This window comes from Enterococcus sp. MSG3299, from assembly GCF_050555765.1.
Taxonomy (GTDB): domain Bacteria; phylum Bacillota; class Bacilli; order Lactobacillales; family Enterococcaceae; genus Enterococcus; species Enterococcus faecalis.
The window spans coordinates 864,207-979,549 of sequence record NZ_CP187869.1 but is presented as its reverse complement, the minus strand read 5'-3'; the positions used below and the strand labels follow the sequence as shown (position 1 = coordinate 979,549).

111 protein-coding genes, 2 other RNA genes, 3 pseudogenes and 1 other annotated feature are annotated in these 115,343 nt (G+C 37.4%); of the genes and pseudogenes, 28 read left to right on the top strand and 88 right to left on the bottom strand.

The window, feature by feature from the left end; translation table 11 throughout:
• Positions 1-91: 91 nt before the first annotated feature.
• The 7 genes from IGL23_RS04910 to IGL23_RS04880 all read right to left on the bottom strand — a co-directional run bounded on the left by IGL23_RS04910 (position 92) and on the right by IGL23_RS04880 (position 7,372).
• Entirely contained in the window at positions 92-745 is a 654-nt protein-coding gene (locus tag IGL23_RS04910) for a TIGR01906 family membrane protein (RefSeq protein ID WP_080279888.1), read from the bottom strand.
• Entirely contained in the window at positions 733-1,503 is a 771-nt protein-coding gene (locus IGL23_RS04905; RefSeq protein WP_002357953.1) for a TIGR01457 family HAD-type hydrolase, read from the bottom strand. Before IGL23_RS04905 ends, IGL23_RS04910 begins: the two co-directional genes overlap by 13 nt.
• A gap of 5 nt (positions 1,504-1,508) precedes the next feature.
• A complete protein-coding gene (locus IGL23_RS04900) occupies positions 1,509-2,138 on the bottom strand; it encodes a YutD family protein (protein WP_033595011.1) in 630 nt (209 codons plus the stop codon).
• 34 nt (positions 2,139-2,172) lie between these two features.
• On the bottom strand, positions 2,173-3,555 hold the full coding sequence (locus IGL23_RS04895) for a bifunctional metallophosphatase/5'-nucleotidase (RefSeq protein ID WP_033595012.1): 1,383 nt from the start codon (positions 3,553-3,555) through the stop codon (positions 2,173-2,175).
• A gap of 124 nt (positions 3,556-3,679) precedes the next feature.
• On the bottom strand, positions 3,680-5,368 hold the full coding sequence (locus tag IGL23_RS04890) for a ribonuclease J (protein WP_002375145.1): 1,689 nt from the start codon (positions 5,366-5,368) through the stop codon (positions 3,680-3,682).
• A 30-nt stretch (positions 5,369-5,398) separates the two neighbouring features.
• A complete protein-coding gene (dapA, locus tag IGL23_RS04885; protein ID WP_002357957.1) occupies positions 5,399-6,271 on the bottom strand; it encodes a 4-hydroxy-tetrahydrodipicolinate synthase in 873 nt (290 codons plus the stop codon).
• A 33-nt stretch (positions 6,272-6,304) separates the two neighbouring features.
• Positions 6,305-7,372 (bottom strand): aspartate-semialdehyde dehydrogenase, encoded by a 1,068-nt coding sequence (locus tag IGL23_RS04880; RefSeq protein WP_002381968.1) that lies wholly within the window; start codon positions 7,370-7,372, stop codon positions 6,305-6,307.
• Positions 7,373-7,578: 206 nt separating this feature from the next.
• Here IGL23_RS04880 and IGL23_RS04875 point away from each other — a divergent pair, with 206 nt between their 5' ends.
• Both IGL23_RS04875 and nfsA read left to right on the top strand, forming a co-directional pair.
• Positions 7,579-8,037 (top strand): S-ribosylhomocysteine lyase, encoded by a 459-nt coding sequence (locus tag IGL23_RS04875; RefSeq protein WP_002357960.1) that lies wholly within the window; start codon positions 7,579-7,581, stop codon positions 8,035-8,037.
• An 83-nt stretch (positions 8,038-8,120) separates the two neighbouring features.
• On the top strand, positions 8,121-8,855 hold the full coding sequence (gene nfsA / locus IGL23_RS04870; protein ID WP_002360554.1) for an oxygen-insensitive NADPH nitroreductase: 735 nt from the start codon (positions 8,121-8,123) through the stop codon (positions 8,853-8,855).
• A gap of 57 nt (positions 8,856-8,912) precedes the next feature.
• On the opposite strand, the gene IGL23_RS04865 is transcribed toward nfsA, so the two are convergent.
• The 9 genes from IGL23_RS04865 to IGL23_RS04825 all read right to left on the bottom strand — a co-directional run bounded on the left by IGL23_RS04865 (position 8,913) and on the right by IGL23_RS04825 (position 17,017).
• A complete protein-coding gene (locus IGL23_RS04865) occupies positions 8,913-9,161 on the bottom strand; it encodes a YtxH domain-containing protein (protein ID WP_002357962.1) in 249 nt (82 codons plus the stop codon).
• 90 nt (positions 9,162-9,251) lie between these two features.
• Positions 9,252-10,130 (bottom strand): fructokinase ScrK, encoded by an 879-nt coding sequence (scrK, locus tag IGL23_RS04860; protein ID WP_002361643.1) that lies wholly within the window; start codon positions 10,128-10,130, stop codon positions 9,252-9,254.
• A 226-nt stretch (positions 10,131-10,356) separates the two neighbouring features.
• Complete coding sequence (locus IGL23_RS04855; RefSeq protein ID WP_002357965.1) at positions 10,357-10,569, bottom strand: hypothetical protein; 213 nt, start codon at positions 10,567-10,569, stop codon at positions 10,357-10,359.
• The gene (locus IGL23_RS04850) at positions 10,562-11,590 is read right to left on the bottom strand and encodes a DUF916 and DUF3324 domain-containing protein (RefSeq protein WP_430619691.1); all 1,029 of its coding nucleotides are present in this window, start codon (positions 11,588-11,590) and stop codon (positions 10,562-10,564) included. The genes IGL23_RS04855 and IGL23_RS04850 overlap by 8 nt, the downstream gene beginning before the upstream one ends.
• Before the next feature lie 273 nt (positions 11,591-11,863).
• Entirely contained in the window at positions 11,864-12,133 is a 270-nt protein-coding gene (locus IGL23_RS04845; protein ID WP_002357967.1) for a type B 50S ribosomal protein L31, read from the bottom strand.
• A 100-nt stretch (positions 12,134-12,233) separates the two neighbouring features.
• A complete protein-coding gene (rho, locus tag IGL23_RS04840) occupies positions 12,234-13,526 on the bottom strand; it encodes a transcription termination factor Rho (RefSeq protein ID WP_033595016.1) in 1,293 nt (430 codons plus the stop codon).
• On the bottom strand, positions 13,523-14,815 hold the full coding sequence (locus IGL23_RS04835) for a UDP-N-acetylglucosamine 1-carboxyvinyltransferase (RefSeq protein ID WP_002357969.1): 1,293 nt from the start codon (positions 14,813-14,815) through the stop codon (positions 13,523-13,525). Before IGL23_RS04835 ends, rho begins: the two co-directional genes overlap by 4 nt.
• 173 nt (positions 14,816-14,988) lie before the next feature.
• A complete protein-coding gene (locus tag IGL23_RS04830) occupies positions 14,989-15,858 on the bottom strand; it encodes a class II fructose-bisphosphate aldolase (RefSeq protein ID WP_002357972.1) in 870 nt (289 codons plus the stop codon).
• A gap of 202 nt (positions 15,859-16,060) precedes the next feature.
• Entirely contained in the window at positions 16,061-17,017 is a 957-nt protein-coding gene (locus IGL23_RS04825; RefSeq protein ID WP_002381974.1) for a YitT family protein, read from the bottom strand.
• 234 nt (positions 17,018-17,251) lie between these two features.
• Between IGL23_RS04825 and IGL23_RS04820 the strand changes: the two genes are divergently transcribed.
• Entirely contained in the window at positions 17,252-17,746 is a 495-nt protein-coding gene (locus tag IGL23_RS04820; protein ID WP_002357974.1) for a YajQ family cyclic di-GMP-binding protein, read from the top strand.
• 16 nt (positions 17,747-17,762) lie between these two features.
• On the opposite strand, the gene IGL23_RS04815 is transcribed toward IGL23_RS04820, so the two are convergent.
• The 16 genes and pseudogenes from IGL23_RS04815 to IGL23_RS04740 all read right to left on the bottom strand — a co-directional run bounded on the left by IGL23_RS04815 (position 17,763) and on the right by IGL23_RS04740 (position 33,381).
• Positions 17,763-18,446: an HD domain-containing protein gene (locus IGL23_RS04815; RefSeq protein WP_010819922.1), complete on the bottom strand. Its 684-nt coding sequence runs from the start codon at positions 18,444-18,446 to the stop codon at positions 17,763-17,765.
• Between the two features lie 21 nt (positions 18,447-18,467).
• The gene (locus IGL23_RS04810) at positions 18,468-19,433 is read right to left on the bottom strand and encodes an asparaginase (protein WP_002382144.1); all 966 of its coding nucleotides are present in this window, start codon (positions 19,431-19,433) and stop codon (positions 18,468-18,470) included.
• A complete protein-coding gene (locus IGL23_RS04805; RefSeq protein ID WP_033595018.1) occupies positions 19,430-21,892 on the bottom strand; it encodes a helicase C-terminal domain-containing protein in 2,463 nt (820 codons plus the stop codon). Before IGL23_RS04805 ends, IGL23_RS04810 begins: the two co-directional genes overlap by 4 nt.
• Positions 21,893-21,928: 36 nt before the next feature.
• Positions 21,929-22,436, bottom strand: a pseudogene (locus tag IGL23_RS04800) (GrdB-related putative oxidoreductase).
• Positions 22,437-22,453: 17 nt separating this feature from the next.
• The gene (gene celB, locus IGL23_RS04795; RefSeq protein WP_002384702.1) at positions 22,454-23,809 is read right to left on the bottom strand and encodes a PTS cellobiose transporter subunit IIC; all 1,356 of its coding nucleotides are present in this window, start codon (positions 23,807-23,809) and stop codon (positions 22,454-22,456) included.
• An 18-nt stretch (positions 23,810-23,827) separates the two neighbouring features.
• Positions 23,828-24,157, bottom strand: a complete 330-nt coding sequence (locus IGL23_RS04790) for a PTS sugar transporter subunit IIB (protein ID WP_033595019.1) — start codon at positions 24,155-24,157, stop codon at positions 23,828-23,830.
• A 19-nt stretch (positions 24,158-24,176) separates the two neighbouring features.
• Entirely contained in the window at positions 24,177-25,130 is a 954-nt protein-coding gene (locus tag IGL23_RS04785; RefSeq protein ID WP_002361636.1) for a N(4)-(beta-N-acetylglucosaminyl)-L-asparaginase, read from the bottom strand.
• A gap of 169 nt (positions 25,131-25,299) precedes the next feature.
• Complete coding sequence (locus tag IGL23_RS04780) at positions 25,300-26,598, bottom strand: Sapep family Mn(2+)-dependent dipeptidase (protein ID WP_033595021.1); 1,299 nt, start codon at positions 26,596-26,598, stop codon at positions 25,300-25,302.
• A complete protein-coding gene (locus IGL23_RS04775; RefSeq protein ID WP_033595023.1) occupies positions 26,595-27,359 on the bottom strand; it encodes a GntR family transcriptional regulator, LSA1692 subfamily in 765 nt (254 codons plus the stop codon). The genes IGL23_RS04780 and IGL23_RS04775 overlap by 4 nt, the downstream gene beginning before the upstream one ends.
• A 172-nt stretch (positions 27,360-27,531) precedes the next feature.
• The gene (gene nth, locus IGL23_RS04770; RefSeq protein ID WP_002357985.1) at positions 27,532-28,179 is read right to left on the bottom strand and encodes an endonuclease III; all 648 of its coding nucleotides are present in this window, start codon (positions 28,177-28,179) and stop codon (positions 27,532-27,534) included.
• Between the two features lie 14 nt (positions 28,180-28,193).
• Positions 28,194-28,910, bottom strand: a complete 717-nt coding sequence (locus IGL23_RS04765; RefSeq protein ID WP_002357986.1) for a DnaD domain protein — start codon at positions 28,908-28,910, stop codon at positions 28,194-28,196.
• Between the two features lie 32 nt (positions 28,911-28,942).
• Positions 28,943-30,439, bottom strand: coding sequence for a carboxypeptidase M32 (locus IGL23_RS04760; protein WP_033595025.1), 1,497 nt, complete (start codon positions 30,437-30,439; stop codon positions 28,943-28,945).
• Positions 30,440-30,457: 18 nt separating this feature from the next.
• Entirely contained in the window at positions 30,458-31,621 is a 1,164-nt protein-coding gene (locus IGL23_RS04755; protein ID WP_033595027.1) for a THUMP domain-containing class I SAM-dependent RNA methyltransferase, read from the bottom strand.
• 237 nt (positions 31,622-31,858) lie between these two features.
• Positions 31,859-32,227: RNase P RNA component class B (gene rnpB, locus IGL23_RS04750), an RNA gene on the bottom strand.
• A gap of 107 nt (positions 32,228-32,334) precedes the next feature.
• Complete coding sequence (gpsB, locus tag IGL23_RS04745; protein ID WP_002363721.1) at positions 32,335-32,745, bottom strand: cell division regulator GpsB; 411 nt, start codon at positions 32,743-32,745, stop codon at positions 32,335-32,337.
• 93 nt (positions 32,746-32,838) lie between these two features.
• Positions 32,839-33,381 carry a DUF1273 domain-containing protein gene (locus tag IGL23_RS04740; protein ID WP_002360568.1) on the bottom strand — a complete coding sequence of 181 codons (543 nt, stop codon included), beginning with the start codon at positions 33,379-33,381 and terminating at the stop codon, positions 32,839-32,841.
• 62 nt (positions 33,382-33,443) lie between these two features.
• Here IGL23_RS04740 and recU point away from each other — a divergent pair, with 62 nt between their 5' ends.
• The 3 genes from recU to IGL23_RS04725 all read left to right on the top strand — a co-directional run bounded on the left by recU (position 33,444) and on the right by IGL23_RS04725 (position 36,625).
• Positions 33,444-34,061: a Holliday junction resolvase RecU gene (gene recU, locus IGL23_RS04735; RefSeq protein WP_002388848.1), complete on the top strand. Its 618-nt coding sequence runs from the start codon at positions 33,444-33,446 to the stop codon at positions 34,059-34,061.
• Between the two features lie 41 nt (positions 34,062-34,102).
• Positions 34,103-36,439, top strand: a complete 2,337-nt coding sequence (locus IGL23_RS04730) for a PBP1A family penicillin-binding protein (RefSeq protein ID WP_033595029.1) — start codon at positions 34,103-34,105, stop codon at positions 36,437-36,439.
• Positions 36,440-36,502: 63 nt separating this feature from the next.
• Positions 36,503-36,625, top strand: a complete 123-nt coding sequence (locus tag IGL23_RS04725; RefSeq protein ID WP_260275002.1) for a hypothetical protein — start codon at positions 36,503-36,505, stop codon at positions 36,623-36,625.
• A 40-nt stretch (positions 36,626-36,665) separates the two neighbouring features.
• Here IGL23_RS04725 and IGL23_RS04720 read toward each other — a convergent pair whose 3' ends face one another.
• From IGL23_RS04720 to IGL23_RS04710, 3 genes are all read right to left on the bottom strand, one after another.
• Positions 36,666-38,276, bottom strand: coding sequence for a CTP synthase (locus IGL23_RS04720; protein ID WP_002357995.1), 1,611 nt, complete (start codon positions 38,274-38,276; stop codon positions 36,666-36,668).
• Between the two features lie 307 nt (positions 38,277-38,583).
• On the bottom strand, positions 38,584-39,201 hold the full coding sequence (gene rpoE / locus IGL23_RS04715) for a DNA-directed RNA polymerase subunit delta (RefSeq protein ID WP_002357996.1): 618 nt from the start codon (positions 39,199-39,201) through the stop codon (positions 38,584-38,586).
• Positions 39,202-39,277: 76 nt separating this feature from the next.
• A complete protein-coding gene (locus tag IGL23_RS04710; RefSeq protein WP_002382132.1) occupies positions 39,278-39,715 on the bottom strand; it encodes a DUF1934 domain-containing protein in 438 nt (145 codons plus the stop codon).
• A 331-nt stretch (positions 39,716-40,046) separates the two neighbouring features.
• On the opposite strand from IGL23_RS04710, the gene IGL23_RS04705 reads away from it, so the two are divergent.
• From IGL23_RS04705 to yidA, 3 genes are read left to right on the top strand one after another with little or no spacing between them, the layout of a single operon-like run.
• Positions 40,047-40,862, top strand: a complete 816-nt coding sequence (locus tag IGL23_RS04705; protein WP_033595300.1) for a lipoate--protein ligase family protein — start codon at positions 40,047-40,049, stop codon at positions 40,860-40,862.
• A complete protein-coding gene (locus IGL23_RS04700; protein ID WP_002357999.1) occupies positions 40,859-42,229 on the top strand; it encodes a dNTPase in 1,371 nt (456 codons plus the stop codon). The genes IGL23_RS04705 and IGL23_RS04700 overlap by 4 nt, the downstream gene beginning before the upstream one ends.
• Positions 42,230-42,247: 18 nt before the next feature.
• Complete coding sequence (gene yidA, locus IGL23_RS04695) at positions 42,248-43,060, top strand: sugar-phosphatase (protein ID WP_002377829.1); 813 nt, start codon at positions 42,248-42,250, stop codon at positions 43,058-43,060.
• A gap of 63 nt (positions 43,061-43,123) precedes the next feature.
• Here the strand turns inward: yidA and IGL23_RS04690 are convergent, their stop codons facing one another.
• Positions 43,124-43,570 carry an NUDIX hydrolase gene (locus IGL23_RS04690; protein ID WP_033595298.1) on the bottom strand — a complete coding sequence of 149 codons (447 nt, stop codon included), beginning with the start codon at positions 43,568-43,570 and terminating at the stop codon, positions 43,124-43,126.
• Between the two features lie 148 nt (positions 43,571-43,718).
• Between IGL23_RS04690 and gloA the strand changes: the two genes are divergently transcribed.
• Positions 43,719-44,093, top strand: coding sequence for a lactoylglutathione lyase (gene gloA / locus IGL23_RS04685; RefSeq protein ID WP_002369612.1), 375 nt, complete (start codon positions 43,719-43,721; stop codon positions 44,091-44,093).
• Between the two features lie 142 nt (positions 44,094-44,235).
• The gene (locus tag IGL23_RS04680; protein WP_002358005.1) at positions 44,236-44,958 is read left to right on the top strand and encodes a gamma-glutamyl-gamma-aminobutyrate hydrolase family protein; all 723 of its coding nucleotides are present in this window, start codon (positions 44,236-44,238) and stop codon (positions 44,956-44,958) included.
• A gap of 50 nt (positions 44,959-45,008) precedes the next feature.
• Here the strand turns inward: IGL23_RS04680 and IGL23_RS04675 are convergent, their stop codons facing one another.
• Both IGL23_RS04675 and IGL23_RS04670 read right to left on the bottom strand, forming a co-directional pair.
• Positions 45,009-45,881, bottom strand: a complete 873-nt coding sequence (locus tag IGL23_RS04675) for an aldo/keto reductase (RefSeq protein ID WP_375730976.1) — start codon at positions 45,879-45,881, stop codon at positions 45,009-45,011.
• 28 nt (positions 45,882-45,909) lie between these two features.
• Positions 45,910-46,272 carry a hypothetical protein gene (locus tag IGL23_RS04670; RefSeq protein ID WP_002358008.1) on the bottom strand — a complete coding sequence of 121 codons (363 nt, stop codon included), beginning with the start codon at positions 46,270-46,272 and terminating at the stop codon, positions 45,910-45,912.
• A gap of 169 nt (positions 46,273-46,441) precedes the next feature.
• Here IGL23_RS04670 and IGL23_RS04665 point away from each other — a divergent pair, with 169 nt between their 5' ends.
• Entirely contained in the window at positions 46,442-47,362 is a 921-nt protein-coding gene (locus IGL23_RS04665) for a mechanosensitive ion channel family protein (protein WP_010712299.1), read from the top strand.
• Positions 47,363-47,406: 44 nt separating this feature from the next.
• On the opposite strand, the gene IGL23_RS04660 is transcribed toward IGL23_RS04665, so the two are convergent.
• The 10 genes from IGL23_RS04660 to ulaG form a co-directional block, all read right to left on the bottom strand.
• On the bottom strand, positions 47,407-48,576 hold the full coding sequence (locus IGL23_RS04660; RefSeq protein ID WP_033595293.1) for an N-acetyldiaminopimelate deacetylase: 1,170 nt from the start codon (positions 48,574-48,576) through the stop codon (positions 47,407-47,409).
• Between the two features lie 36 nt (positions 48,577-48,612).
• Positions 48,613-49,314, bottom strand: coding sequence for a 2,3,4,5-tetrahydropyridine-2,6-dicarboxylate N-acetyltransferase (gene dapD / locus IGL23_RS04655; protein WP_002358012.1), 702 nt, complete (start codon positions 49,312-49,314; stop codon positions 48,613-48,615).
• Positions 49,315-49,394: 80 nt separating this feature from the next.
• A complete protein-coding gene (gene cbpB / locus IGL23_RS04650; RefSeq protein ID WP_002358013.1) occupies positions 49,395-49,883 on the bottom strand; it encodes a cyclic-di-AMP-binding protein CbpB in 489 nt (162 codons plus the stop codon).
• Between the two features lie 257 nt (positions 49,884-50,140).
• Positions 50,141-50,851 carry an L-ribulose-5-phosphate 4-epimerase gene (locus IGL23_RS04645; RefSeq protein ID WP_002377832.1) on the bottom strand — a complete coding sequence of 237 codons (711 nt, stop codon included), beginning with the start codon at positions 50,849-50,851 and terminating at the stop codon, positions 50,141-50,143.
• The gene (locus tag IGL23_RS04640; RefSeq protein ID WP_002397790.1) at positions 50,841-51,701 is read right to left on the bottom strand and encodes an L-ribulose-5-phosphate 3-epimerase; all 861 of its coding nucleotides are present in this window, start codon (positions 51,699-51,701) and stop codon (positions 50,841-50,843) included. Before IGL23_RS04640 ends, IGL23_RS04645 begins: the two co-directional genes overlap by 11 nt.
• Before the next feature lie 4 nt (positions 51,702-51,705).
• Positions 51,706-52,344 (bottom strand): 3-keto-L-gulonate-6-phosphate decarboxylase UlaD, encoded by a 639-nt coding sequence (locus IGL23_RS04635; protein ID WP_010716941.1) that lies wholly within the window; start codon positions 52,342-52,344, stop codon positions 51,706-51,708.
• Between the two features lie 13 nt (positions 52,345-52,357).
• Positions 52,358-52,657, bottom strand: a complete 300-nt coding sequence (locus IGL23_RS04630) for a PTS sugar transporter subunit IIB (protein ID WP_002358018.1) — start codon at positions 52,655-52,657, stop codon at positions 52,358-52,360.
• 14 nt (positions 52,658-52,671) lie between these two features.
• Complete coding sequence (locus IGL23_RS04625; RefSeq protein ID WP_002361608.1) at positions 52,672-54,159, bottom strand: PTS ascorbate transporter subunit IIC; 1,488 nt, start codon at positions 54,157-54,159, stop codon at positions 52,672-52,674.
• A 12-nt stretch (positions 54,160-54,171) separates the two neighbouring features.
• The gene (locus tag IGL23_RS04620; protein WP_002358021.1) at positions 54,172-54,630 is read right to left on the bottom strand and encodes a PTS sugar transporter subunit IIA; all 459 of its coding nucleotides are present in this window, start codon (positions 54,628-54,630) and stop codon (positions 54,172-54,174) included.
• 17 nt (positions 54,631-54,647) lie between these two features.
• Positions 54,648-55,715 carry an L-ascorbate 6-phosphate lactonase gene (ulaG, locus tag IGL23_RS04615; protein ID WP_002360582.1) on the bottom strand — a complete coding sequence of 356 codons (1,068 nt, stop codon included), beginning with the start codon at positions 55,713-55,715 and terminating at the stop codon, positions 54,648-54,650.
• A 193-nt stretch (positions 55,716-55,908) separates the two neighbouring features.
• Between ulaG and IGL23_RS04610 the strand changes: the two genes are divergently transcribed.
• Positions 55,909-56,673, top strand: coding sequence for a DeoR/GlpR family DNA-binding transcription regulator (locus tag IGL23_RS04610; protein WP_002382117.1), 765 nt, complete (start codon positions 55,909-55,911; stop codon positions 56,671-56,673).
• A gap of 93 nt (positions 56,674-56,766) precedes the next feature.
• Here the strand turns inward: IGL23_RS04610 and IGL23_RS04605 are convergent, their stop codons facing one another.
• The 3 genes from IGL23_RS04605 to racE are packed head-to-tail and all read right to left on the bottom strand — an operon-like array spanning position 56,767 to position 59,467.
• Entirely contained in the window at positions 56,767-57,279 is a 513-nt protein-coding gene (locus tag IGL23_RS04605) for a metallophosphoesterase (RefSeq protein WP_010819914.1), read from the bottom strand.
• 12 nt (positions 57,280-57,291) lie between these two features.
• A complete protein-coding gene (gene rph, locus IGL23_RS04600; protein WP_002369622.1) occupies positions 57,292-58,647 on the bottom strand; it encodes a ribonuclease PH in 1,356 nt (451 codons plus the stop codon).
• On the bottom strand, positions 58,640-59,467 hold the full coding sequence (racE, locus tag IGL23_RS04595) for a glutamate racemase (RefSeq protein ID WP_430619677.1): 828 nt from the start codon (positions 59,465-59,467) through the stop codon (positions 58,640-58,642). Before racE ends, rph begins: the two co-directional genes overlap by 8 nt.
• 264 nt (positions 59,468-59,731) lie before the next feature.
• Between racE and IGL23_RS04590 the strand changes: the two genes are divergently transcribed.
• From IGL23_RS04590 to IGL23_RS04575, 4 genes are read left to right on the top strand one after another with little or no spacing between them, the layout of a single operon-like run.
• Positions 59,732-60,463, top strand: a complete 732-nt coding sequence (locus IGL23_RS04590) for an amino acid ABC transporter ATP-binding protein (RefSeq protein ID WP_002361604.1) — start codon at positions 59,732-59,734, stop codon at positions 60,461-60,463.
• Positions 60,464-60,497: 34 nt separating this feature from the next.
• Positions 60,498-61,325 (top strand): transporter substrate-binding domain-containing protein, encoded by an 828-nt coding sequence (locus IGL23_RS04585; protein ID WP_002360586.1) that lies wholly within the window; start codon positions 60,498-60,500, stop codon positions 61,323-61,325.
• A gap of 45 nt (positions 61,326-61,370) precedes the next feature.
• On the top strand, positions 61,371-62,084 hold the full coding sequence (locus tag IGL23_RS04580; RefSeq protein WP_033595289.1) for an amino acid ABC transporter permease: 714 nt from the start codon (positions 61,371-61,373) through the stop codon (positions 62,082-62,084).
• Positions 62,085-62,095: 11 nt separating this feature from the next.
• Entirely contained in the window at positions 62,096-62,761 is a 666-nt protein-coding gene (locus tag IGL23_RS04575) for an amino acid ABC transporter permease (RefSeq protein ID WP_002382114.1), read from the top strand.
• Positions 62,762-62,958: 197 nt separating this feature from the next.
• Here IGL23_RS04575 and pheT read toward each other — a convergent pair whose 3' ends face one another.
• The 9 genes from pheT to IGL23_RS04530 form a co-directional block, all read right to left on the bottom strand.
• Positions 62,959-65,382 carry a phenylalanine--tRNA ligase subunit beta gene (gene pheT, locus IGL23_RS04570; protein ID WP_033594226.1) on the bottom strand — a complete coding sequence of 808 codons (2,424 nt, stop codon included), beginning with the start codon at positions 65,380-65,382 and terminating at the stop codon, positions 62,959-62,961.
• A gap of 7 nt (positions 65,383-65,389) precedes the next feature.
• The gene (gene pheS, locus IGL23_RS04565; RefSeq protein ID WP_033594225.1) at positions 65,390-66,436 is read right to left on the bottom strand and encodes a phenylalanine--tRNA ligase subunit alpha; all 1,047 of its coding nucleotides are present in this window, start codon (positions 66,434-66,436) and stop codon (positions 65,390-65,392) included.
• Positions 66,437-66,492: 56 nt separating this feature from the next.
• Positions 66,493-66,711, bottom strand: a binding site (T-box leader).
• A gap of 43 nt (positions 66,712-66,754) precedes the next feature.
• Positions 66,755-67,099 carry a winged helix-turn-helix transcriptional regulator gene (locus tag IGL23_RS04560; RefSeq protein ID WP_002358035.1) on the bottom strand — a complete coding sequence of 115 codons (345 nt, stop codon included), beginning with the start codon at positions 67,097-67,099 and terminating at the stop codon, positions 66,755-66,757.
• A gap of 69 nt (positions 67,100-67,168) precedes the next feature.
• A complete protein-coding gene (gene addA, locus IGL23_RS04555; protein WP_033594224.1) occupies positions 67,169-70,963 on the bottom strand; it encodes a helicase-exonuclease AddAB subunit AddA in 3,795 nt (1,264 codons plus the stop codon).
• Complete coding sequence (locus tag IGL23_RS04550; protein ID WP_033594223.1) at positions 70,956-74,546, bottom strand: PD-(D/E)XK nuclease family protein; 3,591 nt, start codon at positions 74,544-74,546, stop codon at positions 70,956-70,958. Before IGL23_RS04550 ends, addA begins: the two co-directional genes overlap by 8 nt.
• 110 nt (positions 74,547-74,656) lie before the next feature.
• On the bottom strand, positions 74,657-75,205 hold the full coding sequence (lepB, locus tag IGL23_RS04545; RefSeq protein ID WP_002358039.1) for a signal peptidase I: 549 nt from the start codon (positions 75,203-75,205) through the stop codon (positions 74,657-74,659).
• Positions 75,206-75,425: 220 nt separating this feature from the next.
• Positions 75,426-76,145, bottom strand: a complete 720-nt coding sequence (locus IGL23_RS04540) for a LutC/YkgG family protein (protein WP_002361597.1) — start codon at positions 76,143-76,145, stop codon at positions 75,426-75,428.
• Entirely contained in the window at positions 76,138-77,610 is a 1,473-nt protein-coding gene (locus IGL23_RS04535; RefSeq protein WP_002365496.1) for a LutB/LldF family L-lactate oxidation iron-sulfur protein, read from the bottom strand. Before IGL23_RS04535 ends, IGL23_RS04540 begins: the two co-directional genes overlap by 8 nt.
• Before the next feature lie 12 nt (positions 77,611-77,622).
• Complete coding sequence (locus tag IGL23_RS04530; RefSeq protein ID WP_010713035.1) at positions 77,623-78,384, bottom strand: (Fe-S)-binding protein; 762 nt, start codon at positions 78,382-78,384, stop codon at positions 77,623-77,625.
• A 369-nt stretch (positions 78,385-78,753) separates the two neighbouring features.
• Here IGL23_RS04530 and IGL23_RS04525 point away from each other — a divergent pair, with 369 nt between their 5' ends.
• From IGL23_RS04525 to IGL23_RS04510, 4 genes are all read left to right on the top strand, one after another.
• Positions 78,754-79,041 (top strand): hypothetical protein, encoded by a 288-nt coding sequence (locus IGL23_RS04525; protein ID WP_016614957.1) that lies wholly within the window; start codon positions 78,754-78,756, stop codon positions 79,039-79,041.
• Between the two features lie 180 nt (positions 79,042-79,221).
• Positions 79,222-79,407, top strand: coding sequence for a hypothetical protein (locus IGL23_RS04520; RefSeq protein WP_002358046.1), 186 nt, complete (start codon positions 79,222-79,224; stop codon positions 79,405-79,407).
• Between the two features lie 170 nt (positions 79,408-79,577).
• Entirely contained in the window at positions 79,578-80,930 is a 1,353-nt protein-coding gene (locus IGL23_RS04515) for an amino acid permease (protein WP_002390076.1), read from the top strand.
• A gap of 109 nt (positions 80,931-81,039) precedes the next feature.
• Positions 81,040-81,441 (top strand): YxeA family protein, encoded by a 402-nt coding sequence (locus IGL23_RS04510; protein WP_002369637.1) that lies wholly within the window; start codon positions 81,040-81,042, stop codon positions 81,439-81,441.
• Here the strand turns inward: IGL23_RS04510 and IGL23_RS04505 are convergent.
• The 3 genes from IGL23_RS04505 to ace form a co-directional block, all read right to left on the bottom strand.
• Positions 81,438-82,172 carry a class I SAM-dependent methyltransferase gene (locus tag IGL23_RS04505; RefSeq protein WP_033594222.1) on the bottom strand — a complete coding sequence of 245 codons (735 nt, stop codon included), beginning with the start codon at positions 82,170-82,172 and terminating at the stop codon, positions 81,438-81,440. The two genes, IGL23_RS04510 and IGL23_RS04505, sit on opposite strands and share 4 nt — an antisense overlap.
• Positions 82,173-82,241: 69 nt before the next feature.
• Positions 82,242-83,837 (bottom strand): ATP-binding cassette domain-containing protein, encoded by a 1,596-nt coding sequence (locus IGL23_RS04500; protein WP_033594221.1) that lies wholly within the window; start codon positions 83,835-83,837, stop codon positions 82,242-82,244.
• A gap of 124 nt (positions 83,838-83,961) precedes the next feature.
• Complete coding sequence (gene ace / locus IGL23_RS04495; protein WP_104869616.1) at positions 83,962-85,986, bottom strand: collagen-binding MSCRAMM adhesin Ace; 2,025 nt, start codon at positions 85,984-85,986, stop codon at positions 83,962-83,964.
• A gap of 334 nt (positions 85,987-86,320) precedes the next feature.
• On the opposite strand from ace, the gene IGL23_RS04490 reads away from it, so the two are divergent.
• The 4 genes from IGL23_RS04490 (at position 86,321) to IGL23_RS04475 (ending at position 89,798) form a co-directional block, all read left to right on the top strand.
• A complete protein-coding gene (locus IGL23_RS04490; RefSeq protein ID WP_002360604.1) occupies positions 86,321-86,626 on the top strand; it encodes a DUF898 family protein in 306 nt (101 codons plus the stop codon).
• A gap of 138 nt (positions 86,627-86,764) precedes the next feature.
• Positions 86,765-87,131, top strand: a transfer-messenger RNA (tmRNA) gene (gene ssrA, locus IGL23_RS04485).
• A gap of 454 nt (positions 87,132-87,585) precedes the next feature.
• A complete protein-coding gene (locus IGL23_RS04480; RefSeq protein ID WP_002378176.1) occupies positions 87,586-89,337 on the top strand; it encodes a DUF262 domain-containing protein in 1,752 nt (583 codons plus the stop codon).
• Between the two features lie 266 nt (positions 89,338-89,603).
• Positions 89,604-89,798: a hypothetical protein gene (locus IGL23_RS04475; RefSeq protein WP_002360606.1), complete on the top strand. Its 195-nt coding sequence runs from the start codon at positions 89,604-89,606 to the stop codon at positions 89,796-89,798.
• 412 nt (positions 89,799-90,210) lie between these two features.
• Here IGL23_RS04475 and IGL23_RS04470 read toward each other — a convergent pair whose 3' ends face one another.
• The 3 genes and pseudogenes from IGL23_RS04470 to IGL23_RS04460 all read right to left on the bottom strand — a co-directional run bounded on the left by IGL23_RS04470 (position 90,211) and on the right by IGL23_RS04460 (position 91,456).
• On the bottom strand, positions 90,211-90,396 hold the full coding sequence (locus IGL23_RS04470) for a hypothetical protein (protein ID WP_002384733.1): 186 nt from the start codon (positions 90,394-90,396) through the stop codon (positions 90,211-90,213).
• A pseudogene (gene entV / locus IGL23_RS04465) lies at positions 90,381-90,894 on the bottom strand (enterococcin EntV). Before entV ends, IGL23_RS04470 begins: the two are co-directional and overlap by 16 nt.
• Before the next feature lie 358 nt (positions 90,895-91,252).
• On the bottom strand, positions 91,253-91,456 hold the full coding sequence (locus IGL23_RS04460; protein WP_002381996.1) for a DUF378 domain-containing protein: 204 nt from the start codon (positions 91,454-91,456) through the stop codon (positions 91,253-91,255).
• Positions 91,457-91,650: 194 nt separating this feature from the next.
• Between IGL23_RS04460 and IGL23_RS04455 the strand changes: the two genes are divergently transcribed.
• Positions 91,651-91,944, top strand: coding sequence for a hypothetical protein (locus IGL23_RS04455; protein ID WP_033595414.1), 294 nt, complete (start codon positions 91,651-91,653; stop codon positions 91,942-91,944).
• Positions 91,945-91,957: 13 nt separating this feature from the next.
• Entirely contained in the window at positions 91,958-92,236 is a 279-nt protein-coding gene (locus tag IGL23_RS04450; RefSeq protein WP_002363681.1) for a hypothetical protein, read from the top strand.
• Between the two features lie 21 nt (positions 92,237-92,257).
• Here IGL23_RS04450 and srtC read toward each other — a convergent pair whose 3' ends face one another.
• From srtC to ebpA, 4 genes are all read right to left on the bottom strand, one after another.
• Positions 92,258-93,115, bottom strand: a complete 858-nt coding sequence (gene srtC, locus IGL23_RS04445; RefSeq protein WP_033595412.1) for an Ebp pilus assembly class C sortase — start codon at positions 93,113-93,115, stop codon at positions 92,258-92,260.
• Between the two features lie 93 nt (positions 93,116-93,208).
• Positions 93,209-95,092: an endocarditis and biofilm-associated pilus major subunit EbpC gene (gene ebpC, locus IGL23_RS04440; protein WP_033595410.1), complete on the bottom strand. Its 1,884-nt coding sequence runs from the start codon at positions 95,090-95,092 to the stop codon at positions 93,209-93,211.
• The gene (gene ebpB, locus IGL23_RS04435) at positions 95,089-96,519 is read right to left on the bottom strand and encodes an endocarditis and biofilm-associated pilus minor subunit EbpB (protein WP_033595408.1); all 1,431 of its coding nucleotides are present in this window, start codon (positions 96,517-96,519) and stop codon (positions 95,089-95,091) included. Before ebpB ends, ebpC begins: the two co-directional genes overlap by 4 nt.
• A 3-nt stretch (positions 96,520-96,522) precedes the next feature.
• Positions 96,523-99,987: an endocarditis and biofilm-associated pilus tip protein EbpA gene (gene ebpA, locus IGL23_RS04430; RefSeq protein WP_154230825.1), complete on the bottom strand. Its 3,465-nt coding sequence runs from the start codon at positions 99,985-99,987 to the stop codon at positions 96,523-96,525.
• A 174-nt stretch (positions 99,988-100,161) separates the two neighbouring features.
• On the opposite strand from ebpA, the gene IGL23_RS04425 reads away from it, so the two are divergent.
• On the top strand, positions 100,162-101,583 hold the full coding sequence (locus IGL23_RS04425) for a helix-turn-helix domain-containing protein (RefSeq protein ID WP_002382000.1): 1,422 nt from the start codon (positions 100,162-100,164) through the stop codon (positions 101,581-101,583).
• 180 nt (positions 101,584-101,763) lie between these two features.
• On the opposite strand, the gene IGL23_RS04420 is transcribed toward IGL23_RS04425, so the two are convergent.
• The 18 genes and pseudogenes from IGL23_RS04420 to IGL23_RS04335 form a co-directional block, all read right to left on the bottom strand.
• Positions 101,764-102,159 carry a DUF805 domain-containing protein gene (locus tag IGL23_RS04420; RefSeq protein ID WP_002358131.1) on the bottom strand — a complete coding sequence of 132 codons (396 nt, stop codon included), beginning with the start codon at positions 102,157-102,159 and terminating at the stop codon, positions 101,764-101,766.
• Positions 102,160-102,229: 70 nt separating this feature from the next.
• Entirely contained in the window at positions 102,230-102,943 is a 714-nt protein-coding gene (locus IGL23_RS04415) for a DsbA family oxidoreductase (protein WP_033595404.1), read from the bottom strand.
• Between the two features lie 139 nt (positions 102,944-103,082).
• On the bottom strand, positions 103,083-103,529 hold the full coding sequence (locus IGL23_RS04410) for a GNAT family N-acetyltransferase (RefSeq protein ID WP_033595402.1): 447 nt from the start codon (positions 103,527-103,529) through the stop codon (positions 103,083-103,085).
• A gap of 369 nt (positions 103,530-103,898) precedes the next feature.
• Positions 103,899-104,141, bottom strand: a pseudogene (locus IGL23_RS04405) (hypothetical protein).
• 70 nt (positions 104,142-104,211) lie between these two features.
• Positions 104,212-104,643 (bottom strand): universal stress protein, encoded by a 432-nt coding sequence (locus IGL23_RS04400; protein WP_002391595.1) that lies wholly within the window; start codon positions 104,641-104,643, stop codon positions 104,212-104,214.
• A gap of 52 nt (positions 104,644-104,695) precedes the next feature.
• The gene (locus tag IGL23_RS04395) at positions 104,696-105,001 is read right to left on the bottom strand and encodes a hypothetical protein (protein ID WP_002375233.1); all 306 of its coding nucleotides are present in this window, start codon (positions 104,999-105,001) and stop codon (positions 104,696-104,698) included.
• 17 nt (positions 105,002-105,018) lie between these two features.
• Positions 105,019-105,216 (bottom strand): hypothetical protein, encoded by a 198-nt coding sequence (locus IGL23_RS04390; protein ID WP_002360617.1) that lies wholly within the window; start codon positions 105,214-105,216, stop codon positions 105,019-105,021.
• A 71-nt stretch (positions 105,217-105,287) separates the two neighbouring features.
• Positions 105,288-105,677: a hypothetical protein gene (locus IGL23_RS04385; protein WP_002358138.1), complete on the bottom strand. Its 390-nt coding sequence runs from the start codon at positions 105,675-105,677 to the stop codon at positions 105,288-105,290.
• A gap of 4 nt (positions 105,678-105,681) precedes the next feature.
• Positions 105,682-106,998, bottom strand: coding sequence for a Y-family DNA polymerase (locus IGL23_RS04380; protein WP_002361586.1), 1,317 nt, complete (start codon positions 106,996-106,998; stop codon positions 105,682-105,684).
• Positions 106,999-107,150: 152 nt separating this feature from the next.
• Positions 107,151-108,305: a multidrug efflux MFS transporter EmeA gene (emeA, locus tag IGL23_RS04375; protein WP_002358140.1), complete on the bottom strand. Its 1,155-nt coding sequence runs from the start codon at positions 108,303-108,305 to the stop codon at positions 107,151-107,153.
• A 192-nt stretch (positions 108,306-108,497) separates the two neighbouring features.
• A complete protein-coding gene (locus tag IGL23_RS04370; protein ID WP_002369669.1) occupies positions 108,498-108,938 on the bottom strand; it encodes a GNAT family N-acetyltransferase in 441 nt (146 codons plus the stop codon).
• 48 nt (positions 108,939-108,986) lie between these two features.
• Positions 108,987-109,499 (bottom strand): GNAT family N-acetyltransferase, encoded by a 513-nt coding sequence (locus tag IGL23_RS04365; protein ID WP_161634311.1) that lies wholly within the window; start codon positions 109,497-109,499, stop codon positions 108,987-108,989.
• A 66-nt stretch (positions 109,500-109,565) separates the two neighbouring features.
• Complete coding sequence (locus IGL23_RS04360) at positions 109,566-109,865, bottom strand: hypothetical protein (protein ID WP_025186579.1); 300 nt, start codon at positions 109,863-109,865, stop codon at positions 109,566-109,568.
• Positions 109,866-109,892: 27 nt separating this feature from the next.
• Positions 109,893-110,459 (bottom strand): kinase, encoded by a 567-nt coding sequence (locus IGL23_RS04355; protein ID WP_033595398.1) that lies wholly within the window; start codon positions 110,457-110,459, stop codon positions 109,893-109,895.
• A 9-nt stretch (positions 110,460-110,468) separates the two neighbouring features.
• Positions 110,469-111,473 (bottom strand): LacI family DNA-binding transcriptional regulator, encoded by a 1,005-nt coding sequence (locus tag IGL23_RS04350; protein ID WP_002360622.1) that lies wholly within the window; start codon positions 111,471-111,473, stop codon positions 110,469-110,471.
• Positions 111,474-111,479: 6 nt separating this feature from the next.
• Positions 111,480-112,970, bottom strand: a complete 1,491-nt coding sequence (gene galT / locus IGL23_RS04345) for a UDP-glucose--hexose-1-phosphate uridylyltransferase (RefSeq protein WP_181036288.1) — start codon at positions 112,968-112,970, stop codon at positions 111,480-111,482.
• A 14-nt stretch (positions 112,971-112,984) separates the two neighbouring features.
• Entirely contained in the window at positions 112,985-113,974 is a 990-nt protein-coding gene (galE, locus tag IGL23_RS04340; protein ID WP_010830500.1) for a UDP-glucose 4-epimerase GalE, read from the bottom strand.
• A gap of 15 nt (positions 113,975-113,989) precedes the next feature.
• Positions 113,990-115,153 (bottom strand): galactokinase, encoded by a 1,164-nt coding sequence (locus tag IGL23_RS04335; protein WP_002386588.1) that lies wholly within the window; start codon positions 115,151-115,153, stop codon positions 113,990-113,992.
• Between the last annotated feature and the right edge of the window lie 190 nt (positions 115,154-115,343).

The window sequence follows — 115,343 nt, the reverse complement described above, 5'->3', positions numbered from 1 at the left end:
ATACTTTTTACAATTATTCAATCTAGTTTTTAAAACTAGATTGAATAAAAAAGAAAAGCGAGCAATTTTGGAATTGTTCACTTTTCTCTCTTTATTTTTTTAAAGAACGTTTTCCGATTAAAACACCTATCAAAAACAGGACTTCTAATAAAACAAAAAACAAGATAAAACAATGCATAAAGTAGGCTTCAGGCAAGGCATTGATAATCGGATCAGTCAGCGGATTAAATAACCAAGCATCGTTGTTAAAAAATAATCCATGAAACGCAATAAAAAATTGATCAAAGCCAATCAGCATGAAAAAGCCAAAGAGCACAGGCAAAAACATTCCCCACTGAAATGGCCGTATCAATGTCCATAAACGCTGATTTTTTACCAAATATTTTAAATAAAGGATACTAGGCAACAACGTAACTAGTAATACGCCATAGCACAATAAAAACAATTTTTTTACTTCATAAAAATGAAAAGCCGCGCTATCAGACATTGGAAAATCAGGAAATACTAATGTTTTTTCAAAAGGATTGTTTAAGTACATCATTAAATGATCGTAATTTTTAATCAAGGTCACACGATCAACCTCTACGTCTTTTAAAATATTTAAGTGTTGGATATCAAAAAGATACAATGGACGAAAATTAATCGTGATCGTGATACTTAAAGCCACAATCGTTAAAAACAAACAAATGAGTCCAAGCGTTTCCCTTAAACGCAATTTCGACCTCATCATACTCAAAAAGTCCATTCATCTAAGGAATCAACAACATAGGTTGGCGGCGTTGGCAAAGTTGGAACAGCTGACTTAGGGGTAAAACCTGATGTAACTAACAAGCTATCAATACCATTTTGAATCCCTGATTGAATATCGGTTTCATAATTATCTCCAACCATAATCACTTGCTCTTTTTCCACGCCTAAATGCGCAATCGCTCGTTCCATGATAATCGCTTTTGGTTTGCCAATATAAACTGGTTTTGTTTGAGTAGCTGTCTCCACAAACGTCACAACTGAACCTGCACCAGGTAATAAGCCTCTTTCTGTCGGAATGTTCTTATCTGGATTGGTTCCAATAAACAACGCCCCTTTTTGAATGGCTAAGGTAGCTAAAACCACTTTTTCGTAAGATAATTCTGTATCAAGTCCCACGACAACATAATCAGGATTTGTTTCATCCCATTCAAAACCTGCTTCTAAAATTAAGTCAATTAAACCAGCCTCGCCGATGACAAAGACTTTCTTGCCCCGATTGGTTTCTTTCATGTAATCAATCGTCGCTAAAGTCGCTGTATAAACAAGGGATGCTGGGACATGAATATCAAATTCATTTGCTAAACGTTGTGCCACTGTTTCAGGAGATTTAGTGGTATTATTCGTTACAAATAAAAAAGGCAAATCTTTTTCCTGTAACTGCTCGACAAAACGTTTTCCAGCTGGAATTGGTTCTTTTCCTAAATAAATCGTTCCATCTAAATCAATTAAATATCCTTGATAGTCTTTTTTCACTCTGTTTACTCCTCACGTTGACGAATCGTAAAGCCTTTGCCAGATTTTTTGGGACTTGGCTGTTTGGGTGTAGTCGTTTTTTTATTTTCTTCTTTTCGCGTACGAATCACTGGCTTGCTATTTTTATTAGCGGGCGCACTCTTTTCCTCGACAAACGCGTTAGAACGATTATTCTTTTTATGGCGACGACGACGATGCGTTGTTTTTTCTTTACGTTCCCCTGTTCGTTCAATTACAAAATAGGCACAGCCAAAATTACAATATTCATACAAATAGTCTTCTAGTGTATCAATGCGTTGATCCGGCGCTGCCCGACGATTAGAAGTATCAAAAAAGCCACGCAAGCGTAACTGTTCATAGCCCCAGTCTCCTACGATATAATCATAACGCGCTAATACTTCACTAAACCGTTCACCTAAGCGTTCAGAATCAAAGGCATCACGATGATTTTTAACAATTCGGTACTCTCTTTCACCAATTTGAATATCTGTTTCATTCACAATGGTGACAATTTCCCCTTTTTTCTTTTCTTTTACAGGTTCTTCTTTTATTTCTTCAAGAACTGCTGTTAGTTCTTCTGTAAAGGTTGCAGCAGTTTCTGTTTCTTTTTTTTCGGTTGTCTTTTTGTCTGTCATTTTTTCACCACCTAGTTTTTATTATACCTTGTTTTTATTTGATTGGATAGTGGGCATGCAGATAGTTCGCCACGACAGTTCTTAAAACGTCTGGAAATAAAAATTCGACTTCTCCAACTAACTCAATCGTTGGGAAAAACGGAACAAATTGAAAGTGATCCACTGTTGTCAGCGTATACTTCTGCTCTGGCTGAATAGGTTTCCCTTGCCAAAAAACGGTCTGGCTATTTCGCTCAAAACGAATCCCATCATAACATAATTCGCCAAAAATTTTCCCGCGGAAGCCCATCCCGCGAATCGGAAATTTCCGCAGAAATTGACGACTTTTTTCCATTTCACGAATCAAACGGCTCATGTCTGACCCTTTCAAGGTAACCTTGATTAAATGCATTGGATGAGGCAAGGCCTCATGTAATTGGTCTGCATTGATTATTCCTTCTGGTAAATCTGCTAAAAATAACCCGTTGTTTAACACAGCCGCTTCGGTCTGCCCCGCTTCTTTTAACGCTTTCAAGGCAACAGTTATAAAGGCATGCGGTTGCCGTAAGTCCGTTGACAAGGTTTCAGGGATTTGTGCAATTTGCTGCGCTTGCAATAGTCGATGACCTTCCGTTAAGTAACCCGCAATTTCCTTGGCATCAGTTGCTTGCTCTTCTAAACTTGCTGTTTCCATCGTTTTTGCATAACTTGTGACTTGCTTCGTGTCGGCATCCACAAACAGATGCACTTCACCAATATACTGTCCATATTTGCCAGCAGCTGCTAGTTGCACATGATTAATTTTTTCACCATCTTTAAATAAATGATGTGTATGGGAACCTAAAATCACTTGAATTTCAGGATAATTCGCCGCAATCATAAAATCAGTATCTATCCCCAAGTGACTAAGCAAAATGAGAACATCACATTGAGACGCAACTTCTGTAATCAGTTGAGGAAGGACTGCTTCCACTTGTTTGATTGTCCAGCCATTGGGATTATACGTTAAAGGAAATGGTGCGGTTAAGCCAATAAACCCTAACTTTGTGCCTTCTTTAGTTGTCATAATTTTATATGCTTGACAAAAATCTGGTAACGTTTGGGTTTTTGGATCTTCTAAATTAGCTAAGACCACTTCAAATGTTGCCTGATCATATAAATGCTCTAATTGTTTCTTTGAATTGCCGATTCCTTCATTATTTCCAATTGTAACCAGGTCATACGCTAATGTATTCATTATAGCTACATTTGCTCGACCATCTGTTGCTTCGGCCAAAGGATGACACCGATCTGAAAAGTCACCTAAATCAATGGTTACGACTGTTTTGCCCTCTTTTTGGTACAGCGAACGTTTGGCTTTAACCAGACGCCGTATTTTGGGCCAATTTTCAAAGTGAGAATGAAGATCATTGGTATGGAACAACACAATCTCTTCCACTAAAATCGCCTCCTTTATTCAGCGCTCTGATTAATAGTACCATATTTATAGAAGAAAGTTACAAAAAAGAACAGATGACTTTAGAAGAATTTCTCCTAAAATCACCTGCTTTTATCAGGACGAACTATGCGTTATTTTTGGGACGCTTGCGTTGCGTCGCTTCCATGATAACTGGTAAGATCACAGGACGACGTTTGGTTTGTTCAAATAAATAACGGCTTAAGTTTTCGCGGATTTCTTGTTTCAGTTTGCTCCATTCAAAATCGTCACTTTCTAAATGTTTTTCAACAATTTCTGTAACAATATTGCTACTTTCTTTCATTAGGTCTTTACTTGTTTTAACGTAAACAAAACCTCTAGAAGTAATTTTAGCTGGTGAAACAATTCGTTTTTCTCGACGATTAATTGTCACAACAGCCACAAAAATACCATCTTCGGAAAGAATACGACGATCCCGTAAAACGATATTACCAATATCGCCGACACCAATCCCGTCAATCATAATATTTTCGGCCGTTGTGCTGCCAGCTACCGACATTCTACCTTTTGTATACTCTAGAATGTCCCCACGACCTGTAATAAAGATATCTTTATAAGGCATGCCAATTTCATGTGCTAAGTCCGCATGCGCAGCTAACTGGCGGTATTCACCTTGGACAGGAATGAAATATTTTGGTTTCATTAAGTTCAGCATCAATTGCAAGTCATTCGGATTAGCGTGACCAGACACACGTAAATTGTCGGAAATTTGCTTCACCGTAGCACCGGCCCGATAGACAATATCCTCTGTTTTGGCAACCGTTGTTTCCATGGCCGTTGTCGGCGTTGTCGTAATATAAACTAAATCGCCTTCTTCAATTCGAACGACACCATGTGTATTATTAGCCATTTTTTGAAGTGACTTAATCGGTTCTCCCATCCGGCCTGTTTCTAAAATTAATAACTGTTCAGGTGCATATTTTTTCATTTCTTTTGGTTTCACTAATAGATCTTCGCTTGGCAATTGTAATTTTTCCAATTTCATCGCCGTCCGAATAATCCGTTCAAAATCTTGGCCTGTCAAAACGACTTTACGACCAGAACGATCCGCTGCATTCAATACTTGTTGGACCCGTTGCAAATTACTTGCCACACATGCCACGATGATTCGTCCTTCCCAATAGCGAATCGTATCGAACACTTCATCAGCGATTTGGGCTTCGGAAGCAACTTGGACTGGGTTTTCAGCATTTGATGAATCACTAAGTAACGCCAAGACGCCTTCTTTCCCAATTTCAGCCAAGCGGCCATAATCGGTTTGATACATCTCAATCGCACTTTGATCAAATTTAAAATCACCAGTATAAACAATGTTACCTTCTTTTGTTTTGATGCTAACACCAATCGAATCTGGAATGGTGTGCGTTGTTTTAAAGAAGCTCACCGTTGCTTGACCAAAATCAATTTCTGTATGCGGGTCAATCACATGGAAATCTTTAAATTTCTTCGTTTCCGCATGACTGTTGACACTTAGTTTTGCTAGTTCAATCGTTAATTCTGTCCCAAAAACAGGCACTTGAATTTTTGAAAGCAAATACGGTAAGGCCCCAATTGCATCTGCATGGCCATGTGTTAAAAAGACCCCTGCAATTCGTTCACTATTTTCTTCTAAATACGTAAAATCCGGAATGACAACGTCAATTCCTAAAAGTTCGTTCTCTGGATATTGTAATCCACAATCCAGTACAAAAATTTCATCTTCCACTTCAGCAACGTACATATTTTTTCCATTTTCACGAACGCCGCCTAATGGAACGATTTTTATTGTACTCACTCTTTTCACCTCTCTATGATTACACGTTCTTTAAATCTCTAACGTGCGAATAATTCTTTGCTCTTCTTCTGGTGTACAAGCAACTAGAGGTAAACGTAAATTTCCAACAGGAATACCTAAATGATTTAAGGCCGCTTTCACGGGTGCCGGTGAAGGCACTGAAAACAATGCGTTCATTTTTGGTAATAACTGTCGTTGAATTTTAGCCGCTTCCGGCAAGTTCCCCTGCTCCAGCGCTTGATACATCTCATACATTGACGAACCGAAGACATGACTGGCTACCGAAATAACCCCTTGTCCGCCAAGTGCCTTGGTGGCAAAAGCCAACCCGTCTTCTCCAGTATACACTAGAAAGTCTTTTGGCGCTCTTTCAATCAACTCAGTAATTGCATCTAACCCTGCACATTCTTTAATTGCCACAATTTTTTCCAATTGTGCTAAGCGCAAAGTAGTTTCCACTTCTAGACATGCAGCCGTTCTACCAGGAACATTGTACAAAATAATTGGCAGTTCACTTGCTTCTGCGATGGTTTTAAAATGTTGATACATACCTTCTTGATTCGGTTTATTATAATAAGGAACAACCGCCAAAACAGCATCGATACCAGCGATTGTCGCTAACTCTTTCACAAAAGCGACTGAGTCACGTGTATCATTCGTACCTACACCACAAATAATCGGAATACGTCCATCGATCAGTTCAATCATTCGCTGGAATAATTGTAATTCTTCTTCATGAGTTAACGTGGGTGATTCACCAGTTGTTCCTGCTAAAATAACGCCTTCTGTATGATTGGCCAATAAATAGTCTACCAATTGCGGTAGTTTATCAAAATCTATTTCTCCCGATTCTTGAAACGGCGTAACCATTGCCGTAATAATTGTTGCATTCGTTAAATCCATCCTATTCCCTCCCGAGTATACAATACAAACCTTCTAGTCGTTTTCAGGTACACGAAGCAAATTCATTTCGTGTAGCGTTTCAGCAATTTGGACCGAGTTCCAAGCAGCTCCTTTTAATAGGTTGTCTGACACAATCCATAAATGGAAACCGTTCTTCACGTCAACGTCTTGACGAATACGGCCGACAAATGTTTCTTTCTGGTTGACGCTATTTAGCGCTTGTGGATATAGTTGTTCACTTGGCTCATCTTGTAAAATTACACCTGGAGCTTGCGCCATTAATTCTTGGATGGCTGAGACCGATGCATCTGCTTGTTTCACTTCTATATAAACAGACTCAGAATGTCCTGAAATTACCGGAATACGGACACAGGTGGCAACGACTTTTAGCTTGTTGTCTCCCATGATTTTTTTTGTTTCATTCATCATTTTCCATTCTTCGTAGGTATACCCTGCTTCTGAAAAAACATCAATTTGAGGCAACGCATTAAAAGCAATTGGATAATGTTTTTCGTCACTGCCAGCTGGTAAAATTTCAGCTGACCATTCGCTGACAGGTTTTCCCTCTAAAAAATCTTCGGCTTGTTCTTTTAGCTCATTAATTGCACGGATACCTGCGCCACTCACAGCTTGATACGTTGAAACGATGATTCGTTCTAAGCCAAACGCTTGCCGAATTGGTTCCAAGGCCACCATCATTTGAATCGTAGAACAATTGGGATTTGCGATGATTCCCTGATGATTTTTTAAGGCTTCCGGGTTCACTTCTGGAACAACTAAAGGAACATCTTTTGCCATTCTAAAATGGCTAGTGTTGTCAACAACAACAGCTCCGCGCTTAACTGCTTCTGGTGCAAACTTTTCGGAAATACTCCCACCAGCACTAAATAATGCTAAATCGATTCCTTCAAATGATTCCGGGACTAATTCTTCCACGATAAGAGGTTGCCCTTTAAACTGAATCTCTTGTCCAGCAGAACGCTTAGACGCCAATAACCTCACACTGGCAATTGGCAAACTTGTTTCTGCTAACAATTCAATCATTCTTGTCCCGACAGCACCTGTTGCTCCTACCACGGCAACATGATATTCTTTTCCCATATTTTCATACTCCCCTCTTACCTTCTTGTAAAAGCTACTTGTCCTATTTTACCATAGTATTGAAAAAACCTACATAGTCAAAAAAATGATTTTTTTATTTTCCCATGATATTTTAAAACTATTACCCATTAAAGGACTATCCATTGACTTTTGACTTAAATTTGTTATAGTTAAAACGAATTTAATTATAAAGGGAGCGAAATTTCATGGCACGCGTAGAAAGTTTTGAATTAGATCACAACACAGTAAAAGCACCATATGTTCGCCTTGCTGGCACAGAACAAAATGGTGATGCGTTAGTCGAAAAATATGACTTACGTTTCTTACAACCAAACAAAGATGCCCTACCAACAGGCGCATTACACACGTTGGAACATTTGTTAGCAGTTAACATGCGTGATGAATTAAAAGGAATCATTGACATTTCGCCAATGGGTTGCCGCACTGGTTTTTATATGATTATGTGGGATCAACATTCACCACAAGAAATCCGTGATGCATTAGTCAACGTTTTAAACAAAGTAATCAATACAGAAGTTGTTCCAGCAGTCTCTGCAAAAGAGTGCGGAAACTACAAAGATCATTCTTTATTTGCAGCGAAAGAATACGCAAAAATCGTCTTAGACCAAGGAATTAGTTTAGATCCATTTGAACGTATTCTGTAATCTTTAGCAATTAACGACTGAGAAACCCACTATTAAGCTGTGGGTTTTTCTGTTCTCTTTCTTAATTTAAACGGAGGTTTTTTATGAATCAAACAATCGAACAATTACTAAGTCACCGTTCCGTTCGTCATTTTAAAAAGCAAGCGTTAACGGACAAGCAGAAACAACAGTTAATTACTGCAGCTCAAGCAGGATCAAGCTCCAATTTTTTACAAGCTTATACAATTATAGAAATCAAAGATCCTGAGCTACGCAGAGAATTGGGACGTTTAGCGAATTGTGAAGACTATGTCGTTAACACTGGTGTGTTCTATGTTTTTGTTGCTGATTTGTATCGTCATGCAACGATTTTGTCAAAAGAGGGGCAATCATTAGAACCCTTAAAGACACCAGAATCATTATTAGTAGCTGCCGTTGATACAACGATTGCTGCGCAAAACATGGCCATTGCGGCTGAATCTATGGATTTAGGGATTTGTTATATTGGCGGCATTCGAAATGACTTAGACACAGTAGCCAAACGCTTATCTTTGCCTGAATTAACTGTACCACTTTTCGGATTAACAATCGGTGTACCAGAAACGTTAAATGGTGTAAAACCACGGATGCCTTTTGAAAATATTTTAAGCGAAAATCACTACCAATCAGACAAATTGACAGATATGCACACATATGATGAATTATTAAAAGATTATTATGCCAGCCGCTCAAGTAACGCCCAAACAGCGGATTGGTCACAGAAGTCTTTGTCCTATTTTTCTTATAATCGTCGCCCAGAAGTAAAAATTTTCTTGCAAAAACAAGGATTTGATGTCTAAACAAAAGAGCGTGGGCTTACGTTATTTCAACGTAAGCCCACGCTCTTTTGTTAATTTTTATTTATCTTTACTAAATTTGTCTTTTAAGTCTTCAAAGCCTTCTTTAACTTTATCAGTTAATTTTTCAGCGCCTTCTTTAAGGTCGTCGCCGGCATCACGTGCTTTGTCTTTTACGTCAGCAAAGGTTGATTGAGCTTTTCCTTCAAGTTCTTTGCCTTTATCATCCGTAACTTTGCCTTGCGCTTCTTTTGCAGTACCTTCTACTTTATCTTTTGCATCGTCAAAACGTCCTTTTAAATCTGCCATGCTAATCCCTCCTAAATAATTAATTACATAATAAGAGTATCATTCTTAGCCATTTCCTTCAAATATAATGCATGAACTACGAATAAATGGTTATTTTTGAGCCATTAAAGCTTTTTTTGCCAAGGCAAAGCAACCAATTGTTCCTGGATTATCTTCTAAAAGAGGCGTCACCAAGTATTTTTCTAAAGGCGGTGTTTCCACGTATCCATTGACTAATTCAGCAAATTTTTCACGAACTTTCGGCATCAAATGACGTTGTTTCATGACACCGCCGCCTAAAATGATCACTTCTGGCGCTAATAATAAAGTAGTATTGTACGCTGCTTGCGCTAAATAATAAGCTTCTAGTTCCCAAGTTTTATGATCCTCTTCCAATAAATGACCTTTTTTACCAGAACGACCTTCAACTGCTGGTCCTGCTGCAATCCCTTCTAAACAATCTCCATGATAAGGACAATTTCCTGCATACGTATCTTCAGGATGACGACGGACTAACGCATGCCCCATTTCTGGGTGGCTAAAGCCTTCAATAAACTCACCGTTTTGAATCGCTCCAGCGCCAACACCAGTTCCAATTGTATAATATACACAACTAGATGTATGTTGCCCATTTCCAGCAACATACTCACCATATGCCGCAGCATTCACATCCGTTGTCCAAGCCATTGGCACATCAAAATGTTGTTTCATAGTTCCTAACAAGTCAAAGTTACGCCAAGCTAATTTTGGTGTAGAAGTGATATAACCATACGTAGGAGAATCAACGTGAATATCAATCGGACCAAACGAACCAATCCCAATCGCTTTTAAAGGATATTGTTGGAAAAATTCTATTACTTTTTTCATTGTTTCTTCTGGGGTTGTTGTGGGAAAACTGACACGTTCCACAATGGTCAAATCATCTGTCCCAACGCCACATACAAATTTTGTGCCACCGGCTTCGATACTTCCTAAAAGTTTTTCTGTCATTGCAATATGCTCCTTCGTTTCCATTTTATAAGTAAGCGGATACATTACTTTTGATTAAATAACTAACATACACGTTTAGTTTACCACTTTTTTGTCGTTTCGACAGAACAATTTAACAATTTCAGTCAGGTTGCCCAATGAAATCTGGCAAGTTGCTAAAGAGCATTTTTCTAAAACAAAAAAACGAGCATTCACGGTTATCTAACAATGAATGCTCGTTTTTTGTTTATTGATTCTTTAGCGAAAAATATAACAATAGTCCGATTGTAATCCACCCACCACTAAGTAAAAGCATTAACCAACTTAAAAGCGTTTCTTTTAGAATACTTCTGGGTTCTTTTGCATGCTGAATAAAACTCATACTAGTCAGCAAAGAAAAGAGGAAAAACATAAAACAAATGACCGCTAAACCGCCAGACAACCAAAACCAACTAGCCATTATTCTCACTCTCCTTTTCGCTTGTTTTTTGATAATTATTGCGCCAAATGACACTATAAATTGCCCCAATTGTGATTACTAAGAACGTGTAGAAAGTCGGTAACCACCATGTGGGTAGGACCCATTTGACCGTAGCTTCTTGATTCAATTTTTTTGCTTCACGAGTGTTAATCGTAAATTCTTGTTGAAAAGGCCAAGACTGTTGTTCATCTTGTTGTAAAATAGCACGTCCTGTAAATATATAAGTCCCAGCATCTAGCGGTTGTTTACCCAAATCAAGATGAAAATTCATGGAACTATTTAGGGCAAAGCGAACATTTTTTAGTGTCCGTTGTGCAATTTTTTTAGAGGACCCTTTTTTTATCACTTGACCTTCTAAACGAACTTCTGGAAAAATAGCAGCATACGGATTTTGAATGACCGCCTTTAGTGATTTGGCCCCTAAAGCAATTGTAGGTGTTACTTTCGCTAATTTCAGTTGGTTCACCTCTGTTAAAGGAGCATTCTCAGCACTCCTCATAGCAATCGCAACATTAAACCCGTAGCGACTGGTTAATCCCATTGTTTGGTTCTCTTCCTCTGTTTTTTCATCTTTGAGATGCGCATAAACCCCGCCTAAAACAACTCCTTTGATAGGCTGATCAAGTCCCTTCACCTTCATCTTTGCTGATACTGTTTGATGAGGCGGCACACTCACTTCCTCATTTTCTAAAGTAACCAAGTCTGTCAGCGGAACCTTTAACGATGAATCAAGTGGTTTATCAAAATCATTGTACACAATCAACCCATTATCATTTGTTGATGCATTTGCTAGAGTCAATACAATGGACAATTTTTCGTCTGTCTTATTTTTTATGTCTAAGACAATAGTGGAAGATTGCTTTGGTGCCAGAATTAAATCATAATAACTAGATGTTCCTGACACTTGATTTTCTGGTAAAACAGGCGTTACTGTAAATTTAGTCTTCATTTCTTCTGTAGCTTCTACTTTTGGAACAATAATAAAAAATGTGAAAAACAGAAATAGACAGAAAACACCGACTTTTTTTTCTACTCATTTCTTCAAGATCTCCTTTATAAAGCTGAATGTACCTACTAGTCTAACAAATCAGCGAAACAATGCTGATCAATCTTTGACTTTTGGGAAGGATAATCTTGAAAAGAAAGAGGAAAAGATTGGTAAGTTGCTTTATTTCTTTTCTCTGAATTAAAACTACATATTTAACGCAAAAAAGAGGTTTCCCACCACAGTGGAAAACCTCTATAAACCTTGTCATAACAATGTTTTGAAAGACTATGCGTCTGGATTTGCGTTTTCGTCTTTGAGACCGTATTTTTTGTTGAAACGGTCCACACGTCCGTCGGCTTGTGTGAATTTTTGACGACCAGTGTAGAATGGGTGTGAGTCTGAAGTAACCTCAACACGTAATAATGGATAAGTGTTGCCATCTTCCCATTCAACAGTTTCTGAAGATCCTTTAGTTGAACCTGAAAGGAATTTGAAACCTGTTGTTGAATCCATGAATACTACTGGTTGGTAATTTGGATGGATATCTTGTTTCATACGTTTTTTTCGCTCCTTTGCCCTGATCCATTTGCTGTATCAGAGTTATTTTGTCGGTATACAACAATGCTATCTTACCATGTTTTCAGTTGGTATGCAATTATCTTTTTGGATTTCTTTTAATTTGTTTGCCAAACGAAACATCATGGAAAACTTCAAATAATTGTTGATTATTTTGGGTCCGTTTCAACATTTTTATGAATTGATCCGTATATTCCAGCGAGTCTCCTGACATATTATTTCTCAATTTCCACGTTTCTTCTAGTTGTTCTGGTGTCATTAGCAACTCTTCTTTTCGCGTACTTGATTTTTTAATATCAATTGCTGGGAAAATACGGCGCTCTGCTAATTCACGAGATAAATGGAGCTCCATATTGCCTGTGCCTTTGAATTCTTCATAGATGACATCATCCATTCGGCTACCTGTATCCACCAATGCTGTGGCTAAAATAGTTAGACTGCCCCCTTCTTCGATATTTCTGGCAGCACCAAAAAATCGTTTAGGTTTGAAAAACGCAGCTGGATCTATTCCGCCACTTAAGGTTCGACCACTAGGCGGGACCACTAAATTATAGGCCCTTGCTAAACGAGTGATGCTGTCCATTAAAATAACTACGTCCCGTTTGTCTTCAACTAAGCGCATTGCTCGATCCAGAACCAATTCAGCAACTCGCGTATGATTTTGTGGTTGTTGATCAAAAGTTGAAGAAACCACATCGCCTTTAACGCTTCGCTCTAAATCAGTCACTTCTTCAGGACGCTCGTCAATTAACAACAGAATCAATTCCACATCAGGATGATTTTCTGTAATCCCATTAGCAATTTCCTTTAAAACACTTGTTTTTCCCGCTTTTGGCGGCGCTACAATTAAACCACGTTGCCCAAAACCAATTGGGGCAAATACATCAATCATTCGTGTTGATAATCTGCCAGCCGTTGTTTCTAACGTTAATTGTTTTTCAGGATACAACGGTGTTAGCGCTGGAAAATGTGGCCGCTCTTTCGCTTCTTCAGGATCTTTCCCATTGACACTTTCAACATGCATGAGTCCATAGTAACGTTCTGATTCCTTTGGCGGACGCGCCTTGCCAGCTACTTTGTCCCCATTTCTCAATCCGAAACGACGAATTTGAGAAGAAGAAATATAAATGTCTTCTGCACTTGGTCCATAATTAATTGGCCGCAAAAAGCCATAACCATCCTGAGAAACAATATCTAAAATTCCTTCCATGAAGAAAAACCCTTGATTCTCAGCTTGTGCACGAATCACAGCTAAAGACAATTCTTTTTTGTTCATTTGGCTATAATAAGGAATTTTAAACTCTTTCGCGTACGCATAAATATCTTTTAACGTACTGTTTTCCAATTCAGCCATTGTTAAATAGTCGCTCATTGATCCACCTCAAACGGACCTTCTTGTTCTTCGGTTTCTAGCATTTGAATATCAGCGCCTAAAGCAGTTAACTTTTCGATAATGTGGTCGTACCCACGTAAAATATATTCTACATTATAAATAGTGGTCGTACCTTCAGCCATCAAGCCGGCAGTGACTAGGCAAGCGCCTGCCCGTAAATCAGAGGCGACTACTTCTGCACCGTGCAATTGATTTGGACCATTTAAAATAATCATATTGCCTTCAACCGAAGCATCGGCCCCCATCCGCACTAACTCAGGGATATGCTTATTTCGTTGAGCATATATCGTATCAATAATTTCACCAGTTCCTTGCGCTTTTAAAAGTAATGGCGTTAACGGTTGTTGTAAGTCTGTGGCAAACCCAGGATACGGATAGGTTTTCACCGTCGTCATTTTCAGATCATGTGATGGATGAACTTCAATCATGTCTTCTTCAATTGTCATCTTAACGCCCATTTCTTGCAATTTCGCAATGAAGCTTTCTAAATGCTCATAAATAACATTTCGAACTTTGATTCCTTCACCCATAGCTGCTGCCATAGCTAAATAAGTCCCAGCTTCAATTCGATCTGGAATAATCGAGTGACGACAACCATGTAATTCTTCGACACCTTCAATCCGAATAACGTCCGTTCCAGCTCCTCGAACTTTTGCACCCATGTTATTTAATAATGTAGCAATATCAATAATTTCTGGCTCACGCGCAGCATTTTCAATAATCGTTTTGCCTTTGGCTTTAACTGCGGCTAACATGACATTGATTGTAGCGCCAATAGATACCATATCCATAAAAATTCGTGTTCCTTGTAAGCCAGCTTCGTCTGTTCTCAAGTACATCGCCCCATGTTCGTTGGTTACATGAGCGCCTAATGCTTCAAATCCTTTGATATGTAAATCAATTGGACGAGGTCCTAAGTAACAACCGCCAGGTAAGCCGACAACGCCTTCCCCAAATCGACCAAGAAGTGAGCCCATAAAATAATAGGACGCACGTAAGCTATTGATTTTTCCTTTTGGCATTGGCACAGAAACAACTTCTGTTGGATCAATAATTAATGTATTATTTTCAAAAGTAATTTTAGCACCCATAATTTCTAAAATTTCAATTAATGAGTGAACATCCTGAATGTCAGGAACGCCATCTAAAGTCACGGGCGAATCTGCTAAAATAGCAGCTGGAATTAAAGCGACTACACTATTTTTGGCGCCGCTAATGGTTACTTCGCCCTTTAATGGACGATTCCCATTGATTACGATTTTTTTCATTTATATTCTCACCTATCTGTAATATACGTTTTCTAAATAAACTACCCAATCATTCTATCATAATCAAGCTTAAGAAAAAAGAAAACTTCTCAGGTATTTTAATAGAATGAAAAAATAACAAAAAATAAAAAAGACAGCCACGTGCTGTGGCTGTCTTTAACGTAACTAGTTGATTAAGCTTTGTTAGCTGAACCGAACCAATCAATGTGTTCTTCTGCATCTTTGATGATTGCAGCTTTACCTGGTGCTAATAATTTACGAGGGTCAAATCCTTTACCTTCTAAATCTTTACCAGCTTCAATATATTCGCGCGTTGCTTTAGCGAATGATAATTGGAATTCTGTATTTACGTTAACTTTTGAGATACCCATTGAAATTGCTTTTTCAATTTGTTCTTGAGGAATACCAGAACCTCCGTGTAATACTAGAGGTACATCAGAACCGACAGCTTCAGCAATTGCTTGTAAGTGATCAAATGCTAAACCTTTCCAGTTTTCTGGATATTGACCATGGATGTTACCGATACCACATGCTAAGTAGTCAATACCTGTAGCAACCATTTGTTTACATTCTTCGATATCAGCTAATTCGCCAGTACCGATGATTCCGTCTTCTTCACCACCGATTGAACCAACTTCACATTCGACAGAAATACCTTTAGCGTGAGCTTTTTCAACTACATCTTTCGCTAATTTTAAGTTTTCTTCGAATGGTAAGTGAGAACCATCAAACATGATTGAAGTATAGCCAACTTCGATACATTCTAAAGCAGCTTCGTAGTCACCGTGGTCTAAGTGAATTGCTACTGGAACTGTGATATTCATTGAGTCTACTAAATTAGTAATCATGTCTTTAGCTACTTTGTAGCCGCCCATGTATTTAGCAGCGCCCATTGATGTTTGGATTAGAACTGGTGCTTTTTTAGCTTCTGCTGCTTCTAAAATCGCTTGTGTCCATTCTAAGTTATTTGTGTTATAGCCACCTACTGCATAGCCGCCTTTACGTGCTGCTTTTAAGAATTCTGCTCCTGATACTACTGGCATAAAAAATTCCTCCTAAGTTTTTAAAAACTTTATTTGTTAGGTGTTCCCTAACCAACGGTTCTATTTTAGCAGAATTCCTGACACTTTTCTAGTAAAATTCCCTTTTTCAGAAAATTTTTGTCTATTCTTTCACATAACCTTCATTTTTATAAAAAAACCTCCAGTTTTCCCGTTATCACTTTGGGATCTGAAGGCCGACTTGCTATTTTAATTTTTTCTTTGGCGGATAACGTTTCACCTTGTAAGATTGAAGCTCAGGAAATGTTCCTGTACTATGAAAAATCCGTTGTTCATCTTCATTGGCAAAACGCCCTAAAACCGATTGTGTTGGTAAAATATTTACAAAGGCATTCTCATCGATACTGTAAACTGCTTGTTCTAAATCATAGAGTTCGTAGCGAGTAATGACCATCATAATCATCCGACCTTCTGCACCTGAATAGCCGCCGATTGAAGGCAACAAGGTCATGCCACGAGCGATTTGTTGAGAAACTTCTAAGGCAACAGCTTCTGGTCTCGTGGTGACAATCATTGCTGTGACTTTTTGGTGACTGGTATGAATCATGTCGACCACCTGACTCAAACAGTAAATAGAAATAATAGTATACAACGCACTTTCCCAGTTAAATACAAAACCAGCCAACAGCACAATAATACCATTCAATAAGAACATAAAATTACCAACTGTTTTCCCTGTTGTTTTTGAAAGAATCAGTGAAATAATGTCCATGCCGCCAGTGTTAAAGCCCATTTTCAATGAAAGCCCTGCGCCAACGCCGACTAAGACACCACCCATAATTGCGTTCATCAAAGGATTCGTTGTGACTGTTACGATTGGCACAAACATAGTGACAACGGAAATGCCAATAACATTGATGAAACTAAGAATCGTTGATTGTTTCCCTAATTTTACAAACCCTAGAATGAAGACGGGAATGTTTAAAAATAAAATGAAAATCCCTGTATTAATATGGATTCCTAAATTTGTATATAATAATGTAGCAATGATTTGCGCAATTCCGTTCATCCCTGCCGAAAAAACTTTTGCCGGAATCAAAAAGAAATTCAAACCGACCGCAGAAGTCAAAGCGGTTATCGCCATCACTGCTATTTTTTTTATCGATTCATTCCTTTGGTAAGTACTAACCAATCGACTCATTTTTCTTCGCTCCTTCGCTATTCTTCTGACTTAGAATAACAGGTTCTATCCTAAAAGAAAAGGGGCTAAAAGCGAACATTGAAAAAAATTTTTTTGCAACGTTTCCATGAAAGAATGCGGGAAGATATCCCTAAAAACTGATCTTCTTATTTCTCTATTCAAAATGATTCTAGCCTAACCTTTTTTACTATTTCATGATATGATGAAGCAAAGAATATTTTAGGAGGTTTTTACATGGCTGCAAAAGAAGCAAGTTTTGATGTAGTTTCAGAGGTCAATATGGAGGAAGTCAAAAACGCGATTCAAATTGCCTTGAAAGAATTGAAAAATCGTTTTGACTTTAAAGGGTCAATTGCTGATATTAAATTGGAAAACGATAAATTAGTAGTCGTAGCTGAAGATGATTATAAAGTCGAGCAAGTGAAGGATATTTTATTTGGAAAATTAGTCAAACGCAATGTTCCGATTAAAAATATTCATTTTTCAGAAAGTGAAAAAGCCTTAGGCGGTACCGCTCGCCAATATGGTGATTTAATCAGTGGTATTGATAAAGAAAATGCGAAAAAAATCAACACAGCTATCAAAAACTCTGGTATTAAAGTTAAGTCACAAATCCAAGAAGACAAAATTCGGGTAACTGGAAAAAGTCGGGATGATTTACAAAAAGTCATGGCTCTTTTACGAGAATTAGATTTACCAATGGCTCTTGAGTTTAACAATTATCGCTAAAAAAATCCTTCAACTGTTAATGAACAGTTGAAGGATTTTTTTGTTTTGGTACCAGCCATTCTTGATTATTCAATAAAACGATTGGTCGACGTTGGATTTTTTCTGAAAAAGCGGTAATTGCTTTAAAAACCTTTGGCATAAAATAAAACGCATTTAATTCTTCTAAATCCAGTTCTTCTTCTGCCGTAAACGAGACACAAACCTCTTGTTCTGAAAGCATAATTTCAATTTTCTTTAAAAATTGAAGTTGCCGCATTCCTGGCACGAAATAACCAGCCTTTGCAACACGAGAGGTTGTAATATCTAATTTATCACTAATGATTAGCGCTAGTGTCATTAACTCTTCCGAATCAAAGCCATTACTATGATTTTCTATAGAAGATAAAATTTCTTCTTGATAAGGCAAACAAATCTTTTGCTTACGAAAATATGCTTCTGCAAATTGTTTCCCACGAAGTGCATGTCCTGCTTTTCCTTGTAGCGCACCCACATCATGGAGCAGTGCCGCAATTTTTGCCGCCTCTAAATACTCCTCTGAAACAGCAAGTTGTTTCAAAATCATTTCCGTCATGGCTACGACATTGTTTACATGAAACCAATTATGGTATGCCCACCCAGCTTCTTCATCTTCCATTTGACCAATTGCATCATAAATTTGTCGAATTTCAGTATCTTGATGAATGCGTTCAAACAGCTTCATTTATTTTCTCCTTAAAATTAGTTACTGTTCCAAAAATTCTTTTAACTCTGTAGGATTTTTTTCGCTGTTTAAACCAACAATTAAACGAATCCGCGCTTTCGGTCCGTTTAAACCACGGGCAAAAACGACCCCCATTTTTTTCAAGCCAACGCCACCACCAGCATAATCATAGATATCTTCAGCAATGCCATTGGAACAACGAGAAACTAAAACGACTGGAATCCCGTTGTCTAGCATTTTTTGTAATGCTGGGAGCGTTTCTGGCGGTAAATTACCCGCGCCTAGCGCTTCAATTACTAACCCATCCGTTTCTGGGGTGTTTAATAATTCAAACATCCGTTCACCCATCCCCGCATAGGCCTTCACTACGTGGACATTTCCTTTCACAGAAGAAACATCGCAGACTTCTTGCGGTAAGACCTCTTTCGCAAAAAAAGCACGTTCTTTCGCAATGGTTCCAATTGGTCCAAAAGTTGGCGTCCGAAACGTTGCTACGTTCGTTGTATGTGTTTTTGTCACATAACGCGCCGTATGAATTTCATCATTCATCACGACTAAAACACCTTTATCGTACGATTCGTCTGAACAAGCAGTCCAAATAGCACTGATGAAATTATACAAGCCATCACTACCGATTTCGTTACTTGACCGCATTGCTCCTGTTAAAACAATGGGGATTTTTTTCTCTAAGGTTATATCTAAAAAATAAGCTGTTTCTTCTAATGTATCTGTTCCATGCGTAATAACCACGCCATCAATTGGTTCAGAATAAGCTTTTTGAATCCTTTCTTTTAATTGAAACATCCGTTCTAAGGTCATGTGTGGTGAGGGAATATTAAAAATATCTTCGACAACTAAATGAACCTTGCCAGAAAATAATGCTTCTTGTTCCATCAACGGATTTTTTTCATTCGGGGCAACACTTCCTCCTGCTACTTTCGACATGGAAATGGTCCCACCTGTATGAAGGACTAAAATGGTCTTCATTTGTTTCCTCCTTTGTTTTCTTTATTTTTTAACCAAAATTGTTTCACTTGTTGAATGAGTTGTTCATTGGTGTTTGCCTTTCGATGCGCCAACCAATGCGGCGGAAAGAAACGCTGGACACTTGGTAATTCAAATCGTTCGTCTAATAACAACACAAAGCCTTTATCTTGCGCATCTCGAATGACACGTCCAGCCGCTTGCAAGACTTTATTCATACCTGGAATTTGATACGCAAATTGAAACCCTTGCCCTCGCTCTTCTTGATAAAAAGTGCGAATCAGTTCTTGCTCCGGATTCATTTGTGGTAGCCCGACACTAACAATTATCGTACCAATCAATCGGGTACCTTTCAAGTCAATTCCTTCTGAAAATATACCACCTAAAACACAAAAACCGATGAAAGTTTCTTGAGGATTCTCTTTAAATTCAGCTAAAAATGCTTCTCGCTCTTTTTCGTTTAAGTCCGTTCCCTGAATTTGAGTTTTTACTTGCGGGTAACGTTGGCTAAATACTTGATAGACATCATCCATATAGGCGTAGGAAGGAAAGAAAATTAAATAATTACCTGTTTTTGTTTCACTTAACTTCCCTAAAAGTTCACTAATCTGTGGATAACTTTTTTCACGGTTTTTATAGGTTGTTTGAAGATGACTACCAATCATCAACAATTGATTTTCTTCTGGAAAAGGATACGGAATCCGATAACGTAGGCTTTCTTCACCTCCACCAAGCACTTCTTGATAATAATTCAGAGGTGTTAAACTTGCCGAAAATAAGATACTCGCTTTCCCTTTATCTAATCGTTGTGACAATAAATAAGCCGGATCGACACAAAATTGTTTCACAACGCAGTCATAGTTTCGCAAAGAAATAGACGTATAAAAGCCGTTGTCGTAGTACTCGCTGATTCGAAGATAACTTAAACAATCAAAATAAAAACTGAGAATCGACGCCAATTCCTCAATGTGTTGATTTTCTGGCAACCATTCTGCAATTACTTCTGTTAATCGATGTATCTGTTTAACTAATGAATCAATTGGCGCACGTTGGGCAAAAAAATCCGTGTCTTTTTCTTCACAGATTGCTTCAATATCATCAAACGTAGTTAAGACTTTTTGACAAGCTCTTTTTAATTGAACAGATTCTTTTTGCAATCTTTTTTGAATTTGCAAAACCGCATTCCTAGAAATAGCGGCCGAATACATCTCCCGTGAACGATTAACCAAATTATGGGTTTCATCCACTAAAAAAATATTCTCTTCTGCACTTTGGGGTTCTTCAAAGAAGCGCCGTAAATAAACCGTTGGATCAAATAGATAATTGTAATCGCCAATAATTAAATCACACCAAAGACTTGCATCTAGCGACAACTCGAATGGACACAAATGGTGCTTTTGTGCATACCGTTCAATAACCTCTCTCGTTAAATGATTTTCATGTTGCAATAAATCCCACAGTCCCTCATTTAAACGATCATAATAGCCGTCAGCAAACGGGCAATGTTCTGGTGTACAATTTCGTTCAGTTAAAAAACAAATTTTATCTTTTGCTGTTAACGTAATACTCTTAGTTTGCGCTTGTTTTTCGGACAGCGCTTTGACGGCATCTTCAGCCACTTGACGCGTAATGGTCTTAGCTGTTAAATAAAAAATCCGTTCACCTTCTTCTTCACCAATTGCTTTCATCGCTGGAAAAAGAGTGGACATTGTCTTGCCTGTTCCAGTTGGTGCTTCCACGAAGAGCCGCTGTTTACTAAGAATTGTTTTATAGACGGCTACCGCCAATTCTCGTTGCCCTTTGCGATACTCCCCGTAAGGAAAACTAAGATTTTTTAATGATTTATTTCTCAAAATACGCCACTCTTCTTTAAAAATTACCCACTGTTCATAGCGCTTCATCAAATCAGTAAAAAACTCCGCTAATGCAGCTTCTGTAAAATGGCGTTCTTGTCGTGTGATTTGTTTTGTGGTGGTCTGATAATAAGTGAGTTGAAGCGTTATTTCAGAAAGTTGTTCTTGTTGGCAATACATGTGACCATAACACATCGCTTGATACCAAAACAATTCGACCTTTTCTGGCGGCAATTCTTCAAACGCTGGCTCGGATGTTTTAATTTCATCAATGACCACTTGCCCAGTTTCTTTCACAAAAATGCCGTCTGCACGACCTTCTACACAATAATTATGTCCATTTAAAGGCACCTCAATTTTTAAAGATACTTCCTTTTGATAAAGGCTCCCCGCTTCCTTTTGCAACATTCGATGAAGGCGACTACCTTCTTGTGGTGTATGTTCACTCACATGGCGAGAATCGATACTTCCCCGCCTTAAAATAAATTCGACCACTTGACGCACCGCAATTTTTCTCGTTGATTTCACGTAATCCCACCTATCTGCCTCCCTATTATAGAACATACATTCGCTAAACAAAAGAAAAAAATCCAAAACGAACACAATCATGCGTTCATTCTGGATTTCTCTTTAGATTATCAACAATTAAAAACAACTTGTTTCTTCTAACTGTTTGGTTTCTTTTCCATTTGCTTTTGCCACGACCAATTGCGCCATTTGTTTAAACGAATTATTTAAACCAATGCCGCCCTTTTTGGGCATCTTCACAATCGGTACTTGCTGATAATAGTGACTAACTGCTGGATTTTCTTCTGCCATCGCTGCAATTGCAGGAATGCTCGCAGCATTAAACTTACAAGCTAGATGAGCGGCCATTTCTCCAAAATTAGGATAATGCATGGCAGGTCCGCAAAGAACCGCATCGGCATGAAACTCCAATAAATTTCTTTGCTACCTCTTCCTCGTTTTCCAAATAATATTGGTCACCACAATAAAGTGTCGCAACAATTTCCGCTCCTTGCTTCTGTAAAAATGGTAGCAATGTTACCCCTGGGCCTAAGGGAGCTTTTTTACCACTTGGTTTCAGCTGAGCTTGTTCATCACTGCCAAATCCTGCTAAACTGTGGTTTAAGACTAAAAGGATTTTTTTCATGCCTATTTCCTCCTTATTTATAAATCATCGAAGTCAAAGGAATCAAAATCAATTTCTTCACTCTCTTCTTCTTGTGCTTTCCATTCTTCACGTAAATATTGGTCATCCATAACTCGAATAAAAGGATAATAAATGAACATTCCTAGTACCAATAAGAGAGCTTGCAGAATTGATCCTTGCCAACCGCTGACTAAAAATCCTGAGATAATTGGTGGGGTCGTCCACGGCAATTGAATACCATTCGTCAATGGAACTAAGCCCCAATCCATAGCAAAATAGGCAATAATAATATTAATTGCGGGTACTAAGACAAATGGAATTAAAAGGATTGGATTTAAAACAATTGGCAACCCAAAAATGATTGGTTCGTTAATCCCAAAAACACCAGGAATTAGTGAAAGTTGCGAAAGCTTTTTAATTCGTTGACTTTTACAGAATAAGACCATCACAATGATTAATGAGAGTGTGGAACCGGCGCCACCAAATGTTGCAAACATATCTTGAAATTGTCCAGTGATGATGTTGGGAATTTCATGGCCGTCTTTAAATGCTTGTAAATTTTCAACAGACAATGCCCGCAAAACAGGATTAAAGACTGCGCCAACCACGCTACCTCCGTTAATGCCAAAGAACCAAAAGAAGTGTAAAAATAAATAAGCAATGCTCATTGCACCTAAGGTATTACCAAGACTCAATAAGGGCGTTTGTAGAAATTCAAAAATAACATCTTGTAAATTACCATAAGGAGTTAAAGCAGCCAGCCAATTGACTAAAAACATGAGAGTAACAACTAAAAAACTCGGAATCAGGGCCTCAAAAGACTTAACCACTGTTGGTGGCACTCCTTCTGGCATTTTTATTGTCCACCCTTTACGAACAATGGCCACAAATAAACGAGTCGCAATTAATGCGACAATCATTCCTAAAAACAAGCCACTGGAACCCATCCATTTTAAAGGTAAACTAGTAACTTCATAAACCTTTGAACTATTTTCCGGTGTAAATAATGTTTGATAAGGCGTTACAATAAAAAATGAAACCAATGCGATAATTCCTGCTTGCATTGCATCCACATTGAATTGTTTCCCTAAACTATAGGCAATACCGACAACGGCCAGAATGGTCATTACATCAAAACTAGCACTAGCTGGAACAGACATCATTGTCGCCCAGTCTTTACCAAGCAAATGAGACATCCAAGTATCCCATTGCGGCAAAGGAAAATTAGCAATTAATAAGAAGACCGAACCAACAATCAACAAGGGCGTTGATAAAAGGAAGCCATCACGAATCGCTACTAAATACTTATTTTCTCCTATCACTTTTGCCAAAGGGGTCAATACGCGCTCTAACCAATCCAAAAATTTTTGCACGGTCGTCACTCCTATCTATTATTTTTTATTTTGCTTAATTAACCGCAGCGCTTCTTTCAATGCTTTTTCGCCATCCATCATGCCATAAATTTCTGGCGCAATTGCAGCGACAGGAATCCCTTGAGGAGCAAATTGTTCTTTTGTTTTTTCTAATAAAAAACGGACTTGTGGTCCTAATAAAATAGCAACAGGCTTCTCTACTTCAACCACTTCTTGTACTCTTGCAATAGGAAAAGCAGTAATCATTAAAGGCATTTGATGTTTTTCCACCACTTCCATCATTTTATTCACCATAATACTTGTAGACATCCCTGCATCACAAAAAAGATAAATTTGTTTTTTACTCATGTTCCTTCACTCTCCTCATTTATTCAATTGGTGCTTTAATTCTTTTTTCATAGGCCGCTAACCATTCTTGTGAAATCGGCTGAATCTCTGTGGTATGATTCTTGCCTGGATTTGCAATATAGATTTCTGGTTGCTGCATATCAGTACCAACCGTAAAAGTAAATTCCACATTCGTAGCTACGCCCCAGTCTCCCTGTTTGTTCATGGCCACTAGTGAAAAAGCTCCTGCTTTCCCATAACGTTGGGTCAATTTTTCGTGAAAAGCATAGACCGCTTGATCACATGCTTGTTGTGGCGAGCGCCCTTCCCCCATTAAACGGACGATTTCATAAGAAAGACAGCCTTTCATTAAATCTTCACCTAATCCTGTAGCCGCAGCACCACCAATTTCGCTATCAACATAAAAACCAGAACCTGACAGTGGTGAATCACCAACACGTCCTGCTTTTTTCATGAAGAGTCCCGAACTGGAAGTGCCAGCTGCCATTGATCCTGTTTGGTCTAACGTAATAGCGCCGACAGTATCATGCCCATCATAGGGGTTCAACTGATTTTCCTGAATTTCTTTTAAACGCTTTTGCCACCATTGATTAGCACGTTCTGTCAACATATTCTTTCTTTCAAAACCGTGCAACATTGAATATTTCGTTGCACCTGCGCCAACACGAAAACTATTAAACTTCTCTTTACTTAATGCTTTAGCCACTGAAATCGGATTTTTAACATCTGTAATTCCTGCCACAGCACCAATTGCAAATGTATCTCCATCCATATAGGCAGCATCCATTTCTAAAATCCCTTCCTCATTAGGTAAACCGCCGTAGCCCACTGACTTATAAAAAGGATAGTCTTCTACTTCTTTAATTAATTGTTCCACAGCTGTGCCTGCAGCACCTCCTTGTTGTAATTCTTCTGTAGCTTTTAGTAACCCATCATGTGCCATCCGCCATGTCGCAATTGCACCCCAAGTCATTTTCCATCCGCCCTTTCGTTAACGCTTACATTTCTCCACCATTATAAACTAGTATATACTGTTTTGTATATACTGAAAATGAAATTTTATACAGAAAAATAGAAGATACACGTATGCGACCTCTACGAAACACATTGGTTTCTTCTCATACGTGTATCTTCTATTGGTTTTACGCTTCTGTTAATGCAATCATCGCTTGCATATAGATTTCCAGATTAAGCAGTAAATCTTTTTCATCCATATATTCATCTTGGTTATGCGCAATGCCTTTTTGACCAGGAAATGACGGACCAAAAGCAACGATATTCGGCATAAAGCGAGCATACGTAGCACCTGTAGTTGTAACTGGCGTCCCATCTAAGCCAGTAATTTGTTCATAAACCTTGGTTAATTTTTGAACATTGCGCTCATCTTTTGGAAACAACGTACTAGGGAGGCGGCGGATGACGGTCACTTTACTTTCTGGAAATAGTGCCTTCGTTAGCTGCGTGGTTACTTCGTTTTCTGTAATAGAAACAGGATAACGCACGGCCAATGATAACACCAATTGCTGTCCTCGTTTTTCCAACGCATAGGGCGTTAAAATCAATTGCCCACTATCCTGATCCTTAAAGTCCAGAGCTACTCCTTCGCCATAGTGCTTTTCGTGAAAACTAGCGGTTAACCAGTCGAAATACTGTAATAAATTTCCTTTGACTAACTGTTCCTCGCTAATTTTCTGTGCCAATAAAGTAATCGCGTTCTTGCCTAGTTCTGGCGCATTGGAAGGGGCGCGTTTTCCCGTGATTGCTGTTGTTTTTCCCGCAATCACCACACTTAATTGATCAGGTACGTGGTCTTTTGCTTGATCACCTATAATCTGACCAATTTGTTCACTTGAATCATCTGGGATGGTTGTTGTGATCTCATAATTAACAATCCCTCGCTCCCCATAAACTACTGGATATTTACAATCTGGAGTAAATCCAAAAACGGGTGCGTTTTCCTTCTCTAAATATAAGGGGATATCTCCACTCCCACTTTCTTCATCCGTGCCAAACATTAAGCGAATGGTTTTCTTTGGTTGGTAACCAAGTTCTTTCAGTAATTTCATTCCATACAGGCAAGCCAAGATAGGACCTTTATTATCTAGAATTCCTCTACCATACAAACGTTGATTTTTTTTCGTTAATTGAAAGGGCGGCACTGACCAGCCAGAACCTTCTGGTACTACATCTAAATGACCAATAATTCCCAGATATTCTTCCGCTGTTCCCCATTGCGCATAGCCAACTGCGTCATTGACAATCCCAGTTTGAAAACCATAACGCTCTGCCAGTTTCAGCGTTTCTTCCAAGGCTCTTTTCGGTCCTTCGCCAAAAGGTGCCTCTTTTTTAGGCGACCCTTTCACACTTCGAATCGCCATAATTTTGTTTAAGTCTTCATAAAATAAATCTTTTTGAGCGGCTATTTCTTCTTTTATCTTCATTCGTTCCAAGAACCTCCTAGCTCCACTTGGTTGTTTTCAGACGGGCTATAGCGGGTCAGTGTGTTTTTAAACGTGTACCGATCTGCTCGATATAAAGAGACATCATATAAAATAGGAGTTGCATCAAGCGCATAGGTGATAGAGTGGACTTGTAAAAGTGGTTGGCCCACAGGAACATTCAATAATTCTGAAATTTCCGCTTCAACTAAGATTGCTTCAATTTCTTGATGCGAATAAGCAATCTCGACGTTCTTCTCGATTAAGCAGAAAAGAGAGCCCTCGAAGTCTTGCTTCGTATAGCCTTGTACGTATGCCTGTGGCAAATAAATTTTTTCAACTGTCATTGGCTCGCCGTCTAACATTCGGCGGCGAATCAGTTCATAAATCGCCTCATTTTTGCCTACTTGGAGCGCCTCCCGAATTTTCTCATCGGGATGTACTACTTCTTCAAAGGAAATGACTTCTGTCTGACTTTTTTTCCCGTAAGCTTTGGCTGCCTCAGTAAAACCTTGTAAGCCAGCGCGACCACTTTGAATTTTCGCTTGCGACATCACATAACTACCTTTACCATGTCGTTTTACCAAAATATTTTTGCGGATCAAATCATCAATCGCTTTACGGATGGTCAAGCGACTGCAGTTATATTCTTTAGCTAAATCATATTCTGAAGGTAATTTTTGTGCACTTACATACAGACCGTCTCGAATCTTCTTTTCAATTTCTGCAGAAATTTGCTTAAATTTGGGTGCATTTTCTGTCATTTCATCGCCTATCTTTCTTCAAAAAAATAAATTTTCTAGTATATACCACAATGTCTATACTAAATCAATTTTTAAGAAACCGCAATCATTTGTTGCGTTTCTTAAACATCAAAAAAGAAAGCAAGCCACAAGTCGGTTGGACTTGTGGCTCGCTTTTTTAGGAAAAAATATGTTATTTCCCTTTCATCCGTTCTTTGCCTTCTTGACACATATAGAGTAGCGGACAGGCTTCACATTTAGGCGCTCTTGCTAGGCAGTGATAACGCCCAAAGAAAATCATGGTATGGTGCGTTTTCACCCAGAGTTCTTTCGGAACTTTACGCATTAAGGTCTGCTCAACTTCAGTAACATTCGCATTTAGCTTACAAATTCTAAGGCGCTTGGACACTCGTTCCACGTGTGTATCTACTGCAAAAGCCGGTTCGCCGAAAGCATCTCCCATTACTACATTGGCTGTTTTTCTCCCCACGCCAGGTAAACTGACCAGTTCATCTCTGGTTTGCGGAACTTCTCCATTGAAACGTTCTAAAAGTTGTTGTGCGCACGCTTTAATATTTTTTGCTTTATTGCGATATAAGCCAATGGTTTTTATTTTAGCAATAATCTCCTCCACCGGCGCAGCTGCTAAAGCTTCTGGTGTTGGAAAAGCTGCGAATAAACCAGGAGTCGCTTTATTTACCGATACATCGGTTGCTTGCGCACTTAAAATCACAGCAATTAATAATTCAAAAGGATTCTTATGTTTTAATTCACATTCTGCATTTGGAAACATCTCATACATAATTTCAATAGCTTCCATCGTTTTCTCTTTTGATAGCATGGCCCACCTCCTTTTTATTCACTGTCTTCTGGATTTAACCAATTGTGTAATGTAACCTTTGGTAACGATTCTTGTGTCTGACCTTGTTGTTCAATCTCATTTTGAATCATAGAATCTTTTCGTTTTTTCTGATCAGCAGCCACTTGTTCTTTGGTGGTAATATTTTTACGCTCCCACGCAAGTAAAATACGATCAATATATTTCAAACTATACGCCTGATTTAAAACAGCTTCTCGCAACGCTAACCGGATTAACTCAGGGGAATAATGGTCCGTGTTCAACCACTGACCAATCATTTCTAATTCAATGGGTGAAAGTGGACGTCCGAATTCTTTTTCAAAGCCTTGGTAAAGCTGTTTAATTTCATCTTCGTGGTTTGCGACAACTTGTTTTTCTTTGCTCGTTTGTAAAAATAATTGAATCTTTTGAAAAACAGGCAGTAAATCATACGTATCCATCATTTGACCTTTTTGGTTTTGTTGTGTTTCAATTCGAATAAATCCGCGAGAAACCAATTGATTTAACAACTTATAAATCGTATCTGGCGTTTTGCCCATCGTCTCTGCAATCGCCATTAAGTCTGGAAATAAATCGCCTGCATTTTGCGAACGAAAAAGTTGCAGTAAAAAGAGAAATTCATCATCTTTCAAACCAATTTTTTGGTAATGATCAAATAGTAAGTTTGAGATTGTTGTTTCACCAGCTTCTAAATATTCACGAATTGATAACATTGTTGTTGTCCACTTCCCCTTGCTTGTTTCACTTATTGCACTTGATAAACATCAAAATAAATAGCTTTCATATAATCAATTAAATAACTAGGATTCAATTCTTCTCCCGTTGCATCATAAATTAATTGATTTGGTTTACGTGAAGCGCCGTACTGATGAATATGTTGTGTTAACCATTTACGGATATCAGAATAATCCTCCGAAGCTAAAATTTCATCAACAGATAATTCTTGTTTCATTGCGTGAAATAGTTGCGCGGCGTACATATAACCCAAGGCATAAGATGGGAAATAACCAAAGCTACCTCCAGACCAATGAACATCTTGAAGGGCACCTTCTAAATCATTTTCAGGTGATACGCCTAAGTACTCTTGGTATTTTTCGTTCCACACTTTTGGCAAATCAGCGACTTCCAAAGAACCATTAAACAACATTTTTTCAATTTCATAACGAATAATGATATGCAAAGGATAGGTGAGACTATCGGAATCAATCCGTATCAAACTTGCTTTCGTTTCTTTTAAAGAAGCATAGAAATCTTCAAAAGCAATATCATCAAAAGTGCCTTCTGCGCATTCTTGGAAAAACGGGTATTGTTTTTGCCAAAAAGCTCGGTTGCTACCAATGATAATTTCATTAAAGAGCGATTGTGATTCGTGAATCCCCATAGAGGCGCCTTCGCTTAGTGGCGTAAAGTCAAATTTAGGATTAAAATTTTGTTCATACATCCCATGACCCGCTTCATGAATCACACCAAATGTTGCCATTGAGAAATTATTTTCTTCCCAGCGCGTAGTAATCCGCGCATCATTTCGATTTAGAGCTGTCATAAATGGATGAACTGTATCATCTAATCGGCCTTTTGAAAAATCATAGCCTAATTGCTCAACCACACCAATCACAAAACGGCGTTGTTGTTCTTTGGTCATTTTTCTAGATAAAAAGTCAGTTCTAGGCGACGTACCTTTTTCTGCCAAAACGGTCCGAATTTCTTGAATCCCTTGTTTTACTTGGTCGAATACTTGGTCTAGCTTCTCAACCGTCATCCCCGGTTCAAATTGATTTAATAACACATCGTACGGTGTTTTTTCTTCTTTTTGCCAATAAGGAATGAACTCTTTTTGGAACGCAACGACCTTCGTTAAGGTTTCTTCTAACAAGCCGAAATCTTGTGCAGCGCGTGCTTTTAGCCAATCTGTATGTGCTTGGTTTAATACTTTAACATATTCTTGCATACGTTCAGCTGGAACATTTTTATTCAAAGCATATTCTTCTTTTACTTTTTCAAAAACCAGTTTCCCTAATTCAGATAATTCTTCAGGGCGTGTCTCAAAATAGGCCAATGCTTCTTGAATAACTGGGCCAATACTTCGTTCAAAATATAATCCGGTTAAATACCCTTCTACTTCTCCTCGAAAAGGACTACTTTTTTCTGGCATCCCAGTTGATGAATCCCAGTCTAATAATGTCAAGGCATTTTTTAGTAATTGAATTTCTTTCACTTCTTGTAAAAATACAGCTTCCTTCATTTTTTTACACCAGCTTTCTTAGTCTTCCCGTGGTTTTCTTGGTGGACGTGTTCCCCAGTATTGGAATAAATCTGTTCGTAAGGCTCCGTTGTAAAGCTTCCGTTTTTTAGTAGCTTTGGCACCATAATATTCTTCAAAAGCAAGATCACTCGTCAGTATATACTTGCTCCAAGTAGTTAACGGACGGAAAACATGGCCCATTTCTTTATACAAACGACGAACACTTTCCTCTTCTCCTAAACGCTCACCATAAGGCGGGTTAGCTACCATTACACCATATTCCTTCTCGGTTGTAAAATCTTTTAATGCCAATTGTTTAAAGGTAATTGAATCACCTAAACCAACTTCCTCAGCATTCGCTCGTGCGACTTCAATCATTCGCCCATCAACATCTGAGCCACAGATATCTAATTCAACATCGTAGTCTGCCTTTGCCTCGGCTTCGTTACGTACTTTTTCAAAAATCGCTGGATCAACCCAATCCCATGTTTCACAAGTGAAACTACGATTAAAGCCAGGGGCAATGTTATGGCCAATTAATGCTGCTTCAATACAAATTGTTCCAGAACCACAAACTGGATCATAAAAAGGACGATCTTTGCGCCAATTGGTCAACATCACTAAAGCAGCTGCCATGTTTTCCTTAAGAGGTGCGCCCCCCTTTTCAATGCGATAGCCTCGTTTAAATAAACTTGGTCCAGTCGTGTCCAACGTCAACGTCACTTTATCTTTTAGAAGAGCCACTTCTAATTTAAACAAAGCTCCTGTTTCGGTTAAAGGCACCGTCGCTGGACGATGGTAAACTTCTCTTAAACGGTTAACAATGGCTTTTTTGGTGATGGCTTGGCAATCAGGAACACTATACAATTTTGACTTAATTGATTTACCTGCAACTGGAAATTCTGCATCTAAAGGCAAATAATCTTCCCAAGGAAGTACTTTAACTTTTTCAAATAATTCATCAAAACTATAGGCGTTAAATTCGCCAACGACGATTTTAATCCGATCTGCTGTTCGTAGCCATAAATTGGCAGTGGCAATTGTTTCAACAGTGCCTTCAAAGACGGCCCGGCCATTTTCTACTTCACAGGGAATCCCTAAATCACGCAATTCTTTTCCAACTAATGCTTCTAAGCCACTAGCAGCCGTTGCAACAAGTTTGAATGTTTTTTCTTTCGTCATAAAAACTCCTTCTTGACTCTTTTTTATTGTCTGGAGCTAACAGTCCTGCCGACTACTGCTCCGCTTGTTTTTTGTAATTGTCCGCTTTCTCTGAACTAAACGGTCCTGTCCCGGCCTCTTTAGAACAGACAGCTTACTACTTTTGTCTCAGTTTCTTTATTTTAACATTTTTTTATTCTTTTCGTAAAAAAAGCCTTCACAACTACGTTGGAAGGTCTTCCTGAATTACTTGTAATTTTCTATAAGCCATGTTCTGTATCACCAATTCTTCAGGAAAAATTGGTGACGGTCATCATCTATCTGCAGAGTAAACTCTGCCTCTTCTACTCGTTCATTTCCTTTAGAAGAGCGCCCCTACCATTGTTTGGGTTGCTCGCTCGAGGGGTTTACCGCGTTCCACCGATGGAGTTTCCCACATCGCTTCGTCACTGTGGCACTTTCAAGGATACTTTGACATAGTCGAAACCTTAGTCATTTTTCCTGCCGTTACTCTAAAAGAGTACCTTAGCTTATGATTTCGCTAAGCACGAACACTACAAGCATCTCAGCTTGTGCGAGCATGGACTTTCCTCAGCTTGCAAAAGCAAACCGCGATCACCCGAAAATTACAAATCTGTTTAGACGAACAGCAAAAATTTACACACTACAACAAGTGTCCGCTATTCTAATAAATGCTTTTTGTTCCTCGTGAAAACTTGACTTAAATTGTCTTGTTAAAATTGACGTGTTTGTGCATTATCAACATCATGATTCGCTGGTTCTGCAGGCATTGACGGTGCAGAAGGCGTTACAGGTGTTGAAGGTGTTTCATCTAACTTTTTACCAAAAACTTCACGCTCTAAGTTTGATAAACGTTTTAAAATATCAAAGTTGGTCACTGCTGCACTTTTTGGTACTTCTTGAGCAACACGAGGCGTTGGTTGGGCTTTTGATAATTGGTCTAATTTTGCCATTAAGCGGCTGTTTTCTTCTTGCAAGCTTAATAATTCTTTATTATAAGCTTCGTAGTCTTTAATAACATTGTCTAAAAATTCGTCTACTTCAATTGGGTCATACCCGTTCATCATTTTCGTTTTAAATTCTTTTTGTAAAATGTCTTTAGGACTATATACTAAATTTGCCATGTTTACACCTCATTTGTTTATTTACGATAGAAAATTTCATAGTTCCACAAATACTATTGTAACGAAAAATAGCTAGAAAATCAAACAGATTCTCTAATCAATCACCGAGTTTTGTAAATCATCCATTGTAATTAAGCGAATATCATAGGGTTCTCGTTCCGAAAAATGTTGTGCGTCCTTTAAAAAATACTCCGTTTTGCCAGGGTACTCTTTGTCATAAATAAGTAAGCTGCCTCCAGAATGTTCCAAAAGAAATTTTGTATGCATTTTTAATTGTGCTGGCGATTGATAGGGCTGGTGACTTACTGAGTTGATATAATCAGCCAAACTTTCCGCTTTCGTTAACAGTTCTCGATTTTGTTCATTCCAATTATTGCCAAAGTCTTTAAATGGATAAAGCAAACCTAGCTGAACTTCTGGATATTCCGTTTTTAATTCCCCAACTACTTCAGCTGTCCAAAGTTCAACACCTAAATTGCCAGAAATCAAAATCCATTCTACTCCCGCTTCAATATAACTGGCTAACTCTTTTTTTAAGACATTTTTAATAACTGTGATTTTCGGGTCTTTTCCTTGAAATATCCCCAATTCAAAGCTGCGATAACCGGTGACATAGAGGGTTTTTATCATTTCCATAAGTCATCCCTTTTCTTTCAGGTCTTTTTTTTGGTATAATACAGGCTAGGAGTGTGATAAACGTGACGTTCCATTATCCTAACGGAATACCTTATAATCATCATGAAGCACAATCACCAAAAAAACAAGTAAAAAAGAAACGCCCCGTTGAATTTGGTAATCGCGGGATGGATTTCGAAGAAGCGATCAATCAAAGCAATCAATATTATCTATTGAATAAGCAAGCAGTCGTTCATAAGAAACCCACTCCTGTTCAAATTGTTAAAGTAGATTATCCCAAACGAAGTGCGGCTGTTATTAAGGAGGCCTACTTTAGACAAGCCTCAACGACTGATTATAACGGTGTATATCAAGGCCGTTACATAGATTTTGAAGCGAAAGAAACGAAAAATACCACGTCCTTTCCCTTTAAAAATTTTCATCAACATCAAATTGATCATATGGAACAATGTATAGCACAACAAGGGATTTGTTTTGTGCTATTATGGTTTTCAAGCTTAAAACGCTGCTTCTTTTTTAGTGGTGAAAATCTAATAACGCATTGGAAAAACCAAGCAGTTACTGGAAAAAAATCTATGCCGCTTGCACTCATCGAGAAAGAAGGAATTGAATTATCTTTTGGAATCGCACCGCGAATCCCTTATCTCGACGCAGTGGAACAATATATTCAGACACACTAGATTCATAAAGTTTTGAAAGTATAACAAAGGAGTTGCTATTTATGCCAACCGCAAATTCAGGCTCGCGAGCTGCTAGACATGCATCCAACACCTCATCGAAGTCGAGTTACAAGAAAAAGACACAACCGCCGAAAAAGAAAAAACGGCTTGTTTTAAAAATCTTTCTTGGCTTACTTATCGCTGGGATGGTCGCTTTTTTAGCAGGCGTTGGTCTTTTTTGGTTCTATGCACGACAAGCCCCAAAATTAGAAGATGACAAACTAAATGCGACAGTTTCATCGAAGCTTTACGATATTAATAATGAAATTTTTGAGGATTTAGGCGCAGAAAAGCGTGAATTAATTCAACCAAATGATGTGCCTCAATTATTAAAAGATGCCATTGTTTCTGTCGAAGACCGTCGTTTCTATAAACACATTGGTGTGGATCCGATTCGGATTATCGGTTCTGCCCTTTCAAATGTCAAAAATGGTGGATTACAAGGCGGAAGTACCTTAACCCAACAATTAATTAAATTGTCCTACTTCTCTACAAAAGAATCTGACCAAACCTTGAAACGGAAAGCACAAGAAGCATGGATGGCTGTTCGTTTAGAACGTGAAAAATCAAAAGAAGAAATTTTAACTTACTACATTAACAAAGTCTACATGGCGAATGGTTTTTATGGAATGGAAACAGCGGCTGAAAATTATTATGGTAAACATTTATCTGAACTTGATTTACCACAAACGGCCCTACTGGCAGGAATGCCACAAGCGCCAAACTCATACGATCCCTATACAAAACCAGATACTGCTAAAGAACGCCGGGATGTTGTACTTTACACAATGTACGACAATAAAAAAATCTCGAAAGCAGAGTACGAAAAAGCTAAAGCTACTCCAATCGATGAAGGCTTAGTGCCATTAAAAGCCAGTGATGACAATCGAAAAGTCGTAGATAATTACGTCAAAGAAGTAATCAATGAAGTGAAAGCAAAAACTGGTAAAAATGTTTACACAGACGGACTAGATATCTACACAAACTTAGATATGAATGCCCAAAAACAACTTTACGATATTGTCAACAGTGATCAATACGTTGCGTTTCCAGATGATAAAATGCAAGTAGCTTCAACCGTTATTGATGTTGCCTCTGGACAGGTCCGAGCACAAATTGGTGGTCGTCACATTCCAGATGATGTGCAATTAGGAAACAATTTAGCTGTTAACACCCAACGTGATGTTGGTTCAACTGTGAAACCAATCATGGATTATGGTCCCGCAATTGAGAATTTAAATTATTCGACAGGTCGTCTCATGGTGGATAAACCAACGAAATATCCTGGTACCGACATTGATGTTTTCAACTCTGATTTAACATATCAAGGCGTCATTACTATGCGCCGTGCGATTATGGGTTCTCGTAACACCACCGCGGTCCAGACGTTTGATGAAGTTGGTAAAGAAAACATCATGCCTTTCATTAAAGGACTAGGAATTGACTATAAAAAATTAGAAGCGTCGAATGCCATTTCAAGTAACACAAGCGATGTAGATGGCGATAAATATGGAATTTCCTCATTGAAGTTAGCAGCAGCTTATGCGGCTTTCGCCAATAACGGGATTTATAACAAACCGTATTACGTAAACAAAGTCGTTTTCAATGATGGAACTAGCGTTGATTATCAACCTGATGGTAAACGTGCGATGAAAGACTCTACCGCCTATATGATGACGGATATGTTAAAAGATGTTTTAAACGGCGGAACAGGATTTAACGGCGCCATTCCAGGCTTAATCCAAGCGGCCAAAACAGGGACTTCTAACTATACTGATGAAGATTTAGCGCGAATGGGCACAACAGAAAAAGGAATTGCCCCGGATAGTACCTTTGTTGGTTATACGACACACTATGCCGTTTCTGTTTGGACTGGATACAATGATCGAAATACACCAATCTATCAAGAATACTATGGGATTGCCTCGGATGTTTACCGTGAAATAATGAGTTACTTGTCTCAAAATGTTTCAAACGATGACTGGGTGCAGCCAGACAGTGTTGTGCGGGTAGGTAATGAATTATACGTGAAAGATGCCTATGAGGTACCAAATGTACAAGTTTTACCAAGTACTACCTCTTCAGCACCACAGCCGGAATCTAGCAGTACGGTGGAATCCTCTTCCACAAAAGAAGCGGAAAGTTCATCAAGTTCTAGTTCAGAAAGTGCGCCTTCTTCCTCTGAAGCGCCACCATCAACCGAACAACCGGCAAGCTCTTCCTCAGCAGAGCAACCGGCAACATCAGAACAACCACCTGAACCTTCAAGTTCTAGTTCACAAGAACCACCGCAACCACCTGAAAGTAGTTCTAAACCAGATGAAAATAAAGCAGCATAAAAAGAGGTCGGGACAGAACCGTTTAGCTCCGAGAAATAAGAAGAAATTTCCGAAAATTGATCTTTGATTTTTGGAGAATTTCAGCTTATTTCCGAAGGAGTTGGTTCTGTTCCCGCCGTTTATCAGTTTTTGAGCGTGGAGCAAAAATCCAAAGTGATTTTTGTCCCACGCTCTTTTTTAGATTAAAAATGGACGAAGTGAACTGAATCACTTCGTCCATTTTTGCTTATTTACTTTCTTTATTTGCCAAAGCTGCACCAACAAATCCTTTGATTAAGCGTTGTGGGCGATTTGGACGAGAAATTAATTCTGGGTGGAATTGACAAGCCACAAAGAATTGTTTTTCAGGAATTTCAACAATCTCAACTAAACGATTATCTGGTGAAACTCCAGAGAAAACTAAGCCATTTTCTTCAAATAATTGACGATATTTATTGTTAAATTCATAACGATGACGGTGACGTTCTTGGACAACATCTTCATTTCCGTATGCTGCCGCAGTTTTCGTTCCTTTTTTCAATTTACATGGATATAAACCTAAACGTAGTGTGCCACCTAAATTCTCGATATTTTCTTGATCTGCCATTAAATCAATAATGTTATTTGTCACGTCAGGATTAGTTTCTGCAGAACCAGCATCTTCTAAGCCCACAACGTTACGACCAAATTCTACACAGGCCATTTGCATACCTAAGCAAATACCAAGGAATGGTACGTCATTTTCGCGAGCAAAACGAATCGCTTCAATTTTCCCTTCAATTCCACGATCACCAAAACCACCAGGAACCAAAATACCATCTGCTGAACCAATTCTTTCAGCGACATTTTCAGCAGTTAATTCTTGTGAATCAACCCAATCAATTTCGATATCTGAATCAAAATCAAACCCAGCATGTTTTAATGCTTCTACAACAGAAATATAAGCATCTGGTAATTCAACATATTTACCAACCAGCGCAATTTTTGTTTTCTTTTTCAAGTTAAGAACTTTTTCTTCTAATGCACGCCACTCAGTCATGTCTGCAGCCGGTGCGTCCAATTTTAAATGATCACAAACAATTTGATCCATGTTTTGTGCTTGAAGTGCTAATGGAATGGAGTATAACGTTTCAACATCACGAGATTCAATTACCGCTTCCGGATTAACATCACAGAATTGTGCTAATTTGTTTTTAGTGTTTTGAGAAACAGGTAATTCCGTACGGACCACTAAAATATTTGGTTGAATCCCTAAACTTCTTAATTCTTTGACACTATGTTGTGTTGGTTTAGTTTTCATTTCGCCAGCCGCTTTTAAGTAAGGAATCAAGGTTGTATGGATGTACATTACGTTGTCACTACCCATATCAGCTTTCATTTGACGCAATGCTTCTAGGAAAGGTAATGATTCGATGTCGCCGACAGTACCACCTACTTCTGTGATAATCACATCAGCATCTGTCATTTTCGCTGCACGCATGATTTTTTCTTTGATTTCATTGGTAATGTGTGGAATAACTTGCACTGTTGCACCTAAGTATTCCCCTTTACGTTCTTTACGTAAGACTTCTGAATAAATTTTCCCAGTGGTTACGTTTGAGTATTTATTTAAGTTAATATCAATAAAACGTTCATAGTGACCTAAGTCCAAGTCTGTTTCGGCACCATCATCTGTGACAAAAACCTCTCCATGTTGGTAAGGACTCATTGTCCCCGGATCCACATTAATATATGGATCGAATTTTTGAATCGTTACTTTTAATCCACGATTTTTTAATAATCGTCCTAAAGATGCTGCGACAATCCCTTTTCCGATAGAAGAAACCACGCCACCTGTAACAAAGATGTATTTTGTCATAATAGTTAAAAACCCTTTCTTTGATAATATTTTGTAGAGAGAAGTAAAACAACTTTGAGACTCTTACGTTTCTCCAAATAAAAAAGAAACAAAAATAGAAAAGCTCCCTATCCATTACGAATAGGGAGCTTGTAAGTTCGTTCAAACTTCTGACCTTCTTAAAGGTGCCCAAGTAGTATAATACAAGCAAACGGACATCAGGTCAAGTACTTCTATTCAAGAAAATAATTTTTTCTATTTTCTCATTTTTCTTAAGCATTCAACTAAAAAGCTTGACTCCTTCTTAGGAATCAAGCTTTTTTGTTTCTTACTCTTCAGAATATTCGTCATCAAAATCGTCTTCATCTTCAACATCATCGTCATCAATGATTGTTAAATCTTCTTCGATTTGTGGAATGTCTTCTTCATCATCGTCTGAATCTGCACCAATCTCTTGTAAGTCAGAGTTGTATGCTTTGATTTCTTCATCTTCATCTTCTTCATCATCGTACAAGATGTCTTCTTCATCATCATTTGTTAATTCAGCATCTTCTGGATCGTCATCGTTATAGTCAATTACATCTTCATCGTTTGGATTAGTGATGAAGGCATTTACTTTTTTACGTTTTCTACGACGTGGTGCATCTTCTTCGTCTTCTTCCAAGCCATGTGTAACTTCTTCATCGATTGAATCGATTGGATACCATGAACGTAAGCCCCAACGATTGTCTCCCAATGAGATAAAGCTACCGTCGATGTTTAAATCTGTATAAAATTGTGCTAATTGGTCACGAATTTCACTATCAGACTTGCCAAGATAATTTTGGATTTGGTTAACTAAATCAGAAAAATCCATAACATCTGCATGTTGTTCTAAAATAGCGTGTGCTACTTCAATCATGGATAATTCTTTTTTGTTTAACCCTTCAAATACATTAATTTCCAAGAGGTACACGTCCTTTCACAGTCTACTCCTTATCATACAAAAACATTGAAAAAAAATCAATTCTATTCTGCAATATTTATGCAGTAAATTCTAATTCTAAATGATATTCTCCGATTCGCTCTGTTTGAGAGTATAAATCATAATCAACTAAAATCTTACCAGACATTGGTTGATCTTTTAAACTAACACGCAAATTATGTGTAAACGTACTAATCTGTAGCAAGCCATAAGGGGTTCGATAACTTGTATCTAATTTTTCCTGATAGCCAAATCTTAAACGCATCCGTAATTCGCCAGCACGAATCAGCTGAACATGCCCGTCTGGTTCAATTTTAATGGTCACGGGGGTTGGTTCTGTATCCTCTAATAATTCTTCTTTGTAACGAATGTATAATGTATCACCCATTTTTACTAATTGACCTTCTAAGTCAAAGAAAAAATCTTTTTGTTCGTTGCCTTGTTGGACAATCGTTTTTAGTTGAATCGATACAGGAACGCCTGTTGATAAATCCATAATGGTCACTCCTTTTCCAAAATATAACTTTCTTATTGTTGACTTTTTCAATGTATTTGTCAACTAAAGTCAATTTTTCCTTGCTTATGTACCTTTTCTTATTGTATAAGCTCTTTTCACGGGTTGCAAGCATTTGTTTCATCTATTTAATAAGAAAACCGTTTACTATTTTAGAGAATTCCTTCAGAATTCGTTTATATAACATGCTTTTTTGCATTTTTTGTATATAATATAAGAGAGAGTAAGAAAATAAACGTATTAAATGACGTAATTATAAATAGACAGGACGTTTTTTATGAGCACAACTTTTCCCCTTCATACCGAATCATTTATGCTCCTTGATTCAGGTTGTTTAACAAACAGTGACTATTTTTTACCTTTTGCCTTGACCGATGTTTTAACCACTTTTTCAGGAATGCAGCACCAACCAATCATTCATTTCTGGCAATTGGATCAAGCAATGATTCTTGGCATGAAAGATACCCGTGTACCACATCTAAAAGAAGGCATCGCTTCTCTGCAAGAAAACGATTATTCTGTAGTCGTTCGCAATGCCGGCGGTTTAGGGGTGATTGCCGATTCGGGTATTTTAAATGTTTCACTTATTTTACCAAATAATTCTGAACACAAATTAAGTATCGATGGGGCTTATGAATTAATGTGGGCTTGGCTCCGTCAGAGTTTTCCAGAGAAAGAGATTGACGCCTTTGAAATTACTACATCCTATTGTCCTGGTACTTATGATTTAAGTATTGGCGGTCAAAAGTTTGCTGGGATTGCCCAACGACGCGTCAAAGACGGTATTTCTGTCATGATTTACATCAGCGTTAACGGCAATCAACTTGCTCGTGGAGAAGTGGTTCGAGACTTTTACCTTGCTGGCTTACAAGAACAATTTGGTGAAAATGGCTATCCACCCGTTGATCAAGCAGTGATGGCAAATTTAGAAACCCTGATTGAGACTCCATTAACAATAGACGCCGTAAAAACCCGTTTAATCGAAGCATTACCTCAACAATTTGAAAAATCTATTGATCCAAACTTAACCGAACCAATTATAACCTCAGAATGGTTCCAAACAAATTTAACTGTCCAGCTGGAAAAAATGGCGCAACGAAACGCCTTAATTAAAGGAGAGATCGTATGACGATTCCGTACAAAGAGCAACGATTACCAATCGAAAAAGTTTTTCGTGATCCCGTCCATAATTATATTCATGTCCAACATCAAGTGATTTTAGACCTTATTAATTCTGCTGAAGTGCAACGATTACGTCGCATTAAGCAACTAGGTACTTCTTCTTTTACGTTTCACGGTGCCGAACATAGTCGTTTTTCCCATTCTTTGGGTGTTTACGAAATTACACGTCGGATTTGTGAGATTTTCCAACGTAACTACTCTGTGGAACGATTAGGTGAAAACGGCTGGAATGACGACGAGCGCCTGATTACACTTTGCGCAGCTTTATTACATGATGTCGGTCATGGTCCTTATTCACATACATTCGAGCATATTTTTGATACAAACCATGAAGCAATCACGGTCCAAATCATCACCTCACCAGAAACGGAAGTCTATCAAATTTTAAATCGTGTTTCGGCAGATTTTCCTGAAAAAGTCGCCAGCGTTATTACTAAACAATACCCAAATCCTCAAGTGGTGCAAATGATTTCTAGTCAAATTGATGCCGATCGCATGGACTATCTGTTACGTGATGCTTACTTTACAGGGACGGAATACGGAACCTTCGATTTAACTAGAATCTTACGTGTGATTCGACCATACAAAGGAGGCATTGCCTTTGCTATGAATGGGATGCATGCGGTGGAAGACTATATCGTTAGTCGTTACCAAATGTATGTCCAAGTCTATTTCCACCCTGTTTCTCGAGGGATGGAAGTGATTCTTGATCATTTATTGCATCGGGCGAAAGAATTATTTGAAAACCCTGAATTTGACTATGATTTACAAGCCTCTCTGCTTGTACCATTCTTTAAAGGGGACTTCACCTTACAAGAATATTTAAAATTGGATGATGGCGTCCTCTCTACGTACTTTACACAATGGATGGATGTGCCTGATTCAATTCTAGGTGATTTAGCCAAACGTTTCCTTATGCGTAAGCCTCTGAAGTCAGCCACCTTTACGAACGAAAAAGAGAGCGCAGCAACGATTGCTTATTTAAGGGAATTGATTGAAAAAGTTGGTTTCAACCCTAAATATTATACTGCCATTAATTCAAGCTATGATTTACCTTACGATTTTTATCGTCCAAATAAAGACCGTCATCGTACACAAATTGAATTAATGCAAAAAGATGGCTCATTAGTGGAATTGGCAACGGTTAGTCCCCTAGTTGCAGCACTTGCTGGCCAAAGTCAAGGAGATGAACGTTTCTATTTCCCTAAAGAAATGCTTGACCAAGGAAATAAAAAACATTACGATTTATTTGATGAGACGTATCGTGAGTTTTCAAGTTACATTCATAATGGTGCGTTAGTTTTAAAAAAATAGGTTTTCTAGGAGGATTCTATGTCAATTAAGTTAGTTGCTATTGATATCGACGGAACATTGCTAAATTCACAACACAAGATTACCCCACGGGTCAAAGAAGCGCTCCAAAAAGCAAATGAGCAAGGCGTTCGTATTGTTTTATGTACAGGCCGTCCTTTGCCAGGCGTGAAAGAACAATTGGATGAATTAGCCTTATATGGTGAAAATGATTTCGTGATTACCTACAACGGTTCGCTTGTCCAAGCAACCAAAGATAATACGATTATTTCACGCTATACCTTGAGTTATGAGGATTTTTTAGAAATTGAAATGTATTCTCGTAAAGTCGGCGCTCACTTGCACACAATTGATGATTCCGCTATTTACACTGCCAATCGCAATATTGGTAAATATACGATTCACGAAGCATCTTTAGTGAACATGCCTTTGAAATATCGTACGGTGGATGAAATGACACCAGAGATGAACATTATTAAAATGATGATGATTGATGAGCCGGAAGTTTTAGATCCTGCCATTGCAAAATTACCATTACATTTTACCGAAAAATATACGACTGTTAAAAGTACGCCTTTTTACTATGAAATCATGAATAAAAATGCTAGCAAAGGCAATGCTCTAGCAAAATTGGCAGACCATTTAGGCTTAAATAAAGACGAAGTGATGGCCATTGGTGACAATGAAAATGACTTATCCATGATTGATTACGCTGGGATTGGTGTTGCGATGGGCAATGCGACAGAAAATGTTAAAACAATTGCCGATGTGCATACCACTAGTAATGACGAAGATGGTGTCGCTCAAATTATTGAAAAAATGGTTTTAATTTAAACATTCTTGTCAATAACAATAACCCTCAATCTAATCAACATAGATTGAGGGTTATTCGTTATTTTATGATGCTGCCGCTAGCCATTTTTCAACGGCCCAGCGGTGGCTTCCTCTTTTTAATAAACGGACTGCTTCTTCTGGTGCAACCCAGTGTAAAGTATTGGTCCTTTCTAAGGGTTCGCTAAGTTGCCGCCAAGTATTCGCTACATAAAAATAGCCAGGATTATAATAGGCCGTTTGGCGATGGTTCGAATAAAAATATTCATCAGCTTCCCCTAAATAACAGCCAATTTCTACACTAATTCCTAATTCTTCTAGCACTTCTCGATGGATCGCTTCTTCTTTCGTTTCGGTGCCTTCAATTTCGCCTCCTGGTAAAAAATAAGCTCCATTTGGCGCTTGTACCAGAACCATTGTGTTATTTTCTGACTTTGAAACAATAATGTATGCAGCATATCTTGTTTGATAGGTCAATGTCTCTTCTCTTTTTCCAAACGTTGGCGTTTTCATTGGCGCACCTCTTCTCTTTTCATCTATTTTACCTGAGAAATTCCTTTAGAACAAGTCAGAAACCAAGCGTTTTTCTCTACATTTCACGTTTATCTATGCTACTATTAACGTTGGAAATATAATTAAGTTTGAAAGGGAGTTTTTAACTATGAAAATGGCTCATACATGTGTGCGTGTAAAAGATTTAGAGGCATCATTAGATTTCTATCAAAAAGCCTTCAATTTTGAAGAAAGTCGCCGTCGTGATTTTCCAGAAAATAAATTTACTTTGGTTTATTTAACTTTACCAGGAGACGACTACGAACTAGAACTAACTTATAATTATGATCATGAAGCATACGATTTAGGAAACGGTTATGGTCATATCGCCATCAGTACAGATGATTTAGAAGGATTACACGAAAAACATCAAGCGGCTGGCTTTACTGTCACTGACTTAAAAGGCTTACCTGGAACTGCACCATCTTATTACTTTGTTGTCGACCCAGATGGTTATAAAATCGAAGTCATTCGTGAACGTTAAAAAGTTTCACTTGTTCACTTACTGAGCTTTTTGTGTTTGAGAGCTGTCCGAGACAAAACTTGTCTCGACTTCTTCTCAAACACTTTTTTCAAAAAAAGTGCTACAATAGAACGTATGAATTTATTGAGGATGTGATGTTATTATGACAAAAAAAATTATTGGAATCGCTGGCAATCAACTTTTGCAGGCAGCTGAAGTGTTTCACGGTAACCAAGTGACGTACACCCCACAAGGTTTTGTCAGCGCTGTTCAAGCCGCAGGTGGCGTTCCTCTCGTTTTGCCAATTGGCCCCAAAGAATTAGCCGCTACGTATATACAACAAATTGATAAACTACTTTTAGCAGGCGGTCAAGATGTTGCCCCTGAATTTTACGGACAAGAACCCCATATAAAATTAGAAGAAACGAATCGTGATCGTGACGAGTTTGAGTTAGCCCTAATTGAAGAAGCCTTAAAACAAAACAAACCTATTTTTGCGGTTTGCCGTGGAATGCAATTAGTCAATGTTGCTTTAGGTGGCACATTATATCAAGATTTATCGATGTATCCTCAATGGTCAGTTAAGCACGGACAACAACCCACTCAACCAATCTTTGCGACGCATCGTATTGATGTTGAACCAGACAGTCAATTATCAAACATATATGGTACAACTGGTCAAGTCAACTCGTACCATCACCAAGCACTACATACTTTAGGAAAAGATTTACGCGTTACTGCTTGGTCCTCTGATGGCCTTGCAGAAGCAGTGGAATCAACAAATGAACAGCAGCCTTTATTAGCTGTTCAATGGCATCCTGAACTAATGTACGCACGTGATGCCAAATCCCAAGCACTCTTTAACTACTTTGTTCAAAAATTATAGTAAAAACGGAGGGACGGCTTTCGCCCCTCCGTTTTTACTTGCTATCATACTTAAAAATCAAAATTATCTGGATCTGCACCAAAACGATGATCCTTATTTAACTGATTAATTGCGGTTATTTCTTCTGGCGTTAATTCAAAATCAAAGACAGCAAAATTTTCCTGAATTCTTTTTTCGTGAACAGATTTGGGAATCACGATAATATCATTTTGTAAGTGCCAACGAATAATCACTTGGGCCGCTGATTTACCATATTTTCCACCAATTTTCACTAGTACTGGTTCAGATAATAAATTACCTTGTCCTAGAGGAGACCAAGCCTCCACGGCAATCTTATTTTCGGCTAAATATTTTCGTAGCGGTTCTTGTGTTAACGTAGGATGTAATTCAATTTGATCCACCATTGGCACAACATTTGCTTCTGTTAATAAATCTTCCAAATGATGTTGATGAAAATTGGAAACGCCAATTGCTTTGGCACGACCACTTGCGTAAATTTCTTCTAATGCTTTCCATGATTCTTTATATTTACCAGCAACAGGCCAGTGAATTAAATATAAATCAACATAGTCTAGCCCTAATTTTTCTAAGCTTTTATCAAATGCTTTAATCGCATTTTCATAGCCTTGATCTTCATTCCATAATTTCGTCGTCACGAAAATTTCTTCGCGGGGAATACCCGATTGACGAATGCCTTCGCCCACCCCTGCTTCGTTTTTATAAACGGCTGCCGTATCAATCAAGCGATAACCCGCTTTTAAAGCCCATTTTACTGAATTTGTTGCTTCTGAGCCATCTTCTACACGCCAAACACCTAAACCTAGGCGTGGCATTTCATTGCCGTTTGCTAATTTTTTTGTTTTATCCAAAGTCATGTGTTTCTTCAGTCCCTTCATTTTCATTACTTTTAGTATACTACGCATTCTTCTTTCACGAAACAATCACGACTTGTCAGGTCATTTTCTTTATTTTTAATAAATAACGACGCCAATAAGTCAGCACTCCGATTAGTGCCACAACTACAATTGTTCGACCGCTAACGCTTCCAATCCACAGTTTAACTGCAAGTAACCAGATACAAAAGAGATAAACACAGGACCAATTAAAGGAAACTTTCAATGTACATGATTCCGCAATTTCGATTATCTGACTACTAAAAAAACGACTCCCTAATCGTAAAGCGACTGGATTATGGAAGATGAATGTTCGTCGCTTGTCAGCCGTCAAGCGAGTGGCACATCGTTCATCAATAAAAATTGTTACAGGTAATTTAGAAAGTAAATCATTTTTTGCCCATTCAATTGAAACTTTCACGCAGCACTCACAACCTTTAACAAAATTATAAAATATATTATTTATTTACAAAATTATAACATTCCTAAAAAAACATGTTAAGTCTTTAAAAAAACTTTCTATTTTCTTCCCCTTTCGCCGAGAGATTTAGTATACTAAAAGAAGAAATTTTAGAGAAAGTTGGATTTTTATGTTGATACTTGGGTTATCCAGTACTGAAACAGTCGATTCTTCTGCTCCTGATTTAGCAGAAGCGACCGTAAAAAAAGTGAGCGCGCTACAACGCTTTTGGAACAATATTAATTGGGATGCCATTGTCGCTACCTTAATTGAAAAAAGTTTATCAATTTTATTTTTAATTTTTCTATTTTTTATCATTCAGCGAATCGGGAAATATTTAATTGATCGCACCTATGCAAATTATAGTAAAAAGCAACATTTTAGTGAAAGCCGTTTAAAAACGTTACACACTTTAATCATTAATGCATTTCAATATACGCTGTTCTTTTTCTTCATCTATTCTCTTTTGACCATTGTCGGTGTGCCTGTTGGCTCATTATTAGCCGGAGCGGGAATTGCCGGTGTTGCCATTGGTTTAGGGGCTCAAGGATTCATGAATGACTTAATTACCGGATTTTTCATTATTTTAGAACAACAAATGGATGTAGGCGATTATATTCGCTTATTGGCGTTAAATATTGAAGGAACAGTTACTTCTGTCGGATTACGAACCACTCAAATTAAAGCGGTTGATGGAACTGTTCATTTTATTCCAAACCGAAACATCACCACAATCAGTAACCTGTCTCGTGCCAATATGCAAGTGTTAATTGATGTCCGCATCAATCCTGAAGAAGGTTATGAAAAAATTTGTGAAGTGATTACAGAAGTCAATGAAACATTAAAAGAAAAGTATATCGAAAGTATTCAAACTGGGCCAGATATTTTTGGCATGGTCGATTTAGGCAATGGCAACTTTGCGGTGCGAACGACCATGTATGTACTAAACGGCAAACAATTTGCGGTCAAAGAAGAATTTCTAGCCCAATATATCAAAGCATTAACAGAGGCCGGCTTTACGATTCCCAATACGCCCATTATTGCAAAATAAAAAACAGCCACCAGATACTTATTAGTTATCTGGTGGCTGTTTTTCTAATTGTCCAATGATTTTAAAAAGCCACTAACTGCCTCCACTCCAAACAATAACGCCTCTTCATTGGGTTCAAACTTGGCAGAATGAAGGCTATAGGGACTTGCCACGCCTAACCAAAACATCGTGCCTGGGACTTTAGACAATAGATAGCCAAAATCTTCACCTGTCATTGCAACCGGTGCTTGTTGAAATTGAACTGTTGCTTGTTTGCTCATGTATTCAATAAAATTCGTGGTACATGCTGGCTCATTCACTACAGGTAAATACCCTTTTTGATCAAGATGAACAGTTACTTCACATTGAAAAGATTGCGCAATACCTTCACTAATTTCGCGAATTCTTCGCTGCGTTTGTTCATTAGTTTCTGCTGTCAATGTGCGAATTGTACCAGATAAAGTTGCTTCTTCGGCAATCACATTGCAGGCAGTCCCTGCATGAAAAGTCCCAAAAGTAACGACTGCCCCGACCACAGGATCAACATTTCGACTAACGATCGTTTGCGCTTGCTGAATTAAATTGGTGGCCGCCAAGACCATATCATTTGCTTGATGCGGAAAAGCCGCATGTCCACCTTTTCCTTTTAAGGTAATGTTCACTTCACAAGTGGCAGCAAACAATGTCCCTACTCTGGTACTAATAGTTCCGACTGGCAAATCAGGATTAACATGAAGCGCATAAAATTCATCAGGTAACCACTCACCAAACGCATGGTCTTCATACATCAACATCCCCCCTGCTTCATTTTCTTCAGCAGGTTGAAATAAAAATAAAAAGTTATTGTCTGGTTGCTGTTGACTTAATTCTTTCAAAACCCCTAAACCGATTGTCATGTGAAAATCGTGCCCACAGGCATGCATAAACCCTGGTCGTTTTGATTGAAAAGCAGAAACCACTTCCTCTTGAATAGGCAAACCATCAATATCAGCACGCCAACCGATGGTTTTCTGAGGATTTTTGCCTTCTATGAAGACTAAAATCCCCGTTTGCCATGTTCGAACTTGCAGATAAGGTTGCTTCATTTTATCAATTTCATTAAGTAAAAAGGCTTGTGTTTCCTTTTCTTCTAAACCGATTTCAGGTATTTGATGTAGTTGCCGTCTAATCGTAATTAATTCTTCTTGCTCCACAAAAGCCACTCCTTCATTTTTGGGGTAATCGAAAGCCGCCATGAAGAAGTTTCTTCATCGCGACTGACTAATTTATTTTTAGAGTTTACGTAATTCTTCTAAAATCTCTGTTTTACTCTTGGTTTTATCATCAATTTGTTTAATTACTTTTGCTGGCACGCCTGCGACAACGGTATGCGCTGGAACGTCTTCCACAACTACTGCCCCAGCAGCCACAACGGCACCTTCACCAACACGAACCCCTTCTAGTACGACCGCATTCGCTCCAATGACAACCTCGTTTTCAATAACCACAGGTGCGGCACTTGGGGGTTCAATGACACCAGCTAAAACCGTTCCCGCGCCAATATGACAATGTTTTCCTACAGTTGCACGGCCGCCTAAAACAGCGCCCATATCAATCATAGTCCCTGCACCAACGACGGCGCCAATATTTAGAATAGCCCCCATCATAATCACCGCTTGATCGCCAATTTCAACTTTTTCGCGAATCAAAGCACCTGGTTCAATCCGAGCATTAATGTCTTTCAGATCAAGAAAAGGAATTGCTGAGTTACGTGCATCATTTTCTACAACATAATCCTCAATTTTTTCTTTGTTTGCTTCTAAAAAAGGTTTTACGTCAGCCCAATCGCCAAACAATGTCCCAGTTTTACAATTATTAAAGACCTTAATTGTTTCCGGAAACGTGACTTCTTTTAATTGCCCTTTCAGTGTTACTTTAACAGGCGTTTGCTTTTTGGCATCACCAATATACTGAATAATCTCATATGCGTCCAATCACAGCACTCCTTTACTTCGTGTTATCATACAGAATAACGCATTTATGAGAAAAAAGTAAAGAGTTTCTTGCGTTTTATTTAAATTACTTTCATTTCTTCTTCTGATTTAGGCAGAACAAGATGATGTTTTTCTAATTCATGCGCCATATGATTGACCGCTTTTAAAATTTCTTTGCGTGTAATGATACCTTTAAAGCGTTGATTATCATCAACCACTGGTAAAAAAGAAGCATCTACTAATAAATGTAACACTTCTTCTAAATCCCACGATTCACCAATTACAGGAACATTGACTTCCATTACATCGGCCACAGTAAATTCATTCAATTTTTCAAAATCCACTGAAGTCAAATCAAACATTTTATCTACAACGTCTGTCAAGCCGATTAAGCCAACAAAGCGATCTCCCTTATCTAACACAGGAATCTTGGAATAGCGAACTTGCGATAAGACTAATGCCGCGTGACTTAACGGATTTAAACACATTACATTGGCGACATTTTCAGCGGGTACTAAAAATGTTTCTTGTTTTTCTAATAATAATTCTTTTACAGCAGTCCCTATCATGATTGGGTTGCCTCCATTTCTAATTCTTTAACACGTAACTTATTGTACCTAATTCTGCGGAAAAAGTCTTGGAATTCGCAAATTCTTCATAACTTAACAAACGAAAATTAACGTTTTGTTCTATTCTCCCCCCAAAAAAGAGAACGCTTTCTTAAAAAAATAAAAACTTAGTTGTCCCATAACAGACAACTAAGTTTTTATAAAAGACCAATTAATCAGTCAATTATCCTTCTTTTTCACACGTTTCATCACAGCCATCACTGACCATAATAAGCGGAAATCCCATGTTTTCTAAGATAGTGTTTATCCAATAAAAAATGATCAATTGGTTCAACAGCTGGGTTAATTGTTTCCGTTAAACGTGCCATTGAACAGATTTCATCTAAAATCAAACTGTTTTCAACTGCTTTTTCCGGAGTCATGCCCCAAGTAAATGGGCCATGTCCATAAACTAGCACTCCTGGAACTGCTAAAGGATCTAGTTCTTGTTCATGAAATGTTTCAACAATGACTTTGCCAGTCTCTTCTTCATAATTTTCTTTAATTTCACTTTCAGAGAGCGCTCTTGTGCAAGGTACAGCGCCATAAAAAGCATCCGCATGGGTGGTACCGTAAGGAGGTAAGGCTCGCCCTGCTTGAGCCCACGTAACACTATTCAGGGAGTGCGTGTGCGCAATCGCTCCAATTTCTGGCATTTTTTGATAAAGATAAAGATGCGTGGGTAAATCAGAAGACGGCTTTAATGCATTGGTTTCCAATAGTTGTCCCTTTAAATCAGTCACTACCATCTGTTCCTTGGTCATTTCTTGATACTTGACGCCGCTTGGTTTAATTACGATAATCCCTAATGACCGATTGATTTCACTAACATTGCCCCACGTTAATTTGACTAAGCCCAGTTTTGGCAAAGCCAGATTCGCTTCATAAACACGTTGTTTCATTGCTTGGATGATCGCTTTATTGTTCATAATAACCCGCCTCTACTAATTTGGGATAGAGATACTGCTGCGCGGCTTGAATTTTTTCTTGAAAATTCAAATCCGTTTCATTCCACATTTCAATTAAAAAAGGACCACTATAGTTTAACCGCTTGAGTGTTTTCAATAAGCCTGTAAAATCAACACAGCCTTCTCCAAAAGTAACTTCCCGAAACTTCCCTTCAAATGTGTCTGTTACAGCGAAGGTATCTTTTAAGTGAATAGCAGCGATTTCAGCAATTCCCTTTTCAAGTTCAACCGCCGGATTATTTTCCGGCCAAGCAGACAAATTACCTAAATCAGGATAAACATGCAAAAAAGGAGACGGAATTTGTTCCTTAATTTCTAGAAATTTTTGTATGCTATTCATAAAAGGGTCATCCATAATCTCAACAGCCAGAATGACACCGTATTGTGCAGCTTCCTCAACGCCCTTTTTCAGACCTTGAAGAAAAAATTCCCTTGTTTCGGCAGTTTTTTCTTCGTAAAAGACGTCATAGCCAGCTATTTGAATTACCCGTATGTTTAATTGATGAGCCAAACGAATCGCTTGAGATAAAATTTTCCGTCCTTTTTCACGTGTTTCTTTATTTAAAGAGCCTAAAGGGAACCGCCGATGACCACTTAAACACAAAGAATGGATAAAAAAATCTTCTTTCACCATTAATTGAGAAAGTTCTTGTAACTGGCTTGGTGTCCAAGCCAATCGTGCTAAACGTTCATCGGATTCATCAATTGACATTTCTAAAAAATCAAACCCTAACTTTTTGGCCCATGTGAATCGTTCTGCCCAAGTTAAATTTTGCGGGAGTGCTTTTTCATATAGTCCAATTCGTGCCATTTTATCACTTCCAAATCTGATCGATTTTTTTTTGAAAATCTTTGGCTGCTTGTTCAGGATTTTTTGATTCAGTAATCCCACGGCCCGCAATAAATGTTGCAACTGCCATTGTTTGAAACAATTCAAGCGTTTCGACAGTTAAACCACCTGTGACGGACACTTCAAAGCCTAAGTCAATTAGTTCTTGAACTTTATTCAAATCTTTTTCTCCCCAGCTGCCGCCAGCTAAAAGAGCATCTCTACTTTGATGATAAATCACCTGATTAATCCCTAATTCTCGCCATTGTCGAGCTTGTTGCATTGTCCAATTTCCATATAGTTCTACTTGTAATTCTCGGACTTCTTTTTGAGCTGCAGCCATCGTTGGTAAGGTGGCGCAACAAATGACCGTCATGAAATCAGCGCCTGCTTGTGCGACATTACGAGCAACTGTACCGCCCGCATCAGCACATTTTGTATCAGCAACAATTGTTTTATTAGGAAACATGCGTTTTAAACAACGAATTGCTTTTTGGCCTTCTTGTAAACACAAAATAGTGCCAACTTCGATAATATCGACAATTTCTCCGACTTTCATACAATCTGCTAAAGCGTCTTCTAATCTATTATGATCTAAAGCGATTTGTAAGTTTGGTCTTTTCATCTTTCCCATCCTTTTATTCAGATTTTTGATAACGATCTGAAGCCATATATTTTTCTTGAATTTCTTTTGCAGACATTACATTTTTAATGCCAATCACTGTGACTCCGCGTTTTTCTGCTTGCTGAAACATTTGTAAAAAATTGACTGGAGTAAAAACAACGTCGTATTGGCTAGCAGAGCTTTTTCCTTCTGAAATGGCGCAATGATGAATTTTTGTAATCGGTACACCTAGTTCTTTCATTGCTTTTTCAACACTCCGCATCATCATTAGACTCGTGCCAGAACCATTGGCACAGGAAACAAGTATTCTCATTTTAAATTCCTCCTTTAATTCTCTTGAAATTTTTTAGCATATTGTTCATAATCATTGACAATCATAAAGTAACCTTCTGGATTTCTCCGATACTGAAGTTGCGGAATTATTAGTAACCCAATCACCACCACTGCTACGCCAACATAGCCTAGAACTTTCATAATGATTGTAAATAACGGCCAAGCTGTTGCCCAATCGAACATGCCCAAATAACCGCCATATTGAGATAATCCAATCCATGTAGCAAATAAAGCTGAGCCACCTACTTGGATTAAACCTGAAAGGAATGGGAATAAACAAGCAGCTTTTACTCCGCCACGATTATTTGCATAAACAGCTATGACAGCGTTATCAAAAAACAATGGGATAAAACCCGCAATAACGATTGTCGGAGACTTTAATAGAATCAGTAAGCCAATCATTAAAAACTGGCCTAATGCGCCAAAGAGGAACCCAATTGTTACTGCGTTGGGCGAACCAAACCCGAAAGTCGCTGCTACGTCAATCCCAGGAACAGCGCCTGGTAAAATGGTATTTGAAATCCCTTGGAATGACTGCGTCAACTCGTCAACAAAGGTTCTAACGCCTAATTGTAAGATAGCTAAATAGACAGCAAAATTTAATGAAGTGGTCATGATATAAAAGAAGAAACTCTGCCCTTCTTGCATAAATTTAGCTTGAATTAAATAATCTTGTCCCAAAACAAGCAAGATAATGCCAAAGAAAAAGAGCATCAAAATGGACGTAGCAACCATATTTTCATTAAAAATGGATAGAAATCCTGGTAATTCGATATCTTCCAATTTTTTATCGACCTTCTCTGAACGATGTTTTTTTTGATCACGTTTTTTCAACCATTCTGCTAATTTTGCAAAAATAAATATGCCAAACATTTGTTGATGGGCTACCGCAAAACCAGCACCTTCTGTTAGTTCCTGCGTAATCCCTACCGTTAAATTTGAAGCAACTGCCCAATAACACCCGAGAATTAAGCCCATAAAAATTAGTACTTCGATTCTACCTAAGTTAGGAAAACAAAAGAGTAAAATCCAGAAAGCGGTAGCTGCTTGTTGAATCTGAACATTCCCTGTTGTAAAAACGGCTCTCAATTTTGTATATTTTTGAAAACGAACCAACAAAATATTCATAATAAATGCGATCAATAACAAAATCATCACATCACCAAAGGTTCGTCCAAAGGTTTTCATCAATCCTGCATCGACTGCATTTTGCCCGAAATATGGATCGGTAACCATCGCCTGTAAATTAAATCGCTCTTTCAAGCCTACTAGAATAGGGCGAAAATTATTAACCAAACCACCAGAACCAACACTCAAAATAAAATAACCAACTGTCGCTTTCAGAAAACCTGCTAAACATTCATAAAAGGGCCTCCGTAACAAGAGATAACCTAATAACACGATGAAACCAATCAAATATGCTGGCTGTGTTAAAACGTTCGTAGCAAAATAAGTCCAACTATTTAACAAGAACTCCCCCATTGATTTTTCCCCCTATAATTGATATTTCTCCATAACTTCTTTAAAATCCATTGGCGTATTTGTTTCTAACAAGTCAGCAATCACGCCATCCGTCATCAATAAATCCATCAATTGCTGAATATTTTCAAGATGTTCGGCGGGATTTTGGGCTGCCAATGTAAAAAATAAGGTTGCTGTTTTTGCTTCTTGATCGCCAGCAAAAGTGACTGCTTGCTTAAATTTTGTAAAAGAAATGGCCGTTCCAAAAACACCTGCGCTTTCCTCTGATGAATGTGGCATGGCTACTTCAGGAGCAATGATGATATAAGGTCCAAACGTTTCGACACACTGGATAATCTCATCGACGTAACTCTGATCGATGATGTGTTTTTGGAGTAAAATCAAACAACTTTCCTGAATCGCCTCTTGCCAACTAACCGGTTCTTTATCAGGGTAATGAATAAGCTCTTGCTCCCAAAAATAAGTTAACATTGTACATCCAGCCTTTCTTACAAGAATGAAGGAAATGGTGTATCATTTTCTTTAACAAAAACATCATCAAAGCCACGATCAAAGTTAAATTCTAAGTTGTCTTTGTCATCTGGATAAACAAATTTGCCACCCACTTGCCAAATATATGGTTTAAATTGATAATGTAAACGATCTTTTTTAAATTTCCAAATTTCCATGATTTCTTTTGGATCCGCCATAAAATTAGACCAAATATCATAATGAACGGGAATGACTACTTTCGCATTTAAAGATTCGGCCATTCTCAACATATCAACAGAAGTTATTTTATCTGTGATACCGCGAGGATTTTCGCCATATGCTCCTAAGCAAACATCAATTGCATATTGATTACCATGTTTCGCAAACAAGTTAGAATAATGAGAGTCTCCGGCGTGATATACCGTACCACCTGAGGTTTCAAATAGATAATTGACAGCTAGTTCATTCATGTCCTGAGGCATTTTACCTTTAAATGTATTTTCAGGATCATCAGAAGTAATTAGCGCGGTTCGATCAAAAGCTTCCAAGGCCACTACATTCACATCATTCACTTTTATTTCTTGACCAGGCTCTATAACCCGTGTTTTTTCTGCCGGAACACCCCAACGCTGCCATGTTTTCACTACTTCTTTTGGACCAATAAATAGAGCCTTAGGACAATTTTGATGAACAGCAGCAGCTGTGTGAATATCCAAATGGTCTGAATGAATATGTGTGACAACTAAAGCATCTACCTCTTTTATTTCAAAAGGATCAATCACAAAAGGTTGTGTTCTTAAATTAGGTTGCATTTTTTGGCAACCACTCATGCGCATCATTTGATGGCCATTTTTCATTAAGCCGTTCCCGTGCGTTTGTTTTCCTGTTCCACACCATAAATCACATAAAATATTCGTGTTCTCATGCGTTTTCAGCCAAATGCCTGTACAACCAAGCCACCAAAGTGCAACCGTTCCTTGAAGCACATTTGTCTGATTAATTTCTTCGTTTAAATAAGTGCCCCATTCTGGAAATGTCGCCTTCAACCAACTTTCTTTTGTAATTTCATGAATCGATTTGCTCATGCTACCACTCCTCTTCTCAAATGATTGTGTTATGCTTTATAAGAAAATCATAGCCGCAAAAAATCACAATGAAAACCCTTTTATATGATTGTTTGCACTTTTAATGATTCTTTTACGTGTTTTGTTTTCCTATGAGTTATACTATTTCATGGGGGACCGTGTCCAAAGAAATAACTAAAGGAGGTTGTATTACTTGAAAAGTTCATTAGAAACCATTGAAAAAAGGCAACAAAACATTCTCGCGCTGCTGCAAAAAAACAAACAAATGACTACCTATAAATTAGCAGATGCTTTAAATGTTTCCTTAAGCACAATTCGTCGTGATTTAAATGTCTTAGAAACTAAGAATGATATCATTCGAAAATATGGGTATTGTATTTACAACGACCAAAATCAGAAAGACTTTGATCAATCAGGACCGGAGTTATTAAAACAAGCCATTGCTCGTGTTGCTTGTAGCTATCTAAGTGATTATGATACCGTTTTCATTAATTCAAGTTCCACTGCTTTGAATATTCTCCATTATTTAAAGGCCGATCATCTGACCATCGTAACGAATAATTTAAAAATTGCCACCAAGCCTCATGTTTCTCAATACAATTATATTTTGACCGGAGGCGAATTACGTTTTCCCAAAGAAGTTCTGGTAGGAGATATTGCCATTAACACAATCACCGCAACGCATGCCGATGTTTGCGTAATTGGCTGTAGCGGGGTCAGTTTAGAACATGGCGTCACTACAAAAATTTTCAATGAAGCAAAAATTAATGAGCTTATGATAAAACAAACAACAAAAGTAAAAATTCTGGTCGCGGACCATCGAAAAATCGGCTTGACATCTAAATTTAAAATTGCTGATATTACCGCTTTTGATTGTTTGATTACAGACAAACATTGCTCATCAACTTTAATTACAGAACTTCGTAAGACCGGCTTAAAGGTTATCCAAGTCGACTAAAAAAAGAGCGTAGGACAAAAATCTCTTTTGGATTTTTGTCCTACGCTCAAAATCTGATAAATAAAAAAGTAGCACTTATTTCTTAACATTCACTTACTTCGTAAACGTTGCCTTTAATCGTTCCAACGGTTGGTGCTCTTTGTTATAATACTGAACGAGATATTGTTCAGGTGTACTTTCAATTATGGTATATGTTTTCTCTTGAACTGGTCCACGAGGTAAACGAATACTTCCCGGATTAACAAAGAGAATGTTATTGTGTCGCTCTGCACCGAGTACATGAGTGTGACCAAATAAGGCAATTGTCGCTCCTGCTTCTTCCGCCTGTAAAGCAAGTGTCGTGAGCCCCATTCTAACATTGGCCAAATGACCATGTGTCATATAAATAACTTGATCTCCCACTTTTTTAGTCACAGTTTTGGGAAATTCATCATAAAAATCACAATTTCCTTGGACTACAATGAATTTTTGCCAAAGTTCATCTGTCGGTTCTAATTCAGAATCACCACAGTGAAAGAGTGCATCGACTTGTCCTTCATAATGATTCACTAAGTCAACTAAACAGTCACGGTCGCCATGATTATCGCTTACTACCAAGATTTTCATACGTTTCAACTCCTATTTTTTTAGCCATTCTTCCCATTGTTCTTTTAATTTTGCCACTGCTTGTCCACGATGACTGACTTTATTTTTCTCTTCTCCAGACAATTCAGCTGCCGTCTTACCAAGCTCTGGAACATAGAAAAGTGAATCGTACCCAAAGCCTCCTTCACCACGAGGAATCGTACCGACTTCTCCTGGCCATTCAGCTTCGACCACCAGACTTTCTTTCTTTGGTTCAGCAAAAACCAATGTACAATGGAAACGCGCTTGTCTTTTTTCTTTTGGCACGCCCGTTAACTCATGTAGTAGTTTCGCATTATTTGAAGCATCGTTAGTTGGCTCACCAGCAAAACGAGCAGAATAAATCCCTGGCATTCCTCCTAAGGCATCAACAATTAATCCTGAATCATCTGCTAGTACTGGTTTCTGTAAAATTTCTGCAATTGTTTCAGCTTTTAGACGAGCATTTTCTTCAAATGTTCGACCAGTTTCTTCTACATCTGGCAAATTCGGATAATCTAATAACGTCTTAACTGTATATCCTTTTTCACCAAAAATTGAACTAAACTCTTTCGCTTTACCAGGATTTCTAGTCGCAATGACAATCACTTTCTCTTCTGAATCTTGCGAAGGGACTTCTTCAGAGGCTAAAGCATAAAGCGCTTCTTTCTGATACGCAATTAATTCCTCAATCCCTGTTTTTCCATAAAAGAGCATGGCATTTAACTCATCTCCTGAGAAGGTAGCTTCTTCACCCGTTCCTTGAATTTCCACAAATTCACCAGATTCGGTCATCACGATGTTCATATCCACTGCAGCATTCGAGTCCTCTGCGTAATCTAAGTCCAGCACACAATAACCATCGGGTAAAATACCCACGCTGACAGCAGCTAAATGCTCTTTAATTGGGTCTTCCGCTAGCGCACCAGTCATCAATAAATGATTGACTGCTAAGCGTAGAGCAACAAAAGCGCCTGTAATACTAGCTGTACGGGTTCCCCCATCTGCTTGAATCACATCACAATCGACAACAATGCTCCGTTCCCCTAACTTTTCTAAGTCAACAACAGCTCGCAATGACCGCCCAATCAAACGTTGAATCTCCATTGTTCGCCCTGTTAATTTTCCTTTCGCACTTTCCCGAATATTTCTTGTGTTCGTCGCGCGAGGGAGCATGCTATATTCAGCTGCTACCCAACCTGTTCCCCCGCCTCGTAAAAATGGGGGAACCTTTTCTTCGACAGTGGCTGAGCAAATTACTTTTGTATCGCCAAACGAAATAACCACCGAACCTTCTGGATGTTTAAAAACATTGGTTTCAATAGTGATCTTTCGCAATTCTTTTGGTGCACGACTATCATGTCTAATCATTTTCGTTTCCTCCTAAGTGAATCTGTTGTGCTTTTAAGTTCTCTATACCAAGCCAACTGCTTGCAATCTCTTCAAACATTTTTGAAGAACCAGTTGTATAAAATTCATGGTGCTGTGTAGGCGCTTCAGGCGTGTGGGCAATGTCAAAATAATCGAGAAGCATGCTGACTTCGCCAACTGTTTCGGCTCCTGAGTCAATTAATGTCACATGACTCCCCATCACATTTTGAATCACCGGACGTAACAACGGGTAATGGGTACAACCTAAAATCAACGTATCAAGTCCTTTTAATTGTAGTGCTTGAAGTGTTTCTGCCACAATTTTTTTTGCTACGGAAGAACGATATTGATTACTTTCAACAATGGGGACAAATTTAGGGCAAGCTAAACTAGTCACCTCAATTGCTGGTGCCTTACTTTTAATGGCGATTTCATAGGAAGCACTTTTGATTGTCCCTAACGTACCTATGACACCAATTTTGTTATTTTTTGTGACTTTAACGGCTGCTCGTGCGCCAGGTAAAATAACACCAACAACTGGAATTGGCAAGGCAGCTTTAATTTCTTCTAATGCGACAGCCGTCGCGGTATTACATGCGATTACTAGCATTTTTATTCGTTTTTTCAATAAAAAATCGGCCATTTTCCAAGTAAACTGAACGACTTGTTCGGCTGGTCGTGGACCATATGGGCAACGGGCTGTATCTCCTAAATAAATTAATCGTTCATTTGGTAATTGTTTTAGCGCTTCCTTTAAAACAGTTAATCCACCAACGCCAGAATCAATTAGTCCAATGGCTTCTTGATTGCTCATTCTCATCCTACCTTTGCCTTTTATTCACTGCCTTTATTTTCTACTTTTTAAGGACTATTGTCAATTTTTCCTGTTTTGCTCTCATTTATTTCTTTTTTTGAAGGAAATCTTTTTCGATTAAAAAACTAGTAATTCATTTTTTTGTATGTTATAATTCCTAACATTAAGAATACAATTAGAAATACATTTGGTTAATTTAATTTAAATAACACGTTTCTCACCGAATCCTCTGTTATCTTTTCTACCAAATGATTGCAAAGGAGACTGCCTATGATTTCTTTAGAACATGTAAATAAGTATTTTGGGGAGCATCACGTTTTAAAAGATATTACTTTGAATGTAGAGCAAGGAGAAAAAATTGTCATTATTGGACCCTCTGGCTCTGGCAAAAGTACATTAATTCGGTGTATGAACCAATTGGAAAAAGTCAATGATGGTTCCGTCGTAATTGATAACATTGACATCACCAAACCGAAAGCACCGATTCAAAAGGTTCGCCAGAAAGTTGCCATGGTCTTTCAAAATTTTAACTTATATGCTCATAAAACGATTATTGATAATTTAACGTTAGCACCGATTAAAGTGATGGGCGTTTCCAAAGAAGAAGCGGTTCGTACTGGCATGGAGTATTTAGAACGAGTCGGTTTGGCTGATAAAGCTTCTGCTTATCCTTCGCAGCTTTCTGGCGGGCAGCAACAACGGGTCGCTATTGCTCGTGCCTTAAATATGCATCCTGAGATTATCCTTTTTGATGAACCGACTTCGGCACTTGATCCAGAAATGATTCAAGAAGTTTTAGATGTAATGGTCGATCTTTCCAAACAAAATATTACCATGGTTTGTGTCACACATGAGATGGGCTTTGCTCGTCAAGTGGCTGACCGTGTAATCTTCATGGACCAAGGACAGATTATTGAACAAGGAACGCCTGAACATTTCTTTACAAGCACTGAAAACCCTCGTGCAAAAGAATTTCTAAGCAAAATTATTCATAACGGGTAATGAATAAAAAAACAAAAAATTGGAGGAATGAACAATGAAAAAACAAAATAAATGGCTGGCTGGACTCTCCTTACTTGTATTAGCAGGCATCATTGTGGGCTGTGGTAGCGGCAACAATGACTCAACTTCCAAAAGTGCTTCATCAAACAAAACGGTCACAGTAGAACAATTAAAAAAAGCGGGGAAAATTAAAGTAGGTGTCAAAGAAGACATTCCTAATTTTGGCTATATGAATCCTGATACAAACAAAAATGAAGGAATGGAACCAGATATTGCACGCTTGATTGCGAAAGAAATTACCGGCAGCGAAGAGAATGTGGAATTTGTGGGCGTGACAGCGAAAACGCGCGGTCCCCTTTTAGACAATGGTGAACTAGATATGGTAATTGCTACATTTACAATTACTGATGAACGTAAAAAGACTTATAATTTTACAACTCCTTATTATACAGATGAGATTGGTTTCCTTGTGCGCAAAGAGGATAACTTCTCAAGCATGAAAGATTTAGACGGAAAAACAATCGGCGTTGCACAATCTGCTACGACAAAAGAAAACTTAGAGAAAAAAGCGCAAGAGGAAGGAATCAAATTTACTTATCAAGAATTAGGTTCCTATCCTGAATTAAAAACAGCGTTAACTTCTAAACGAATTGATGCATTTTCAGTGGATAAATCAATCCTATCTGGCTACGTGGATGGCAAGACAGAAATTTTAAAAGATGGTTTTTCGCCACAAGAATATGGAATTACCACAAAGAAAGCAAATACTGAATTAAATGATTATCTAAATGGTTTAATTGAAAAATGGGAAAAAGACGGCACACTAGAAAAAATTTATCAAGACTGGGGCTTAAAAAATTAATCATTCCTAAGACTTGAAGAATCAAAAATTTTAGGAGGGATTTTTATGTTTTTGTTAGCCAATATTTTCTGGCTTGAAGAAGGGCCATTTGCCTTATATCGTTGGGAAGCTTTATTTCAAGATTGGCGAATTTTTGGTCAGGCATTTCTCTATACTATTCTGCTTTCTTTAGGAGCGATCTTAGTTGCCTTTGCTTTAGGCATTTTCTTTGGTAGTTTATCAGCGACCAAAAGTAAACTTTTACACGCAATTAGTCGTGTCTATGTAGAATTTTTTCAAAACACACCTTTGTTAATTCAATTTATCGTAGTCTATTATGGCTTTCCTCTGCTAAGCCCGCTGCTTTCATTTTCTATTACTACGATTGCCATTCTGTGTGTAGGCTTCTATCATGGCGCCTACATTTCTGAAGTGGTTCGCTCAGGAATCGGAGCTGTCCCAAGAGGGCAATTTGAAGCGGCTTACTCCCAAGGATTAACGTATGGTCAAACGATGCGGTATGTGATTTTACCACAAGCATGGCGGATTATGTTACCGCCTTTAACTAATCAAGTAGTGAATCTAATTAAAAATACGTCAACAGTTGCCATTATTTCTGGCGCAGACGTAATGTTTGCTGCCAATAGTTGGTCGTCTGTCAACTTGAACTATATTCCCGCCTTTGCGCTTGCTGGTTTCTTATATTTCATTCTTTGCTTCCCATTAGCGAATTTGGCTAGAAAAATGGAAGAAAAAAATAAGAAAGCATATAGTAGATAGGAGGAAAACAGATGCCTTTTTCAGAAGAAATGCGTCAATTACTGACAGCAAATAATTTTCAATTTCTATTTAACGGCTTAAAATTGACGCTCTATATTTCCTTCGTCTCAATTATTTTGAGTACGATTTTTGGCACCATTCTAGCCGTTTTGCGAAATCAAACCCATGGACCACTGAAGTTACTTGCCAGTATTTATGTAGAAGTGGTGCGTAATATTCCAAACTTATTGTGGATTTATGTTATTTTTTTGATTTTCAAAATCAAATCCACACCTGCTGGAATTGTGAGTTTTACTGTGTTTACCACCGCTGCTTTAGCGGAAATTATTCGTGGTGGTTTAAATGGTGTTGATAAAGGACAAATTGAAGCGGCGCGTTCTCAAGGGTTTTCAAATTGGCAAATTCTTTATCATATTGTTTTGCCTCAAGCCATTCGCAATGTTTTACCAGCGATCGTTTCTCAGTTTGTTACTGTCATCAAGGATACAAGTTTCTTGTATTCCGTGATTGCTTTACAAGAACTCTTTGGCAAATCTTATATCTTAATGGGGCGCTACGCACAAACAGGACAAGTATTCACTATTTACGGAATCGTCGCCCTTATTTATTTCATTATTAACTTTAGTATCTCACAATTTTCACGTTGGCTTTCACGAAATTGGGCGAAAAGTTATTAATGTAGTTAAAAACAGGAGGCTGAGACAAAAGTGTTTAGCTCCAAGAAATAAGAAGGAATTTCCGAAAATTGTTCTTTAATTTTTGGAGAATTTCGGCTTATTTCCGAAGGAGCTGCTTTTGTTCAGCTGATTATCTTAAGATTTAGAAAGTGGGGCATAAGTCATTTCGACTTATGCCCCACTTTCCTGTTTTTATTTTATCTTACTTCTACTTGATGTTTTTCAATTAGCGCTTTTTCAACCTTTTCCATTGAACGGTTAATTTCTTCATCCACTAATGTCGCTTCTGCATTAACGAAAGTTAAACTATACGCCATTGATTTTTTGCCAGCGCCTAGTTTTTCACCTTGATATACATCAAATAAATGAATCTCTTTCAAATATTTACCTGCGTTATCTGAAATAGTTTTAACTAGTTCTTGATTGGTAACTGTTTCATCGACTAATAAAGCAATATCTCGAGAAACTGCTGGGAATTTAGAAACTGCTTCATAAGTAACCCCGCCTGCTTCTGTGGCTACTAATTGTTGCAAGTTTAATTCAGCAACATATGTTTCAGGAATATCGTACGCTTTCGCTGTCGTTGGGTGAACTTGTCCGACAAAACCAACCACTTCACCTTCTAAATAAATCCATGCTGTCCGGCCTGGATGCATTTCTGGAATCGCCGTTGTCGCTTGATAACTGATTTTTTCTGTTAATCCTAAAACAGCTACAATACTTTCCACTAAGCCTTTTACTGTATAAAAATCAACGGCTGTTGCTTTTGTTTGCCAATCTTTAACCATTGTATTACCAGTTAAAGCAAGTGCTAAGTGATTTTCTTCTGTAGGTAAATTTTTTGTTGGATCTTCTGTTTGGTAGAAAACGCGTCCTACTTCGTAGAAGGCGATATTATTATTTTTACGCGCCACATTGTATGCGACATCATCTAATAAACCAGAAATTAAGTTCATACGTAACACAGAACGCTCTTCACTCATTGGCCATTGCAAACGTGTTGTTTGACTTTCTTTCATCATAAATTGACGGGATTTTTCTTCTGTTGTCAACGCATAGCTGATGGCTTCACTCGTACCATGACCTTCCAGTAAGCTCTTTAATTGGCGCGTAACATGTTGTGCTTTGGTTAGACTTCCAGCAACTGTTTCTCCACTTGGCAATGTTGAAGGTAAATAATCATATCCATAAATGCGCGCCACTTCTTCAATAATATCTGCTTCAATCGCAATATCCCAACGTCTTGGTGGAATCGTAATTTCATATGCGCCTTGATTTACTTCATAAGCAAAACCGAGTGCTTCAAAAATTTCATTCACCGTTGCTTCATCTAATGCAGTGCCTAAATATTGGTTGATTCGTTCTAAAGTCACAGCTACCTGCGCTTCTTTTACGGCCACTTCAGAACCAATTGCAGTGCCTGAGACCACTGTTCCGTTGGCTAACTCTGCAATCATCGCGGCTGCCACATCACAAGCTAGCCCAACTGTCGCTTGGTTGATGCCTTTTTCAAATCTACTTGAAGATTCACTCCGTAAATTGAATTGTTTAGACGTTTTGCGAATAGACAATGGATTGAACAATGCCGCTTCTAAAGCCACAGTTGTTGTTTCTTGACTGATTTCAGAATTAGCTCCACCCATTACACCGGCTAAGCCGACAGGCGTTTTTCCATTCGTAATGACGATATTTTCTTCTGTTAATTGACGTGTTTCACCATCTAATGTAATTAGTTCTTCTGCTGCTGTTGCTCGACGAACCAAGATTTCTTTACTATCTAATTTTTGATAATCAAATGCATGCAATGGTTGACCAAATAATAATAAAATATAATTTGTCACGTCCACCACATTGTTAATCGGACGGATTCCTTCATTCATCAATCGGTTTTGCAACCACTGAGGACTTTCTGCAATCGTCACATCTTTAATGACACGAATTTGATACGCTGGTGCATCTTGTGAATCTTCAACAGTCACTGTTACGTAATTTTCCACGTTATCTGAAGCATCTTCTTTGAGTTCAGGATCATTAAACTGAGGCGTTTGACGATAAATTGCGCCAACTTCATAGGCTACCCCTCTCATACTTAATGCATCTGCACGGTTTGGTGTAATTGATAATTCAATAATCGCATCATCCATGTCTAAATAAGGGAAAACAGGTGTCCCATTCACTGCTTCTTGAGGTAAATAATAAATCCCTTCAGCATAGGCTTTTGGTACGACATTGTCTGAATATCCTAGCTCTTCTAACGAACAAATCATTCCGTTAGAGACTTCGCCACGCATTTTACCTTTTTTAATTTTTTGATTTCCTGCAATTCTTGAACCAGGTAACGCTACGATGACTTTAATTCCGGCTTTTACATTTGGTGCTCCACAAACAATTTGTGACAATTCTTCTTCACCGATGTCTACTTGGCAAATTGATAAGTGGTCAGAGTTTGGATGAGGAACACATTCTTTTACTTCACCGACAACAATTTTCTTTAATCCTTCTTCAGGTACAGCAACGCCCTCAACTTCGATACCTGTCACAGACATTTTGTCCGCTAATTCTTGCGGAGTAACGTTTGAAAGATTAACATATTCATTTAACCATTTATAAGAAACTAACATTTTTCAACTACTCCTTTACCTTGAATTGATTTAAGAAACGTAAATCATTTTGATAAAAATTACGGATATCATTTACACCATAACGTAACATAGCAACGCGATCTGGTCCTAAGCCAAAGGCAAATCCTGAGTACTCTGTTGGATCAATCCCTGACATTTGTAACACATCTGGATGAACCATCCCCGCACCTAAAATTTCAATCCAACCTGTATGTTTGCAGACGTTACAACCTGCGCCGCCACATTTAAAACAGCTAACATCTACTTCGACTGAAGGTTCTGTAAAAGGGAAATAGCTAGGACGTAAACGAATTTTACGATCTTCACCAAACATTTTTTTCATCATGACTTCTAACGTCCCTTTTAAATCACCCAATGTGACATTTTTATCGACAACAAGGCCTTCAATCTGATGGAATTGGTGACTATGTGTCGCATCATCTGTATCACGACGGAATACTTTCCCAGGAGAAATCATTCGTAATGCACCTTTTGAAAAATCGTGTTTTTCCATTGTTCGAGCTTGAACTGGTGAAGTATGCGTACGAATTAACATCTCATCTGAAATATAAAACGTATCTTGCATGTCGCGTGCCGGATGATCTTTTGGTAGATTCATGCGTTCGAAATTATAATGATCGGATTCTACTTCGTATCCTTCCACTACTTGATAACCCATGCCTAAGAAAATATCTTCAATCTCTTCCATAACTTGTGTCAAAATATGACGTGTGCCTTGAGGCATTTGTTTTCCAGGTAAAGTTACATCTAAACTTTCTTCTTTTAGTGCCGCATTTAACGCTTCGTTTTCTAAAACAACTTTGCGCGCTTCAATTGCTTCTGTTAATAAATCACGAATTTCATTTGCAAAGCCCCCCACCACTGGTCGTTCTTCTGGCGAAAGGTTTTTCATGCCTCTTAATACTTCGGTGATTGGCCCTTTTTTTCCTAATGTTTCTACGCGAATTTGGTTTAATTCTTTTAAAGTAGCAACTTGTGCGATTTCTTTGAGCGTATTGTCTCTAAGAGCTTCTAATTGCGCTTGTAATGTCATTATGCGTTCCCCTCTATCTTTTATTTAAACTAAAAAAAACGATAACCCATTCCTTTCAAAGGAACGAGCTATCGTGTTACCATCCTAATTCATAACAAATTGTTGTCATGCACTCATTTCATTTAACGGCAATTACCGGTTTGCTTTCTTCTTGAAAACAAACAAACTCAGGAAGTGAATTTCGCTTGGTGACTGTGTAAATCAGCTTCCAGTCTCTGGCTGACTCTCCCTAAAACACGTCAATTCAAACTACTTGTTTCCATCACTGTTTTTTTAGTTATTTAATTACGTTTAGTTTACAAGAAGTTTTGCTTGCGGTCAACTGCATTCTTCGTCTTTTACCCATTTTTCTGCCCAATGTTGAATTTGTTCCATTGCTAATTGCAAGTCTTCGCCTTTTTCGGTTAGGAAATATTCTAAGCGATTTCCTTCACCGCAACGAACAGCTTTGGTGATAATTCCTTCAGCTTCTAGTTCCTTCAATCGCTCTACTAAGACACGATCACTTAACATTGGAATTTTTTCTTTTAATTCGCCAAAACGTTGAGGACCTCGTTCTAATAAAACATCAATAATTAAACCATTCCATTTTTTACCAAGTATTGAAAATGATTTTTCAAATTTGGGACAAAGTACAAACGATTCTGTTTTTACTTTTTCCATCTTCCTCACCTCTTCAATGAGTATAGCACATCCCTTACAAAATGTAAGTGTTTCTGCTTCTAATTTTTTCTACTTTATAAAATCTACAACATTTCCTGTCTGCATGTCAATAATTACTCCTCCATTTAATAAAATTAAATAGACGTGCGACACCTCTTTATGCGTTGCCTCTTGTAGCGCTCTACGATAAAGATTCATCTGTCCGCGATACCGTTCGACAATTTCAGAAATTGCTTGGGGAGAGGTGCCTTTTACATGATCGGTTTTATAGTCATACAAAATGCATTGATTGTCTAATTCGATATAGCCATCAATAATCCCATGAATTAATAAATCATCTTGTGTCGTTTCTGGATAATTTTGAATGAGCTCTTCTGCTTCAATCAGCATAGAAAAAGGTTGTTCCCTTCTAACGGTTTGATGGTGTTGAATCAATTGTTTTCCTAAGGCGGTGTCAAAGAAGGCCACGATTTGTTCCAGATTCATTTTTTCAGCAATTGCTGGTAAAATCAATTTATTTTCCACTAAGCGTTCTTGAACAGCTCGCACTTCCTCGTAAGAAGGTTGCTTACTTAAATCAATTAGTTGTAATAAATAATGGGTTGCTGTCCCAATTTCAGCTGCTGAGGGCGCTTGAACCGTATCTAAAAATTTAGGCTTACTTAAATCTCCTTCAATCATTCGATTGACAATCAACGGTTGCGCTTGAATAGTATTGTCTTCCCGAACCTCAATTTTACCAATTTCTTTGTTATCGGGGTCATCAAATACTCGCTTGATTTCAGAAACAGACTGATAACTGGTGGTCCGAGTAGCCACTTCAAACGGATAATTGAAACTTAACCGTGCAAGGCCACGATTGATTTTGTCAGCAGATAATTGCGCTTTTTCGGCTAAATCCTCTGCTTGTCTTTCTGGCAATTGTAATTGCTGAATGGCTGCTCGTAGTTGTTCTTCGTTGAACCACTGAATATGAAAATTAGCTGGGTGCTTTTTGACTTGCGGAACGTTACTTACTACTACTTCTTGCTGATATTCATCGGCTTTTTGATGACGTACCAATGTCATCCCAACCCAATTCATTAAACTACTTTTACTTTGCAAGCGATTTTCAGCTGGTAGCACCAGTGTTTCTACATCGCCAACTTTCAGCCACTCTTTCCACATCGCCGCTTGGTCTTTATAGGAGCCTACCAGAAAAAGTTTCTGTTCTGCACGTGTCAACGCCACATATAACTTCCGCATTTCTTCGGATAGTAATTTTCTTAATCGTACTTGTTTAATCGCCAAAAATGGTAAAGTATCGTACATAACTCGTTCTTCAGGTTGTAAATAACGAATGCCTACCCCTAAATTTTCTTCAAAGATATAGCGTTCATTCAAATCACTGACATTAAATTCTTTGGTCATATCTAAAACGAATACCACCGGAAATTCTAACCCTTTACTAGCGTGAATCGTCATGACGCGTACGGCATTCTCTTCACTTAAAACGACTGGTTCTGCTAAATCTTTGTCTTTTTCTTGCATTTTTTCGATGAAGCGAACAAATTGAAATAATCCGCGGAAGGTTGTTTTTTCATACGCCGCGGCCCGATCGACCAACGCATATAAATTGGCTTGGCGTTGTTTGCCAACAGGCAACCCGCCAACATAATCAAGATAGGCCGTTTCCCGATAAATCGTCCACAGCAAGTTGCTAATCTGGTTGCGTCGAGCCTGTTCCCGCCATTTTTCTAATGATTCAGCAAAACGTATAGTTTTTTCCTGAACAACTGCTTCCTCCATGGTTGGTTCCATCTTTTGATTAAACGTTAAAAATGCTTCGTAGTAACTGGTTTCCTTATTAGCCAAACGAATAAGCACTAATTCGTTTTCTTTTAATCCAACAATTGGTGAACGTAACACAGCTGCCAAAGGAATGTCTTGATAGGGATTATCAATCAATTGAAGCAAGGCAATCATTGTACGAATTTCCGTTGCTTGGAAATAATTTTGAGCATCATTGACTTGAACTGGAATTTCTAATGATTTAAAAACATCTAAAATAGTTAAATTATTTTTCTTCGTAGGCGTTAATAAGACAATATCTTGATAAGTAATCGGTCGATCCGTTTTCAGCTTTTTATCATAAATTAAGAAATTTTGGTCAATTAATTCACGAATTTTCAAAGCAGTAACGTAAAGTTCCCCTTCTGTCTTATCTTCAATCAACAACTCAGGGGATTGTAATTCTGGAAATTCAACTGATTCTGTTGCTTTTTTTTCATAAATTAGCAATTCAGTTGAATAATCAGCCGCCTCCGAAAATTGATCAAAACCATGAACCAAAGCAGCTGACTCATCGTAAGCAATTTGGCCCACTCGCTCATCCATTAATTGACTAAATACTAAATTCGTAAAGTCTAAAACGTCTTTGCGAGAACGAAAATTTTCAGCTAGAATAATTCGTTTGCCCTCTTTGCCTTGCCCATACTGATTGTATTTTTCAATAAACAATGTAGGATCTGCCAAGCGGAAAGAATAAATAGACTGTTTCACATCTCCTACCATAAAAAGGTTTCCTTCTGTGCTAAGCGGACGGCGCAACCAATACAAAATAGATTCTTGTAATTGATTGATATCCTGGTATTCATCGACTAACACTTCATCAAATTTTTCGCGATAGTAAACCGAGGCTTCTGATGCATGCCAGCCATCTGCCTGATTTTTCGCTAAAATAGCTAACGTATAATGTTCTAAATCGTTAAAATCCACTAAATTTTTAAGCCGTTTTTCTGCGCCATAGGCCTCCATAAATTGTTTCCCCACGTGAGCCATTTCTTGAACAATGGGCGTGGCCTCTTTCAAGACTTGTTTCATGGCATCTGGGGAAAGTGTAAACAGTTGCTTTTTCAAATCATTTAACGCTTTTTTATTTTGTTCTCGTAACTGTTTGGCTTGTTCCGCGGTTGGTTTCAACTCTTCGGCACGAACCGTTGGGTAGCGGTCAAAGCTCAACAATTCAGTCAAATTATAGGCGCTCTCTAAATCATTTCTCTCTAAAAATTGTAAAAATTGTTTTGTTTGTTCCTTTTCATTTTGAGCTAAATACCAAATCTTTTGAAGTTTCTCTTCGCCCTCTGTTAAGGTCACCATTTCTTCGTAACGCTGAAGAGTTCGTTGTAACGTCTCAACGGCTAGCGGTTTTAAATACGTCTGAAATAACGTTGATTCGCCTAGCTGATCCCCTACTTCGTAGGCTTGTGTTAAGCCATTAATCCACGCCTCTGGATCAGGATTGGCTTTGGCAAATTCATAAAAAGAAAAAATTAAGTTAGTGAGTCCGTCATCACTACGGTCATTGGAAAAATTCGCTGTTAATTGGTAAAACGCTTCTTGATTTTCCGCATAAAATTGTTCACGTAATGCATCCCAAACATCTTCTTTTAATAACAATGTTTCTGTTTCATCTGTTAACATCCGAAAAACTGGATCTATGTCAATTAAATAATAAAAACGACGAATAACAGTTAAACAAAAGGCATGTAACGTGCTGATATTGGCTGTTGGCAAAAGAGCAATTTGACGAGAAAAATGCCGTCTTCTTTCTGGATCTTGTTCTTCATTCATTGCCTTTTGTAAAGCCACTTGGATACGTTCTTTCATCTCATGGGCGGCGGCTTCAGTGTACGTCACAATCAAGAGACGATCGATATCGACGCCGCTTTTGACTTTTTCAATGACACGGCGGACTAAAACAGTGGTTTTTCCTGAGCCAGCCGAAGCAGAAACTAAGATATTTTCATCGCCATCAAACACCGCTTGCCATTGACTGTCGGTGAATTGCTCATTAGCTGGACGTAGTGGAATTGTTTTACTCATCTTCGGTTGCTCCTTCCTCATCTTTGTTTAACAAGCGCGCCATAATTTCCTCTTTGGATAAATTCTCAATACGATGATAATTATTTTCTTTTAACATCACATCAAAATCACAGACACTTCGAAACGGACAATAGCGACAAGCAATCCGTTCCTTGCCTTGATAAGCGGGATTAAGTTGAACTTCGCCGCCAATAATTTGATTCCCCGCTTCAATAAATTTATTTCGGTTATGGGAAAGCAACGCGCCTAATTCTGGTTCTGTCACAAATTTATCTTCTTGGCGACGACCAGGTTTAATTTGTTCTTTGGCGGATTCTTCAATCGGAAACAGCAACGAACTTTGTTTAGCTTGCAGACTCGTATCTAAATGATCCAATAAATCTGGGTCTTTCATCAAAAGACCATCAAACTGATATTTTTTAAGCATTTGTTGTTCAATGTCGTCTTTGCCTTCATAAGATAACGTAGGATTGTGTACATGCAGATAAAGTGAGCCAGCAGGTTTAGCTTCTTGACCAACTAATTGCACAGCATCCATTAAAGCCACATCCAAGTACGTCAGCATTTGCATGGCTAAGCCGTAATACGCTTCTGTCATATTAAATTTACGGTGACTCGATTTATAATCAATCACACCTAAATAGGTTGATTCGGGTGTAACCAATTGATCAATCCGGTCGATTTTTCCCCGAACATGAATTTTCCCTTGATTTTTTAATGGTAATTCCAAACCAGAAATTCCTTTTTTAGCGGCAATTTGGCCAAATAACACTTCCGTTTGAACAGTCGTCATGCCACTTCGTTGGCTTTGACGTTTCAGCGCCCAACTGACTTTTTTAATTGTTTGACTCAATTGATAGCGAATATAGTTCATGCGACTAGAGGTCGTTAATACAGAAAAACGCGCATCCCCTAAAATACTATTTAGCACTTCCTCCGCCAATAAATTGACTTCCTGATCGGTTAATTCAGATAAGTTCCGTTGATTCATAATCAATAATTTAAAGAACTGATCCAATGCTTCATGGAAAAATTCCCCTGTAGCTGCTGGCGAAAGCCCAAAGACATCTCTTTCTTTCAAACGTAAGCCATAGCGAGAAAAGTATTGATATTGACACCGATAAAAACTCTCCATCCGAGAAACGGATGTATAAATATCTTTACCATATAAAGGTTCTGCTAAGACCTCATCAATCTTTTCAGGAATATTTTGATGCGTTAAACTTTCGAAAACTTGCTTGGCTAGCGGCGCAATTGATTGGTTCATTAGCGCTTTTTCCATATTTAACCAGAAAGGCAACAATCCTTCTTGTGTTTCTTTCCGTTGTCTTTTCAAACGCGTTAATTCACCGATTAACGTCCGATACGTACTAATATGGGCTAAACTGGTCGTTTCATCATCGAAAATGGTTGTTTCATTTTTTTCAAAAACGGGCAAGTTTAAATCTTTTTGGATATTTTTAAAATAAGGAGATGGTTTGACTTCTTGAGCGGTATCTTTAACACTTGGATAGGTTAAATATAACCTTTCTCGCGCTGAAGAAAAGACAAGATACGCAACATAAGGTTCTTGCGCAATTTTGCGTCCGGTTGTCCCACGTAAATATTGGTTTTCCGTTAAAGTATCATTGATTGTCTGACGTTCTTCATCAGACAATAGTGTTTTATTTTCAATCTTTTGTGGAAAAATTTCTTCCGTCATCCCAATAGCAAAAGTAATCTTGGCAGCGCCAGGTCGAGTTAAATCCATTGCGCGAACTTGTACTTGGTCAATCGCTGTCGGCACTTTACTATAGTGCAAACCTTCCAAGCCACTAACAAATATTTCTTGAAACGTTGTAAAATCAAACGAACTTTCTCCGTAAACAGTGACATATTCATCTAGTAACGACATCAATGCATCCCAAGTCTGTTCATGGTTACGAGCTGTTTCTAGTTGACCTGCTTCGATAGCTTGTAAGCGCCACATTTTTAATTGTGTTGCCACACCACTTTGCAGTAAAAAGTGATAGAAGACGGTCGCTGCTTCCAAACCAGTTTTAGCACTTATCATTGCTTGAAAGTAACTAGGTAACAGCCGTTGAAGCGATTGACGAATCGCATTTGACTCTTCTTCCATCGTAGCGACATCTTCTTGCTCTTCCGCTTCAAAATCATACCGAATAAATTCCCAATCTTTTTCTTGTGACCAATAATAACCTTCATAGCCGTATGCCAGGACTACATTTTCGGTAATATCAACTTTTCTGCGCCAAGCGTTCCGTTGGTTTAACCAATCAGTCAAGCTTTCTTCAGAAGTAGCGAGTTGATTCATTGGCATAAATAATTCCGTTCTCAAAAAACGGAGCACATCGCGATAACGATAATTGTACGAATGAATAGCAAATAAAGATTCAATCCATTCGACTAAAGGATGCCGATCCATAGCCATATCTCGGTCGACATAAACAGGAATCTCGTGTTCCGCAAAAATCGGTTCTAATAAATTTTCATAACAATCTAAATCACGAGTCAACACCTGAATTTCTTTGTACCGATACCCTTCTTCCACCACTAAACGGCGAATTTCGGTTGCAACATGTGTTAATTCTTCTTTAATGTTTTCAGCACGCCACAGAAATAAGCCATCGCCTCTCCAGTCAGTTGTGCTTAATGGAGGCAGGTGTTCTTGCGATTGAATCCAATAATCATTTAATCCTTGCAAGTCTGGATTTGTAATTAATACCTCTTTCTTTTCCACATAATCTGAAAGAATCGGAATTTGCTTCTGTCTTGCTAGTTGATAAAGCTGATGATAGGTTTGTCCCGCTTCATAAAATAACGACCGCGGATCAGGTAAGTCATGCGGATATTGTTTGTCCAATACGAGGGCTACTTTCACAGAACCTGCTTGCGCCATTAGCACTTCAATCAACTTTAATTCTCTGGCGGTAAACTGCTGATAGCCTGAAATAACGAATTGAACATTCGACAAATCAACCGTTTGTAAATACTCGCTTAAATGTTGAATAATCTCCGCTGATTCATAGCCATACTGACTCATTTGTAATTGGAATCGCGTAAAAATCAACGTTAAATCTTGAAACTTAAGTTGTAAATCTTGTCCTTTAGGGTTCTCCGTTTGTTTTTCTAAAAATGGATAAAGCTCCGCAATCTCAATATTGCCTTCGCGCATTTCTTGATAAAGCTGAAATAGTTGCTGAATAAAGCCAGGCTTATTAATTTCACCTCTAAAAATTTGTAACTCTTCTTCTGCTTCTACTAAAATTTTGCGAAAAATCATGGCAGCACCTGCGTCAGATAAAACATCTGCCGAGTAAAAAGGTGTATGTTGTAAATAGTACCAAGCCAAACGATAAAAACTAAAAACCTGCAGACGGGTACTGGTTATTGAATCAGACGTAGTTGTCTGTAATTGACGTAACTTTTGCAAGACTTGAATTTCTTGCTCAAACTTAATATGGTTCGGGACTAAATAGAATACTTCATGCTGTGCGTCTTCCTCTAGCCATTGTTTTGTCGCCTTTATAAGTGGCGCTTCTAAGTCTGCCACGGCGGTTCCTCTAATAAACTGCACACTCATGGTTTCACATCCTTTTCCTTTGCACTGCCTTTATTTTACCACAAAAGAAGGACGGAAACATGTGTTTGTTTTTACACATTTCCGTCCTTCTCTTTTACTCATTGTCTCTTTTATTGTTTTGACACTTCTGGTATTGGACCAAACCGTGAGAATGGCCACATCACAAATTTCACTTCACCCAAAATATCTTTTTTATGAATAAAACCAATGACACGACCGTCTTTTGAATTCCGTCGATTATCACCTAAAACAAAGTAGCTATCTGCTGGTACTTTTTCTTTTAATGAAAAATCGCCTGTCAAAGGTTGACCATCTGTTAAGGCTTTTTTAAATTCATCTAAATAGGGTTCGTCAACTTCTTTTCCATTGATGTACAACGTATCATCCTTGTACGCAATTGTATCTCCAGGTAAACCAATCACACGTTTAATATAATTTTTATCTGGTTCATCTGGCGCTGGAAAAGTAATAATATCGAAACGATTAATTTCTGTGTTTTTTAACGTAATTACCCGTTCACCATCTGCTAACGTTGGATCCATTGAATGACCTCTCACTACGACAGGCGTAAATACAAATTGTCTCAGTAAAAACAGACCCAAAGCTAAACAGGCAAAAAAGACGACTGTTTTAATTAATTCTTTTGATTTCAAACTCATTCCTCCAAAAACCTTATTATCTTATGTCTCATATTCTACCACAAAGTAAATCAATCCTATAGTGCTTAACACCCAATTAATTTTTATGTACGCTTTTTTTACAAAATGGTCAGAAAAAAAACGTATTTCTTTCAAATTTGATTCTTACTTTTTTGATCCTGCTCATAAAAAAAGCATAATCAATTCTAAAAAGGGCTGAATTGATTATGCTTCTAGCGTTTTAGCGATCCATCACAACCACGTAACAAACTTCTAAAGGACCATGCAACCCGACAACCAGTTGCATTTCAATATCTCCTGAATTAGAAGGCCCTGAAATAAAGTGAATCGCTGAGCCGATTTTTTCGCCTTTTTCTATTTTTTCTGTATAAAAAGCTGCTGGCTGAGTCGAACGTGGAACGAGTTTGCTAAACGGTATAATTGAAATGTAATGCTTCGGTAAAAAATGTAAGGCTCTGCCTTGTCCCGCATTGGACTCCACCACAATCGTTCCTGATTCAGCTAGTAAAAACTCAGCAAAGGCAATCGCGATATTTGCCTGAGCAGCTGTTTGAATATTCGCTTCTCGTTGCTCACTTCCAGGTTGCCATTGCTTAACAGAAACAGCCTCTAATGACTTAGCTAAATCAGCTAATCCATAGGCTTCAAAACGTGCATCTGTTGGCAATAAAAGATTGCCTCCACCAAACTCAGCAACAATTTGCTGAATCGTCGTCAGTAAATTTTCTTGTGTGGTTTCCACTAAGTTCGTGTGAATCGTTTCCACACGTTCTTTCACAATCGTTAATAGCTCTGCTGGTGTTTTATCTGCCAACTGTTCTTCTGGTAAATGATTAACTGGCTCAAATGGATGGGCCGAAACAGGCTGTTTTTCTACGCCTAATTTTTCTCGTAGATTTTGTAAAAAAGGTTCTCGATTTTGAATCGCTTCGTTAGTCATTTTTTTCACCTTCTTGATGTTTTTTGAACCAACTTCTGAAGTTTTCTGAAGATTTTGGTGGTCTTGGCAAATCACGAACATCGGTCCAACCTTTTACTAACCCTGGTCCTTTATCAAGGTAGCCCCCATGATTGTACATGTTTTCAACAGTAATGTCTTTTTGTTTACTTAAAATGCCCGCTGCAGCATGATCGACTTTCATGGCTGCTTTAAACATTGCTGGTGAACCAGTGGCTTTACCTACCATACGCATTTGGAAATCTTCAAATCCATGTTTCATTTTCAGATCATCGGTCATCACTTTACGATGTTCAATTAATAATTCGTGCAATGGAATTTTCACAGGACACGTTTCCGTACATGCCCCACAAAGACTAGACGCATAAGGCAATTCCCCAAACTGTTTATATCCACCTAAAATTGGAGAAAGCACAGCACCAATTGGTCCTGGATAAATAGAGCCATAACCGTGCCCTCCAATATGGCGATAGACCGGGCAAACATTCAGACAAGACCCACAACGAATACACTGTAAGACTGGCTGAAAGGCTGTTCCTAACGCTTTTGAACGTCCGTTATCCAAAATGACCACGTGAAATTCTTCTGGACCATCGGATTCATCCGCATTTTTTTGCCCGGCAAACGTCACATACGTTGTTAAATTTTGACCAACGGCACTTCTGGCTAAAAGGTTATCTAAAACCTCTGCTTCACGCATTGTTGGTACGATTCTTTCCATTCCCATTAACACGATTTGTGTCTTAGGAATACTGATGGTCAAATCAGCATTTCCTTCATTTGTATTTAAGTTAATTAAGCCGCTATCCGCAATAGCGAAATTACAACCTGTAATGCCAATCTCCGCTTCCAAAAAGAATTTGCGCATCACTTCTCGTGCACAGCGTGCCAAATTTACCGGGTCATTATCTCCTTGATACCCTAATTTTTTCGCAAAAACCTGACGAATCTGTTCGCGATTTTTATGAATACTTGGGAAAACAATATGTGACGGCTCATCCCAGTCATCCATTTGTAAAATGAATTCCGCCAAGTCTGTTTCCATCACACTGACATCGTCTAATCCCAATAACATTGGATCAATATCGACTTCGGTCGTCACCATTGATTTAGATTTCACAATTTTTTTCGCCTTTTTTTCTAGAACCACTTGTTTCACATATTCATTGGCCTCTTCGGCGGTTTGAGCAAAAAAGACTTTGCCACCTCGTTTGGCGACGTTATCACTGAACTCTTCTAAATAGTCAGGCAGATACTGAATTGTATGTTGGCGAATTTGTTCTCCCAGTTCACGCCATTGTGGCCAATTGCCTAAAGCTTCCCGCGCACCTTCTCGTTTCTCCCATTGGGCATCTTGTGCTTTGGCGACAGCCTTTTGCATAAACACATCTTTTTTACTTTCTTCAATTCGTTCACTTAACGGCTTATTGCTCGTTGATAATCCCACAGTTCTTCCCCCTTACCCTACCGATATGATTTGTGGTTGGTCCATGCGTGCTTCATCCACTTCGTGATTAAGGACTTCTGCAATATGCATAATCTTAATCTTTTTCCCATCACGATTGAATTTACCCCCGATATTCATCAGGCAACCCATATCCGCACTAATTAAAATTTCTGCGCCCGTATCAATCACATCGTTCATTTTTTCCGTCACCATTTGTTCAGAAATAGCTGACATTTTCACTGAAAACGTTCCGCCAAATCCGCAACAATTTTCAAGATGTCCTAAAGGAATCATTTCTAATCCTTTCACATGATCCAACAAAACAAAAGGCGATTCTCGTTCATTTAAAATTCTCGTCATATGACAAGAACGATGATAAGTTGCTTTCCCATGTAGCGTTGCGCCAACATCTTTGACCCCTAAGACACGATAAAGAAACTGACTAAACTCGTAAGTTCGCTCAGCTAAACGTTGTGCTTTTGGCCCATAAATAGGATCATCTGCTAAAAATTTGTGGTATTCTTTCATCATGCCGACACAAGACCCCGCAGGTCCCACCACATAATCGGCACCGTCAAAACTATCAATTTGATTCTTAAGCGTTGTCGTGCTCTCTGTCACATAGCCACTATTATACGTTGGCTGACCACAACACGTTTGGCTTGTTGGTAAAACCGTTTCACAGCCATACCGTTCCAAAACCTCTACCATTGCTTGCCCTACATTTGGAAAAAGTAAATCCACCACGCATGTCGAAAATATACTCACTTTCACGCAAAATAACCTCCTCGTTTTCTACGAAAAGGCTCCATGAAATTAATTGGGCGGCTGTCATTAAAAGTCACTTGGCTGTCGTCTCTAACTACTTCACAGTGCCTTTTCAACAAATACGTTATTTGTAACAAAAATCGTTTTTTAAAATGATTCTTATACAATAATTATTTTACCAGTATCTGGTTTTAACAGCAAACGATTCCAGAAATTTTGTGCATTTTCACACAAAAAAGGAGGCTTTTTTATAAAAGTTTCTTTTAACCCCTTTGAAATTCGTTTTTTCTGAAGAAAAGAGTGACGAAATTTTGAAATTTTGGTAAACTAAGAAAAAACGAGAAACGAGGGCCATGCATGTTCATTTCATTTAACATGTTTATTCTATTAATTGTTGCAACGATCCTAATGATTTTTCTGATTATCTATTTGACAGTCACTGGAAATGATAAAAATAATAAAAAGAAACAAAAGAAAGAAACAAAAAGAACTACGCCAACTTTAAACAAAAAAACAACTGTTCCCCCTTCTCAGAAGCCAAATGTTGTGACTGATGTTGCAAAAAAGAGCGAGCCGGAAAAGCAAACCGTACAACGAACACAGCAACCAACCACTAGAGAGGACGAGACTTCTCAATTTACACGAAGCCAACGTCATAAATGAAAATGGGACATAAGTCGAGATGACTTATGTCCCATTTTCTAATTCTTAAGATAATCAGCTGAACAAAAAATCCACTAGTTATTTTACTTTTTCTTTTAATTAATAATAGTTTATTCTTCTTTTCAGGTGTATACTAAATGATTGAAAAGAGACTTTTACTAATTAGGAAGAGGTGATTTTTTGTCTGCAAAGCGGTTTATTCAATTATTCATTTGTTATGCTATTTCAATGATTGTCGCAATACTTTTAACGGACTTATTTAATTTCTCGAGTCCTATAGCTTATTTAGTAGTGGCTAGTATCATCGGCTATGTAGTCATTACTGTTCCATTAACAATTATGACCCTATTAAAAAATAAAAATTAATAAAAAAATTGAGCGATTTTAATCACTTAAATTGCTCAATTTTTTTATTTTCATAATATTTTTCACTTATTTTTTCATTTTCATTGACAGAATAGTTGTAATTGTCAGAAAATTGTATATAATAAAGAAAGTTATTTTCATATTATTTTTTTCAATTAAAGGAGAATCCTATGAGTGAAACACAACAAACAACCTTAAAAAAACAATTAAGCTCGCGCCACATTACGATGTTAGCCTTAGGGGGAGCGATTGGCGCAGGTCTTTTTAAAGGAAGTGGCGAAGCAATTGGTATTGCTGGTCCTTCTGTTTTAATCGCCTTTCTAATTGGCGGTGCTGTTCTCTTCATCGTCATGAGTGGTTTAGGAAAACTCGTTTTAGATGGCGGAGACACACATCATGGTTTGTCTGGCTTAGTTCGACCATTTTTAGGTGCACATTCTGCTGACTTTATTGATTGGGTTTATTATTCCATGTGGACAATTAATATTATCGCAGAAGCGGTTGCCGCAGCTTCCTTTTTACAACTTTGGTTTCCTAATATTCCTGCTTGGTTTTTTGTTTTTATTTTAGCTATTTTAACGACGCTCATTAATCTTTACTCGGTTCGTTTATTTGCAGAAACAGAATATTGGTTGGCGTTTGCTAAAATTAGTGTCATCATTTTGTTAATTATTTTTGGTGTTTATCTAGTGGGACAACAAATGCTAGGCAGTGGTGTCTTCCCTACTTTACAAAGCATCACTAAGCATGGTGGCTTCGCCCCACATGGCATGAAAGGTATTGTTAATTCTTTATTAGTAGTTATTTATTCTTATGGCGGTTCAGAATTAATCGCGATCACTGTCAGTGAAGCAGATGATCCTAAAAAAGCCATTCCTAAAGCGATTCGTGGTGTGATGGGACGGATTATTTCCTTCTATATCATTCCATTATTCTTACTTTTGATTATTTTCCCTTGGAATACATTAGCAGGCACAACGGTGAGTCCATTTGTTATGGTTTTTGAAAAAATGAATATTCCTTTTGCTGCTGACATCGTAAATTTTGTGATTATTTTAGCCTTGTTTTCTTCTATTAATTCTGGGGTATACGCCTCTTCTCGCCTTTTATATTTTCGCTTAAAAGATAAAAAAGGACCCATGAGTAAACTAGCGGTTTTAAACAAGCACCAAGTACCTCAACGTTCAGTTTTCTTCTGCGCAAGTGTTTTATATCTGGGCGTTATTCTTTCTTATTTTGTTGGCGATGAATTATTTGGTTACTTAGCCGGTTCTCTCTCTTACACTGTCTTGCTAATTTGGATTTTAATTAGCGCTGCGGCGTTTGTTCTGTCTTTAAAACGAGGGTCTCTCTTTGAAAAAAGTATTAATCTCCTTGCTTTAATCATTTTAGGCCTCATCTTTATTGGCATCTTATTTACAAATTCGTTAGGCGTTACTCTTTTAACAGGCCTATTGTACTTTGTTATTTTCTTTAGTTATCGTAAGAAAAATGATTCCTTTCTACTCTCTGATGAAAGCTAAATAGACTGAAAAAACGAACAGTTTTGTAAGAGAACTGTTCGTTTTTTCGATGTTCCATCTCCTTCTTCTTTTGCTATGCTATTTTTGTAAATTGTTAGGAGGAGAAAAAATGAAAAAAATCGGCGCTATTTTATTTATTGGCTTATTGATTGTTGGTGGTTATACAGGCTATCGTTATTATGCAGATACATATAAGGGTGAAAAAGCCTATGCACAAGTTCCTCTAGAAATTCCTGAACGAAAACAAACAGTAGATGACAATCAAAAAAGCATAGATGGCCAATATTCTTTACACTATCGACTAACTTTTGTTAAAAGTAATGGAAAAACCCAAGTCATGGATTACGAACGGACAGACAAAAATCCGCAACCTTTGGAACCGAATGCTTACATAGAAGCAACCATTAGTAAAAAAAGAATCATCCAATCTCCTGTCAAAATTGATAAAAAAGAGATACCAGAAAAAGCTTTCGCACAATTAAATAACCGAAAAACAACCAGCGATAATTAGTAATCGCTGGTTGTTTTTTTACATGAAATAACAATTAATTCATAAATAACGGTATGCTGATTTTGCTTAATTTCATGAGAACCAAAAATTTCTTGTACGCGTTGTTCTAAAATTGGAACTGACCATTGTTCTTCAAAATAGCTGCGGAAAAAGTCTTTTGAAATAGTTTCTGATGCTTCAAAGAAAAATTTTTTTGTGAAAAAGGGTCGCTGTTCTTTTTTTAGAAATGCTTTGTATTTTGCCATCCAATTTAACTGCGGGTTGCTCTCTTGCTCAAAAGGAGAAAATAACAAATCTTGCTCTTCCACTAGCCGAAATATAAGACACCATTTCTCACTTAATTGGCACAATGCATTAACTTTTTCCGGCGTATCCAAAGCAGGGTTCATCGCTGAAAAAACGACTTGAAATTTTTTCCCAGTCTCAATCAGTCTTTCTTGGCTTTGGTGAAGAAAAACAACGTTGCTTTGTGCTTTTGCTTCCGCAATCTCCAACATTCTCTGAGAAATATCGGCTAGCGTGTACTCCGTGACTTGCTCTTGAAAAAAAGGCAAATATCGTCCCGTCCCACCTGCGATATCCAGAAATGTCTGACACGGAAAAATGCCTTCTTGGACCAAGAAATCACGTAATTCTCGGGCAATTGGAAATGGCGATTCTTGTTGAATTTCTTCATATTCTTCTGCAAATTCATCCCAAAATTCCGCTAATTCTTGCTCATTATTATTCATCAACAGTTGCCCCTTTCTCTCAATTCTTATAAAAAGTGTAGCAAAAGATGTGCCAAACAGCTAACAAGTTCACTCATTTAAATCAATAATTTCATCTACAAATCGTAGGGTTTTAGGTCGATGAGTAACCAAAATAGTCAACTTATTGTGGGTAAATTTTTGTACTTCTTGTAACACTTTTTCTTCGGTCTTTTCGTCTAATGCGGAAGTCGCCTCATCTAAAATAAGAATCTCTGCTTGTGTAAATGCTAAGCGCGTAAAAGCAATCCGTTGTTTTTCACCACCAGAAAAATTCATTCCTTTTTCACTCACAATAGTATTTAAACCTTCCGGCAACCGTTCATAAAGTTCCCCCAACTGAAAACGATACATAGCTTCAATTACTTGTTCATCAGAAATTTCTTGATTCAATACAATATTTTCTTTCAACGTTCCTTGAAATATTGGCACATCTTGAGATAAATAAAAAACTTTTTCATAATAATCTTCCAAATTAAATTGTGTTAGAGGAAATTGATTCACATAAACTGTCCCCTCTGTCGGCTTCAATAATCCTAAAATCAATTTAATCAGGGTAGATTTACCTGTCCCACTTTTTCCAATCAAGCCATAGGTTTTATTCATTGAAAATTGTCGATTTTGTTGGGACATAATCGTTTGACTATCTACGCTAAAACACACATCTTTTAATGAAATTGTTTGAATTTCAGGTAACGCTTTGCCGGAAACCGCTAAGTCAGGATCATCTTCTTTTTTATAAAAATCTTCCAAGCGCTGATAGGCTACTTTATCCAAATTATATTGAACAAATAAAACATTAAATATGGCTATCGGCGTATAAATTCGATCGATATACATCACTATCGCTACAAGTCCACCTAAACTCAATGTCACAACGTTAGTAAAACTAAGTACGACAATGCTTACTTTGATAAGTGCGACTAACAAGGCAAAAAAGCCAAAGAAAAATTCATGGATCATAGTCATTTTTGTTATATTTTGACTATTTTCCTCTGCCATTAACGCGTAATTTTCAATCTCTTTTTTATATTTTCGATTAATTCTAAAAGTTACTAGTTCGGTCATCCCTCGTATCAAAGTAGCATTCATTGCTTCTTCAGAAATAAGTGTTTTTTCTTTCATTTTTTGTAGCGTTTTCAAAAGTATTTTGGTTAAAATAAATACAATCACATAACCAATTAGAATTGCTGGCAGTAATTTTTTATCAATCAATGCTATGAAAAACAAATTAAATAACGTCTCTGGAATTAGCTCTCGAAATAAGCGTCCATAAAAATTCAAGTGAATATTTCTCCCAGCTGCTGCACCAACTTCTACTTTTTGTAGTAAAGCTCCCGCTCCCAATTTTAGATATTCTTCATAGGAAATCTTGCTCATTTTTATTAAACTTAATTTCTTCAAATAGAAATAGATGCCATTAGTTAAGTAAGCTTTTGGTTTCTGTTCACAATAAGACAATAGCGGAATTAAAATAATTGTCGTTCCATACGCTACTAACAACCCTAGTTGGAAACTTTTTTGATAATGATCTAACAACTGTTGAAAAAAATAAATTGCTAAAGCACTACATAATGAAACAATCACGCCAATCAAAATGTACCAAGTGAAGCTTTTCCGAAAGTGCGACCATATTTTTTTAGTCATTTACTCCCTCCTTTTCGAGCATTATATACCTTACTGTAGCATAGTTTTTGATTGGCGCCTATCAACAATTTATCTCCAGATAATAGAAAAGCCCCCCAGCGAAAGCTGGATGGCTTTTCTATTGTTAATTCTTTCTGATTTGTAGATAACTTACACCTAAAACGGCAAATGTACTTGCCAGTATTCCTGCTATTAACATAAACGGTGTTTTTGTTGTGCCTGTTTTGGGAAGTCCTCGTTGCCCGTTTGCTTCATTTAATTTTTGAATTGGTTCACTAAGCAGTTGGGGAACCAATTGTGGGCTTCCTTCGTTTTTCAATGTATTTAATGGAGCGTTTAGTATTTGTGGTTGATTTTTTGATGTAATAGTTTTATTTATCTCCACAGTTGTTTCTGTGGATGGCTGTTTTTTCTCAGTTGTAGTAATTTCTTTTGTTGGTGAGACATGGACTTCTGGTTGACTGCTTTCTGCGGTTTCTGTTGTGCCGTTCTCTTCAGTTGTCACACTTGGTTTTTCAGGAATAATTGGTGAAATTGTACCTAACGTTTCACTTTCATCTGGATTTTCTTCTTCCGTTGGTGAGACATGAACTTCTGGTTGGCTGCTTTCTGCCGTTTCTGTTGCGCCATTCTCTTCAGTTGTTACGCTTGGTTTTTCAGGTATGATTGGTGAAATGGTACCTAACGTTTCACTTTCATCTGGATTTTCTTCTTCCGTTGGCGACACATGGACTTCTGGTTGACTGCTTTCTGCAGTTTCTGTTGTGCCATTCTCTTCAATTGTTACGCTTGGTTTTTCAGGTATGATTGGTGAAATGGTACCTAACGTTTCACTTTCATCTGGATTTTCTTCTTCCGTTGGCGACACATGGACTTCTGGTTGACTGCTTTCTGCAGTTTCCGTTGTGCCATTCTCTTCAATTGTTACGCTTGGTTTTTCAGGTATGATTGGCTCAATCGTGCCTAGTGTTTCACTTTCATCTGGATTTTTTTCTTCTGTCGGCGAGACATGAACTTCTGGTTGGCTGCTTTCTACGGTTTCTGTTGTGTCTGTCTTTTCACTTGTTTCTGTTGCCTGTTCCGAAGTAGGTGTCTTTGGTTCCCATTCTTCTATTGTCTCTAAAGGAATGTCTAGACTTCCTTCTGTTGGCATTTCCACATTTTGATTGCCGCTTGCCTCACCGTCTACAAAAACATTTTTAACCTGTGATGTATTTTTTTCATTCGTTGCGTCTTGATTGTTTAGTTGATAATTGATGTCATAACTATTTTCAAATGTTGCTTGATGTTGGCCTGCTTCTGTGATTGTCGAAGTGTAACGGACGATAAAGGAAGTAAAGCGTGCTTTATCCCGATAAAAACGTAAATTAAAGTCATTATCTGTTACGAAGTCAATTTTGCCATAACCTTGTTGCTCAAACTCGGCAAGTGAAATATATTTAGTTTCTTTGTCATTCACAATATCAAATGTAAAACTCTCTTTATTTAATTGTTGACCACTTCCTTGTCGATCCGCAATTGAAATATCTTCTGTGACATCGGATTTATTGAGGTTCACATTTAAAAACCAACGTACTTGATTTGACTCTCCAGCCAAATCGCCTACTTTATAAAAAAACGGATAGTCTCGCTCAATTTGGCCAGTCTCTGCGTTAGTCACTCCTTCAATCGTCAAACGTTGAGTCGCCGTTGCTGTTCCGAAATCCGTTTCTATCACATTCGGTTGCGAACTATTGGTGATAAGCGTTTTAATCCCGAAAGAAAAATGCCCGTTCACATTATGTAAAGATTCAACTTTTTCGTTAAATGTTGCTACAACATGATCTTTATAGATAAAAACTTCCCCTAAACCATTTAAATTGATTTTTCGTGGTGAGCCATCGTTCTCGGTCATTCCAACTAATGCATTTGGTAAAGTTAAAGTAATAGTATCGCCAGGTTTTATTTTCTGATTCTCTTTGTCACTAAAAGATACTTTAATGGAGGTCATCTCTCCTTGATATAAAGTAGTATGATCCAATTCTACTTTGTCAACGATTGGACTTTTGCTCAATTCGGCGCCAAACGAAATTGGACCAATCAATAACGCCCCCGCAATTGGTAGAATCATTACCAACAGTAACACTAAAAATTTTACACTTTTTGTCATAAAAAATTATTCACCCTTCTTTTCTCTTATTTTTTCCACTTAGTGGTCTTTTTCAGAAGTTGACAATAGCAAAAAGATATGTCTCGTACAATATTAATGCTCATTTAAGTAGCCTTTTTTTTAAATTTCTAATTCACTTCCTAAGGAAAACGTTTTATTATGGTAGTTACATTAGATAACATTTGTTACAAAATATCTAATGCTGCCAAGTTTGAGTTGCATAAATAACATATTTCGAACCAATAATGAATAAAAATACTTATTTCATCCTCATTTTGTTTCCCAGGCCATTTATTCTTGTTATAATAAAAGTTATGAGATAAGGAGGAAAAGAATGAAAAATTCATATTTTGACGGTGGTTTAGCCACGTATATCGGGACTTCAATTTTAGCAACCTTGATTACTGTCTTTACATTAGGCATTTGCGCACCTTGGGGAATTTGTATGATGTACAACTGGAAAATCAAGCATACCGTTATTGATGGTAAACGCCTTTATTTTGACGGTACAGCTATGCAATTATTCGGTCATTGGATTAAATGGCTTTTATTAACTATAATTACTTTAGGAATTTATGGTTTTTGGTTGAATATCCGTTTGCAACAATGGATTACAAAACATACCCACACACTTTCATAAAAAGAGGAAGGATGAACTGAGTTACGGTCCATCCTTCCTCTTTTTATGAATATCTAACAGAGTGTTATCCTACTCTTTGAAAAAACAAGGAATTTATGCTATACTTTGATAAGTATCAAGGGATACTTATGTTATTTCGGGGGCGTTACGGATTCGACAGGCATAGTTGAGCTTGAATTGCGTTTCGTAGGTTACGGCTACGTTAAAACGTTACAGTTAAATATAACTGCTAAAAACGAAAACAATTCTTTCGCTTTAGCTGCCTAAAAACCAGCTAGCGAAGATCCTCCCGGCATCGCCCATGTGCTCGGGTCAGGGTCCTAATCGAAGTGGGATACGCTAAATTTTTCCGTCTGTAAAATTTAGAAGAGCTTACCAGACTAGCAATACAGAATGCCTGTCACTCGGCACGCTGTAAAGCGAACCTTTAAATGAGTGTCTATGAACGTAGAGATTTAAGTGGCAATATGTTTGGACGCGGGTTCGACTCCCGCCGTCTCCATTAAAAAGGAACTTGCTAAACGTTGTTAAATCAACGATTTAGTAAGTTCCTTATTTTCTTGGGAGTTGGACTGAACTCGGACTTTTGAGAAAAATCATAAAGAAAATAGAAAAAGGTATCAACTAATAATCAAAATTTGGTGAATACTTTCAAGAAAACATTATTAAAAAGGTAATCTTTTACATAACGAACCAATTTTCTGCTGAATAATTTCAATTTATTTAAATTATACTTGATTCGATTAGCTTCACATGGATATCCACTTTTTCTAAAATGAATCTCCATTGTAATTATTTCATATTTATGAATAGATATTCTAATGGATAAACCTGTAGAAATTTCGATTTATATTACCTTATAGAATCCAGATAACAAATTTGTATAATAAAAATAGATTCAATATTTTTGTATTTTATGTGGTAAAATTAATTAAATAATGTCAAAGGAGATTCTCAAAATGGGTTACGTAAATTTCACTATAAAAAATTTAATTAAGAAAATAGATAACAATGAATATGTACTACCTGCGCTTCAAAGAGAATTTGTATGGAAACCAGAACAAATTGAAAGATTATTCGATTCCATTATGAAAGGATATCCCATCGGCTCGTTCTTATTTTGGAACGTCCAAAATGAAAATATAAATAAATATGAATTTTATAACATATTAAAAGAATACCATCAAAGAGATGCTAGACATAATACAAAAATCAATATTTCACATAAAGATAGTGTTACAGCAATACTAGATGGGCAACAAAGAATAACATCTATCTATATAGCTTTGAAAGGTACCTACAGCTACAAAATAAAAGGAGCATGGAAAAATAATGACAATGCTTATCCTTCGAGACAGCTTTATTTAAATATCGTTTCTCCAAATTTAGATACCAACAAAGATGTTCAATTTGATTTTAGATTTTTAACTAATGAGGAAGCAGAAGATTTTACCGAAGATACTCTTTGGTACCCTGTCTCCGATATTTTGCAATTTGAAGTAGGTGAAATGTTTACTGTGATTGCTAGATATCAAGAGCTTTATCGGAAAAATTTTCCTAATGAATCCGTTGAAAAAACAAGTTATATTATGAATTCTTTAGGAACTTTACATCAAATGATGGAAAAAGATATATTGGCATATTATGAAGAAAACTCACAAGAAATTGATAAGGTTTTAGATATCTTTATCAGAATGAATAGCGGTGGTACTACGCTAACTTATTCTGACCTTTTGCTTTCTTTAGCGACTGCTAAATGGCAAAATCTGAATGCTCGAGAAGAAATTTATTCATTAGTTGATGAACTAAATATGATAGGAAACGGTTTCAATTTTAACAAAGATAATATTTTAAAGGCTGCTTTAGTGTTAACTGATAAAAAGAATATTAAATTTAGAGCTTCCAATTTTGACAAACAAACCACAAACCTAATCGAAACTAACTGGGAAAAGACAAAAAAAGCAATATCTTTAGCAGTGAATTTACTTTCAAATTTTGGGTTTAATGGAGATACTTTAATTGCTAATAGTGTAATCATCCCTGTTGTTTATTACCTATACAAAATTGATTGCCCAAATAACTATTTAGAAGCTGATAGATACTTAAATGATAGGAATAAAATAAAATATTTTGTTCAGATTTCTTTGTTAAAAAGAATCTTTGGAGGAACTCCAGACTCAATATTACTTAAAATGAGAGAAAATATGCAGGATTTATCCGAAGGGTTCCCATTGTCAAAACTTCTTAAAGTTAGAGATACAAACAAATCTTTAATCCTAACGGATGAAGACATTGATTATTTACTAGATACAAAAATTGGAAAGTACTCTTTCACACTTTTATCGGTAATTTTTCCAGCCATAGATTTAAAAAATAAGTTTCACCAAGATCATATATTCCCTTCAAGCAAATATAAAAATAAAAAGAATTTAAGAGAAATAGGTTATTCAGAAGAAGAAATAACATTTATTGTTGAACACATCGATACAATTGTAAATTTACAATTACTAGAAGGCATTCCTAATACAGAAAAAAATAATAAGTATTTCGATGATTGGGTATTAAAAAGATATAATTCTAACGAGGAACTGGATTATTATCTAAATAGGAATTTACTAAATAAAGTTTATAAAAAGAATGAATTCATCCAAATGTATACAGATAGGAAGGAAGAATTAAGAAAAAGACTGCTACAAAACTTATCTTTTTAGCCATCTTTTCAATTACTAATAACTATGTTTTATATCAAATCTAGATAGTATAGAAATAAACTAACCCTATTATTCTTGCTAGTATTCCCTTCTCTATAGAATAATTCTAGCAAGAATAACATGAATAATAAAAATTATGTATTACTATTATTAACTATCGTGTTAGTCGGTTTAGTACTGACACTTTTTACTGTAATTAATTGGATTACTTACTCAGTGATTTTGTTAATTGTAGGCATATTAAGCAAAAGAAAGTAGTTGATTAAATGACTTACACTGAAAAAATCGAAAAATTAATAGACCTAGATTTAACGAGCTATCGTATTGCAAAAGAAACTGGAATCAGCACGCAATACATTGACAAAATCAGAAGTGGAAAAACAGCTATTGAAAATATTGGACTTGGAAAAGCGGAAATATTAGTAAAGTATTTTGATGATTTAGAAAAAAACATATCTTGATATGATGTAGTTTTTAGCTTCTATATTTCTAATATCAATATTTTTTTCAACATCTTTTTTGATTCACAAAAAAAGACCCCCCAAAATTCTGTAGAATTAAAGTTACTGAACCCATTCTAAGTAGGAATCAAGTTATGCTAAGCTTATCAAAGAAACATTGAATAGTTTAAACCTGAATGTTATATAGGATACTTATATTTCTACCTTAAGTGTAATGAAATTTCTATGGCTTTTTTATAAGTATTACCTCTTAAACTGTTAATGTGGTTGTCGTGAACCAAACTTCATTTTAACGGTTTGGTAGGCTTTTTAGCTATCTTGAACCATCTACATAGCAAGTCAATAAAAAAATAAAGAGAAGGCTCGTTACCTCCTCTTACACTTCCTATCACATTATCTTTCTAAAACCACTTCATTTTCTTTTTCTATTGGTGATTTTGGGTATTGCATAGAACATGGCTAAAAATATTATTGTTATCAAAAGAGTTTTTAAGATTTCAATTTCTCCTGAATCTATCCAAGTATACACAAAAGCGATTATAAAAGTAATTACTATTTCCGTAACATGATCTTTTAAATTCATTAGCTTAGCCCACATTGAACTGCCCATAAAGCTAGTTGTCCAGCTACAATAATAGCATTCGTCTTTAACCCATTGGCTTTAGCGAAGCGTAATACAGTCACTGCTAATTCTTTCCAGGCTTTCTTTTGTGCAGCTTTTACAATTGCGCTGATACTAATCATTGCAAAAAAACTCATCTTTGATTTTGTTAGCAACGCAACTTCCTAATGCATTCCAATTAAAACGCGCTTGAACTACTGTTGAAGCATCAGAAATATTTACATTTAACTCCTTCTCAACTGAAGAAATCTCTTGTTGAGCAAAATTATTTTTGACATAGTTTTTAAAGTTATCTTCCGTCACTCCATTCGCATACATTTCTTCCAGTCCTTTTGCTACAGCCTCAACTTCTGAATCCTCTAGCTGGTCAGATGCATAAACACTTGTACCAGCGCTGATAAAAATACCTAATGTCATTAGTAATGCCATCGCCAAACAAAAAAATTTAGCCTTTTTTGTCACCTGTAATTCCATACATAAATCCCTACTTTCTTTTCCTTGTTATAATCATAACAAGGAAAAAGATAATTTATCATCAAAATCCCTATTTGATGCTTATATTTTCCTATATATCCTAGAGCTGATTTTTCTCACTAGTGATCACATCAATTTGAACTAATGATTCAAAAAAAGACACAGGTTATTTGAGGTACATTCGAGGTAATGCTAGGTTCTATTTTGAAAACAACGCTGCTCTCTTGAAATATTTTTTGAGCTTGTCTAAACCTTCTGAAACGAATATAGAAAATAAAAAAAGAGTCCCCTTTCTCAAGGAAACTCTCAATTACTAAGTTAAAATAACTTCCCGTTATCTAAATCTTTTAAATCAATCCTATGGTTCGCGGAACAAAGGAGCTAAAAACTTAATAGAATAAATCGCACAAATTCCGACAATAATATAGATAATTTTTGCTAATGGTGTGGTTGCACCGCCACTAATTGTTGCAACTAAATCAAAATTAAATGCACCGACTAATAACCAGTTTAAACCTCCGACAATCAATAAAATTAAAGCAATAATATCCAGATATTTCATTTTTAACACTCCTTCCAAATTTGATAAGCCAAGAGTAACACGTTTATTCTTTATTTACGAAAATAATGATTCAGGAAAAAAACTTTTTTCAATTATTTTCTCGAATAATTTTTTCATTATTAAGAATTTTATGATATAACTAAAGAGTAGACAAAAACAGATTCATTATCTCTGATAAGAAATGGTGGTTTATTATGCGTGCTAAGTTATTTTTAATTTTGCGGAATCGAGTGTTATCCCGTGTTGTCTTTGTCATTCTATTTTTACATGTGTTTTTTAACACAAATGATTTCACGGTGTTGCTGCTCCTCTTACTATTAAATTATTTACTCACGCTTGAAGATAGCGCGAAAAAAAACAGAAAAATCCAAACTTGGCAAGAATTTAAACAGTCGATTGATTGGCCCTTTGTCGCTTTTTATTCAGGGCTTGCTCTTTTAGTTATTTCGTTAATACTTCTGTTTCTCTGGTTCAATTATGCACGATAAGGAGGATTAAAAATTGAAAAGCTATTTTTTTACTCTTTTTTTTAGTATGTTTAGCCTTTTCGTCATACTACTTTGGTTTTCTGGATATGATAGTAAGGGATTTCTATTGGCCCTTACAGATTTTCTAGGTTTTTCTATTATTCACCAAACGCCTGTGCTGGATACTTATTATTCCCAGCAGCCTTTAACAACCAGAATGTTGATTTCTTCTGGGCTTCATTTTTGTACTTATTTTTGCTTAGGTTTGGTCATTGATTTACTACGTAAAGGGTTTAAAAAAATAAAAACATAGTCACTTTTATTATACGAATCGTTAATTTCCATGCTTTCTGGTCGTCTTTTTCCGTCGCTTGTACCAGATAATGAAGCCGCTAATAATTAACGCACAGGCAATTAAAAGTAATGTCCATAATAGTAAATTTTGTTGTTGTGTCACTTTTTTCATTCCTGCTGCTGCTTTTTCTGGTTGATATGGGATACGATGTCCTCGAACTAATAACCGATGACTGTTTATCATATACGGTGTGCAAGTTAATAAAGTGACGAAATCTTGGCCAGACTCAATGTGTAAATCTTTTGTATCAGTTGGTTCAACGGTTTTTATTTGATCCACTTGATAAGCGAGCGTCTTCCCATTGACTTCGATATAAAATTCATCGCCTTTTTTTAATTCTGGCAAATCTGTAAATAATTTGGCTTGAGGGAGACCACGATGTCCTGAAATGACCGCATGTGTATTCGCACCACCTGTAGGATAGGAGGTTCCTTCTAACAAGGAGCTTCCTTTTTCCAATAGTAATGCATTCGTTTTATCAAAAATTGGTAAACGGACATTTATTTTTGGGATGGTTAAAACACCAATCGTATGACTTTCAAAATAGGATTTGTCTGGTTTTTTCGTTGTTTTTTGCGTTTCGGAAAAAGGATCTAATCCAGGATTGCTGCCTTTTTTCGCTAATTCTTGGTTTTTCTTTTCCATTTTTTCTTGAAGTTCAGCCATTTCTTTGGTGTTTTCTTGGCTTGCTTTTGCTTGATAATGAGCGATAATTTGTTGATCCAGATAGTTATTTAATGCATCGCTAACAAAAGGATACGCAAATGCACCTATTCCAATAATCAGTAAAAGAATCATAAAACCATCAATGATACGACGTTTCTTTTTTGACTTCATTGCTTCCTCCTTAAAAATAAAGCATGAGAGCCTGGGACAGTGATTTGCCCAGGCTCTTTGTTTTTCTAAAAATTTCTTCGGTGATGCTAGAAATTAAGCATTTTCTTTTCTACGTCTAGCAAAGTAGACTCCTGCAATAAGTAGCAAGACTGCGCCACTTCCTAAGTAAACGTAGATTCCTTTGCCACCTGTTGAAGGTAAGGTACCTTTGTGTTTGTTTGGTACTTTTTCTGGTGAAACTAGGTTTTCTGTTGTGCCATATGATTGTTCATTGACCACAAATTCAATCCGATTTGTTAACAAGACATAATCATCAGGAGCTACAGTTTCTTCTAAATAATAGGTGCCGTATTTAAGCCCTGTGATATCAACTAATCCATCAGCCGTTGTTGTAAAAGTAGTTGCTTCGGCTTTTGTTTTCACCCAAGTTGCTGCTTTCGTTGTTTCATCGATTTTCAAATAATTTGCTGTGTCGCTGTTTTGATCACGAACGACAAAGGAAGCTCCCGCCAAGGCTTGTGTCGCTGTCACATCGCCATCGACTTTAATGAAACGTTTCCCACCTGTCACAACTTCAACAGTTGGTGGTGTTTGGTCGTCGGTATGACCGTTATCAACATTCGCCTCATTTTTAAAGCCTTTCGTAGGATCTGCTTTTTCATTTAAATGCATAAAGTAAACGAATTTTAGTGTGCCGCCTGGTGTTAGCGTAGGAATATACGCTGGATTAACGGCGACAGTGAAGCCATTTGCTTGTTCAGTCACTTGGTAATTTTCAGGATCGATCATTGTATCCCCATCATATAACGCATAGGCATACTCTCCAGAAGTCACGTTATCAAAAGTTAAGGCTGCATCATGTTTATCAACTAAATTGAATTTGACGTATTTATTAGCGTCGCCTTCTTTGTCTGCAATCCCCAATGGAATATTTACAGAAATTTGATATTTAATTTTTTCGCCAATTGCCACATCTTTACCATCTAAGTTTGGTGTTGTTTTATCAACTTTAGAGGTATCATTTTTGACTGTTTTTTCAACAGGTGTTTGATTGTTTGCTTCAATTGTAAATGGTGTTTTTGTTTGATTTTCAATTAATTCTGCATTATTTGGAGCTTTTACTTCTTCTAAAATATACGAACCAACCTCAAGATTTTTAACTGTTAATTCTCCCGTTCCATTCTCTGCTTCTGTGAAATCATTTTCGCCAATTTCATAACTTTTCCCAGTAATAAAGCGTTTTGCTTGTTTTTTATCCGTTGTCCATGTATATAATCCATCTTTGACTCCTTGGATATATTTTACTGTGCCTGGTGAGCCTTCGCTTTTGGAAATAACAAATTCTGCGCCATTTAATCCTTCATTTTCAGCAGTTCCTACTTTTTTCACATGTAAACTACCATCATTGGCTACCACATTTTTAGGATAAATATGAACAATCGCTAATTCTTCTGTTCCATATTTATAGGAACCATCTGTTTGCTTGATCATTTCGTAAACTGGGAACGCCACCACCATATTCGTAGCAGCAACTACACCCTCTTTTGGTTCTTCTTTAATGGTATACACTGCATCTTTACCATTTTGTTTTTTAGGTAACTGAACAGTGACATTCCCATTTGCATCGGTGGTTCCTTGAGCAACAGGTTTCCCAGGAGTTAAACTTTGGACAGCTTGTTTAGCTGCATCAACGCTTGCGCCTGCCGCTCGTTGCTCGTAAAATTCGCTCGTCACGTTATAAATACTAAACGTCACATCTGCCAGTCCTTGATATTTATCAAACTCGCTCATTTCTTTCCCGCTATTTTGAATAAGCGGATCTGGTAAATCCGTCATTTTCTTTTTGTGAATCACGAGCTGTGCGCTCTCCCCATTTTCTTCTGCAAATGCAGTTGTTGTCCCTAATACACTCGTGAAAAGTGGCAAAATTAGTAACAAGGTACTAACGGTGTACCAAACTTTTTTTAATTGCTTCATTTTCTCTCTCCTCTTTTTTGTTTTTGGTAAAATAGCCAAATGACTACCAGCCCAATGATTAGCAGGCCTGCAATCGTCAACCAAATAGAACGTTCTTCATTTGTTTTTGGTAAGAAGCCTGACTCTTTTACTTTTTTATTGATTACATGTAACGGTGCTGTTCGTTGTCCGTTCGTTGCATAAGAATTTTTTTCCACCGTAAAAGGAATTTCTGTTTGATTCAGAAGATAACCTCTTGGTGCAGAGATTTCTTCCAAGAAGTACTGGCCATCTTTTAAGCCTTTAACTGAAAATTCACCGGTTTGATTAGACGTGATTTTTTTAGCTAATGCTTTTTCTTTTTGCCAACGATACCCGTTTGCTGTTTCATTGAGGTATTCCCCCGCTTGATTTTTGACGATAAAAACAGCCTCTGGCAAGGTGATTTTCGCATTTTCACTATCAACTTTGACAAAAGACTTGCCGCCTGTACGAACTGCGGCTCTTTTAGTCAAGGTATGCTTGTCCGTGACTAATTGTCCTTCGTTGTTAATCGCAGTGTCTGGTTCAGCGGTCTTTTCTAAACGCATTTGATACGACACAGTCATTGTTTGATTTGCAGAGTTTTGTAAGTCTTTAATTGAAAAATCAAGCGTAAATCCATGCTTTTGCGTCGTCAATGTGTAACCTGTAGTAACTGTTTTTCCAGCCACTTTTACCTCAATTGATTCTGGTAAAAGTGTCAACGTTGTATCCGCCTTATCTGACAAACGGAATTCCTGATATCCTAAAATATTCGCTGGAATCTGAGTCGTTAACTGATAGTTAATGTGCTCTCCTTGATTAAAGCCTTGTTGCTTATCGAGTACCGTTTTTTCAAGTGGTGGTAAGTCATAGGCATTTTCTTCATTTTTTGGATATAAATGAATATGCGTTAACGATTGCCCTTGTGGATCTTGAACAGGCAAAATCACTACTAGGTTGCTAGCTTTTTCCTTTACCACTTCCGGTGCTTCCGCTTCAACAAATAAATAGGCTTTATCTCGTTGCTGCGAATCTTTGCTAGCTAATGAAAAAGAAACCACTCCATCTTCTCCATTTATTGTCTGTGTTTTATCTTCTGCGATCGGTTTTCTATTCATTGCACCGGTTTCTGCTAATTGACGCTGTGCCTCTTGGACCGTTTTTCCTTCAGAACGAAGCTGATAAAACGGATCCGTCACATCATAGACTTGATAAATGACGTTATTTAAGCCCCGATAATTTTGAAGCAGCGTTCCCTCTTCCCCTGTGTTTTGCTGCTGTTCTGGTAATTGACCATCAGGGAACAATAATTTGTGCAACGTAACTTGAACGCTTGCTTGCGATGCCTCTGCTAATGCTTGCTGTGAAAACCCGAAAAGAGCGAGTAGCATGACGCAAATACTTAACCAACGTGCGTTTTTCATCGATTACACACTCCCTTCTGGTCGTCTAATAAAGAGATAAACACCCGCTATCACGAATGTACTAATCGCTATCAAGTAAAACCACAAGCGTCCTATGCCGCCAGTTTCAGGTAAAGGAACCTTTGCTTGGTTCGTAACATCTAAAGTAATTTGATTATTCTTCTCTCCAGAAATTAAAACATCTGCTACTTTTTCCCCATCTATCGTGACTGAACCATCTTCGCGAATTATTAATTCGATTGGTTCTTTTAACCCCTGATATCCTTCTGGCGTAAAGGTTTCTGTTAGGACATATTTCCCTGGTTTTAAGTTTTCAAAAACAAAAGTATCCGTTTCTTTGCCATCTTTTGGTAATTCAATATCCGTATCTGGTCCTGTTAAACGGAATTTCGCTCCTTTAAGTGGCGTCTGATTATCGGCTTTTTTATGAACCGTTAAGTCAAAAGGTTTCAAATGATTTTGATGTGTCAATGTCCATTCTGGCGCATTTTCTTCAATATTTTTGCCTGCATAGTGAATTTCCCCATATTTATCAACAGTAAATTCATAATTTCCAGCAAGAGTGTCGTAGCCTAATGGTCCTGATTGTTCCACCATTCGATACTCACCAGGTTCACTAATTTTAAAATAGCTCAATCCTGCAGTATCTGTTTTTTGAGTTGCCACAGTTTGGTAACTTCCTTGAGCATTTTTTCTTTGCAACGCAAAAGTCGCCTCTGCTAAGTTCACTTGTTTGCCATTTTGCATGGTGTATTTTCTAATTCTGATTGGCAAAGAAGAAAATTTATTTTCAATTTCCAATGGAATAACTTGATTTGTGGTGGTCACTTCTTGTCCATCGATGCTTACTTTGCCTTGCTCACTCACCTCAATTTGCCAAGTCGTTTTCTTACCTAACTCATGTCCTTCAGGTGCTTTTACTTCAGTTAATGTATAGCGTTCCCCTTTTTGTAGGCGCACATCTTTTGGCAAGGAATAGCTCCCATCTTTATTGTCCACTAATGTTGTCTGAACATTTTTACCACTCAATTCAAAGACGGCTCCCACTAAGTTTTTCTCACCTGAGGAAGAATTTTTGATTACTTTTAAATCTAATGGCTTGAACTGCTTCGTGTTTTTCCAAGTAGTATCGTCGATTTTTTCTTGACTGTAACCAGGAACTGCTAATTCACGGGTTGTTTGGTAATTGAAAGCTTGTCCTTGATTGTTGTATTGGGGAAGCCCAAGAACTTCTTGATAGCTTTCATCCGCGGTTTTGGAAAGTTGGGTTACATTTTTGCGCTCCCAACTATTGCTGGTATCATTTTCTGGTTTTGATAATTTAATATACCCAGTTTGCCAGTTGGCTGTGTCAGTTACTTGCTTTCTACTAATTTCATAAATCACATTATCTGGCCGACTTGTTGGGTCTTGATCATACTCTTCCCAGATTTTTTTCACGTTTAACTTCACGCCAGGTGCTTTTCCAGAAGGAACCCCAAAATCAACTTTTTCAGGGGCCGTGGCTAATGGCTGAAACGTTGTCCGACCATTCATTTGATACCAAAAATCAGGTTTGAAGTTTTCTGACTCTGTTTGAATACGTACTTGATAATGAATTTGAATTTCTTGCCCTTTACCCAAATAAATCTCATTACTATTAATTGTAGCGCCTGTTAGCGACACTTCTGGTAATGTTTGAACCTGAACAGGACCCACACTTTTCATTGATAATGTATTTGGCTCGTATTTAAAAGGTTCAGCAATTGGATCAACTACTTTTCCGTTTACAACCGTTCCTGAAATCTGAACGGCTTTTTTCGCTAAATAATCAGAAATGTCTGGTGCATAATCCGCGGATTCATAATAAAGGTCTCCATTTTCATCGGCTGACACCATCTCACGCATTTTATCTTCAACTTGTTGTTTAGATAAATTAGCTCGTGGATCGCTTTGCAATTGAATGCCCAATCCATGTATTTCAATCCCACGTTGTTTTAAGGCCATTGCCTCACCTATCGTGGCGATAAACGTACTGTTAATTCGTTTATTGATATTGTTTTGATCTGGCGCATTATAGCTACCAGAGATATAAGAAGTGCTACCTGGTTGATCTTGTCGATTCGTAAATTGTGTCCCGTAAAAGCGACCATCCGCCTCTGTTTGAACTCGACTCACTTTATAAGAGAAGGTTGGGACGCCATCCGTTAAAAGTACAATAACTTTCTTATGTCCATTTGGCGTTGCTAACATATCACCAGCATCTCTTAATGCTTTTTGAGTGAAAGTTCCTCCTCTAGTGCTACTTGGCGTAATATTTTTAATTGGATTTTTGACTGTATCAAACGGCCCCATTTGAATGGCGTTGTTATTATAACCGTCACTTGAGTAGCCAACATAGCCCATGTTGATGTTATTGGTAATACCGCTATCTGCCAATGTATCAACAAAACGGTTCACTCCTTTTTGAACTTCACCAATCCGATTGTTTTCATTCATACTTCCGGACCAGTCAACGACTAAGACCAAATCCAATGGCGTGATTTCTTTTTGAACATTTCCACGCACATTAAGATATACATCAAAAAGCCCTGGTGTTGTTGTTTCTCTAGCATATTTTCGGATGGCATAATCGGCTTGGTCTCCTGTACCGCCATACTCAATATAAGAATTTGTGCGATTAGTAGGGTCCCCATTCCAACTCGTTTGGCCATCCCATTGGGCACCACCATCTTTATTCCCTTGATGGTTTAACACATTTTGATTGCCTGTGGGCTGCCAATTAGCTGTCGGATAAGTCCCAGAATTATCCGTCGTGTATTGTGGTGCAATTAAAGGCAGTGCCAGATTCGCTCTCAAAGTAGCTGGCGCCATTCTTGCTTCTGCAAATGGATTGGTTACCTCTTCTGTTGCGGTCGGCTGTTCTGTTTTTTCTGGAGCCGAATCATTTTTGTTAGTTTCTTTCGTATTTTCTGGTACAGTTATTTTTTCTGGTTCAGTTGATTCTTTAGCAGAATCCTCTACTGTTATTTTTTCATAAGTAACTGAAACATCATATTCGTTGTTTTCATACAATAACTTAGGTGGCTGAGCTGTTTGAAGCGAACTTTGCTCAACAGCTAACGAAAGCTGTACCGGCTTTTTTACTTGTGCGTCCAAAGTCAGATAAAGCGTACCATTAGTCACTTGGTAAGAATATCCGTCTTTTTCAATTACAGCAGTATCCATGAACTGTGCATTTTTCAATTGAATTTCTCGTTGTAATGGCTGCTCTGTTTGGTTGAGAAGATTTAACTCGATATTAATATTCGTTTTATCATTCTCATCTGTTATCATTTGAGCGGATGTAATTTCAACTTCTTTGGCTGTTTCTGCATAGCCAATGAGCGGTATGAAATAGGATGAGACAAGTAAAAAGACTACGCCGAAAACCCCAAATTTCTTTAGTAATTTAATGTCTGTTCTCTCCTTTCTTTTATGAATTAACAGTTAAATTAGAATTGCCTAGCACGTAAAATTTCATTATTCTAATCTGATAATTATTATACAGAGAAGGAGCTCATTAAATCACACCAGCTTTCATACCAAGCGGTTTCATTTCTGAAATTGCGTTATTGTTTCGATGATTGTTTCATTAAAGTAAAGGACTTGGGAGGAAACAATATGATTAGGTTTTTAGAAAAAAATTATCGGAAAATGGAAGAAATCATTCGTGTCTTATCCATTTCTGATAAATGGATGACTAAAAAAGAACTTGCAAAATATATTGGTAGTTCTGAGTCTACTTTTATTCGTTATATTGAGGAGATTAAACAGCGTTGGGGCGAAAGTTTAACCATTAAAACATCGCATAAATTAGGCTATCGTTTAGAAAACTTTAATGTGTCCTTATATTTAAACGTGCTGACGGATATGGCAAAAACGTCAACGACCACCCAATTGCTCCATGAATTTATCCAAAATCCTGGCAAAACCATCGAATATTATTGCGATACCATTAATATTAGTCGCTCTTCTTTTGCTCGAAAATTGAAGCAGTGTAATCAGGTCTTGGAAACTTACTCTCTTCGCGTTATCGTTGATCAAGGCTATCAATTAACTAGCCAAACAGAAGAATTGCCTTTACGTATTTTTACAACCTTTTTCTTTTTAATGTATTATGGTCATTATGAATTGCCTTATCAATTAGATAAGCAGGAAATCAAACAATTAATGCGTCGTAATCAATGCCAATTAAATATTATTAGTATGGATAACAGTTATGAACACGATTTCTTTATTATGTATTTTATTGTTGATTTATTAAGAGAGCATCAAGGCTTTCAACAACGTTTCCAGAAAAAAACAGATAAAAAGAGTCCAATCAAAATGGAAGATTATCTTTTACTCAGTCGTCATTTTACTGGGCTCAGCCGTGAAACCTATCGAGAAGTTCTCCGGTATTTTCAAAGAGGCGCTTTTCAGCAATACTACTCCGAAGACCAAGAAGTCATCAGTCAAAGAATACGTGAAAATTTAAAATTTAATGCTTTTTCACAGATTGAACAATTAACAGAAGAAGTCGTCGACTTCGCTGTTCACTTGTTAACCTGTCTTTATTTGTTTTCTCAATTAGTGCCTTTTGACACCTCCGAATTGACACAAAGGGCCACCTTTTTCACTCGACAAATTCATTTTACTCAGCTTCACTTATATGCACGATTAAAAGCAGAATTGCATTTCTTTTCCGCTCTTTTAGAAACAAATCTATTAAACTATTCATCTTCTTATATTTTTTGGTTGCTTAATACTTTTCCAGAAATTAATCAGAGTTTCGACTCAAAAAAGATTTTGATTATTAGCGACATGGGCCTGAATCATAGTCAATATATTGGAAACTATGTCCACGATATTTTAGCTTTGCATCGGATTCGTTCAAATACGTTAGCAATTACGGAAGAACAATTAGGTGACCATCGACTCGAAGAATTTGACTTGATTATTACCAATCAACCAATTATTGAAACCAGCGTTCCAAGTATTTTAATTAATGATGCTATCTTATTTTCTAACAAAAGAGAATTGCTCGATTTATTAAACTTTTAACGTCTTAATGGTTTTCCCTATCTACCAAAAAGATAGCCCTTTTAGCAAGAACCGCGTAATGTGAGGTGCCATCATACAGAAGATATTTTTATTTTTCTGAAATAAAAAAGAAAATAGGACATAAGTCGAAATGACTTATGTCCTATTTTCACTCTTAAGATAATCAGCTAAACCAGCAAATTAAATTTCTGATTGATTCACTGGCCATCTTGTGTGACTTTTACTTGGCAAAATTAATGTAATGAAGATCACTAAAGTACCGATAAAAGGAAGTAAATAGAATAAAATCCACCAGTTACTGTGGTCGCGATCATGCAATCTTCTTGCTCGAACAGTAAAGTTTGCCAACCAAATTAAAGCAGTCAGCAAGAAAAAGATAATGGTCACCGTATTCCATTCTTTAATGATTGTTCCATCATTGGGTGTTACTTCAATATATCTGTAAACGCCCGTAATTGCTGAATAAATCCCTAACACCAAATAATTAATTAATTGTGGCCACCAATATTGTGCTCGTGTTGCTGACGCATTCATTGTTGTAATATTATTCCAGTATTCTCTATACGCGTTAAACATATTATCACCCCCGCATTAACTATTACAGAAGTCTTTCGTTTTGTCAAAGAATAACGTTATTTTAAGCTGCTTAATGACACGTCCATGTGCCTTCCTTAAACTCACACGAAGCGGACTCTTCAGAAGAAGGAGTTAATGAAACTAACGGTTGCTGTTGTTTTTCTTCTGCGAGAATTTTTTGAATCGTTTGGCTGATTTGCTGTTTCGGTACTGCACCATTAATTAGATATTTTTGATTAATGATTAGTGCGGGAACTCCTTGTAAACCATAAGCAGAAGCTAGCGCGAAATCTTCTTGAACCGCCGTCCAAACAGCCTCGGAAGCAACAGCTTCTTTCCATAAAGCAAAATCAATCGTTGTCTCTTTTACTAGCTCCTCAATTACTTCTGGCTCTTCAATATTTAAACTTCTCATAAATAAACCTTCTTGTAACTTATCAAACAGTAACCAATAAGTGTCTTGGTTGCCAATGTATCCAGCTGCTTTTGCTGCTAATAATGCATTCTTTGATGTTGGAAAATCAAATCGTTGCTTCCTCATCCCTTCAATATTAAAACGATGCTTTGAATCGTTTTGATTGGCATGCACCCAATGCGTCAAAACTTCTTCTTTTACTACTGCTCGTGAGCCAAACATTGTTTCAAAATCGTTTGCTGACCATCCCAAAGCAAACGACCGATGAATCAATTCAATTTCAGGAAATTCTTGTTGAATCTCATGCATGCGGTCAGACATTGGAAAACAAAAACTACAAATAACATCATGGAAAAATTCTATTTTCATCCTTACCCTCCAGTAACTCTTTTTTCAAAACAGATTGAACTAAATTTACCATTTTACTTACTAAAAGTAAACAAATGAAGCCAATTAAAAGAAAAAGATGAAACAAAATGCGCTATGGCTTTTGTCTCACCTGTTCTATCTACTTATTCTGATGTGTCCATTCCATTACCCGCTCACCATTCGTATCTAATTCACCATTAAATACAAAACCAAGTTGTTGATACAACCGAATTGCTGAGCTGTTCGTATCATAAACACTCAAGTATAGCTTGTTTGTTTGGTATTTTTCTATTAGCATTAACATTAAAAGTCGACAGGCTGCTTTCCCATAACCTTGTCCTTGGAACCGTTGATCAATTAAAAAGCGGTCTAGCCAAACGCGCCCATCTTGCCAACGTCCATACATGGCATAGCCGATTAATTGATTGCTGTCATAAATACCTGCCGATTCCCATTCTGGAAATTGGTCTGATTCTTTTAGATTTTCTGCCATTGATTCAATGAAGGTTTGTTGTTCAGCAAAAACTTGTAGGTTTTCCACTGCTTTACGATTATCGCTTGTTACTTTTTCAAAATGTATTTCCATTGTTTTCACCTAATTAGTTGTTATTTTCTGCATACTTGTATTCTTTCTTGCTTCTTATTTTAACATACTTATTTCCCTTTGCTTTCTCTAACTCTCTGTGATTATACTTTTCTCTTTTTTATGGGAAATCTTCCCTATAAATGGAGACTCTTTTCAAGAGATTTCTTTTTACACCACCCGTTTCAAATGATATAAATGATATATAGAGTGTTTTAACTATGTGCAACATGATTAAAAGTTAACTGTTGGGGAGCAGTTAACTTTTTCTTTTTAACCACAAAAGAGAGGATCCGCTGTGAGAAATAACTGCAGTGGATGCTCCCTTTTGTATATTATTTATTTACTAGCCGATAGTTGAAAACTTTCCCGTTACTCAGTAGTATCGATTTTGTCTTCTTGACTATCTAAAGAACGGTCAACTTTTTCGTCGTAACTTTCCATGGAATTTTCATTTTTATGTTTCTGCTTATCGACCGTTTTATCGACTTTTTCTTTCTGTCAATCAATTGTTTTTTCCATCTCTTCGCCAGCCGAGGTACAACCACTCAGTAAAAGGAAACTTGTGAATAAAAACGCTGACAAGATAACTGTTTTTCCGATTTTTGTTTTCATAAACTCACCTCTCGTTTAATTTAAAAAAACGTCCCGATAAAACATTGTTCCCTTGATTATTTACTCACAATTAGCGAACGACTAAGACATTGCACAAAGCATGGTTAACCACATAATCTGTAGTAGAACCAATCAAGGTTCGTTGAATAGCACCTCTTCCCGTGGCACCTAGCACAATTAAATCTATGGCATAATTTTCAGAAATCGTGTTGGCAAGATAACGTTTTGGGCTCCCAAGCTCAACAATTTTTTTGACTGTTTTTACACCAATTTCACTCGCTTGTTTTGCCTTTTCAGTGAGCATCTCTTCTGACTTGTGTTTTTCTAAATCATACAATTCTTCAAAAGAAAATGGACTCGTCGTAAATTCAGCATCATTAATAATTGTAGCTAAATAAAGAGTGGCTTGTTCCTCTTTGGCAATCCTGACAGCTTCATGAAAAGCTTTTTCAGATTGATCTGAGCCATCAAGAGCAACCAAAATATGTTGATATACTGACATTTTATCCGCCTCCTTAACCAAATTAAGAATCAAAACTAACACAACAGCTGTGTTACATTTTAGTGGCTATCTGTTGTAATTTTTCCACGGTTAATGCTTGATAATTTGTTTCTTCAAGTAGTCCCGTTTGAATTTCAACAGAAACATCTTCCGTACATGTTTCTAAAAACATTGTGGCATAATCAAACTGTTGCTCTAAGAATGTTTCATACTCCCGTCGACAACGTAAAAATTCTTTCGCGGTATCTGAAACATGTAAACACATGCGGCGCTTATTCGCTTTCTTGGTTATCACAAAATAGGTTCCTTCTAAAATCGTGGTAATCTCTTCAATAATATACGCTGCATCTTTTACCATTCCGTCAATCCAGTCCTTTATTTGTTTTCAGTGTCGTTGCTTTTTTCTTTGTCGTCACTTAACAGCTCTTTAATTTTTTCACGATTGTCGTATAACTTTTTTCCTACGCCCACTAAGGCGCCGCCTGCCAATAACTTTGTTAAAAAGCCGCCATTTGCGTTTGTTTTTTTGCCATGGTGTCCTTTTAAATGATGTCCCATCCTAGCCACCTCCATAATTTTTATTTCTATTACCTATGAACATTATCTCATATGTTTTCACAAAACGCACGTATAACAATAGTTTTTTAATCAAGGCTCGACCACTTTGTAAACTCATGACTTTTAATATGCCGAATCTCTTCAAATAAAATATGTGTATGTCCAACTTTTGCATACTCCATTGAACTCATCCCTTCAAAAACACCAACAATTGGCGGTTGAACACGGCCAAAATCATCCAATGTATTCAATTGGATTTCTAAAACCTGGTTATTTTTTAAAGACTGCTCTAAGTATTCTTCAATTTCTTCTGTTGTCTGTTGCGGTAAGCGTTCAAACGCTCTCTTAGAATATTCGTCAGAAGCTTCGATTCCTTCTTGTAACTCCCCCAATGCAAAAGCGGTCGCCCATTTCAGTTCAAAGGGCCGATCATGGTACTCATTATAAGGTGTAAATTCTTTTTTTGTTCGTTTCATGATGTTATCCTCCTAAACCGACATTTCCTCCAGCATGTCCACCGACTAATCCTGAACGATGAATTGCCGTCGCACCTTCCAACAAAGAAGAGGCGTGAATTAAAGCTTGAAAGCCAAATTTTTGTCGGATTTTATCAATCAGATAGTTTAACTCCATTTCACTAATTTGCTCTTCTGGTTCCGAAAATAAATCTAATTGTAAAGATTCATTCCAAACTAATTTTCCATAAGAAAGCCCTAATTGCCGGACATCGGTTCCCGCTAGATAATGTTCTCTAAAAAGGGCTAATACATAGGTAATCAAAACTTTTGTATTGTTTGTTGCAGGAATCGTTTGTTGTTTTCGCCAACCAGTTCGTCCTTCACGGTCAATTTGACCTTTGGAATAACCAACGTAGACTGTGATACATTCCGTTTGACAATGCGCTTTTCTTAAACGAGCAGCCACTTGTTCTGTCAGTTCCTTTAAGACTAGTTCAATCTGATCTCTTCGCGCATAATCTCTCGGTAAAATCTGACTATTTCCAAATGATTTTTCAGCTTTATGTTGCGCTTTTTTCCCTAAAAAGGTACGATCAATCCCCCATGAATGAGCATACAATTGAAGCCCCATCACGCCAAATGTTTCTTGTAAAAGATGCGGATTCGCTTGCGCTAACTCATATACAGAATCAATTCCTAAGCGATTCAGTCGTTTAGCCATTCTGCGACCAATCCCACAAAAATCTGTCAAAGAAGGCAACTGCCAGACAGTATCTGGTACACGATCATACCGCCATTCTGCAATAAAATCTGGCGAATGTTTGGCGCCATTGTCCAACGCCAATTTAGCCAGTAACGGATTGTCCCCTATCCCAACGGTCACATAAATACCCACATGATTATAAACGACTCTTTGGATAATCCGAGCCATCTTATAGGCGGTTTCACAATGAAAATAACTTAAAGAAGCCGTTACATCAAGAAATGATTCATCTACACTAAACACAGAGTGATCTTCATCTGCGACAAACTTTTTATATAAATTATTGATTTCTTGATTTTTTTTCATGTACAAATTCATTCGTGGCGGAACCACATATAAATCAGGATGAGCGGGCACTTGATTTTTACGCGTAACATTTGAAACACCTAAAACTTTTTTTGCCATTGGCGATGCTGATAAAACTAATCCCCCCGCATTTTCGGCATTACTCATCACTACTAACATCGTTTTCAACGGATCTAACCCACGTTCTGCGCATTCTACACTAGCGTAAAAACTTTTGCAATCAATACAAAGAATATCGCGACTAGGTTCTTTTTCATAATCAAATTTCATAAACATCACCTCACTTGCAAAATCATTATACGAACAAATGTTCGATTAATCAAGCGAACACTGTTTATTTTTTTGTTTTTTTCAAGAACGGTTGGTGATCAAAAAAAAATAAGTATTCGGAATTATTATATTCCAAATACTTATTTTTTATTTTACATCTTATTTCGATTTAAAAATAACGATAAAAAGCCCGTTCCTAACAGAATTACTGCTGAAACATAATAAGGGAAAAAGTGATTGATATCAAATAAAGCTCCTGCTGCCATTGGTCCTAAAATATTACCAAAACTTGTAAATGTCGAATTTAGTCCGTTGATGGTTCCTTGTTGATCTCCAGCATGTTTGGATAAATAAGTAGTTACTGCTGGTCTAAACAAGTCAAACGCTAAAAAGACAATAAACGTTGAAAATACAACAACTAAATTATTTTTTGTAAAAGCAATCACGGCAATAAAAATGGCACTTGCAAAAAAGGTTAATTGGATTAAACCCATTTCACCTATTTTTTGGACGATTGCATCAAAGAAAAACAACTGACAAATCAACGCTAAAATACCACTAACCGTAATCACGATTGCTATTTCACTTGTGGTAAAGCCAAAATTAATAGTCGCCATAATACTATAAATAGATTCGAACGCTTGCAGGCCAAAAGAGGAAATTAAGATAATCACAAATAATGAGGTAAACATTGGATTTCTTAAAATATCCATAAATGAACCTTTTTTCGCTTCAACAGCGGCTAAAATTCGTTTCTCCGGCTCCTTCAAAACAGTTAATGTCAAAATAAAACCAATAAACGCTAAAAATGCGGCCGCAAAAAATGGAGCGCGAATGCCTAAATAAGCAATAAAACCACCAACTCCTGGTCCGATAATAAAACCACCACTAATTGCAGCTGACACAAGCCCCATCGCTTTCGGACGTTCAGAAATCGTGGTCATATCTGCCACAAAAGCTGTCACTGACGGCATTAATAAAGCGGCGGCAATCCCACCTAAACCACGAGAAATATAAAAACCGCTTTTCGCTTGGGCTAAACCAAATAATAACTCAGAAATTGAAAACACCAACATGCCCGTCGCAATCATTTTTTTCCGACCAATTTTATCCGAAAGGACACCTGCGATTGGCGATGTGATTAATTGGGCAATCGCAAAAATAGAAATCATCATTCCCATTGTGGTACCAGAAAAATGCATTTCTTCTTTTAATTGGGGAATTACGGGAATGACTAGGCCTACGCCTAGAAAAACAAGAAATAAGTTAGAAATTGCTAAGTACATCATACTATTTTTTTTCGTCATAATTTGCCTCCTCCATAAAAAAACAGCCATCAAAAATGGCTATTTCTGTTTCTTTGTATGTACTTTCTTTGACAGTGTTTCGGCTGAAACACTCGTTGAGTCATTGAGATACATTTTACACTAATTCGCTGAAAATTTCACTAGTTTTTACTTATTTTTTTAAAGGAAATTGTTATTTTTTAAAGACATAACTTAAGTATCCAAGTATTTAATGAATCGCTTTTGTTTTTTATCAGAAACATAGCCAATGTGTTCATAAAATTGATGTGCTGCTGTACGCTGTTCCCCTGAATTTAAGCGAATCGCAGACAAGTTACACTTTTTAGCTTCCGTTTCTAGTTTCGTCATTAATTGTTTGCCAATTCCACGGCCTTCTGCTTCTTTTGCCACTGCTAACCCCAGAACGTTCAATAACGTTTGGGAATAAATTGTTTCATACAGTTGCGCATGCACATAGCCTAAAATCTTCCCTGTCTTCGTTTCTTCATAAACATATAAAAACTCTCTGTCACTGGCTAGTAGTAATTTCTCAATCTGTTTACAGGTCACGTCAACGGGAACTTCATAGCCCAATTGTTCTTTATTAATGATAGTTAACGCCGCTGCATCTGTTGGCTTCATTTTTCTGATCAAGGGTAACAACCTCCTAAATGATATTTATAGAGTATTACTTTGGCTACTCTATAGTTTTTTCGATAAATAAAGAACTAACGCATCATCATTAACACACCGATCGTTTGGTTTCAGCTGCTTATTTTGAAACCAGACTCCTGAACCATCTGGCACATATCCCTGTTTGATATATAATCTTTGCGCTGCACCATAACCAGGATGCAGGCCTACTCCCAAAGAAACAGTATCTGCATAACTTTTGGCAACATTTTCTGCACGATTTAATAATAACCGCCCCACTCCTTGTTTTTGAAATGGTAAGAATACATTGAAATCAGCTATTTCAGGATATAAATTTTTAAAAGGTCCTTCCTTAGCTAATGGCAGTAACGTCACATAACCTAACAGCGTTGCCTTTTTCTCCGCTACAAAAACCGTTCGTTGCTTGACTAATTGTTCTTCTAAATAGTTCATTAAAATCTCTTGGCGACTTGGCCAACCTTGTTGGACAAATTGAGTATCCAGCGCTAAGATATCTTTCTCTTGCATTTCTCTAATAACCACTAGCTCAAACATCAGCATTTCCTCCAAAAAAACGTTTTCATTTTATACAACGAAGCGAATAATTCTTCGCTCCCTTATTCATTTTCAAAAACCATCGAGTTGATGATATTTGGGCAAAACAGCAACACATGTTTCTTCTGAATTAACAGCAATAACGAACCCTTGCCATAAGGACCACGTCACCGTTTCACCTAATTTCTCTTTCACTCGTTGAATCATTTCAGCTTGCGTTAAGTCTCGTGCAGGAAAATGTTGAACTTTATCGTTACTGATTAAAAAAATAAATGATTCTGAAAAAGCTGTCATGACTTCAGGTGGTAAATTTTTTAATCGTTCTTGGTAATCCATTGAAACCACTCCTTCTTTTTTATCATACCACAACATCCATTTCTCTAAAAAGCGCAGCACTCACTACTGAATATCTGCTAAAATTTGCCTGATAATCTGCTTTTCAGACAGTTGTTCAGATAACCGCTGTTCTCCCGGAAGCCCTAAATAATCTTCTGGTAGCCACCAACGTTTCATTTCCACGACACCAAATTCTTGATTCTTGTTTCTCTGGCTATGTCTTTTCAGTGTTTCTTCAAAAGAAAGATCAAAATAATAAACCTGAACGTTTCCTTCAAAGAGATGGATTATTTCCTGAAAAAAGGAATGATAAATGGCTTTTTGAAAAATCCCTTCAACAATCACATACTGGCATTCTTGATAACCAAAAGCTACCAACTGTTTTAACAAAGCAATACTTAGATTACCTGTTTCATCTTTAACACGAAGCATTTCTCTGCGCACCACATCTTGAGAAATCAATAACGATTGTTCTTTAAGACACTGATGAAGCGCTTTAGCTATCGTTGTTTTACCACTACCAGAATTACCACGTAAAATAATTAATTTCGGTTGCATCTGTTTCCCTCCATTTTCTTGATTGTTGAAAACCAGCAGAAAAGAGCAAAAAACTTGGAAAAAACTCTCCAAGTTTTGCTGTTATTTTGATGAATGTTTCGTTGAATCTCGCTGAATGAATTCCGTTCCGACAATAATTTTTCTAGGAACTGGTGGGGTATTCAAGCATAACTCTTTCATTGTCTCAACGGCTAGCTCACCCATCCATTCAGTATGAACTTTAACTGTTGTTAATGTTGGTGAAACATATTTTGCGACACTAATATCATTAAAACCAATGATAGAAATATCTTCTGGCACACGAATGGCTGCTTCTTGTAACGCCCGCATTGCACCAATGGCCAACGTATCACTTGCAGCGAAAAAAGCGGTTGGACGAGTGTCCGCTTTTTCAATAAAGTCTTTCATCGCTTGATAGCCTTCTTCAACAGAAAAAGCTGCTTCGACAACCCATTCTTGATGATAAAGGTCCAAATCTTTTAAGGTTTCTTTAAAAGCGACAAAACGTGGATCAACCAATGCCACGCGGGACTCTTTCGTATATTCTTGCCCAGAAAGCATACCGATTTTCTGATGCCCTTGCGCCAAAAATTCTTGCACAATTGTTTTAACACTTCCAGCAAAATCAACAACAATGGAGTTTTGGCCAAAAGCCATTGCATCAAAGTCTACAAATAGAAGAGGTGCGCCTAAGGCGGCTAAGGCCGCCACTTGCTTTTCATCAAATTTTCCTAGGGCAATTGTCCCATCAAATCTTTTTTGAGACAGGTTTGTCAGAGATTCTTTGACTAAAAGAAAACCCAATTCCTCTGCCCGCTTTTCAACACCTAAACGAATCGATAAATAGTAAATATCATCCAGTTCTTCTGGATCGCTGAACCATTGGACAAACCGAATTTTCTTTTTGCCTGCTTGTTTTTTTCTGGCTCGCTTTTTATAATTTAACGTTTCTGCTGTTTCAAATATTTTCTTCTTCGTTTCATCACTAACTGATAATGTTTCATCATAGTTCAAAACTCTCGAAACTGTCGCTGAAGAAACACCGACTTGCTCTGCTATATCTTTAATGGTTACGATGTTCCTCACCTCAAACTAATCATTTTCTATACATTGAATAAATCGTTCAAAAGCACGACGACCTTCTTCGTCACGTTTAAAGACGCCGGCATCTGTTAAAATTTGAACAAAAATTGTCCCAATTCCTTGTTGGATCACTTCTTTGACATTGGCTTCAGTGATGGTTTGCTGACTGAGTTCATCCGCCCAAGCTCGATGACTTTCAGCAATTTGATTGGGTTGCTTTAATAAATACTTTTCGACTTCTCTTAATTCTTGTGCCAGCCTTGGTGGCAAAATAGCTAGTCCCATTACTTCAATTAAGCCAATATTTTCTTGCTTAATATGTTGTACTTCTGGATGTGGATGAAAAATGCCATCTGGAAATTCCTCCGAAACATTATTATCTCGTAAAACTAAATCCAATTCAAATAATGACCCTTTGCGTCGGGCAATTGGCGTAATCGTATGATGCGGTGTGCCATCTTCTGAATAGGCCCGAACTGAGACACGTTCATCAGAATAATTGCGCCATTTGGTCAAAATTAATTCGGCCGCCTCAACGAGTTCCTCTTGATGATCACTTTGAAGACGAATCACAGACATCGGCCATTTTAAAATACCCGCAGTTATCTCAGGATATTTTTTCAAAGAAAATCTTTTTTCCATTGGTGCTAAATCCATTGGAAATGTATGACGTCCTGCTTGGTAATGATCATGAGATAAAATAGAACCACCAACAATTGGCAAATCTGCATTAGAGCCCACAAAATATTCAGGGAATAACTCCGTAATTTTAAGGAGCCGCTGGAACGTTTTTTTCTCGATTTTCATTTCTCGATGTTGTTGGTCCAAGAAAATCGCATGCTCATTATAGTAAGCATATGGCGAATATTGAAAGCCCCAAGCTTCGTCCTCTAAATTTAGTCGGATAATCCGATGGTTTGTCCGTGCTGGATAATTCACACGACCATAATAGCCTTCATTCTCCATACATAACATACACGCTGGATATTTTTTTTGACTCATTTTCTTTTCAGCCAAAATTTTTCGAGCATCCTTTTCTGGCTTCGATAAGTTAATGGTAATTTCTAGTTTACCATAGGGTGAGTCCATTGGGAAAATAATATTTTTGGCGATTGCTTTCGTTTTAATGTAGTTATTCGTTTTACATAACTGATAAAAATAATCCGTTGCTTTTCGTGGAGACTCTTGATAATAATCCATAAACTTCCGATTAATGATGGTTGGGGTCGGCGTAATAAAATCCATTAACTCCGCTTCTAGTTGTTCTGCTTCCGTAATTGAGTCATCGATTTGGTGATTGGCTTGTGCAATGTTTAAAAGCTGTTCCACCACATGCAACGGCTCTTGTTCACAAGCAACTGCTTCTGGTTGTTCAAAAAAATCACAGCCAACTAGTTTGGCAATCCGATTCGTCAAATAATAACGGTCTGTTTCCGTCCAATCGCCATTTTCTATGATTATCTCTACAAATGCAGCAATCCATTTACTACTTTCTTTCATCATCTGATGTTCTCCTATTCATTATAGCCTTGAGGATGTTTCACATGCCATTGCCAAGCGGTGGCGATAATGTCCTTGACCTCAGTTACTTCTGGTTGCCAGCCTAAAACTCGTTTGGCTTTTTCACTAGAAGCAATTAACGTACTAGGATCCCCTGCTCGGCGTGGCGCGATTGTCGCAGGAATTTCTTGGCCTGTCACTTCGCGAGCAGCATCTAACATTTCTTTAACAGAATAGCCGTTGTTGCTACCCAGGTTAAAGACGTCACTTTCGCCGCCATTTTTCAAGTATTCTAAAGCCAAAATATGTGCTGCAATCAAGTCTTCAATGTAAACATAATCTCGAATGCACGTACCATCTGGTGTATCATAATCATCCCCAAAAATACTTAGCTCTGCTCGTTGGCCTAATGCCACTTGTAAAATAATTGGCACAATATGCGTTTCTGGCGTGTGATCCTCACCAATTGAGGCATCTTTTTTTGCTCCCGCAACATTAAAATAACGCAAAGCAACATATTTCATTCCATAAGCGTTGTCGCACCATTTCATGATTTTTTCCATCATTAATTTACTTTCCCCATACGGATTTTTAGGATTCGTTGGGGTTTCTTCTGTAATAGGCATTGCTTTTGGTTCGCCATAAGTGGCCGCTGTGGAAGAAAAAACAATATGTTTCACTCCAAATTCTTGCATGACTTCCAAGGCAATTTGAGTGCCGTGAACATTGTTATTGAAATACATTAACGGTTTCTCCACGGATTCTCCTACTAAAGAATTGGCCGCAAAGTGCAACACCCCTTCAATTGATTCTTTTTCAAAGACACTACGTAAAAAAGCTTTATCACGAATATCGCCTTCATAGAAAGCCGCTTGTTCATGAACTGCTGAACGATGCCCCGTTAATAAATTATCAACAACAACAACGGCATATCCTTTTGAAATTAATTGATCGACGGCATGTGAGCCAATGTAGCCTGCGCCACCTAATACTAAAATAGACATTTAAAGCCTTCCTTTCTAAAATAACTTTCTGGCACCATCATCAATTGATGCAGGATAAAAATCAGCAGCATAGCCAATTTTATCTTGATAACTCTGGCCAACAGCTTCAATAAATGCATCTATATTTTGCTTTGGTACCAAAGCAATACTACAACCGCCAAACCCTGCACCAGTCATCCGTGCGCCCAAAACGCCTGGTTGTTCTTGCGCACAAGCCACTAAGGTATCTAACTCAATGCCAGTTACTTCGTAATCTTCTTTTAGCGAACGATGTGAGGCATTTAATAATAAGCCAAATTCTTCCAAATCCCCTTCAGTTAGCGCTTGTTTTGCCAATAAAGTTCGTTCATTTTCTGTGACGGCATGACGCGCTCGTTTAATCAACGCTGGATCTCCAATCAATGCTTGATATTGTTCAAATGTCTCGCTGTCTAATTCACCTAAAAATTCAATAGATAACTCTTTTTGAAGCAAACGAACGGCTTCTTCGCATTCTGCACGACGTTCATTATATTTTGAATCTGCTAATTCACGGCGTTTGTTAGTATTCATAATGACAATCGTATACTCACCTAATTTGGCGGGAACCATTTCATAGTGCATATTATTGGTATCTAGTAGAATAGCTTGATCTTTTTCTCCCATCCCTACGGCAAATTGGTCCATAATTCCTGAATTAACGCCAATAAATTCATTCTCCACTTTTTTACCGATTTGCACCAATTCAAGCATTGGACAGTGTAAGGCATATAAATCATTACAGATCGTTCCCATTAAAAGTTCAATAGAAGCAGAAGAAGACAAGCCAGCACCATTAGGAATCGTACCGTAGAAGAGCACATCTAAGCCAGAATCAATATTGTGTCCGCTTTCAATCAAGTAATTTAAAACGCCTTTAGGATAATTTGCCCAATCATCTGAATCTGAATAGGTTAAATCTTCTAATGAAAATTCGATGAGACCAACCTCTTTAAAATTATCAGAAAACATCCGAATTTTTTGGTCGTCTCTTTTTCTTGCCACACCAAATGTCCCTAAAGTAATAGCCGCTGGGAAAACATGACCGCCATTGTAATCTGTATGTTCACCAATCAAATTAATTCTTCCAGGGGCAAAATAACAGGCTGTCCCTTTCTCACCAAATATTTCTACAAATCGATTCATTAACAGTTCTTCCATCACTAATCGCTCCTTTCACTAGTAAACAAATTGTATAATATTTACTAAACTTTTGCAAATGTTTACTTAATATTTTCTTAATTGTCATTTCAATTGAAAACGTGTACAATACAATTAAATACAGATTTATTTTCTTAGCATTTCTTTTTGACTATTTAAATAATCTAAACAACAAAGTTAAATTTACTAA

What these genes read in the sequence shown, in the direction of transcription:
- IGL23_RS04815 (WP_010819922.1), bottom strand. Translation starts at nt 18,446, where the DNA reads ATGAAGCTGTTTGAACGCATTCATCAAGATACTGAAATTCGACAAATT.
- IGL23_RS04380 (WP_002361586.1), bottom strand. Translation starts at nt 106,998, where the DNA reads ATGAAATTTGATTATGAAAAAGAACCTAGTCGCGATATTCTTTGTATT.
- IGL23_RS04560 (WP_002358035.1), bottom strand. Translation starts at nt 67,099, where the DNA reads ATGGAAAAAGTAAAAACAGAATCGTTTGTACTTTGTCCCAAATTTGAA.
- IGL23_RS04360 (WP_025186579.1), bottom strand. Translation starts at nt 109,865, where the DNA reads ATGTTGTGGTATGATAAAAAAGAAGGAGTGGTTTCAATGGATTACCAA.
- IGL23_RS04460 (WP_002381996.1), bottom strand. Translation starts at nt 91,456, where the DNA reads ATGAAATATCTGGATATTATTGCTTTAATTTTATTGATTGTCGGAGGT.
- IGL23_RS04385 (WP_002358138.1), bottom strand. Translation starts at nt 105,677, where the DNA reads ATGAAACGAACAAAAAAAGAATTTACACCTTATAATGAGTACCATGAT.
- IGL23_RS04455 (WP_033595414.1), top strand. Translation starts at nt 91,651, where the DNA reads ATGCGTGCTAAGTTATTTTTAATTTTGCGGAATCGAGTGTTATCCCGT.
- IGL23_RS04630 (WP_002358018.1), bottom strand. Translation starts at nt 52,657, where the DNA reads ATGAGAATACTTGTTTCCTGTGCCAATGGTTCTGGCACGAGTCTAATG.
- IGL23_RS04400 (WP_002391595.1), bottom strand. Translation starts at nt 104,643, where the DNA reads ATGTCAGTATATCAACATATTTTGGTTGCTCTTGATGGCTCAGATCAA.
- nth (WP_002357985.1), bottom strand. Translation starts at nt 28,179, where the DNA reads ATGCTATCAAAAGAGAAAACGATGGAAGCTATTGAAATTATGTATGAG.
- gpsB (WP_002363721.1), bottom strand. Translation starts at nt 32,745, where the DNA reads ATGGCAAATTTAGTATATAGTCCTAAAGACATTTTACAAAAAGAATTT.
- pheT (WP_033594226.1), bottom strand. Translation starts at nt 65,382, where the DNA reads ATGTTAGTTTCTTATAAATGGTTAAATGAATATGTTAATCTTTCAAAC.
- IGL23_RS04550 (WP_033594223.1), bottom strand. Translation starts at nt 74,546, where the DNA reads ATGAGTGTGCAGTTTATTAGAGGAACCGCCGTGGCAGACTTAGAAGCG.
- IGL23_RS04515 (WP_002390076.1), top strand. Translation starts at nt 79,578, where the DNA reads ATGAGTGAAACACAACAAACAACCTTAAAAAAACAATTAAGCTCGCGC.
- IGL23_RS04910 (WP_080279888.1), bottom strand. Translation starts at nt 745, where the DNA reads ATGGACTTTTTGAGTATGATGAGGTCGAAATTGCGTTTAAGGGAAACG.
- IGL23_RS04500 (WP_033594221.1), bottom strand. Translation starts at nt 83,837, where the DNA reads ATGACTAAAAAAATATGGTCGCACTTTCGGAAAAGCTTCACTTGGTAC.
- IGL23_RS04585 (WP_002360586.1), top strand. Translation starts at nt 60,498, where the DNA reads ATGAAAAAACAAAATAAATGGCTGGCTGGACTCTCCTTACTTGTATTA.
- IGL23_RS04590 (WP_002361604.1), top strand. Translation starts at nt 59,732, where the DNA reads ATGATTTCTTTAGAACATGTAAATAAGTATTTTGGGGAGCATCACGTT.
- IGL23_RS04510 (WP_002369637.1), top strand. Translation starts at nt 81,040, where the DNA reads ATGAAAAAAATCGGCGCTATTTTATTTATTGGCTTATTGATTGTTGGT.
- IGL23_RS04425 (WP_002382000.1), top strand. Translation starts at nt 100,162, where the DNA reads ATGATTAGGTTTTTAGAAAAAAATTATCGGAAAATGGAAGAAATCATT.
- IGL23_RS04525 (WP_016614957.1), top strand. Translation starts at nt 78,754, where the DNA reads ATGTTTATTCTATTAATTGTTGCAACGATCCTAATGATTTTTCTGATT.
- IGL23_RS04415 (WP_033595404.1), bottom strand. Translation starts at nt 102,943, where the DNA reads ATGAAAATAGAATTTTTCCATGATGTTATTTGTAGTTTTTGTTTTCCA.
- IGL23_RS04480 (WP_002378176.1), top strand. Translation starts at nt 87,586, where the DNA reads ATGGGTTACGTAAATTTCACTATAAAAAATTTAATTAAGAAAATAGAT.
- IGL23_RS04880 (WP_002381968.1), bottom strand. Translation starts at nt 7,372, where the DNA reads ATGGGAAAAGAATATCATGTTGCCGTGGTAGGAGCAACAGGTGCTGTC.
- galT (WP_181036288.1), bottom strand. Translation starts at nt 112,970, where the DNA reads ATGAAAGAAAGTAGTAAATGGATTGCTGCATTTGTAGAGATAATCATA.
- IGL23_RS04855 (WP_002357965.1), bottom strand. Translation starts at nt 10,569, where the DNA reads ATGGCTAGTTGGTTTTGGTTGTCTGGCGGTTTAGCGGTCATTTGTTTT.
- IGL23_RS04825 (WP_002381974.1), bottom strand. Translation starts at nt 17,017, where the DNA reads ATGAGTCGATTGGTTAGTACTTACCAAAGGAATGAATCGATAAAAAAA.
- ulaG (WP_002360582.1), bottom strand. Translation starts at nt 55,715, where the DNA reads ATGAGCAAATCGATTCATGAAATTACAAAAGAAAGTTGGTTGAAGGCG.
- IGL23_RS04710 (WP_002382132.1), bottom strand. Translation starts at nt 39,715, where the DNA reads ATGGATTTATCAACAGGCGTTCCTGTATCGATTCAACTAAAAACGATT.
- IGL23_RS04540 (WP_002361597.1), bottom strand. Translation starts at nt 76,145, where the DNA reads ATGACTAACGAAGCGATTCAAAATCGAGAACCTTTTTTACAAAATCTA.
- IGL23_RS04755 (WP_033595027.1), bottom strand. Translation starts at nt 31,621, where the DNA reads ATGACGAAAGAAAAAACATTCAAACTTGTTGCAACGGCTGCTAGTGGC.
- IGL23_RS04790 (WP_033595019.1), bottom strand. Translation starts at nt 24,157, where the DNA reads ATGAGTAAAAAACAAATTTATCTTTTTTGTGATGCAGGGATGTCTACA.
- IGL23_RS04620 (WP_002358021.1), bottom strand. Translation starts at nt 54,630, where the DNA reads ATGTTAACTTATTTTTGGGAGCAAGAGCTTATTCATTACCCTGATAAA.
- IGL23_RS04830 (WP_002357972.1), bottom strand. Translation starts at nt 15,858, where the DNA reads ATGCCAGTAGTATCAGGAGCAGAATTCTTAAAAGCAGCACGTAAAGGC.
- IGL23_RS04665 (WP_010712299.1), top strand. Translation starts at nt 46,442, where the DNA reads ATGTTGATACTTGGGTTATCCAGTACTGAAACAGTCGATTCTTCTGCT.
- gloA (WP_002369612.1), top strand. Translation starts at nt 43,719, where the DNA reads ATGAAAATGGCTCATACATGTGTGCGTGTAAAAGATTTAGAGGCATCA.
- rho (WP_033595016.1), bottom strand. Translation starts at nt 13,526, where the DNA reads ATGAGCGACTATTTAACAATGGCTGAATTGGAAAACAGTACGTTAAAA.
- IGL23_RS04505 (WP_033594222.1), bottom strand. Translation starts at nt 82,172, where the DNA reads ATGAATAATAATGAGCAAGAATTAGCGGAATTTTGGGATGAATTTGCA.
- ace (WP_104869616.1), bottom strand. Translation starts at nt 85,986, where the DNA reads ATGACAAAAAGTGTAAAATTTTTAGTGTTACTGTTGGTAATGATTCTA.
- cbpB (WP_002358013.1), bottom strand. Translation starts at nt 49,883, where the DNA reads ATGATAGGGACTGCTGTAAAAGAATTATTATTAGAAAAACAAGAAACA.
- IGL23_RS04730 (WP_033595029.1), top strand. Translation starts at nt 34,103, where the DNA reads ATGCCAACCGCAAATTCAGGCTCGCGAGCTGCTAGACATGCATCCAAC.
- IGL23_RS04865 (WP_002357962.1), bottom strand. Translation starts at nt 9,161, where the DNA reads ATGGCAGATTTAAAAGGACGTTTTGACGATGCAAAAGATAAAGTAGAA.
- IGL23_RS04420 (WP_002358131.1), bottom strand. Translation starts at nt 102,159, where the DNA reads ATGTTTAACGCGTATAGAGAATACTGGAATAATATTACAACAATGAAT.
- IGL23_RS04765 (WP_002357986.1), bottom strand. Translation starts at nt 28,910, where the DNA reads ATGTTATCAATTCGTGAATATTTAGAAGCTGGTGAAACAACAATCTCA.
- rph (WP_002369622.1), bottom strand. Translation starts at nt 58,647, where the DNA reads ATGATTAGACATGATAGTCGTGCACCAAAAGAATTGCGAAAGATCACT.
- IGL23_RS04395 (WP_002375233.1), bottom strand. Translation starts at nt 105,001, where the DNA reads ATGGTAAAAGATGCAGCGTATATTATTGAAGAGATTACCACGATTTTA.
- emeA (WP_002358140.1), bottom strand. Translation starts at nt 108,305, where the DNA reads ATGACGAAAAAAAATAGTATGATGTACTTAGCAATTTCTAACTTATTT.
- srtC (WP_033595412.1), bottom strand. Translation starts at nt 93,115, where the DNA reads ATGAAGTCAAAAAAGAAACGTCGTATCATTGATGGTTTTATGATTCTT.
- IGL23_RS04490 (WP_002360604.1), top strand. Translation starts at nt 86,321, where the DNA reads ATGAAAAATTCATATTTTGACGGTGGTTTAGCCACGTATATCGGGACT.
- IGL23_RS04680 (WP_002358005.1), top strand. Translation starts at nt 44,236, where the DNA reads ATGACAAAAAAAATTATTGGAATCGCTGGCAATCAACTTTTGCAGGCA.
- IGL23_RS04785 (WP_002361636.1), bottom strand. Translation starts at nt 25,130, where the DNA reads ATGACTTGGGGTGCAATTGCGACATGGCGGATGGCACATGATGGGTTA.
- racE (WP_430619677.1), bottom strand. Translation starts at nt 59,467, where the DNA reads ATGAGAATGAGCAATCAAGAAGCCATTGGACTAATTGATTCTGGCGTT.
- IGL23_RS04365 (WP_161634311.1), bottom strand. Translation starts at nt 109,499, where the DNA reads ATGCTGATGTTTGAGCTAGTGGTTATTAGAGAAATGCAAGAGAAAGAT.
- IGL23_RS04410 (WP_033595402.1), bottom strand. Translation starts at nt 103,529, where the DNA reads ATGGAAATACATTTTGAAAAAGTAACAAGCGATAATCGTAAAGCAGTG.
- IGL23_RS04705 (WP_033595300.1), top strand. Translation starts at nt 40,047, where the DNA reads ATGCTCCTTGATTCAGGTTGTTTAACAAACAGTGACTATTTTTTACCT.
- dapA (WP_002357957.1), bottom strand. Translation starts at nt 6,271, where the DNA reads ATGGATTTAACGAATGCAACAATTATTACGGCAATGGTTACGCCGTTT.
- IGL23_RS04700 (WP_002357999.1), top strand. Translation starts at nt 40,859, where the DNA reads ATGACGATTCCGTACAAAGAGCAACGATTACCAATCGAAAAAGTTTTT.
- IGL23_RS04810 (WP_002382144.1), bottom strand. Translation starts at nt 19,433, where the DNA reads ATGAAGACCATTTTAGTCCTTCATACAGGTGGGACCATTTCCATGTCG.
- IGL23_RS04740 (WP_002360568.1), bottom strand. Translation starts at nt 33,381, where the DNA reads ATGGAAATGATAAAAACCCTCTATGTCACCGGTTATCGCAGCTTTGAA.
- ebpC (WP_033595410.1), bottom strand. Translation starts at nt 95,092, where the DNA reads ATGAAGCAATTAAAAAAAGTTTGGTACACCGTTAGTACCTTGTTACTA.
- IGL23_RS04660 (WP_033595293.1), bottom strand. Translation starts at nt 48,576, where the DNA reads ATGGCGGCTTTCGATTACCCCAAAAATGAAGGAGTGGCTTTTGTGGAG.
- IGL23_RS04720 (WP_002357995.1), bottom strand. Translation starts at nt 38,276, where the DNA reads ATGACAAAATACATCTTTGTTACAGGTGGCGTGGTTTCTTCTATCGGA.
- pheS (WP_033594225.1), bottom strand. Translation starts at nt 66,436, where the DNA reads ATGACATTACAAGCGCAATTAGAAGCTCTTAGAGACAATACGCTCAAA.
- IGL23_RS04820 (WP_002357974.1), top strand. Translation starts at nt 17,252, where the DNA reads ATGGCTGCAAAAGAAGCAAGTTTTGATGTAGTTTCAGAGGTCAATATG.
- IGL23_RS04635 (WP_010716941.1), bottom strand. Translation starts at nt 52,344, where the DNA reads ATGAAAAGACCAAACTTACAAATCGCTTTAGATCATAATAGATTAGAA.
- IGL23_RS04335 (WP_002386588.1), bottom strand. Translation starts at nt 115,153, where the DNA reads ATGGAAGAACTGTTAATGAATCGATTTGTAGAAATATTTGGTGAGAAA.
- nfsA (WP_002360554.1), top strand. Translation starts at nt 8,121, where the DNA reads ATGAATCAAACAATCGAACAATTACTAAGTCACCGTTCCGTTCGTCAT.
- IGL23_RS04580 (WP_033595289.1), top strand. Translation starts at nt 61,371, where the DNA reads ATGTTTTTGTTAGCCAATATTTTCTGGCTTGAAGAAGGGCCATTTGCC.
- ebpB (WP_033595408.1), bottom strand. Translation starts at nt 96,519, where the DNA reads ATGAAAAACGCACGTTGGTTAAGTATTTGCGTCATGCTACTCGCTCTT.
- IGL23_RS04675 (WP_375730976.1), bottom strand. Translation starts at nt 45,881, where the DNA reads ATGCGTAGTATACTAAAAGTAATGAAAATGAAGGGACTGAAGAAACAC.
- IGL23_RS04470 (WP_002384733.1), bottom strand. Translation starts at nt 90,396, where the DNA reads ATGTGGGCTAAGCTAATGAATTTAAAAGATCATGTTACGGAAATAGTA.
- IGL23_RS04760 (WP_033595025.1), bottom strand. Translation starts at nt 30,439, where the DNA reads ATGAAGGAAGCTGTATTTTTACAAGAAGTGAAAGAAATTCAATTACTA.
- IGL23_RS04605 (WP_010819914.1), bottom strand. Translation starts at nt 57,279, where the DNA reads ATGAAAATCTTGGTAGTAAGCGATAATCATGGCGACCGTGACTGTTTA.
- IGL23_RS04780 (WP_033595021.1), bottom strand. Translation starts at nt 26,598, where the DNA reads ATGAAGATAAAAGAAGAAATAGCCGCTCAAAAAGATTTATTTTATGAA.
- IGL23_RS04390 (WP_002360617.1), bottom strand. Translation starts at nt 105,216, where the DNA reads ATGGAGGTGGCTAGGATGGGACATCATTTAAAAGGACACCATGGCAAA.
- IGL23_RS04625 (WP_002361608.1), bottom strand. Translation starts at nt 54,159, where the DNA reads ATGGGGGAGTTCTTGTTAAATAGTTGGACTTATTTTGCTACGAACGTT.
- IGL23_RS04875 (WP_002357960.1), top strand. Translation starts at nt 7,579, where the DNA reads ATGGCACGCGTAGAAAGTTTTGAATTAGATCACAACACAGTAAAAGCA.
- lepB (WP_002358039.1), bottom strand. Translation starts at nt 75,205, where the DNA reads ATGAGTTTGAAATCAAAAGAATTAATTAAAACAGTCGTCTTTTTTGCC.
- yidA (WP_002377829.1), top strand. Translation starts at nt 42,248, where the DNA reads ATGTCAATTAAGTTAGTTGCTATTGATATCGACGGAACATTGCTAAAT.
- addA (WP_033594224.1), bottom strand. Translation starts at nt 70,963, where the DNA reads ATGAGTAAAACAATTCCACTACGTCCAGCTAATGAGCAATTCACCGAC.
- IGL23_RS04805 (WP_033595018.1), bottom strand. Translation starts at nt 21,892, where the DNA reads ATGATTGTGTTCGTTTTGGATTTTTTTCTTTTGTTTAGCGAATGTATG.
- IGL23_RS04575 (WP_002382114.1), top strand. Translation starts at nt 62,096, where the DNA reads ATGCCTTTTTCAGAAGAAATGCGTCAATTACTGACAGCAAATAATTTT.
- IGL23_RS04845 (WP_002357967.1), bottom strand. Translation starts at nt 12,133, where the DNA reads ATGAAACAAGATATCCATCCAAATTACCAACCAGTAGTATTCATGGAT.
- IGL23_RS04645 (WP_002377832.1), bottom strand. Translation starts at nt 50,851, where the DNA reads ATGAACAATAAAGCGATCATCCAAGCAATGAAACAACGTGTTTATGAA.
- galE (WP_010830500.1), bottom strand. Translation starts at nt 113,974, where the DNA reads ATGTCTATTTTAGTATTAGGTGGCGCAGGCTACATTGGCTCACATGCC.
- scrK (WP_002361643.1), bottom strand. Translation starts at nt 10,130, where the DNA reads ATGACAGAAAAACTTTTAGGAAGTATCGAAGCCGGTGGCACAAAATTT.
- IGL23_RS04690 (WP_033595298.1), bottom strand. Translation starts at nt 43,570, where the DNA reads ATGAAAACGCCAACGTTTGGAAAAAGAGAAGAGACATTGACCTATCAA.
- IGL23_RS04775 (WP_033595023.1), bottom strand. Translation starts at nt 27,359, where the DNA reads ATGACAGAAAATGCACCCAAATTTAAGCAAATTTCTGCAGAAATTGAA.
- IGL23_RS04835 (WP_002357969.1), bottom strand. Translation starts at nt 14,815, where the DNA reads ATGAAAAAAATCGTAATCAATGGGAATCGTCCATTAAAGGGCGAAGTA.
- IGL23_RS04475 (WP_002360606.1), top strand. Translation starts at nt 89,604, where the DNA reads ATGACTTACACTGAAAAAATCGAAAAATTAATAGACCTAGATTTAACG.
- IGL23_RS04640 (WP_002397790.1), bottom strand. Translation starts at nt 51,701, where the DNA reads ATGGCACGAATTGGACTATATGAAAAAGCACTCCCGCAAAATTTAACT.
- IGL23_RS04900 (WP_033595011.1), bottom strand. Translation starts at nt 2,138, where the DNA reads ATGACAGACAAAAAGACAACCGAAAAAAAAGAAACAGAAACTGCTGCA.